We start from the raw sequence: 88178 nt of genomic DNA, 5'->3' as shown, positions 1-88178 counted from the left end.
GTTACATCACTTCGGAAGAGGCGGCCATTCTAGCTATTTAATTCTCAGTGTCAAACACTTATTCGGAATTAATTTCTACTTTTAAAAAGTAAAAGCGAATCATCGCTTAAAGCTAGTTGCCTTACTAACATTCTTCGCTGAAGCCTTATGGCGTCTGCCATGTCAGTGAGGCGGCATTATAGAGATGCAGCTCTCATTGGCAAGCATTAAATACGTTTTTTATTAAAAAAAGAGGCTAAGCGAAGAGATTTCAACCAAGAGCCTATTTATACCAATCTCACCCCAACTTTTAAACAAATTACCCACAGAACCCTGTGGATAACTAGTCGTTACTTTCAAAAAAGTAAGATAATCGAGCTCGTGGATTTAAATACTCTCTCACTTGCTCGGGTAGTTTGCTTGGATGTACTGCATTAACGATTTTTATCTCTTTATTAAGCAAGTCAATAATCGGAGCTTGAGTTCTAGGGACGCTAGGATCATAAATCAGTACATTCGGGTAGAGCATATGTTTCGCATTAACGGAGATCACAACACCAATAGAGTCATTGGAAAGTTGTACCACCGTACCTGGCGGATACACACCCATAAACTTAACTAACAAACTCAAGTTGTCCTGACTATATAGGTGTTTGCAATTCTTGTATAAGTGGGACAATGCTAGATAAGGGATCTTAGGGTGAGGTTGCCCTCTGCCATGACAAAGGTTGTCGAAGGTATTCGCTACAGCGACTATCTTCGCAAATTCATCAATCTCTCCTTCCGTTAACCCTTCGGGGTAACCTGAACCATCATTCATTTCATGGTGCTGACCAATTACCTTCTTCGCGCTGTCAGGAAAATCATCAATTCCTGCGACTATATCCACACCGTATTTCGTATGAAGCTTTAAATAGTTTTCTTCCGGTACCGTTAACGCAGTCTGTTTTCTTAAGATAGCCGTAGGTATTTTTATTTTGCCGATATCGTGAAATAACGCAGCAAAGGAGAGTTCTTTTAATTGTTGAGTATCGAAACCTTTAGCCTTACCTATCATTAGTGCAACAACAGAAACATTCAATGTATGAAAGTAGAGGTCATCAAAGTCCACTTTAGTATTCATAAGATGCAGGGTAACGTTGTCATCGCTCACGAGTGTTTCGACAATATCGTCAACAAGAGCCTTCACCTCCCCTACCGCAGCTAAAGGACGATTACGAATCTTGGTCATAACAGAACGCATTCGAGCAAGCGAACGTTCGAACTCTTTCTCACAATGGCTTACTCTGCGACGGTAAGAACTTAGAGTTTCAATACGTTCATGCTTATCTTTCCACATTCTTTCCGTTTCAATACTTGCCTGTAAATCAGTATCCAAGGCTTGTTCATTCACGTGGTTAACTGGTAGAGGGGATGTATCGCTCTGATTCGGATTTATATAGACGTGCTTGATTCCAAGATGTCGAATTACTTGTACTTGAGCATCATCTTTGATTTTGAAACTGTTGAGTAGAAATGGGTGTTCATTCCATTTTACTGGGAGTCGTATGTGTAGACCGGGCTGAATGCGATCTACGGTAATCTTTATGCTGCCCATTTTTATATAATATCGATCAATAATCTCTATTTATAATTCTAATAAAACCAAGCAGCAATTTCACTATCCAATTTCACTGGTTCAACTTAAAGAGTCACAATGTACCATCCAGCGTATACCAAATTTATCTTCCACTTTACCAAACCGCGCTCCCCAAAAAGTATCCGCTAAAGGTGTCATAATACGACCACCTTGCTTTAATTTTTCAAAGATTTGCTCTTGAGTCGTCGTATCCTCAGTAACAAGGGAGAGTGCAAGATTGTTTCCTTCTAATTCTTTCGCTTTGACGCCATCTGACATCATAAGCTTCATACCGAATGCTTCAAACTCTGCGTGCATAACCCAATCAGGCTGAGCACCCTCTATTACCTGTGGTGCGTCACTAAATAGTTGTTTTGATAAAACTACACCACCAAAGCACTTGTGATAAAAGTCCAATGCTTCATTACAACGACCATCAAAAAATAAGTAAGGGGTAACTTTCAGCATATCTATCTCCTTTATGATCTATCTTAAACATAGACAATAGATGTGAGAATTAAAGGTAACATTCTGATTTAAGATAATTAATTCATTGGCACATTAGATTACGAAGAGAAATGATGAAATTTAGGAATGAAACATCAAGATCTGACTGATTGAACAGGCATACCTGCCGCCACAGCGAAGGCAACGTTTTCTGCTCTCCAGATACAACAAAGCCCCGATTTGAGTCGAGGCTTTGTCATTAAATATGATCCGATAGGCGACTTGACTGGGCTTGCATCCAAGCCGGCACCCTGGGTTAGGAATTCACAAACGCCCAAAACGACGAAAGGTCGAGATAAAAACGACCTTTCTATGTTTGGTACCCGCAGGCGGACTGATTGGACAGGCACCCCTGCCGTCACAGCGAAGGCAACGTTTTTTGCTCTCCAGATACAACAAAGCCCCGACTTGAGTCGAGGCTTTGTCATTTAAATATGGTACCGGTAGGCGGACTTGAACCGCCACGCCCGAAGGCAACGGATTTTGAATCCGTCGTGTATACCAATTTCACCATACCGGCATTATCTTGGGGCATTGCCCTTTCGATGTCTGGCATTATACGTATGCGAACTGATGTGGCAAGTATAAAAACTTGAATTCATGTGTGTTTGCCGATAATTTCGCCACTAAGTCATAAGCTGTGCGTTATGTCTCTTTTCACGCTAAGCCTTAAACTATATTCTGACGCCTCAATTTTTGAAGAAGTAATAACACAATGACATCAACAAACACTCTGCCACCAGCAGGAGTAATGCGCCGATTTGGTGCTTTGTTCTATGACGCCCTTATTGTAATCGCTATTGAAATGTTGGCAGCTGGCGTTATTGTCGCTCTGCTGCACGCTCTAATGGCTCTTGGTATTTTTAACCATAGCGGATATGCAGATGTTAGTGACTTCTTAACAAACCATCCGATTTGGAGCCCAGCGTATACTTTTTACTTAGTGGTCGTTTGGGTTTACTTCTTTGTGTTCTTCTGGACAAGAGCAGGACAAACTCTGGGAATGAGAGCCTGGAAGCTACGCGTTCAAAACAAAGACGGTTCAGCTATTACAGTAACTCAGGCGATGATTCGTTTGGGTACTTCAGGTTTTGGATTGGCAAACCTATGTGTTCCATTCGATCCAAAAAAGCGTGGCTTTCACGATATCTGGGCAAAGACCGAAGTCGTTGTGTTACCACAAGCACGATAGCGTGATTTAAGTTAGCTCTAATCAAGATCAAAAAAGGAAGGCGTTATACCTTCCTTTTTTCTATTTACAGTTTCCGCCTCAAGAGCATGACTGCTATTCCGAGGAATACCACACTCGGAGCTAGCGCACCAAAAGCGGGGGGAATTTGATAAACCAAACTCACTGGACCAAAAAACTCACTGGATATGTAGAAAGTAAAACCTGCGATAACACCAGAAAGAATCCTAGCACCCATGGTCACACTACGTAGAGGGCCAAAGATAAACGATAATGCCATCAGCATCATGACCGCTATCGAGATAGGCTGAGTTATCTTTCGCCATAACGCCAGTTCATAGCGTGATGCATCTTGTTCTGAAGCTTTGAGATAAGAAACATAATCATACAATCCACTTAATGAAAGCTCTTCTGGTTTAACCGTTACTATCGCGAGCTTATCCGGTGCTAATGATGTCTTCCAAGAATAAGTTGGCAGGCTTTCTTTAGTAATTTGAAGTTCGTTTTCAAAAGACGTGATCTCTACATTTTTCATCGTCCACACGTTATCTCCAACGTAATCAACTTCGTCAGAGTAAATAGCGGTCTTTAGAGCTTTATTCTCATCAAAGCGCCACATGTTCATTCCATATAGCTTCTCATCATCAATTTTGACAATGAAGATAAAATCATTGGCATCGCGAGCCCATACACCACTTTGAGTCGAGATAATATTACCACCAGCAATTGATATGGTTCTTAAGTCACGAGCCATTTTCTGTGCTTGAGGTGCGCCCCACTGACCAAGCAATGTCACAACGACCATCAGTGGGATTGCGGTTTTGAGTACCGATAGGCCGATATCTAACTTAGAGAAACCCGCAGCCTGCATTACAACGAGTTCAGAACTTGCAGCAAGCATACCAAGCCCGATCAATGCGCCAAGCAAAGCGGCCATTGGAAAGAACATTTCAATATCACGTGGGATACTCAACAAAACGAAATACAGCGCTTGTAATAGATCGTATGTACCGCGACCAACCTTTCTAAGCTGCTCTACGTACTTGATGATCCCAGAGAGGCCAACAAACGTCACCAATACCAATGACGTCGTTGCGATGATGGTTCTGCCTATATATAAATCGAGAATTTTAAACACGGCTTAAGCCAACCTCTTATTCTTGAATTTTTCTTTCAAACGCCTTACTGGCACACTATCCATAAAGTTTGCACCAATCGCGACAAGTAACAACAACGCATTTATTGGCCACATGCCGACTACCGCGGGAATACTCCCTTCTTCAATCGAAGATTTGGTTGCACTGATTGCTAAGAAGTAAGTTAGATAAATCAGTATAGCTGGGCCGATTTTGGCGAAACGACCTTGTCTAGGGTTTACTGCAGACAGTGGCACAACAAGCATGGTCAACAATGGAATACAAAGCACCAATGAAATTCGCCACTGCAATTCTGCTTTCGCACTGTTTTCTGGATTACCAATCAGATCGAGCGTAGGAATGGCTTCCCAGTCACGGCCTTTCTTCTCAACTTCACGTTGGCCAATCAGGCCTTCGTACTCTTCAAAGTGTGTCACCATATAATCAAGACGAGTTGGAACACCTTCATGACGGGTACCATCGTACATCACAATCACTTGTCGACCATCGCTAAGCTCTTTTACGTCTCCGGATTTAGAGAACATTACACTAGGTAACACTGAATCACGTGGGCGCATTTGAGCTACAAACACATTTTCTAACTTATTACCGTCGATGTCATCGATGAAAACGACTGAAGAACCATCAGGAGTGCCTTCAAACTTACCTTTTGGCAGTAAATCCACACTGTTCTCTGCAGCCACTTCTTCATACATTTGCTCAACTTTATCTTGCGACCAAGGAGACAGCCAAAATGAGTTAAAAGCAGCAACAGATGCTGTGATTAAGGCCAAGTAAAGTGCAGATTGAATAAGGAATTTATTACCAATACCAGTCGCGTTCATTACGACTATTTCACTTTCAGCGTAAAGGCGACCAAAAGTAAGTAAAATACCAATATAGATACTGAGTGGAAGCATCAATAAGCCCATCGCGGGCATATTTAAGCCAACAATCGATAATATGAGGCTCGCTGGGATATCACCATCAGAGGCGTCCGCTAAAACACTGATGAATTTTTGGCTGAGAAACACGAGAAAGAGAACAAAAAAGATCGCAAATTGGCTCTTGATTGTCTCGCGGATCAAATATCTAACAATAATCACGCTCAAATTACCTATACAAAACTTGTTTTTTTGATTGAATCACTATAATTTCCCGTTGAACCTTTTATTTTTTTAAATTTTTAGCTAAGTGTTAGCGTTCTTCTTTAAGGTTAGTTCCATTATAGGATCCAACAAGTAAGAACCCATTATCTAACATTTAGTTCGATTTGTCTTCAGGATGTAGGAGTACGCATGGAGTTCAGTGTAAAAAGTGGCAGCCCAGAGAAACAACGCAGCGCATGTATCGTTGTCGGTGTATTCGAACCGCGCCGCCTTTCTCCAGTCGCCGAGCAATTAGATAAGATTAGCGATGGCTATATTAGTTCACTGCTTCGTCGCGGTGATCTAGAGGGTAAACCTGGCCAGATGCTACTACTGCATCAAGTACCTGGTGTACTTTCAGAACGTGTTCTACTGGTAGGCTGTGGTAAAGAGCGTGAGCTAGGCGAACGTCAATACAAAGAAATCATCCAAAAAACCATCAGCACACTAAACGAAACAGGTTCTATGGAAGCAGTATGTTTCCTTACAGAACTTCACGTTAAAGGTCGCGACACTTACTGGAAAGTTCGTCAAGCTGTAGAAGCAACTAAAGATGGCCTTTACACGTTTGACCAATTCAAGAGTAATAAGCCAGAGACTCGTCGCCCACTACGTAAATTGGTATTCAACGTACCTACACGTCGTGAATTGAGCCTTGGTGAGAAAGCTATTTCTCATGGCCTTGCTATTGCTTCAGGTGTGAAAGCATCGAAAGATCTAGGCAATATGCCACCGAACATCGCAAATCCTGCTTACCTTGCATCTCAAGCTCGTCGCCTAGCTGACGATTATGAAACTGTGAAGACTAAGATCATTGGCGAAGAAGAGATGGAAAAACTGGGTATGACTTCATACCTAGCAGTAGGCCGTGGCTCTAAGAACGAATCGATGATGTCTATCATGGAATACAAAGGCGCTGCGGATCCAGACGCAAAACCTATCGTCCTAGTCGGTAAAGGTCTTACTTTCGATTCAGGCGGTATCTCACTTAAGCCTGGCGAAGGCATGGATGAGATGAAGTACGATATGTGTGGTGCTGCCTCTGTATTCGGTACAATGAAAGCATTGGCGAAACTTAACCTGCCAATCAACGTTGTTGGTATTCTAGCGGGTTGTGAAAATATGCCTGGTAGCAACGCTTATCGCCCTGGTGACATCCTAACTACGATGTCTGGTCAAACCGTTGAAGTATTAAATACTGATGCAGAAGGTCGTTTGGTTTTATGTGATGCTCTAACTTACGTTGAGCGTTTTGAACCTGATTGTGTTGTCGACGTTGCGACACTAACTGGCGCATGTGTTATTGCTCTAGGTCACCACATCAGTGGCGTTCTATCAAACCACAACCCACTATCTCATGAACTTGTTAATGCTTCAGAGCAAGCAAGCGACCGAGCATGGCGTCTACCTATGGCTGACGAATACCATGAGCAGCTAAACAGCCCATTCGCTGATATGGCGAACATCGGCGGCCGTCCTGGCGGCACAATTACTGCTGGTTGCTTCCTGTCTAAATTCACTAAGAAGTACCACTGGGCACACATCGACAGTGCTGGTACGGCGTGGAAGTCAGGCGCAGCGAAAGGCTCGACAGGTCGTCCTGTCTCAATGCTTGTCCAATTCTTATTGAACCGCAGCGGCCAAGAGACTGAAGAGCAATCTTCAAAATAGTAAAAAGGGCCTACGGGCCCTTTTTTAATAACTGCTATTTGTTAGAGTCTGTAGACCAAGTAATATTGAGGTCCACAATTTTCAGTTCGAGTGTTAAGTATGCAAACTGCCACTTTTTACATAGTGCCTTCAGACAGTCCGCAAGCCCGCGAAGATGGTTTTACTCACTATGTGCTGTTTCTTGTTCAGCACTTTGCAAAACAAGGCGCTAAACTTTATCTCAACTGTAATGACAAAGAGCATGCCGAACGTATTGCGGAAGTTTTCTGGCAAGTTGAACCCAGTGAATTTATGGCACACAACTTGGTTGGCGAAGGACCAAAGTATTCAACCAACGTCGAAATCGGCTACCAAGGCGTAAAACATAATTGGAATCGTCAGCTAGTAATTAATCTGGCCGATAATCATACAACCTTTGCGAACGCCTTTGCTCAGGTGATAGACTTCGTGCCTTGCGAAGAAAAAGCTAAGCAACTCGCTCGAGAAAGGTATAAAATTTACCGTCAAGCTGGATATCAGCTACAAACTATCGAGATTCAACATCCATAGTCAAACGTCATAGTTAAAGCTCTCTTTGACTTTAAACTCAAGAAGCTTCACTTATGAAGTTTGACCACGATTAACCATTCACAGTATCCGTTTAAGAGCACTATGGAAAAGACATACAACCCAACATCAATCGAACAAGCTCTGTACAAGACTTGGGAAGAGAAAGGCTACTTTAAGCCACACGGTGACACATCAAAAGAAGCTTACAGCATCATGATCCCGCCACCAAACGTCACTGGCAGCCTACACATGGGTCACGCGTTCCAAGATACGATCATGGATACGCTTATCCGTGCTCAACGTATGAAAGGCAAAAACACGCTTTGGCAAGTGGGTACTGACCACGCTGGTATCGCAACTCAAATGGTTGTTGAGCGTAAGATCGCTGCTGAAGAAGGCAAAACAAAACACGACTACGGCCGTGAAGCTTTCATCGATAAAATCTGGGAATGGAAAGGCGAATCGGGTGGCACGATCACTCAACAACTTCGTCGTCTTGGTGCATCTGTAGATTGGGATCGTGAACGATTCACTATGGATGATGGCCTATCGGCTGCGACTCAAGAAGTGTTTGTTCGTCTATACGAAGAAGACCTAATCTACCGTGGTAAGCGTCTAGTAAACTGGGATCCTAAACTGCACACGGCAATCTCGGATCTTGAAGTTGAAAACAAAGACAAAAAAGGTTTCATGTGGCACTTCCGCTACCCGCTAGCGAACGGTGTTAAAACGGCTGATGGTAAAGATTACATCGTTGTAGCGACGACTCGTCCAGAAACCATGCTTGGCGATACTGGCGTTGCTGTTAACCCAGAAGATCCTCGTTACAAAGATCTTATCGGCAAAGAAATCCTACTTCCTGTTGTAAACCGTCTTATTCCTATCGTAGGCGATGAGCACGCAGATATGGAAAAAGGCACGGGTTGTGTGAAGATAACTCCAGCTCATGACTTTAACGATTACGAAGTGGGTAAGCGCAACAACCTACCAATGATCAACATCCTAACGTTCAACGCTGATATCCGTGATGCTGCTGAAGTCTTCACAACGAACGGCGAAGAAAGCGATGTTTACTCAACGGACATCCCTGCTAAATACCAAGGCATGGAGCGTTTTGCTGCACGTAAAGCTATCGTTGCTGAATTCGATGAGCTTGGTCTTCTTGAAGAGATCAAAGATCACGACCTGACTGTCCCTTACGGCGACCGTGGTGGCGTGGTTATCGAACCAATGCTGACTGACCAATGGTACGTGCGCACAGCACCTCTTGCAGAACCTGCGGTTAAAGCGGTTGAAGATGGCCAAATCCAATTCGTACCTAAACAGTACGAAAACATGTATTTCGCGTGGATGCGTGACGTGCAAGACTGGTGTATCTCTCGTCAACTTTGGTGGGGCCACCGTATCCCAGCATGGTACGACAACGATGGTAAGGTTTACGTAGGTCGCACTGAAGAAGAAGTTCGTGAAAAGAACAACCTAGCGCCTGTTGTTGTACTTAAGCAAGACGACGACGTACTAGATACTTGGTTCTCTTCTGCACTTTGGACATTCGGCACGCAAGGCTGGCCTGAAGATACTGAAGCACTAAAAACATTCCACCCATCTGAAGTACTAGTATCTGGTTTTGATATTATCTTCTTCTGGGTTGCTCGTATGATCATGATGACCATGCACTTCGTGAAAGACGAAGATGGCAAGGCTCAAGTACCTTTCAAAACCGTTTACATGACAGGTCTTATCCGTGATGAAAACGGCGACAAGATGTCTAAGTCGAAAGGTAACGTACTTGATCCAATCGACATGATTGACGGCATCGGCCTTGAAGAGCTAGTAGAGAAGCGTTGTGGCAACATGATGCAACCTAAACTGGCTGCTAAGATCGAAAAGGCTACACGTAAAACTTTCGAAGATGGTATCGAACCATACGGTACTGATGCATTACGTTTCACTCTTGCTGCTATGGCTTCAACTGGCCGTGACATCAACTGGGACATGAAGCGTCTTGAAGGTTACCGTAACTTCTGTAACAAGCTATGGAACGCAAGCCGTTACGTACTGATGAATACAGAAGAGCACGATTGTGGCATGTCACTGTCTGTTGAAGACCGTGCAAACATGGAATTCTCTCTAGCAGATAAGTGGATTGAATCTCAGTTTGAAGTTGCAGCGAAAGAATTTAATGCTCACCTAGACAACTACCGTCTAGACATGGCAGCAAACACGCTTTACGAATTCATCTGGAACCAATTCTGTGACTGGTACCTAGAGCTAACTAAACCGGTTCTTTGGAAGGGTACTGAAGCTCAACAACAAGCGACCCGTTACACTTTGATCACGGTTCTTGAGAAAACACTGCGTCTTGCTCACCCAGTTCTTCCTTACATCACTGAATCTATCTGGCAGAGCGTTAAGCCACTAGTAGACGGTGTTGAAGGAGAGACAATCATGACTCAAGCACTTCCTCAGTTTAATGAAGCTAACTTCAATGCTGAGATCGTTGACGATATCGAATGGGTTAAGACTTTCATCACTGCTATCCGTAACCTACGTGCGGAATACGATATTGCTCCTAGCAAAGGCCTAGAAGTGATGATCAAAGTCGCTGATGAGAAAGATGCTGCGCGTATCGAAGCAAACAAGATCGTTCTTACTTCTCTAGCGAAACTAGATGACATCAAAGTACTGGCTGATAGTGAAGTGACTCCAGCTTGTGCAACGAAGCTTGTTGGTAAATCTGAATTGATGATCCCAATGGCGGGTCTTATCGACAAAGATGCTGAACTTGCTCGTCTAGATAAAGAAGTGGCTAAGACTCAAGGCGAAATCAAACGTATCGAAGGTAAACTAGGTAACGAAGGTTTCGTTGCTAAAGCACCTGAAGTTGTTATCGCGAAAGAGCGTGAAAAGCTTGAAGGCTACCAAGAGACTCTTGTTAAGCTTGAAGAGCAAAAAGCGACCATCGCTGCGCTTTAACTGATTGAACGAGAAAGCTTCGAACTTCTCGATCTAAATAGAAAGGTTGGTCCTCGTGACCAGCCTTTTTTTATGTCTCTGATTCCAATATATCTTGCTCGCCACACTTATTGATAGGTTTCATCTATCGAATCAATCCTTACAACCCACTTTAATTAATGATAATAATTCTCAATAATAGTTCTATCAAAACAACAAAACGATTGAGTAATTATCATGAAAAAGACACTAACCTTTGCCGCATTACATTTTACTATCGCATTTAGTGTCGCTTACGTACTAACGGGAGACATCTTGATTGGTAGCTTAATTGCCATGATTGAACCCTCCGTAAATACAGTCGCTTTTTATTTTCATGAAAAGGCTTGGGCTCAAATTCAAGCACTTAAAGCTCGCCAATTTATGACTAAACTAAAAACAGCAAGCTTTGCCACTATCCATTTTAGTGTTGCCTTTGCCGTTGTCTATTTATTAACTGGTGATGCCTTTATTGGCGGTGTGATGGCCACGCTAGAGCCAGCTTTAAATACAATCGCTTACTATTTCCACGAAAAAGTTTGGTTACGAAAAACAGAAAGCCAAACAACACAATTACAGTTTTGTTTGCACCAACATGCTTAATCACAATATATTGGGCTTCTGATGAGTAACCCATTTTTATAGGCAGAACATGGAACAGATTGCTAACCTCACTATTCGCTCAATTGAATTAGAAGATAATCCAAGCATTGCTAACGTAATTCGCCAAGTTTCTTATGAGAACGGACTGACAGAAGACAAAGGCTATGGCGTAGCAGATCCAACATTAGAAGACATGTTCAGTGTTTATAACAATGAAAAATCGCAATATTGGGTGATTGAGCTTAATGGAAAGGTCGTCGGTGGCGGTGGATTTGCGCCGTTAGCAGGAATGCCCGAAGTATGCGAACTACAAAAGATGTACTTCTTACCAGTAACTAGAGGTAAAGGCTTAGCTAAGAAGTTGGTCAATATGTCGATGGACCGGGCTAAAGGTTTAGGTTATCAACATATGTACTTAGAAACGACAGAATGCCTTAATGCAGCGGTGAAACTTTATGAAAAGCTAGGCTTTGAACACCTGGATTCAGCATGGGGAGAAACTGGCCATGATGCTTGTGAAGTTGTCATGGCTAGATCGTTGTAAAAAGAGTAACTAAGAAATAACTCTTCTAACGCAGGAAGTTACTCACGCAAGAAGCTGGATTCAAGGCCACAAAAGAGCTTTCTTTTTGCCCATCGAGTTCAACTTCTAACGGATACAAATGCTTAGGATTGGGGTTCTCAAGATCAAAACAGATCGGAGCCTCAACCTGGAACACAACGCCAGTATGTTCGGCTCGCACATCTATCGGCATAACTAATGTCATACCATTAAATTTAATAGAAGCCGACACCAACCCTGCTTTTAGTGTCTGATAAATAACATCCACTTTAAACTCACAGCCGCCACCGTGATGCCAAATTTGCTCGGTGACAACTTGCTCTAGCTTGACGTTACGAACAAATTGCAAGTACGGTGCGTGCCAAACCCCGATACGCGAATCAGATTTAGCGACAATTGCTGAAGAGGCTGACTCATCCATGTCCTCTTCAAGCAACAAGCTCTCCTCTTCCTCTAAGAAAAGAATCTCAAAACGATTTCGACCAAGCTGCATATAAGGGCGAATGTCTTTACGGTATTCAGATTCGCTGCCATCACAGTCAAACACAGCAACGCCATTAAGCCGTACTTCTGCAAAGTAATCGACGCCTGCAACCACTAGCTCAACAAACGGGCATGCCAACATGGCATCATCCACTTCAATGTCGTGCATCAAGTGCCATTCTTGCTTTGCAATATCGTCTTCACTCAAGCTATCAGGGAGCTTTGAACTTAACGGAGCAGGAAAGGCAATGTCATCTTGTGGAATAGAAAGATCCGTCAGTGGCGAAATTTGCCAAAGACCATCGAGAGGTAGCCGCATGTCATTCCTTGAGCTAGATCAACTTTGAATGCATTATAAAGAATGAATGCATATAAAGACATTTATTTTTCTGAGGACAAAAAAATGCCAGCTCGAAGCTGGCATTCTTTAAAACTGGGAGAGATTACTCTTCGCCTTCATCATCTTCATCTGGGTAGATAGCATCTTCACCTTCGTAGTAAGTGCCCCACCCGTCATAGATAATGTCAAACTTCTCTGCAAGATTCACAAGCTTCTCAACTTGCTCATCAATCGCTTCTGCATTCAGAGTACACTGCATCGTCGCATCACAACAAAGTAGCTTATTGCCATCTTCGTCTTCTGTCTCTTCAGCTTCAAGAACTTCAAAGCCCATTTTGAAGGCTTCAACAACCGCTTTCTCAAGTACACCGAAATCTTCAGCAAATAGGTGATGCTCGATATCGTATAGAGCTTCAGGATCGCTACCATCTTCAATTAACGCTGTAATGATGTCGCGAGTCTCTTCCTTTTGAAATTCAATTAATTCCGCTACTGATAGATATTCATCTTCGTGAGACATGTGTCTGCTCCAGAGTGTTGACTATGAAAAGATCAAATTTGATTGCCACGAAATATGTCATGGATCGTCCAGAAAAGCCACCTAGATCAGGCTTATAAAGGTAAGTTTCTCGCCGGATAACAAAGGCAATACCAATAAAAAAGTGAAATCAAAATCACAGAAACAAATTTTCAACATATTATTAACCCATGCGTGTTTTAGCATTTCATTTTTATTGCGCTCTTTGCCGAAAGTGAATAAAAACTGCGTGCTTAGTCACACAAAATGCATACTCCTGACAACTTTAGAGTTGCATAAAATCTCGACCTGAAATCAAAAAATGAATAATAGTGAATAAAAAATCACTATTATCAGACAAAAGTCGACTCCAAACTCACAAGGTTTTGAGCATAGATCGTCAAAAAGGTTGTTGGGGAATTACATCTGTTATTTGGGTTAAAATATAAATAAATAGAATATATATGGGATTTAACACTAAATATTCTAGAAACACCTCGTATTAACACAAGCTTTAAAACTTGCATATTACGATCAAGCTTGTCATAAATAGACGCTGGATTAATAGTAAGGATGCAAAATGAGTAAGCTGTACGTTGGCTCCGAAGTCGGTCAATTAAGACGAGTTCTCCTAAATCGACCTGAAAGGGCACTCACCCACCTCACCCCTTCTAACTGTCATGAGTTACTCTTTGATGATGTACTTGCAGTAGAAGCCGCAGGTGAAGAACACGATGCCTTTGCGACAACACTTCGTAACCAAGACGTTGAAGTGTTATTACTGCATGACCTACTGGTTGAGACACTTGCTGTTGCTCCAGCTCGTGAATGGTTGCTTAATACTCAAATATCTGATTTTCGTTATGGTCCAACATTTGCGCGTGATTTGAGAGAATATCTTGCTCAAATGGACAATGAGCATTTGGCTACCATCCTACTTGGTGGTTTAGCTTACTCTGAGCTTCCTATCAAATCATCTTCAATGCTACCGAAGATGCATCGCCCACTCGATTTCGTTATCGAACCGCTCCCTAACCATCTATTTACACGAGATACCTCATGTTGGGTTTATGGAGGCGTCTCTCTTAACCCGATGATGATGCCTGCTCGTCAACGAGAAACAAATCACTTACGAGCAATATACCGCTGGCATCCTGTCTTCGCTGGCCAAGATTTTATTAAGTATTTCGGTGATGAGGATCTTCACTACGATAACGCAAATATTGAAGGCGGCGATGTCCTAGTTATTGGTAAAGGCGCCGTGCTTATCGGTATTTCAGAGCGAACTAAACCACAGGGTGTCGAAAACCTAGCAGCGAGTTTATTCAAATCGGGTCAAGCAAAAGAAGTCATTGCAATTGATTTACCAAAGCACCGCTCTTGCATGCACCTTGATACGGTTATGACTCATATGGATATCGACACGTTCTCAGTCTACCCAGAAATTGTTCGCAAAGACTTAGACACCTGGCGCTTAACGCCAAAAGAAAATGGCGAGATGCGTGTAGAAAAGGCTGACAACTACCTTTCTGCTATTGAAGGTGCATTAGGACTCGATCAACTGAAGATTATAACCACAGGTGGTGACAACTACGAAGCTGAACGTGAACAGTGGAATGACGCAAACAACGTACTTACCGTGAAACCAGGTACGGTTATCGGTTATGAGCGTAATGTTTACACCAATGAGAAATACGACAAAGCAGGAATCGAAGTACTGACGATTCCGGGCAACGAACTAGGTCGTGGTCGTGGTGGCGCACGCTGTATGAGCTGCCCTATTGAAAGAGACGGGATTTAACTCAAGTCGTTCAGTAAAGCGAACAGATAACTTATCTAGGCCAGTACCACTGTACAGGCCTTTTTTATCAAATTAATAAAATAAATATTCACAAATATAGCATTTTTATGTTTAACTAAGTTCTTCATTGATTCTATATACCCAAGGAGCGAGAGATGGCCTTTAATCTTCGCAATCGTAACTTTCTAAAACTTCTCGACTTTACTCCTAAAGAGATTCAGTTTTTACTCGACTTGTCTGCTGACCTTAAAAAAGCTAAGTATGCAGGTACAGAGCAAAAAAAGCTTAACGGTAAAAACATCGCTTTGATCTTTGAAAAAGCATCAACTCGAACTCGATGTGCCTTTGAGGTAGCTGCTTTTGATCAAGGAGCTCAAGTCTCTTATTTAGGCCCTTCTGGTTCTCAGATTGGTCAAAAAGAATCAATGAAAGATACGGCGCGTGTATTAGGTCGTATGTACGATGGTATTGAATATCGTGGTTTTGGCCAGAGTATTGTCGAAGATCTTGGCGCTTATGCGGGTGTGCCGGTTTGGAACGGTCTAACCGATGAGTTCCATCCAACTCAGATCTTGGCTGATTTCCTCACCATGATCGAACATGGTCGCGGTAAACGTCTGCATCAAATCAGTTTTGCTTACCTAGGAGATGCACGTAACAACATGGGTAATTCTCTGTTAGTAGGTGCAGCTAAAATGGGGATGGATATTCGCCTTATTGCACCTAAAGCGTTCTGGCCAGAAGAACAGCTCGTTGAAGAGTGCCACGCTATCGCGCAAAATACAGGTGCAAAAATCACGCTGACAGAAGACGTTGCCGAAGGCGTGAAAGATTGTGATTTCCTCTACACCGATGTTTGGGTTTCTATGGGTGAAGCGCCCGAAGCTTGGGACGAACGCGTGGCTGTAATGACACCTTACCAAGTGAATATGGATGTCATAAAGCTCACAGGTAACCCTCAAGTAAAGTTCATGCATTGCCTACCCGCTTTCCACAACAATGAAACCGTGATCGGCCAGCAAGTCGCAGACAAATATGGAATGAACGGCTTGGAAGTGACCGATGAAGTGTTTGAATCTGACTACTCTATTGTGTTTGATGAAGCAGAGAATCGCATGCACACCATCAAGGCCGTAATGGTGGCGACCTTAGGTCAATAACTAAGAATGAAAGTAAACAAAAGCTTGATGTAATCGCTTGCGCTCACAATTTGAAAGCGTATAATTCTCGGCAATTTGTCTGAGAGTAGTGAAAATGACGCCAAGCAATGTTGTGATAAAACATAATAATATTGTGAAAACACCAAATATTGCTCGTAAGCTAAGATGCTTACCAGGTCGTCTATTCTGCTTTTCAGCACTTTTTTAAAGCCTCCCATTATGGGGGGCTTTTTTATGGCCAATACATTATTGTGGGGAAGAAGATCATGGCGAATTCGCTTTATCAAAAGCACATCATCTCAATTCCAGAGCTTTCTCGTGAAGAGCTAGAATTAATTGTTCAAACAGCTGGTCAACTCAAAGCTGAACCGAACCCAGAACTCATCAAGAACAAAGTTGTGGCAAGCTGCTTCTTCGAACCTTCAACGCGAACTCGTCTCTCTTTTGAAACTGCGATTCAACGCATCGGTGGTGATGTGATTGGTTTCGACAGTGGTGGTAACACTTCCTTGGCGAAGAAAGGCGAAACGCTAGCGGACTCTGTACAGGTTATTTCTTCTTATGTTGATGCTTACGTAATGCGTCACCCTCAAGAAGGTGCTGCGCGTCTGGCCTCTGAGTTTTCTAACGGTGTACCTGTTATTAACGCAGGTGACGGTGCAAACCAACACCCAACTCAAACACTGTTAGATCTATTCTCTATCGCTGAGACACAGGGCCGCTTAGATAACCTCAATGTTGCATTTGTCGGTGACCTTAAGTACGGACGTACGGTTCACTCGCTGACTCAAGCACTAGCTAAATTCGACAACATCTGTTTTTACTTCGTTGCTCCAGAAGCACTAGCGATGCCTGACTACATTTGTGAAGAGCTTGATGAAGCGGGTATCAAATACCAACTACTGACAGACATGGAAGATGTCATTCCTGAACTTGATGTTCTTTACATGACTCGAGTTCAAAAAGAACGTTTTGATGAATCGGAATACGCGCACATCAAATCGGCGTACATCCTGACCGCTCCGATGTTGGAAAATGCACGTGATAACCTAAAGGTTCTTCACCCTCTTCCTCGTGTTGATGAAATTACTGTCGATGTCGATAAAACACCTTACGCTTACTACTTCCAGCAAGCAGAGAACGGTGTTTACGCACGTGAAGCATTACTAGCCCTTGTTCTTAACGAAACGCTGTAGAGGAGAGATATCATGTCTAAAGAGACTCAATTAAAAGTTGAAGCAATCAAGAACGGAACGGTTATCGACCATATCCCAGCAAACATCGGGGTCAAAGTGCTAAAACTGTTCGACATGCATAACTCTCATCAACGTGTGACGATTGGCCTAAATCTACCTTCATCTGCGCTCGGAGGCAAAGACCTACTCAAGATTGAGAATGTGTTTATCACTGAAGAACAAGCAAGCAAACTGGCACTATATGCACCTCACGCTACGGTTAACCAAATCGAAGATTACGAAGTAGTTAAGAAATTAGCATTAGAGCTTCCAGAGCAAATCAACGATGTGTTTGAGTGTCCAAACACCAACTGTATTACTCACAATGAACCAGTTGAAAGCAGCTTTAAGATCTTTGAAAAGAAAGAAGATATTCGATTGAAGTGTAAGTACTGCGAAAAAGTTTTCTCTCGCGAAATCGTGACAGAAAGATAACGCCATACGGCAATATTGACCGAACCTATAAACTATCAAATACCTCGCCTATGCGGGGTATTTTGCTCTTTACCTATCGAAAGTTTGTAGGCACACTGAAAATTGCTTTTTATCTAATAACTGATGGAATAAACCAATGACTAAAGTACTTCACACAGAATCAGCTCCAGCTGCAATCGGCCCATACGTACAAGGTGTTGACCTTGGCAACATGGTACTGACTTCTGGTCAAATCCCAGTAAACCCAGCAACTGGTGAAGTATCTGCAGATATCGCAGAACAAGCTCGCCAATCTCTAGATAACGTTCAAGCCGTAGTTGAAGCTTCAGGCCTGACTGTAAAAGACATCGTAAAACTAACGGTATTCGTTAAAGATCTAAACGACTTCGGTACAGTAAACGAAGTTTACGGTAAATTCTTTGATGAACACGGCGTTGCAAACTACCCAGCACGTTCATGTGTTGAAGTAGCGCGTCTACCAAAAGATGTAGGTATCGAGATCGAAGCGATTGCAGTTCGCAAATAGATTTTAATATCTAGAATAAACGGTTTCTAGTAAACAAGTTGGCATAAAGCTGAATGTTTATCAGAGACAAAAAAGGTTGCCCTATTGGCAACCTTTTTTATTATTCATCGTTTCGCTTAGCTTAAATTACTTCTTATTAAGCTCAACCACTTCTTTGTCTAACTCTTCAAGCTTAGCGGCCATTTGCTCTCGGGCTAGGTTAGCAAGTTGACGAACGTTCGACTTGTCGTAACCTTCAGTGCTGATAGGCGGCAACATTTCAACTATCACGTGACCATTGTTCCAACGGTTTAGCTTCACGCCACCTGTTGAGCTACACACGATAGGGATAATAGGCAAGCCAGCGCCAATTGCGGCATGGAAAGCACCCGTTTTGAATGGCAACAGACCACGACCACGAGAACGAGTCCCTTCAGGGAACATCCATACTGAAACATCGCTCTCTTTTAAGCTCGTCACTACTTGGTCGATCGTACCTACCGCTTTGCTGCGATTGGCACGGTCAATTAGGATATTACCCGTCAGCCAGTAAAGCTGACCAAATAGAGGCATCCACACTAAGCTTTTCTTACCAACCGTCACTACCTTAGGTGTCACTGCTGATGAGATAGTGAATAGATCCCAGCTGTTTTGGTGGTTCGCCACATAAACATGTTGGCCACGAGAGTAAGCATCTTCCGGGATACGAAGTTCTAACTTCATGCCGAATATTTTAGACATACGACCGAAGTAACGACCAAAGGTAAATACGTGTTTCGGGTTACGTGGGCTTAGTAAACAGTAACCACACCCAAATACAAACATAAGAATCGCAAATATCGCCACTGCGAAAATACGTAATATTGCTATCATTTTGTTCCTCTCAACCGTCAAGTTTTTCACCTATTCGCACAAAATTGGCATCAGATTCACTTGCGGTAAATACAACTATAAAAAAGCCGAAACCAAGGTTCCGACTTTTATGCTTTCATGTCACTAATTCAAGAACCCACTAACCGAAGTTAGTTCGAATCACTAAATCGTGTAATGTTTGCGCCTAGGGCTGAAAGCTTATCTTCAATCTTATCGTAGCCACGATCGATGTGATAAATACGATCAACGATAGTTTCGCCTTGAGCGATACAGCCAGCAATAACAAGGCTCGCAGATGCGCGCAGGTCCGTTGCCATTACTTGAGCACCGCTCAATTTTTCCGTTTCACCACAGATAGCCGTGTTACCTTCAATCTCAGCTTTCGCACCCATTCGCTGTAATTCAGGAATGTGCATAAAGCGGTTTTCAAAGATAGTCTCCGTGATAACACCACTGCCCTTCGCCATCATGTTAAGCAAAGTAAATTGTGCTTGCATATCAGTAGGGAAACCAGGGTGAGGTGCTGTTACGATTTTTACCGCTTTCAGCTCACGACCTGTCATATCAAGACTTATCCAGTCTTCGCCCGTTTCAACCTTCGCACCCGCTTCTTCAAGCTTCGCTAATGCAGCTTCAAGAAGATGAGCGTTAGTATTGCGACAAGTCACGGTACCGCCAGACACAGCAGCAGCAACTAGGAAAGTACCGGTTTCAATACGGTCAGCAACCACAGAGTGGTGACCACCACCAAGACGTTCAACGCCTTCGATCGTAATCGTGTCTGTACCTGCGCCAGAAATCTTAGCACCTAGCTTGTTTAGGAAATCAGCTGTATCAACAATCTCAGGCTCGCGGGCCGAGTTATCAAGTACTGTCGTTCCTTCTGCTAGCGTTGCTGCACACATGATAGTAATGGTGGCACCCACACTTACTTTATCCATCACGATGTGCGCGCCTTTCAAGCGGCCATCAACACTTGCTTTCACATAACCATCTTCCAGTTTAATGGTCGCACCTAATTGTTCTAGGCCATGGATATGTAAATCAACAGGTCGAGCACCAATAGCACAACCACCAGGAAGTGACACTTGTCCTTCACCAAAGCGAGCGACTAGCGGACCTAAAGCCCAAATAGAAGCACGCATTGTTTTCACTAAATCATATGGCGCACAGAACTCGTTGATTTCGCTGCCATCAACATGAACGCTACCATTACGCGATACTTTTGCGCCTAAACGCTTAAGCAATTCCATCGTCGTATCGATGTCACGTAGGTGAGGAACATTACTGACTTCTACTGGCTCTTCAGCAAGAATTGAAGCAAATAAAATAGGTAGCGCTGCATTTTTTGCGCCGGAGATCGTCACTTCACCGCTTAGCGGTTTATCCGATCCAATAACTCGAAACTTTTCCATCATAAACCTTAAAGTGACATCAGTTTCTTATCACGTTCCCACTCTTCAGGCGTAAAAGCCTTAATAGAAAGAGCATGGATATCATTGCGTTGAATGTATTCCATTAGTGGGCCGTAGATTAGTTGCTGCTTCTTAACTCGATTCATGCCGTCAAAACATGCATCAACCGCAACAACTTCGTAATGACTGCCTTCTCCCTTCACGAAAATTTCCTGAAGGTTCAGTGCTTCTGCTAATAATTCTTGTACTTTTGTGCTGTCCACAAATAGCTCCTGCCTAATTTTTTATGTGTTCTGCCATCATTGGCTGGATATTGCTCAATTGGAACAACGTTCGTAATTGTTCTGGCACGAAACTGAGCATTATATGACAGTTTTGATTTTTTGCATGCTCTAATAAGTGAATTAGCATCACCATTCCTGCTGAATCGACTCTATTTATATGGCTGAGGTTAATTTCAACACTCGATTCCGTCGTTTGCCACTTTTCTAATATACGCCAGATTGCAGGGACGGTATCTCGGTCAATGTCTCCGAGAAGTTGGAACTCTTTAGAACTTAGCTTTAGCCATTGAGAGTCGCTCATTATTTATTACTCTCAAAACGAATCGGCTGTGCGGACAGTTTCTCCAATTCATCAGCAACTTGTAAAATGCCTTCTTGACGAATTTTAGTATTCCACTCTGATTGCTTGCTCGATAATAGGCTAATACCTTCAGCAACCATATCAAATGCCTTCCACTCACCCGACTTCTTATCTTTACGTAGCTTAAACTCAAGTTTAATGTTTGGTCGAGGTGTATCAATAATATCAACCTTGATACTGGTGATGCGGCTTTCCGGCTTCACTTTTGGCTCTGGACCAAATTCAATTGTCTGATCTGTGTATTGAGTCAACACTTGAGCATAAGAAGAAACGAGGTATTTACGGAATGCATCAATAAATACGCGTACATCTTTTCTGTCCGCACCTTTTAAGTTAGGCCCTAACAACTTAAGTGCCGCATATTGAGCATTCACATAAGGCATCAATTCTTCTTCCACGATGACCTTTAGTAACTCAGGATCATTGTGAATGTTTTCTTGCTCGTTTTTTAAACGTTCAAAAGCGACTTCAGCTACTTGAGTCATCATCTGATAAGGCTGAGTGCGGTCAATCGATTCAGCAGCAAAGGCTTGAGTCGATATCAATAAAGCGACCGCAGTCATAACCAATCTTTTCAAAATGGCATTAGTCTTCAACATATTTTTGAACTGTGACATGAGACTACTCCTTAGCTTCGTTGTTATCAGAACCACCAACGCTATACAGCACTTGGCCAATCAAATCTTCTAGCACTAGTGCTGATTTAGTGTCTTCAATCGAATCACCATCAACCAGCATCTCTTCGTCATCAAAAATGAACCCTGGTACTAGGCTGATATATTGCTCACCGATCAAGCCTGACGTTAAGATTTGAGCACTAGAGGTATCAGGAAATTGTGAGTACTTCGCATCAATAGACAATTCGACTACAGGAAGGTAACTCTCGGTATCAAGCTCAATGCTTTTAACTCGACCAACAACAACGCCACCGACCTTCACTGGAGAACGAACCTTTAGACTACCAATATTGTCGAAAGTCGCTTTTAAGTTGTAAGTATGGTTTGAACCTAAGCCTTTTACGTCAGCGACTTGAAAGATCATGATTAAGATTGCGCAAATTCCGGCTATAACAAAGGTGCCGACCCATAATTCTAGTTTTCGAGTTTGTTGCATGATTAATTCCCAAACATCAATGCGGTAAGAATAAAATCTAGCCCTAGTACCGCTAGAGAAGAGTGCACGACTGTGCGCGTGGTTGCCTGACTAATACCTTCAGAAGTCGGTACTGCGTCATAACCGTTGAAAAGTGCGATCCAAGTTACGGTGATAGCGAAAACCATACATTTGATCATGCTATTACCAATATCTCGACCAAGCTCAACTGAAGACTGCATCGCAGACCAGAAACTGCCGTGATCAATGCCTTTCCAATCAACACCAACTAGCTGACCGCCCCAAATCCCGACCGCCATAAAGATCATAGCTAACAACGGCATTGAGATAAGCCCAGCCCAAAGTCGTGGTGCAATAATACGTTTAAGAGGATCAACAGCCATCATCTCAAGGCTGGAAATCTGCTCTGTTGCTTTCATTAAACCAATTTCAGCGGTTAATGCTGAACCTGCGCGGCCTGCAAACAATAACGCAGTCACAACTGGGCCCAACTCACGTAACAGTGAAAGTGCGACCATTTGACCAAGGTTACCTTCAGCGCCGTAGTCGATAAGTACGACATAGCCTTGAAGACTCAGCACCATACCGATGAATAAACCCGAAACTAAAATAATAGCCAATGACTGAACGCCAACGCTATAAAGTTGTTTTACTAATAAGGGGAAGTTTTTTAGTCGCGGGATGCCAAACAAAGCCCCAAATAACATTAGGCTTGCTCGACCAAATGACTCACAGATCGCAAGTGTGCGTCTACCGACACCTACAATAGTTTTAACAATCATATTAAAACAGATCCTCTTCTAAGCTCTTTGCAGGGAACCTAAATGGCACGGGACCATCCGCTTCACCTTGCAAAAATTGCTGCACTCGAGGATCGCTATTGTTGTACAACTCCTCAGGCGAGCCCGATGCAATAATCTTCCCATCAGCCATCAAATAAACCCAATCAGCGATACTAATCACCTCTGGGACGTCATGCGACACCACAATCGAGGTTAAGTCTAAAGCTTGGTTGAGGTTTCGGATGAGTTCAACCAAAACGCCCATGGTAATTGGATCCTGGCCAACAAAAGGTTCATCGTACATGATAAGTTCCGGATCCAACGCTATTGCTCGAGCTAACGCCGCACGCCTCGCCATACCACCAGACAGTTCACTTGGCATTAATTCTGCTGCGCCTCGCAAACCCACCGCTTCAAGTTTTAGTAATACGATGGTACGAATGAATTTTTCATTAAGTTCAGTGTGCTCTCGCAGTGGAAACGCCACATTATCAAAGACATTGAGATCCGTAAAAAGTGCACCCGATTGAAAAAGCATGCTCATTTTCTTACGTGCTTGATAGAGCTTTCGACGAGATAATGCAGGGATATTGTCCCCATCAAACCAAATTTCACCGCTATCTGGCGGTAATTGTCCACCGATCAAACGCAACAAGGTCGTTTTACCGATCCCTGAAGGGCCCATAATTGCGGTTATTTTTCCTTGAGGTACTTCTAAACTGATGTCATCAAAGATAACTCGTTCACCTCGAGAGAAACTTAGGTTTTTAACTTTTACAAGCTCAGTATTCAACATGATCTTGTTGTTTCCTTGCTCTAAAAAACGCCAATTGTGGCTGCAATAATAATGAGTCTACTTTAGAATTAAAAGCACTGTTCAATTAATTGTACAAAACAGAAAACAGTGACAGGGATTTGAAAGCATTAAGAAATTCATCATTCAGCGACATTTCTTTACTGCTAACGGGCAATTAATTTGTCGAGTGACTTCCCTTTTATCTAGCAACAAGTCAAAATTAGCGGTTAATTCTCCGTTTTTTATTAATTTTTAGGAATCATCATGCTTGAAGCGATTGCGTTTCTTATTATCGGCCTAGGTTTTTTGGTGTGGAGCGCAGATAAACTGGTCTTCGGCGCCGCCGCTCTTGCTCGCAACTTCGGTATATCACCATTAGTTATCGGTATGACGATTCTAGCAATGGGCTCTTCAGCCCCTGAAATGATGGTTTCAGCAACAGCAGCTCTTGACGGCAAAACAGATACAGCTGTAGGTAACGTATTAGGCTCAAACATCGCCAATATTGCGCTGATTTTAGGTATTACAGCGCTTATCAAGCCGTTATCGATTAGCTCTGGCGTGATTCGCCGTGAGCTACCATTAATGATTGGTGTCACTCTATTGGCAGGCGCACTGCTTTGGGATAACCATTTAGGCTTCTACGAAGGCGTGTTGTTGTTTGTTCTTTTCGCTGCTTTCTTATTTGCTATGTTACAAATCAGCCGTAGCGAGAAAAAGAACGGCGATGCTTTCCTTGATGAGCAAGAATCAGAGATCCCTGAGGGCGTAAGTAACCTTAAAGCCGCAATGTGGGTAGTGGTTGGTCTCATTATTCTACCTTTAGCCGCCAATATGTTGGTTGATAACGCGGTTGTTATCGCTAAGTTCTTTGGCATGAGCGACCTTGTGATTGGCCTAACCATTATTGCAGTTGGCACCAGTCTTCCAGAACTTGCCGCATCACTTGCCGGTGTAATGAAAGGCGAGGATGACATGGCTGTGGGTAATATCATCGGTTCAAACGTATTCAACATTCTTGCAGTGATGGGGATACCAGGCATCCTCAACCCTTCAATCTTAAGTGAATTTGCTATGGGTAGAGATTTCTGGGTAATGCTAGGTGTATCGCTACTGCTTGTTGTGATGGCACTAGGGAAATCTCGCAGTGTGAATCGTATTGAGGGCGGCGTGTTAATCATAACGTTTGTTGCATACCAAGCTTACCTACTAATGAACATGTCGGCTTAATTGTTGATTTAACTTCCCGTACTTGGAGTATTTGATGTCTCAGCCATTTGATTACCGCAGCGTTGCAAAACAAGTTTTAGAAACCGAAGTTGCAGGTCTCACTCAATTAGACCAATATTTTAATGATGATTTTTGCAAAGCTTGCGATCTTATCCTGAACAACAAAGGTAAAGTCGTTGTGATGGGCATGGGTAAATCAGGCCACATTGGCAACAAAATCGCAGCCACACTGGCAAGTACTGGTACATCGGCTTTCTTTGTACATCCAGGTGAAGCAGCACATGGTGATTTAGGCATGATCGAACCTGGCGATATTGTAATTGCGATATCTAACTCAGGTGAATCAGGAGAGATCCTCAGCCTGTTCCCTGTATTAAAGCGTCTGAACATCAAGATCATCAGCATGACAGGTAAGCCAGCATCAAACATGGCAACCTTGTCTGATATTCATTTACAAATATCAGTACCAGAAGAAGCGTGTCCACTTGGTCTTGCGCCAACAACCAGTACAACGGCTACCTTGGTGATGGGTGATGCATTAGCCGTCGCACTTTTACAAGCCAGAGGCTTTACTGCGCAAGATTTTGCTTTGTCCCACCCTGGCGGCGCTTTGGGTCGACAATTACTGTTGAAACTCGATGACATCATGCACACAGGTGATGCTCTGCCTGTTGTGGCTCCGGATGCTCTGATAAGAGATGCTCTATTAGAGATATCTCAGAAAGGCTTAGGCATGACGGCAATCGTTGGTAGCGATGGTCAAATGGCCGGTATTTTTACTGATGGTGATTTACGCCGTATCTTAGACAAACGTGTTGATATTCATAACACTCAGATTGGCGACGTAATGACGCTTAATCCTACGGTAGCAGAACCAAACATGCTTGCAGTTGAGGGGCTAAACTTAATGCAGGCTAAAAGTATTAATGGCCTGATGTTATGCCATGAAGGTACATTAGTTGGAGCTTTGAACATGCATGACTTACTGAAAGCAGGAGTAATGTAATGACGCAGACAGTTGAAACGTTATACGGCACGGTCGATTCAGACGTATTTGCCGTAGCAAAAGAGATCAAACTGCTAATTTGTGATGTCGATGGCGTATTCTCGGACGGTCGTATTTACATGGGCAACAACGGTGAAGAGCTGAAAACCTTTCATACTCGTGATGGCTACGGTATCAAATCACTGATGAATGCTGGTATTGAAATCGCAATCATAACTGGTCGTAAATCTCAAATTGTTGAAAACCGCATGACTGCTCTGGGTATTAAGCTTATTTACCAAGGCCAAGATGATAAAGTAAAAGCGTATTACGATATTTGCGATAAACTTTCTGTTGCGCCTGAAAATACAGGCTACATCGGAGACGATCTGATCGACTGGCCTGTCATGGAAAAAGTTGGCTTAAAGGTATGCGTGGCAGATGGTCACCCACTACTTGCGAAGCGAGCGAATTATGTGACCAGGATTAACGGCGGCCATGGTGCTGTACGTGAAGTATGTGACCTTATTCTGCAAGCAAGAAATGAACTCGACGTGCATAAAGGTTTAAGCATATGAGTTTTACTCGTATTATCTATTTAATACTCATATTTATTGCTTCTTGGTCGACCTATTATTTGTTCGACAAAGAGCAAGCTTCGACAATACAAGTGGCTCCAAATTTGGAGCTGCCCGCTTTTAGCGGCAAAAGTCTAAACAACATAAGCTATGACCAATCAGGTATCCGTAGCTATCAAGTTGAGTCGACGTATTTAGAACACTATTCAGTAGTTGGTGATACACATTTTCAAAATCCTGTTCTTTCGGTGTTCCGGGAAGGACATACGATTGAATGGCAAGTCACCGCTGATCGCGCGATTATGGATGAGAATCAAGTTGTCACGTTCTATGACAACGTTGTGGCAAAGAATCTATTGCCAGAAGCCAGTTTCGATACTATGACCACAGATAAAATGGTTGTTGAGCTGACTAGCCGAGATTTTTATTCAGAGACTCCGGTCCATATGATCGGTACATTTTTTGAAACTGAGGGTCAAGCAATGAAGGGTAACTTCGGTACCAACAATGCGACTCTCTTTAATTCTGTTCAAGGTAGATATGAAACTCTTACACCTTAGTTTATTCGCTTTGACCCTTGCGGCACCTAATGTCTATGCCCTATCTTCGGATAGTGAGCAGCCTGTCTACATTGACTCAGACAGCCAGCAATTGGATATGAAAAGTAACCAAGTGACCTTCCTTGGTGATGTAAACCTTAAGCAAGGTAGCATCAACATCAATGCCGATAAGGTCATTGTTACTCGAAATGCGGTCAACGGTGAGATAGAAGAAATTCAAGGCTACGGCAAGCCTGCGACTTTCTCTCAACTCACTGATGATGGAAAAACACTTTACGGTGAAGCTGATGATTTACATTATCAACTGATTGCCGATAAATTGATCATGACCAAGAATGCAATGCTCTCTCAAGATGGCAGTATCATCCGTGGCTCTAAGATTACTTATCAAATCGCTTCTCAAAAACTGGTTGCCGATAGTGATAGTAGCGAACGTGTATCAACGGTCTTACAACCTGCGGAAGTGAATAAGTAGCCATGGCTGTTCTTAAAGCAAAAAACCTAGCAAAAACGTACAGCAAGCGTAAAGTTGTAACCGACGTAAGCCTGCAGGTAGAGTCTGGTCAAATCGTTGGACTACTTGGGCCTAACGGGGCAGGCAAAACGACCTCTTTCTATATGATTGTAGGTCTGGTCGCTCGTGATGAAGGCACGATTAGCATTGATGACCGAGACATCAGTATTTTGCCAATGCACAGTCGCTCGCGTCTTGGTATCGGTTACCTACCTCAAGAAGCTTCTATTTTCAGAAAGCTTTCCGTTGAGAACAACATCATGGCCGTTTTACAAACGCGTGACGAGATGACCAACGAGCAGCGTCAAGATAAGTTAGAAGACCTTCTAGAAGAGTTCCACATCCAACATATCCGCACCAGTAATGGTATGGCTCTGTCAGGTGGTGAGCGTCGTCGTGTTGAGATTGCTCGAGCTCTAGCGGCAAACCCTCAGTTCATTCTATTGGATGAACCCTTTGCTGGTGTTGACCCAATCTCGGTTATTGATATCAAAAAAATCATTGTTCACCTACGCGATCGCGGCTTAGGTGTTCTAATTACCGACCACAACGTCCGTGAAACATTAGACGTGTGTGAAAAAGCTTACATCGTAAGCCAAGGGCACCTGATTGCTGAAGGTACTCCTGAAGATGTTCTCAATAACGAGCAAGTTAAACAAGTTTATCTAGGCGAACAATTCCGTCTATGATTAGATAGAGAGTATCGAGAATTCTAAGAATAATAACTAGGTAAGTCACACTGAATGAAACCCTCATTACAACTTAAGCTAGGCCAACAGTTAGCAATGACTCCTCAATTGCAGCAAGCGATTCGTTTGTTGCAGTTGTCTACATTAGATTTGCAGCAAGAGATTCAAGAAGCACTTGAATCTAACCCACTACTCGATGTCGAAGAAGGCAATGAAGAAACGCCTGCATCGGAAGAAAAACCTAGCAGTGACGAGAAAGAAACAGTTGAAGCCACAGAGCAAGACTTACCTGATAGCTCAGACTTAATCGAAAAATCAGAGATTGGTAATGAACTAGAAATCGACACAACTTGGGAGGATGTCTACAGTGCAAACACCGGAAACACTGGTATTGCGATTGATGATGACATGCCAGTTTACCAAGGTGAGACGACTGAAAGCCTACATGATTACTTACTTTGGCAGCTCGACCTAACACCATTCACTGAAACAGATAGAAGCATCGCTTTTGCTTTAATAGATGCCATTGATGACTATGGCTACCTCACCGTATCTTGTGAAGATATTCTTGAAAACTTCGATAGAGAAGAAGTAGAGCTTGATGAGATTGAAGCCGTTCGCAAACGTATTCAGCAGTTTGACCCTTTAGGTGTCGGTTCAATCAACCTGCAAGATTGCTTGTTACTACAACTGGCTACCTTCCCGCAAGATACCCCTTGGCTTAATGAAGCTAAGTTAGTACTTACTAGCCATATCGACCAACTAGGTAACCGTGATTACAAACTGGTTATCAAAGAAACTAAGTTGAAAGAAGCAGAACTGCGTGAGGTTTTGCAACTGATTCAACAACTGGATCCACGACCTGGCAGTAAGATTACACCAGATGAAACCGAATATGTTGTTCCTGATGTTTCAGTATTCAAAGATCTTGGTAAGTGGTTAGTCACCATAAATCCAGACAGCGTGCCTAAACTGAAAGTGAATCAACAATACGCCGACCTTGGAAGCAAAGGTAGCAGCGCCGACAACCAGTACATTCGCTCAAATTTGCAAGAAGCAAAATGGCTAATTAAGAGCTTAGAAAGTCGAAATGAGACGCTACTCAAAGTTGCACGATGTATTGTTGAACATCAACGTGATTTCTTCGAACATGGCGAAGAAGCGATGAAACCTATGGTTCTCAACGATGTTGCGTTAGCCGTTGATATGCATGAATCCACAATCTCTCGTGTGACGACTCAAAAATTCATGCACACACCACGTGGCATCTTCGAACTCAAATATTTTTTCTCGAGCCACGTCAGTACAGACAATGGCGGAGAGTGTTCATCGACAGCAATTCGTGCGCTCATTAAGAAGCTTGTCGCGGCGGAAAATACCGCGAAACCTCTAAGTGATAGTAAGATTGCTGCTTTACTGGCTGACCAAGGAATTCAGGTAGCTAGACGTACCATAGCAAAATACCGTGAGTCTCTGGGCATCGCCCCATCGAGTCAGCGTAAACGCCTGCTGTAGGCTAATTTAGTTAGCTATAGATTTAGTTATAGTCAGGCAACCAACTGAAAAGGAAAGTCTATGCAAATCAATATTCAAGGCCATCACGTTGATCTTACCGATTCAATGCAAGACTATGTTCACACCAAATTCGAAAAACTTGAACGCTTTTTTGATCACATCAATAGCATTCAGGTTGTTTTAAAAGTTGAGAAAATCAATCAAATTGCAGAAGCGACCCTTCATGTAAACCAAGGAGAGATTCATGCAACAGCAACAGATGAAAGTATGTATGCTGCGATTGATTCATTGGTTGATAAACTCGTCCGTCAACTCAACAAGCACAAAGAAAAGCTAAGTAGTCACTAACATGCAATTAAGCGAAGTACTTTCATTGGACTGCACCAAAAGTGCAGTCCAATGCACAAGCAAGAAAAGAGCCCTTGAGCTCATCAGTCAGATCGCAGCAGAAAGCTGTGGTCAAGATTCAACAGAACTGTTTGAGTGCATGTTGAGCCGCGAGAAAATGGGCAGTACAGGTATTGGTAATGGCATTGCTATTCCCCATGCTCGTATGAACGTCAGTGACAAAGCAATTGCTGTATTACTGCAATGCCAAGATCCCATCGAATTTGATGCGATTGATAACCGTCCTGTCGATCTACTATTTGCTCTGCTTGTTCCAAGTGAACAATGTAAGGAGCATCTAAAAACCCTTTCTTGCATGGCAGAACGACTTAACGACAAGCAGACTCTTAAACAGTTGCGTAATGCTCAAAGCGATCAAGAGCTTTACGACATCATGATTCAAGTGCCAACTTGCGAGCAATAACATGCGGTTAATCGTTGTTAGTGGCCAATCAGGAGCAGGTAAAAGTGTCGCGCTACGAGTCCTTGAAGACTTGGGGTATTACTGTGTCGATAACCTTCCAGTAAATCTGCTCAACGACTTCGTCGAGTCAGTTCGTGAAATCAATCAAAACGTCGCCGTTAGCATTGATATTCGTAACTTACCGAAAGAGCCTCAATTAGTCACAGATACGCTTGAGCAGCTTGAGTCTGCAACCGACATCGATGTGAACGTGTTGTTCTTAGATGCGAGCAAGCAAACGCTACTCAAACGCTACAGTGAAACTCGCCGAATCCATCCTTTGTCGATTGGCCAAGAAAAGCTCTCTCTTGAACAAGCTATCGATTTAGAGAAGACACTCCTAACACCGCTTGCTGAACAAGCCTGCATTGTAATTGATAGCAGCGACTGCAACCTCTACGAATTGAGTGAAAAGGTTCGCTTTAAAGTTGAAGGTAAAGAGAAGCAAGAGCTGATCATTGTTTTTCAGTCTTTCGGCTTTAAATATGGTCTACCAAGCGATGCTGACTATGTGTTTGACGTACGCTTCTTGCCGAACCCTCATTGGGAACCCGCTCTACGACCATTAACAGGTCTTGATGCCCCTATTCACTCTTTTCTAGAAAAGCACCCGGAAGTTCTAGAGCTCAAGCAACAAATCCAAGGCTTTATCGAGCAGTGGTTACCAATGCTAGAAAAGAATAATCGCAGTTACCTAACGGTCGCGATTGGCTGTACTGGCGGCAAACACCGCTCGGTTTATCTGACTCAGAAAATTGGTGAGTATTTCGATCAACTTGGCCATCAAGTTCAGATCAGACACGCCTCCCTAGAGAAGCACCAACAGGGCTAACCATGGAATTAACTCGAACTGTACTGATCCAAAATCGCTTGGGTCTTCACGCTAGAGCAGCCGTCAAGTTGGTTGAGCTAGCGCAAAGCTTTGATGCGACCATTACTATCCATAGCGAAGAAGATAAGATCGCGACTGCAGATAGCGTGATGGGGCTACTTATGCTGGAATCAGCGCAAGGGCAACACATTACCATTCAAGCGGCAGGCTCTGATTCTCAGCAAGCTCTTGATGCTGTCTGTCAGCTAATTGAAGCAAAGTTTGATGAGGGTGAGTAACGAAATACGTCACTCACGCCGCCAAAAACTCAAACAACGAACCAACCAATATTAAATCTTAGTTCTACCTAAGTTAATGATTTAAATAAGCCCCAGAATTAAGTTACTATTCCAAGCATTGTTAAAATAATGAGATAGGAGGAAAATATGGCAGAGCAATTAGAATTCGACCAAGCTCACCAAACCCTCCAAGAAGTCAGCGAAGCCCTAGAAAACGGCCGATTTGTTCATGTACGCCGACAGCTTCAGGACATGGAACCTGAAGATATTGCACACCTTTTAGAAGCCTCCCCTCGCAAAAGTCGTGATGTACTCTGGCAACTCACCGATCCTGAAGACTACGGTGAAATTCTTGATGAGCTAAACGAAGACGTCAAAGATGCTCTTGTGTCGAAAATGGCACCAGAAACCTTGGCAGAAGCAACCGAAGGCATGGAAACCGATGACGTCGCGTACGTACTTCGAAGCCTACCCGACGATGTTTCTCGCGAAGTACTTTCTCAAATGGACTCCGTTGATCGTGCTTTAGTTGAAACCGCACTATCGTACCCCGAAGATTCAGCGGGTGCGTTAATGAACACTGACGTAATCACAATCCGTGGTGATGTCGATGTTGAAGTTGTCTTGCGTTACTTACGTATGCGTGGTGAATTACCTGACGCAACTGATGCTCTCTATGTTATCGACGACGATGAACGTCTCATTGGTAACCTTTCACTCAGTACATTGATCACAACACAACCCGATGTGGCGGTTTCGGAAGTAATGGAAGATGCCGACGAAGCTATCGCTGTGGAAACCAGTGCTTCTGATATCGCCAGCCTCTTCGAACGTCGTAACTGGGTTTCAGCTCCTGTTGTCGATGTAAATCAACACCTTGTTGGCCGTATTACGATCGATGACGTGGTTGATGTCATTCGTGAAGATGCTGAACACTCTATGATGAGTATGGCGGGTATGGACGATGACGAAGACACCTTCGCTCCGGTCGTCAAATCCGCTCGTCGTCGTAGTGTGTGGTTAGGCGCAAATGTTTTGGCGGCACTCGCAGCAGCGTCTGTGTCTAATATGTTTGAGGCGACACTGAATGAGATGGCAGCCATCGCTGTTTTGATGACCATCGTACCGTCCATGGGTGGTGTTGCTGGTAACCAAACCGTTGCTCTGGTCATTCGAGGTTTAGCACTTGGTCACATTGGTGACAGTAACAAACGTGAATTACTACTCAAAGAAGCCTCTATAGGCTTCCTTAACGGCATTCTATGGGCCGTTATCATTGGCGGTATAGTGGTTGCTTGGAAAGGCAATTGGATCTTGGGAGGCATTATCTCTGCAGCGATGATGACAAACTTGATTGTCGCGGGTATTGCAGGCGTAACCATTCCAGTGATGCTGAAGAAGATGAATATCGACCCTGCCCTTGCTGGTGGTATGGCACTCACAACGGTAACCGATGTAATTGGCCTATCGGTGTTCTTAGGCTTAGCCACCATACTTATCTAGCTTGATTACCGACTCGGTAAATACAAAAAGGGAGCCATTGGCTCCCTTTTTTAATACATCAGATTTAAGCTTCAGGTTTAAATCTTATGTTTAAAGCTAAGCAAATTAAGCAAATCACTCGCCTGCGACTTTCATCGACTCAAGCAAGATAGAACCGGTTTGAATTTGCGAACGTGTTTCTACGTCGTTACCAACCGCAACAATCTGAGTGAACATGTCTTTTAGATTGCCCGCGATCGTCACTTCAGATACTGGGTACTGGATTTCTCCATTCTCAACCCAGAAACCCGCAGCGCCACGAGAGTAATCGCCAGTAACGGTATTCACACCTTGACCCATCACTTCAGTCACAAGGAAACCTGTGCCTAATTCTTTTAGCATTTGCTCAAAGCTTTGACCTGTCGATTTAACGAACCAGTTATGGATGCCACCGGCATGGCCTGTTGGCGTCATATCCATTTTACGAGCAGCGTAACTCGTCAGTAGGTAAGTGGCTAAAACACCATCGGTGATGATTTCACGGTCTTGAGTGTAAACACCTTCACTATCAAATGGACTCGAAGCCAAACCACGTAAAAGATGTGGGCGCTCTGAGATATTGAACCAATCTGGTAGAATTTTCTGACCGAGGTGATCCAACAAGAAAGATGATTTACGGTAAAGGTTGCCACCACTGATTGCCATCACAAGATGACCAATTAAGCCAGTTGCGACATCGTTAGCGAACATAATCGGGTATTGGCCTGTTGGTAGTTTTTTAGCATCCAAACGACTGATCGTTTTTTCTGCAGCTTCTTGACCTACACGCTCAGGCGTCCAGAGCTCGTCACGGTGACGTGCAACTGTGTAGCTGTAGTCTCGTTCCATTTCACCGTTAGTGCCTTGCCCAATCACACAGCAGCTCGTACTGTGGCGACTGGAAGCGTAGCTCGCAAGCAAGCCATGACTGTTACCATAAACTTTAACGCCATAGTGACTGTCGTAGCTTGCACCATCACTTTGCTTGATCTTGTCGCTATAAGCTAATGCTTGCTTCTCAGCAGCTATCGCAATCTCCGCGGCATAGTCTGGGTTTGGTTCATCAGGGTGAAAAAGATCCAAATCTGGAATTTCTTTCACCATGTATTCTTTTGTGGCAGGGCCAGCAAATGGGTCTTCCGAAGTGTATTGAGCAATGTCTAGTGCCGCTGCGACAGTTTGAGCAATAGCCTTCTCACTTAGATCAGATGTGGATGCGCTGCCTTTCTTCTGGCCACGGTAAACAGTAATACCTAGTGCACCATCACTATTAAATTCAACGTTTTCCACTTCACACATACGTGTTGAAACACTTAAACCCGTTGACTTAGTAATAGCGACCTCAGCTGCGTCTGCACTCACTGATGCCATATCCAACGCTTTAGCTACTGCGGCTTCTAGCTCAACTCTTTGCTGGGCGACTTGCTGTTTTACATCCATATCTATTCTAATTTTGTAGGTCAATATTAGGTAGGATAACAAGAATTTCGCTTTCTCCCCAAGATTCTTGCTAAAATAGGCAATATATTCGTTTGAGATAGTGACATAGGCAGAAAAGATGGCTCGCAAAAACCAAAAAGCCCCATGGGAACCAGAAGAAGAAATCATCTGGGTAAGTAAGACAGAAATGAAAACGGACATGGATGCCCTGCAAAAGCTGGGAGAAGAGCTTGTTGGTTTAAAGCCTTCTGTATTAGACAAGTTTCCTCTGTCCGAAGATTTGGCACAAGCGATTAAAGATGCACAACGCTTTAAAAATGAAGCGAAGCGCCGTCAACTTCAGTACATTGGTAAAGTAATGCGTAGTGTCGATCCTGAGCCAATTCAAGCGGCTTTGGATAAAGTACGTAACAAGCACTCACAAGCAACCGCTGAGCTACATAAGCTTGAGCAACTGCGTGACCGTGTTGTAGCTGAAGGCGATACTGCCATTTCAGACGTTATGGAGATGTACCCTGAAGCAGACCGTCAACGTCTTCGTCAGCTCGCTCGCCAAGCTAACAAAGAAAAATCAGCGAACAAGCCAGCCAAAGCTTCTCGTGAAATCTTCCAAATCTTAAAAGAGCTAAAGCTAGGCGACTAATCTTCGTCTCGCTTTACTTGTAAAGATAATCAAAGACCTAGCACATGCTAGGTCTTTTTGTTTTCGACGCTCTCAATATCAAGAAGTATTCAATATCAAGGCTGAATGAGTCTTCACTCACCTGCTCGAACAAAGGAACTCAATTCGACTTGTGGGTGATCGACAGTTAGCGCATCTATCGAGTCTTCGACTAAAACCTTACCCAATGCCACAAACACAAACTTGTTCGCGATACTGCGCGCATCACCTAAATGGTGTGTCACCATCAAAACAGTAATGTTTCGCTCTGCCGCTAATCGCTTCACTAAGCTCAGCATCTCTTCACGAAGCAAAGGATCAAGCGCAGAAAATGGCTCATCAAGCAGCCAAATATTATGCGGCTGTACAAAACAGCGAGCTAGCGCAACACGCTGACGCTGACCACCCGATAAATGCTCTGGCAGCCGATCTAAATACTCAGCAACCCCTACTTGTGTAGCAGCTTGTTCGACTTCTAGCTTTTGGGTTACCGTAAGCTTTAATCCTGGGTGCAAACCCAGGCCAATATTTTCACGCACCGTGAGGTGCGCAAATAGGTTGTGTTCTTGGAACAACATCGCCAATGGGCGCTGATGTGCTTCTTTGCCAATCAGCGATTGGCCTGCCACCGAGATCTCGCCCGATGTTGGCTCAATAAAGCCAGCAACCAATGCGAGTAGCGTTGATTTCCCCGCACCACTTGGCCCCATAAGAGCAACAATATCGCCCTGCTCTGCTTGGAAATCAAAACTAAACAACTCTTGGTGATAATGGTAATCCACATTTTTCATCACTAACATCATCGGTTCCTTAACTCTTTAGCTTTGAGCTTCGAGTAAACAAAAATTCAATCAAACTAAAGCTGCCCACACTCAGTAACAATAAACTCACTGACACCACTGCCGCCGCTTCCATTTGATAGCTGCCTAACAATTGAAATAGATACAAAGGCAAAGTTCTAAAGTCTTGGCTACCAAACAAGGCTATCGCACTTAAGTCGCCCATCGCCAGCATAAAGCTGATTGAGAATGCTTGCGCCATCGGTTTGCGCAATGCGCGCCACTCCACGAGCCTAAAGCGAGTGAACCCTGTCATTCCTAAGCTTGCACACACATACTGATACTGCTGAGAAAGATGCAGCATAGGTTGGGCCAAGGTTTTAATCACGTAAGGCAGCGCCATCAAGCTGTTTACAGCAATCACAATAAAGAAAGCCAAACTGAACACATCGGTAAATGAGCGCAGTAATAAGAAGAGGCCCGTACTGATCACTAAGCCAGGCGTCACCAAAATAATAGTGCCAATCAGCTCAATCTTATCCGCTCTATAGTTCTTGTTTTGCAAACGCCATGCGCGACTAGTTAGAAGGATTGCGATACCAATACCAACGGCGATAATGCTTGCGAGGGAAGCAACACGAACCGAGGCCATTAGCGCAGCCCAAAACGGCTCACTGCTCAGTACAGTGAGTGCCTGGGAGTTAATACCACCTAGAACAACCATGGCTAATGGCGGTAATACCAGTATTGAGACTATGATGATCCAAAAGCTATCCCAAGCTTTTGACCACCAGCTGTCCTTAACCAAATATTTATCTTCCGACAGCTGACTAGCCGTCACAGAGATGGGCTTAGACAAACGCTGAATACTCACCGCTAATACGCCACACAACAGCATTTGCCATATCGCGAGTAACGCGCCAGCCTGCAGGTCAAAGTCGAATTTAATTGCTTGGTAGATGGCTAGCTCAATGGTGGTTGATTTCGGACCACCACCCAACGCCATCACGGTAGCAAAGCTGGTGAAGCACAACATGAAGACCAAACCGCACACATGCGGCAGCTGCTGTCTTAACCTCGGCCATTCAACCCATTTAAATTTATTCCAATGGCTCATGCCTAAATGAGCACACAGCTTGTGCTGCTCGGCAGGCACGGTATCCAAAGCTTGCAGAAGTAAACGGCTGGCGTAAGGCAGGTTGAAAAAAACATGCGCTAGCAAAATACCATTCAAGCCATAAATCGAGAATGGTAGCTCTATGTCGAAGTTCGCTAAGAACTTAGCTAACCAACCACTGTTGCCGTAAATCGCCAGCAAGCCAAATACGCCGACCAACACAGGTAGAACCAAGGTTGACGCGAACAACCTTAATAACAAGGCTCTTCCAAAGAACTGTCTGCGACACAGAGCATGCGCAATAGGTATAGCAAAGCCAACACTCAGCACAGTTGAGAGTGTCGCCTGATAAAAACTGAATTTCGTTACATGCCAATAGTAAGGATCAGACCATACTAGGCTGATATCAAGAGAAGGGGCATTGCTAAGCAATGCCCCAACTGCTGAAACCACGAAGGCGGTAATGAGTATCGCAACCCAGATCCCGACCTTAGGTGTTTTCTTTATCATAAATTAATTATTTACCGTAAATGGCTCATTCCAAACATCACGAATGAGCCTTTAAGTACAGGGCGCTCATCTTTTTAATAGTAAGTTAAAAAGTAAGTGCACTCTGCCATTCACGAATCCATGGCTTACGCTTAGATGCTATTTCTTCAGGCGTGAAACCTAGCGCTTTTTGAGGAACCGTAAGTTGCTCGAACCCTTTTGGAAGCTCAATATCTGTCACTGGGTACATCCAGTTACCCGTTGGCATCGCTGATTGGAACTCGTCACTCAGGATAAATACCATAAATTCATCAGCCAGCTTTTCGTTCTTGCTGCCTTTGACCTTAGCTGCCACTTCGACTTGAGTATAATGACCTTCTTCAAAGCTTGCTGCTGCGTACTTAGAATCACCTTCTGCAATGATGTGGTAAGCCGGAGAAGTCGTGTAAGACAGGACTAAGTCCGACTCGCCTTTTAGGAACATAGAGTAAGCCTCAGACCAACCTTTAGTCACAGTAACCGTTTTCTGAGCGAGCTTCTTCCACGCGTCTGTCGCTTCATCACCGTAAACAGACTTCATCCATAGCATCATGCCTTGACCTGGTGTTGATGTACGTGGATCCTGGTAGATAACCTTAAGATCATCACGCTGCTCAACCAGTTCTTTAAGGCTCTTAGGTGGATTTACCAACTTCTCTTTGTTGTAAATAAAAGCAAAGTAGCCAAAGTCATATGGAACAAAAGTGCTGTCACTCCAACCATTAGGAAGCGTTACTGATGACGTATCAACACTGTGCTCAGCCAATAAGCCCGTCGCTTTCGCTTCAGCCATTAGATTGTTATCTAGGCCTAACACGATATCAGCTTTGCTGTTACCACCTTCAAGACGCAAGCGATTTAAAATAGACACGCCATCTTCTAGCGCGACAAAATTCACATCACAACCACACTTTTCTTCGAATGCTTTTTCAACGGCAGGACGAGGGCCCCAATCCGCAGCAAAAGAATCATAGGTATATACAGTTAGAGTATTGTCTGCAGCAACGGCAGAGAAAGAGATAGCTGTAGTAACAGCAAGAGTTGTAAATGTTAATTTCACTGGACGCTCTCCATGGTCTGAGCGGCACAGGTTTGAGGGAGGAGAACGGTAGAAGTTGTTCCTAACTCAATTCCTACGCCAGCATTATCTGGTTCAGGTTTACGGGTCCCAAGCACTTGCTTGATCTCAGCTCGCATTCATTATTTGAATGGTTTGCTCCCCGATGAGTGTTCAGAATTGTAATTCGAATTTTAACAATAAGCTATCAAGTTTGGATCAATTACGTTGATCGTACCCCCAACGTGGCACTAAACCTTGCTCGATACCAAGATGATCGAGAATACGCGCCACCATAAAATCGACCAGATCTTCGATCGACTTAGGTTGGTGATAAAAACCCGGAGCCGCGGGCATGATCGTTACGCCCATGGTCGAGAGTTTGTGCATGTTCTCTAAGTGCAACGTAGAAAATGGCGTCTCACGAACCACTAACAACAGCTGGCCTCGCTCTTTCATAACCACGTCCGCTGCTCGCTCGATCAGGTTGTCCGATAAGCCGTGAGCAATGGATGCCAAGCTTCCAGCAGAACATGGACACACCACCATCTGCTTCGGTGCTGCTGAACCAGAGGCAACCGGTGAGAACCAATCATCTTTGCCACACACCACCAGCTTTTCTGGGTCGCAACCTAAATGCTTAACTAAAGCTTGTTTCGCAGCATCTGGCCCAGCAGGTAACTTAAGTTCATGCTCGGTCGCCAACACCACTCGAGCTGCCGACGATATCAGCAAATAAACCTGATAATCTGCCGCCAGTAGGCATTCAAGTAAACGCAGTCCGTAAGGCGCACCAGATGCGCCAGTGAAAGCGAGGGTTATCGCTTTATCGTGTTTTGTCATGTTCTCAATTACTTCAAATTATAAGGTCGTGGATGTCGTTAGCCTTTGAGTGCCAATCCATCCAACAGTTTTTGGTGAATGCCACCAAAGCCACCATTACTCATTACCAAGATTTGGTCGCCCGCTTGTGCCTCTGAGACAATTTTAGCAACGAATGCATCCATATCATCACTCACATACGCAGGTTGGTGACAAGCGTCTGCGACATCTTGAACCGACCAATCAATATTATCCGGTTGGAATAAGTAGGTAGAATCCGCCTGTTTCAACGAATCAGCCAAAGTTTCTTTGTGCACACCACGTTTCATTGTGGCAGAACGAGGCTCTAAAACGGCAATGATTTTTTTCGTGTCGACCTTATTACGTAATCCGCCCAGAGTAAGTTCAATCGCCGTTGGGTGATGTGCAAAATCATCATAAACAGAAACACCTGCCACCTCGCCTTTAAACTCCAAACGACGCTTAGTATTAATAAAAGTAGCTAACGATTCACAAGCTAGGTCTGGTGTCACGCCCACGTGTCGTGCAGCAGCTATCGCCATCAAAGCATTATTTACGTTGTGGTCGCCCACTAAATCCCAGTTTACCGTTCCAACACATTCATTTTGGAGGTAAACCTCAAATTGAGAGCCATCTTTAACCAGCTTCTTAGCATCCCAGTCGCCTTGCTCACCACTCGATTCTCTTTCACTCCAGCAACCGCGAGCTAGAACATCTTGAATAGCGGTGTCTTGCTTAGGTGAAAAAATACGACCGTTACTTGGTACAGTGCGCACCAAATGATGGAACTGTCGCTTAATCGCTTCAAGATCATCGAAGATGTCAGCATGATCGAACTCTAGATTATTCACTACCAAAGTTCTTGGGTGGTAATGAACAAACTTAGATCGCTTATCGAAAAAAGCACTGTCGTATTCGTCGGCCTCCACCACGAAGAACATACTTTCACCAAGGCGAGCCGATATACCAAAATTACCCAATACGCCACCCACTAAGAAGCCTGGCGCATAACCACAATCTTCTAAGATCCAAGCCAACATACTTGATGTTGTAGTTTTGCCATGCGTACCCGACACCGCCAGAACCCAACGGTCATGCAGTAGGAACTCTTGCAACCATTGCGGGCCAGATGTGTATCTAAGATTATTATCCAATACATACTCAACGCACGGATTACCACGGCTCATCGCATTGCCGATAACCACTAGGTCCGGCCTTGGCTCTAATTGGCTCGGGTCGAACCCTTCAATAATTTCAATCCCTTGAGATTCCAACAGCGTGCTCATTGGAGGATAAACATTCGCGTCACTACCCGTAACCTTGTGACCTAATTGACGAGCCAATACCGCAGCACCACCCATGAAGGTGCCACAAATTCCTAAGATATGAATATGCATATATTGCTTCCAAACGCTTGGCTAAATGAACCATGTTTAAATCAAACTATCAGCCTTCATTATCATGAATTGACGATTAAAAGCGAGTGGCAATGCAAAACAAATTTAGTCGACATAGTAAGTGAGATCTGTGTCGCTTAGTTCATTACCATTAAAAAGATCTAAGCCGTAGAATTTAGGTAAGCGTCTAGATGAATAAAGCCCACACAAGAGGCAGAATCTACAGTGCTCAAATCCCCCCTAATATTGAGAGAAGTTTAAGGAAATAACATGTCTGAGATGCGCACCCTTGGTGAGTTCATTGTTGCAAAACAAAATGACTTTCCCCATGCAAGTGGTGATCTATCATCCCTTTTGTCATCAATTCGTCTTGCTGCAAAAATTGTTAACCGTGAAATCAACAAAGCAGGTCTTGTCGACATTACTGGCGCTGTTGGTACAGACAACGTTCAAGGTGAAGAGCAGCAGAAGCTAGACCTTTACGCTAACGACAAATTTAAAGCAGCTCTAGAAGCTCGCGATCAAGTTTGTGGTGTAGCAAGTGAAGAAGAAGACGAAGCAGTTGCCTTCAATAAAGAGCTAAACAAAAATGCAAAATACGTTGTTTTGATGGATCCACTTGATGGCTCTTCAAACATCGATGTGAATGTATCTGTTGGTACAATTTTCTCTATCTACCGTCGAGTATCACCGATTGGCACTCCGCCAACAGAAGAAGATTTCCTACAACCTGGACACAAGCAAGTAGCCGCAGGTTACGTGATTTACGGTTCTTCAACCATGCTTGTTTACACGACAGGCGCTGGTGTAAATGGCTTCACCTACGACCCATCATTGGGTACTTTCTGTCTGTCTCATGAAAACATGATGGTCCCTGATGAAGGTAAGATTTACTCAATCAACGAAGGTAACTACTTCCGTTTCCCTACGGGTGTTAAAAAGTACATTAAGTACTGCCAAGAAGATGAGCCGAGTGACAACCGTCCTTACACCTCTCGTTACATTGGTTCTCTAGTATCGGATTTCCACCGTAACCTACTGAAAGGTGGCATCTACTTGTATCCAAGTACACAAAGTCACCCTCAAGGAAAACTACGTCTGTTGTACGAGTGCAACCCAATTGCTTTCCTTATGGAGCAAGCTGGTGGCATCGCATCAGATGGTGTTCAACGCATCATGGATATCAAACCAACTGAGTTACATCAACGTGTGCCTTTCTTCGTTGGCTCAACAAGTATGGTACGTAAAGTAGAAGAGTTTCTTGAGCTTAACCGAGACTAGTTTTCTCGATTAATTATCAAAATAACGTCATTAAAAAAGCCAGCATTTACATGCTGGCTTTTTGTTATTCATTGTATCTGTTTTAGGATAAAACAGTATTATCGAACACTAAACTTCGATTCTGCGCCCCGTTCAAAGTTAAAACGGAACCATTTGTCTACATCATCACAAATCCCCAGATAAGTCTCACCTCGGCGTCCTAGTGTTCTTGGGTTCTGAGAACAATACTGAGTTTTACCGACTTCATAACCTTGGCCATAAGCAGCATACAAATTTGCATCAATAGAAGGTGAAGACGCAGCTTCAGCCAAACTTTCTTCCGTCTGTTTTGTTTTTCCTTTTAGTGCCATCTCTTCACCAAAACTCTGCCAATCCATGGTGTTGGATGATGTTGGCGGTGGAGTTTGCGCACAACCAAATAGCATTACCGAAAATACCACTAGTAGATATTTCATAATTTCCTCCTTTTGAAAATATGATTAGCCTATATCGAGACTTTTAACTATTACGTCAGAATGCTCTCAGTAGTTCATCAACTAAAGCGGTTATTTCGCTTACACCAGTCACCCGAAAGTATTTCTTTATTCTCTGCTAGATCAAGCTGATACAAATATACCCATGCTAATCCAAATATAGTTTCTATTTGCTCGCGACGATACTCAACCGGGACATCCTCTAACCGATCGAGCGATGCCAGAACTTCGTCGTTAATTAAATAGACCTCACCAGCGACACTTTTCTTTCCAAAAACCATCGCTGGATATGCAACTAAATCAAAAATAGCATAATATTCAGGTGTATCAAACCTTCCTAAGTACTCGCACTGCTGCAAATAGTGATGGTTAGATTGACCTTGTCTCAACGTTCCATATACAAAAACAAGATGCTGCATACGCCCTCCATGACCCTTTCTATTTGTGTACCAATCAATGTATGAAACCACAGCAACTCGAATTCAAATGAATTTACTCAAATTCAAATTGATAAAGAAGGTCCACAGCACTATCAAGGCCAGATACTGCTTCCACGTAGAGATCCTGCATCAATCGATAACGAACGGTAAACTCACCCAATGAGTTGAAGATACCCACGCCATATTTGACTTGTAACCCCGGAAGGATATAACCACTCACCGTCACTTGAGAGTCATCTCCAGAGCCTGCGGTATCCAATTGTAGATCCTGTACGCCAAATGCCTCGCCAATTTCGCCAACGACCTTACCGCTCTTCGCTAAGCTCAAACCAATTAATGTGGTCGTCATAGAACCACTCGACTCTCCATCGATATCTTGGCCCCGTAAGATATAGGATAGCGCGTTGGCTTGCGGCATCGCAGGGTCAGAATAAATCTCGATGGTCGGCTCTGTAGCAGGGCCTGTAACTCGAATCCCAGCAGTCACGTCATCCTGAGTATTATCAGGGTTGCGAATCGCATTTATCGCTACATATGGCTGATCCGGTGGCCCATTCATTAGGATCTTGCCCTCTTCAATCAGGAGGTCTTGACCGAATGATTGATAAGTACCATCTACGATATTTACTTCACCGGTGATAAACGGGCCTTGATCTTTTTGAGCCACATTCAACTTACCCACTAAATCACCTTCAAGGCCAAAGGCTGAAAGCTTAAAGTCATCACCAATTGAAATATTAATATTAGTCATCACATTGAATGGAATCGTATCTTCACTTTCTGGTTGAAGGTCTTTATTCAAAATAACTTGATCAGAAGACACACCAACTGCTGACGGAGGTAAATCTTCTACGACAATTCGCCCCCATGGCAATGCAATGTCACCCGTAATTTTTGCAAGCTCCGGCGTAACATCAATGGTCATATCAGGAACTACTTTAACCTTGACCATCGGTGGAATATCAACCATCAACTCATCAGCAAAGATTCGGACATTTGATCGCCATGCTTGAAGATCCTGCCAATCTCCGGAGCCCTCAATATCAAGGTGGCCGTCTGGAGTCTCGACATTCGCATTAAGCTTTGCGCTGTAACCGTTAAAGTCGAGATCAATACGACCGTCTTTAACATCCACAGGCGTCACATCCCCTTTAACTTGAATCCCATTAACCGAGAATTGACCAAAAACTTGGGGGTGCATCAAAGAACCTTGGACCTTTAAGTCAGTCTCAAGATCAGCCTTCAGCATGCTGTATTCACCAAGGATCGGCTGTAAGAAGTCCAAATGGAATGTCGTTAGTTTAATTGCCGCATCGACCATTTTGTCTTCAGCAACAATATCTGGTAACGACACCGTGCCAGATAAGTCACCATTATCAGAAACATCCAACTTAAAGTCGGCATCCAGTTTGTTGTCTTTCAGCCGTGCATTCAATGCAACACTTTCCCACCCCAGTGTGATTGGCTCTCCGACTTGCTGAACAACCTGACCTTTTGGCATATCGACGCTAACCGTTACTTCAGGTTCACCTTGTTTCGACCATTTGGCATGAGCGGTCGCATTCACTAAGCCCTCTAGTTGCGTCTCTTTAGGCACAAAGGCTTTAATCTGATCGAAGTCGAATTGGTTGATGGCCAACTTGGCCTCACCCGAATTTCCAACACGAACGTCTTCATCCAAACACACACTAGAACCGGCCTGTTTCCAACAATGAGCTTGAATATCGGCAAACTGCTTGTCGGCATCGGCTTTAATTGCGACGGGTTGATCTAGCACCCAAGGTCCTTGTTCCGTGGCGATTTTGACTCGATCTAACGACCCATTCCAAATAATAGAAGGCTTTTGAATCAGCTCACCCGAAATAGCCAAGCTTGTGGAAATCACGTCGGATACCACGTCGAGCGTCACGGTATGCTGCTTCTCACCACCTTTCACGGTGAGATCAATGCTGTCAACCTTTTGCTCTTGATAGGCTAGGTTATTCGCTTTCAATACCAAATCAGCCTGAGGCGCAGGCAATGGAATCACTGAACCACGAAGAGATAGAGATTCTAATGTAGCTTCATCGTTCCAATCGACACGGTCGACGTTAAGAACCATGTCAACTTCCGGCTCTTTGAAAGGCCCGCTGAGACCAATATCGCCAATCACTGTACCTTTCAGTTCAGGAATACTTTTCGTCAATTGGGGAAGGTTAATAGCAACGCCCATATCCCACTGCTTGTCGAGTTGACCCTGTGCTTTTATAGAATTAACACCGTGAGCTAAGCTCAGGCCGCTGGTTTTTAGTTTAGGCTCACCGCTCGCGCTGCGGTCAGACGCTGATAACTGGCCTTCGATATCCAGAGGATATTCTCGCAAGATCCCCTCGATATCTAACTTAGGCAGCTCAATCGCCCAACCACCCGCTTCGGTCAACTCACCCGAAGTAACGATGCTTCCGCTAATGTTACCTTCGGCTTCTGGCCACTGCAGACCCGGCTGAATATCCTTCAGCGTCACATCGGCTTGCCAGTTAATAAGCTTCTTCCAACTCGCTTTAACCACACCATTGAGTTCACCACCCAGCGTGTTCAGTTTTAAGCGCTCAAGTTCAATCTGCTCGGTGGTGCCCTTACCCTCTAGGTCGATGGTTAAGGCAGGTATCTCCTGACCATCCGCTTCACCTTTAAACTGCACATTAAAACCATCTAATGAGCCATCGGCTTTAAACTTCTCGATAACCGCTTGGTAATCACTTTTACCAGTAAGAGGCCATTGCGCTTTACCTCCCTCTAAAAGAAGGTCAAATGGCAGAGTCGGCTCTAAAGATTGAATATCTCCTGACAGCTTTGCCTCAATCAGTTCAGAAAACTGAGAATCGAAGTGTAGCTTCGCGACACTCCCTTGTGCTTTCAGCGACAGTTTTTGACCTGTAAGATCAGTTTCTTTCACCTGTGCATTTAAAGAAAGGTCTAACGGATAGCCATCTTTAAGCTCAACTTTAGCGGCAAGGTTAGCGCTTGCTTGTGGCATATCAAGTTCAAGAGTAGAAACTTCGACCGTGTTTTTACCCGCTCGAGCTTCAAGCCCAAGGTGGTTTACCACAATCGGTGTTTCTTGTTCTAAGGTGAAACGGTTGAGGTCAAAACGCTCCAGCACAATCTGTAAAGGGACCCAAACTTCAGGCAACTCGATAGCAGCCTTAGTTGCAGTCTCTGGTTCGACGATTTCTGCTTGCGGCTCTTCGGTAGACTCTGCAAGTTTAACCTTAAGATCATTAAATAAGGTTGGCGATACAGTCAGCTTCTCACCCTGCATACTCAAAGCCGTTGAAAACAACCCCCATTCAATCTCATGCCCCAAGATATTCAGTTTAATATCAGACAAAGCAATACGGTTGATCACGATTGGCAGCGGTGTTTTCACCGATGTCACTGGCGGAGTCGGTTCTGTTTCTTCTGTAGAGGCAGGAGGCAATTCAGTAAATGCGAAGTCCAATCCTTGAATCGCTAAACGATCGACACACAACTTAGGATCAAGCAAACAGCGAGGGTTGATAGCCAATGCCATTTTTTGAACCTTGGTATCAATATGAAGACTGTCATCTTTAAATTGAACGTTATGGAGAGTAAAACTCGGAAAAAGTGCCCCATTAGTACTTTCAACTTTAAGCTGTGGCAGCGCTTTTTCAGCCCCCCACAACACCGTGTTAAGTCCTAGGTTAGTAAATAAAACAAAACCTAAAAGTGCTATCAATAACAATAGAATCGACGTCAAAGATATCGATGTCCACTTAATGCACTTACCCATCACTTTGATCATAATTCAGGCCCTAAACTGAAGTGCACTTGAAACTCATCACCTGGGTCAGCATCAAGCCCCCACGCAAAATCTAAACTTACCGGTCCAACGGGCGATGCCCAACGAACGCCAACACCAGTACCGCGCTTCCATTCTGGTTTATCATTGAAGGCATCACCAATATCGTAGAAGGCCGCTCCCCACCAATTTCCAACTAGGCGGTATTGGTATTCAAACGAGCTGGTTGCAATAAATTTTGCACCGGTTAATGCACCACTTTCATCTTTAGGAGATATAGACTCATAGCCATAACCACGGAGACTATTATCACCACCCGCGAAAAATCTTAGTGAAGGTGATAATTTATCAAACTCGTCAGCAAAGTTACCGCCAAACTGAAGCCGAGTTAAACCTCGATGATTATCGCCAATACTTCTGATCCATGCAGTTTGTCCTTGGAAACGAACCACCTTAGTTTCAGACAATATTGTGTCATCGCCCGCTTCAATCATGACGCTCTGTTTATCTCCCCACATCGGCATCGAACCACCTCGAGTTCGAGTTCGGGAAAACGCCACGCCTGGTAACACAAATTGCGCTAAATCGTCTTGTAGACCTTGTTCATAGTTTTCAACTAGGTATCGAATGAACACCGTACGTTGCCAGCCGTTATCTAATCGCCAATATCTTTCCAAAGCGAGGTTTGACTCCAAACTCTTGGTATCACGATTATCCAGATTCTTCATACCGTACTTAATTTGATAGTAATCATTAAGTACATCATCCAAAGGGATTTTATACGTTGCTGTTATCGTCTGCTCTGGTTTAGAGATAGACAAACTGCTATTGAAACTATGACCAAGTGAGTTTACCCAAGGTTTCTTCCATTTGAGGGTACCTTTTACGCCAAGGTCAGTAGATACACCGATACCTGTTTCGATTTGGTTACGCGCTTGCGGAGCAAGGCTCACCTTCATCGGAATTTCTCTGCCATCACCCAACTGACTTAAATCAGGCTCAACAAAAACAGATGAGAACCAATCAGTATTAGAGAGATTTTGGTTATACTCGCCTACTTTTGTGATCGAGTACGGTTCACCATCTTCAAATGGTTTAAGGGATTGCACCTTTTCATCTTCAATTTGGCTACCCGTCACCTGGGTAGCACCAAAGTGATATCGAATGCCACTGTTATAGTGAAGGCGAACATAAGCACGATTTAATTCGGGCGCAACTTCTAACTTACTAAGCTCATACGAGCCATCGAAATAGCCTTTGGCTAATCCAAGATTACGGATAGATGATTTCAAAGAGTCATAATTGCCGTGGTTAAGAATCGAACCTTTCGACAGTTTGCTCTTGGCGATCAGTGCTAGAAAATCAGGATCATCTTCTGCTTCACCACTTAATACGATATCTGAGGTATAAATAACAACGGGTTCACCTGGTTCAACCGTAACGGTCAATTCAATGTCGTCTTCGGAATGGGAAAAAGCGATACGAGGTTGGTAGTAGCCTAACGCATTCAACGCTTCTTTAATAATAGACTCCAAGCGAGATTGGAACCTCAATGAAGCCGAATACTCTTCTTCGGGGATCGCACTCAGATAAGCATCAACATTATCCTCAAGCGCTCCATCAAGCCCTTTAATCTCAAGGGAAACATCAGCGAAAGCAAGCGTCGATGACAATAGAGTGCTAATCAGAACTGGTAAAGTTTTTCTTATCATGTTTAATTGGTGCAGAAGTTATAAATACGTTAATAAAGTGAATAGAAATAATACCGCTAAAAAGGCATTGAGTCTGTAATAAATCCTAGAATAACAAGGTCTAATTTAAAGACTGATTCAATATAAACCAACAGTAAATATGAGCCTACAGTTAATATAAACCTAGATCTAATGTTAACTAACGCGGTAAACGTATGCGAAAAGGAATACAACATGCTAAATAAACAACAACTGGTTTCCGCTACAACCGCATTACCGGGGAATGCTGATCCAATCCGTATCACTGAACGCCATTTCATCAATCAAACCGACTTACTCGATGCGCCTACAGGTTCCCAACAAGAAGTATTACTTGGTATGGGGTGCTTCTGGGGAGCAGAGCGACTGTTGTGGCAACTTGATGGTGTAATTTCTACCTCCGTTGGTTACGCTGGCGGATACACAGTTAATCCAACTTATGAGCAAGTATGTACCGGGCAAACAGGCCATACAGAAGTTGTTCGAGTTATTTTTGATAGTGAGCAAACGTCTTTAGCACTAATACTTGAAACATTCTGGGAACGTCACGACCCAACTCAAGGGATGCGCCAAGGTAATGACTTAGGCACTCAATATCGCTCAGCCATATATACTTTCAGTGAAGAGCAACAGGCTATCGCTGAGCACTCTAAACGTGAATACCAGCGAGCAATGACTGAATCTTTAGGCAACGAGATCACAACGGAAGTTCTGCCTGCTGGAAAATATTTTTTCGCCGAAACTTACCATCAGCAGTACCTAGCAAAAAATCCGAATGGTTATTGTGGACTAGGTGGAACAGGTGTTTGTTTCCCACCGCAATAAAGTATAACCGGATATAAAACTAGAACGACTCGCATTAAAAAGGGCTTCATTAACGAAGCCCTTTTCAATTGTTAGCATGTTTTAGGTACGACAATAAACGAAGTTAAGTTACACGGGCAACGCAGCTATCGTGCCATTAACTTCTTTAAAAATAATCAATTTTTGTTTATCTGAAACTTCAGGGAGAAGCACCTTGCCTTGGTCGAAGCGAAACTCGCCGATACCTTCAATAGCAAACTGGCCTTTGAATAGGACTTTAACGAAACGCGCCACCTGATGTGGACGGTAAGTAGAAAACTCTCTTAACATAATACAACCTCAATTCCATTTGAGTACAACTGCTGCTTCTCTGAACAAAGCCTTATTCAAAGCACATCTCATTGCTAAATCCGTTAGCTAACAGCAAGATAATCTATTGTTTACCCTGATACTGTCGCATTATACCTTTTAGTAACAAGCCCGCAACTTGTTTCTACACCGTACGATAAAAAAGTTAAAGAGGCATTTTTCAGATTTCATATTATACTTCCAATGCAAACCAATAAGCGGAACAAAAATATAATGAAAAACAAAACTCTACTGGCTTTTTTAGCCGCAGCCTCTCCACTCCTCGCCAACGCTCACAATCTATCTGTAGGCTCTTCTCTGCCTGCTGTCGATGTTAGCAATTATGGTGAAATTGTCATAAACGACGGTAAAACAGGATATCAAACTTGGGCAACCAATGAGCTCCTAGGAAAAGTTCGCGTCGTTCAAGCTATCGCTGGTCGTAGCAGCTCTAAAGAGCTAAACGCACCACTGATGGCTGCAATTACAGCATCGAAATTCTCAGAAGACAGCTACCAAACCACCACAATCATCAACCAAGATGATGCCATTTGGGGTACTGGGTCTTTTGTTAAATCGTCAGCAGAAAGCAGTAAAGAAGAATTTCCATGGTCTTCGATGGTGCTAGATGAAGACGGAAAGGTAGCGTCATCATGGGCTCTAAAAGAAGAGAGCTCAGCGATTATCGTTCAGGACAAGCAAGGTAAAATCTTGTTTGTTAAAGAAGGCGCACTTAACGAAACTGAAGTCACTCAAGTCATTGAGCTGATTAAAGCGAGTCTTTAATCAGATATTCGCGTCTTTTTCGAGACCTAACCAAAGGATATTGTTATATTATAACAGTATCTTTTTTTAATTCTGTGGTAAATCATCTTCATGTGGCAAAACACACCTAACAATGTGAAACGCAAAATAGGCTTTTTGCTCGGGCTGATGCTCTTGCTCAGCGTATTAGCAGCCACACATATGGTAGACTCTGATCCAGGGCATCATACTTCACACCACTGTGAACTGTTTTCGATAAACCAATTCATCACGGCGCACTCACTTCCACAGGTTCCAGAGTTCCCTTCAGAGTTTACTGTCGCTACCACAGAGTCAATAATTTCGTTACAGCGCTTATATTTTGCCTATTTAGCACGCTCACCTCCTGTAAAGATCGCTTAATTACCATTACTTTTTAATTAACCTTTATTCAGGAAAAAAACATGAAACCTACTATTTTAGCCGTTGTTATCGGCATGGCTGTGTCTACGAACGTTTTAGCAAACGAAGAATTCCGCTCTCACGAAGCACATGTGCACGGTAAAGTTGAAGTGAACATAGCTCAAGATGGGCAAGAACTGCTTGTTGAAGTGACGGCTCCAGGCGCTGATGTGGTTGGCTTTGAACATGCTCCAAAAACTGCAGAGCAGAAAGCTTTGTTTGAGCAAGCTATCGCACAATTAAACAAGCCAGAAGAGCTATTTGGTTTCAATAACACTAGCTGTACGCTGAAGTTCAAGTCAGTGACTAACACACTGGAAGGCGATCATGATGACCATGAAGGCCATGACCACGCGGAACACGATCATGATGACCACGAAGGCCATGACCATGCAGAACATGATCATGATGACCACGAAGGCCATGACCATGCAGAACACGATCATGATGACCACGAAGGCCATGACCATGCAGAACACGATCATGATGACCACGAAGGCCATGACCATGCAGAACACGATCATGATGACCATGAAGGCCATGACCACTCAGAAGGCGGCCACGGTGAATTTACAGCCGAGTACCACTACCAATGTTCAGATATTGCTAATCTGAATACTGTTAATACCCAATGGTTCTCGAAATTCAGTAATACAAAGTCAATGACCGTGAACTTACTGACAGATAGTGTTCAAACGCAAGAAGTTCTTAATGCAGAACGTGTTAGCTTCCGATTCTAATAAGAATTCGATAGATTTTGCGTAGATAAACAACCAAGTAAGTATTCACTTACTTGGTTGTTAAAACCGGTGTACTTGGGGAATTAATTGTCTTTTAGACTGTCCAGAAGAGACACCGCTTTAAATATTGGAGCTAGTATGTCTTTTGACAGTTCATCACTTGTGGTCAAACTAGAAAATATCAGTTTTCGTTGGAAACCTGAATTACCCCCAACGTTAGAAATACCTTCATTACATATTCAACCTAAAGAGCACCTTTTTATTAAGGGGCCAAGTGGTTGTGGTAAATCAACACTGTTAGGGTTACTTACGGGGATAAACCAAGCGCAACAAGGCGAAGTGTCTATCTTAGGCCAAGACCTTACCCAATTGACACCACGTCAGAGGGATAAGTTTAGAGCCGATCATATCGGTTATATATTCCAACAATTTAATCTACTGCCTTACTTATCAGTAATCGACAATGTGACACTTCCTTGCCAATTTTCAAAGATTCGTAGACAGCAAGTCATTGAAAGTCAGAACAGCCTACAAGCAGCCGCTCAAGAATTGTTGATCAGACTAAAGCTGCCTCAAGCCTTGATGGATAAACCCGTTACTGAGTTGAGTATAGGCCAACAGCAACGTGTCGCTGCAGCTCGAGCCTTGATAGGCCAACCTAAAATCATCATTGCCGACGAACCGACATCGGCTCTGGATCATAACAACCGAGAAGCCTTTATCGAGTTGTTACTAGAACAAGCGAACCAAGCAGGTTCCACTCTCATCTTTGTTAGTCACGATCCGACATTAGAGAAACTGTTCACTCGAACCATAGATTTAAAAACCGTTAATCAAGCTAAGGTTGTCGTATGAAAGTAATTACTCACTTAGCCCTAAAAAGCGTACTCAACCGTAAAGCCACAGCCATTCTGACGATTCTTACCGTAGCGGTGTCAGTCATTCTATTACTCGGTGTGGAACGTGTAAGAACCGAAGCTAAGAGCAGCTTTGCTAATACGATTTCAGGCACTGATCTTATTGTCGGAGGTCGATCCGGTCAGGTCAACCTACTGCTTTATTCGGTATTTAGAATCGGCAATGCCACCAACAACATCGACTGGAAAAGCTATGAAGAATTTAGCCAGCACAACGCTGTAAAGTGGGCCATACCAATCTCATTGGGTGATTCACATAAAGGCTTCCGCGTAATGGGCACCAACCATAGCTACTTCGAGAATTATCGCTATGGAAGTAAGCAGCCACTTACTTTTCAAAAAGGCAAAGAGTTCGAAGAGCTATTTGATGTTGTGATTGGTGCTGATGTCGCGAAAAAATTAGATTACAAGATCGGTGATAATATCATTCTTGCTCATGGCATCAGCGACGTCGCCTTCAGCCGACACGATAACCTGCCTTTCACTATCGTAGGAATCCTTTCTCCAACTGGAACGCCAGTAGACAAAACCGTGCACGTTTCATTAGAAGCCATTGAAGCAATTCATGTCGGCTGGGAATCTGGAGCAAATCTAGGGCATACACCGAACGCTGAAGTATTGAAGCAACGTGACTTCCAGCCTAAACAAATTACCGCAATGATGCTGGGGCTAAACTCGAAGATTCAAACCTTTGCACTGCAACGAGAAATCAATAACTACCGTCAAGAACCTTTGAGCGCAATTATGCCGGGCATTGCATTGCATGAATTGTGGGGCATGATGGCCGTTGCTGAACAAGCACTGCTGATTGTGTCAGGGTTTGTTGTCGTTGCTGGATTATTGGGTATGCTGAGTAGCCTACTCACTAGCTTACAAGAGCGACGTAGAGAAATGGCCATCCTCCGAGCAATGGGAGCAAGGCCTCGACATGTTTTTGGTTTGCTGATTAGTGAAGCTAGTGCCCTAACCTTCCTTGGCATAACCTTAGGTGTCGCACTCTTGTTTGCACTGATCGCAGTAGTTGCTCCAATTGTGCAACAAAGTTATGGTATCAACATATCGATATCCGCAATCACACCTCATGAATGGAAACTACTTATGTTGGTTCAAATTGCAGGTATTATTATCGGCTTTATTCCCGCTTTCCGGGCTTACCGTCAGTCATTGTCTGATGGCATGACTATTCGAATCTAAATTAGGAACCTACGATGCAACGCAAATTCCTACTGATACTTGGACTGCTTTTGTTTCCATTTATCAGCACAGCTCACGCTGACACAACTCAGACTGACGAATCGGTATTAACACTCGATTGGATTGACTTAATTCCAGAATCAGAGCGAGCACAACTAGACTCATTTGGCATGCCGATGGTTAACCACGACAGTATGGACAAACCTCAACAATCGACAATTGGTGCTGTTCGCCCCGAGTTGAATGGCAGCACAGTGAAGATTCCTGGTTTTGTCATTCCATTGGAGGGTGATGAGAACATGATCACAGAATTTCTACTGGTACCGTACTTTGGCGCATGTATCCACGTACCACCACCGCCACCAAACCAAATCATCTACGTGAAATTCCCACAAGGAGCACCAATACAGCAATTATGGGATGTGATCTATTTAGTAGGCACGCTGAAAACAGAGTCGATCAGCCACGAATTAGCGCAAACAGGTTATCTTATTGAAGGTACAGCGATTGAAGAATACGACGACATGTAGTCATTAGAAGGGTGGCTCATGGATGAGCTACCGTCACTGAACAAATGATCTTATTCAATAACAGTTTAATAACGATGTTGTTTATCTAACTTACGCGATGTAATCAGATAAATAAGCTAGCACAGCGACATATGTAACGAGTAATAGCCCTATGCCAAGCTGTTTCTTCAGCTTGTTATCATTGACTTGATTCATAACTCCTCCTTGAGAATTACAACAAATTTAACATTTTATTATCATTAGCAAAAGTAAAATTTTGTTGAAGTCTTCAACTCTGCACGCAAAATCTAGCCACCATTAAGATAAAGAGTTACATTTTAGACAGTTAAGTCGTCTCGTAACGGTACTCTTATGTCAGAAACCAAACAGCCAGTAATCATCGAACATGCTAGCGATACCCAGCATAAGCATGAAAAAAAGCCTCACATTGCCGACAGTGCCAGCAGAATGTTGCACATCGCACAAAGCTTCGGTTTAGATTCCTTAATCAGCCATAGTGCAAAACCAACTGATAAAAGTGAAAGTACACTTATCGAGCGGGCACTGTTACGAGAAAAAAAACGTAGAGAGCAGCGTCAAAAGAACCTAGAGCAGATTCTAAAGTTGGCACACTCTTCATGTAAGGATGAAGCGGCTGGAGACCCTGATCAGGACTGGCTATACCGTTTCTTCGATATGGCACAAGAGATCCACAATACATCGATGCAGAGGCTATGGGCTCAAGTACTGAAACGAGAAGTCACCAACCCAGGATCGACGTCGATGAAGGCGCTTCAGATCTTAAAAGACATGACACCAAAAGAAGCGCTCACCCTGCAACGAGCAGCGTCACTGGGTTGTAGTTTTGGTAGTGATAACAGCAGGAAGCTATTACTCGGTTTCAAAAACCATGCAGGGATATTCAGCTTTGGCAAAAGAGACACCACCAATACCATTAACCTTGGTGGGCATAACCTACCCTATTCAAGCCTATTACATCTGATTGAACTCGGGATTATTCTGGGGACTGAGCTAGAGTCTGGGGAGATTGATTTCGATCCAGCCTTGCACCTAACCTATCAAGGGAAAGGTATGTCACTGGCACCGTTGTCAAAAGGGGTGAAGCTGATTTACTACCGATTCAGTCCTACTGGAAATGAGCTGTGCGCCTTGCTTGGGAATAAACCCAATGGGCAGTACTACGACCAACTTATTGCTTTATTAAGCCAAAAATTTACGGTACAAACAGAAGTTAAAAGCACCGTAAACTACACCGTCTAGACAATAGACGGTGTAAGCAATAGACAATATAAAAAGTGACGATTATTGAGAGGAATAGAAATCTAGTAGATAGGTTTCATGTCTCGATAAACCCAAGCTGGATTACTTATGAAAGCGTAAATATGCAGATAAGTAAATGGGTAGCCTTAGTCATACCAACCCTATTAATTGGCTAAAATATTACGCTTCTCTAACGCATCAATACACAATTCGACCAGTTCATCGAGTGTCTTCTCACCTGCCGGTAGATCGATTTCTGGGTTCTGAGGGGCTTCATAAGCAGAGCTAATGCCCGTGAAATTCGGGATTTCTCCAGCACGTGCTTTTTTATACAAGCCTTTAGGGTCGCGCTGCTCACACACCTCGAGCGGCGTGTTAACAAACACCTCTAAAAACTCGCCTTCCGGTAGCAGGTCTCGCACTAACTGTCTCTCCGCTTGATGAGGAGAAATAAAAGCAGACAGTACAATTAAACCTGCATCCGCCATCAATTTAGCCAGCTCACCAATACGTCGGATATTCTCTCTACGATCTTGCTCAGAGAACCCCAAATCACTACACAATCCGTGACGAACATTATCACCATCCAATAAGTAGGTATGATAACCAAGCTGTGCTAGGCGATTTTCTAATGCTCCAGCGACTGTCGACTTCCCAGAACCAGATAACCCCGTGAACCAGAGCACAGCTGGCTTTTGTGATTTAAGATCAGAGCGAAATGCTTTATCAATCGAATGTTGATGCCACACAACATTCTCATCTTTTGGTTTGAGTACTGCGGTCATAAATAGTCCTTTAAATAAACAGCATTAAAATGGAAAAAAATAAGGAATTAGGGTCAATACCAAGCCCGAATAAACAATCGAGATTGGGATACCGATACGTAGATAATCCGTGAGACGGTAATTACCTACGCTATAAACAAGTAAATTGGTTTGGTAGCCGTATGGCGAAATAAAGCTGGCGCTGGCACCAAACAGAACCGCCATAATAAACGGCATAGGATCAACTCCATAACCTACTGCCATACTATAACCAATCGGAAACGAGAGTGCTGCTGCCGCATTATTGGTCACCAGCTCTGTAAGAACCAACGTCATAAAGTAGGTCGCGACTAACGCACCAAACACGCCCCACCCATTGAAGGCTTCTATGAACATCAGCCCCATACGCTCAGATAGCCCAGATGAAATCATCAGTTGAGCAATAGAAAGAGCAGAGCCCACTATCACCACAATATCAACAGGAAAACGACGACGAAGCTCACCCAGTTGCACCACACCAAATGCCACCAGCAATAGTAAGAAACCTGCTAGTCCTTTGATAATCGGCACCACGTCAGCAAGGGCTAAACCAATCACACTGGCAAAACCGAGCAACACGAACGTCGATTTATCTGCATCAAGCTTGGCACTTGAGTCCAAGTCATTCATCAGCACAAACTCTTTGTTATGCTGCTGACGCTGCTCTTCAAAGCGTTTTCCGGGAACCAAAATCAAGGTATCACCTGCGGTTAATGTGATATTCCCTAACCCACCTTCAAGGCGTTCATGCCCACGGCGAATGGCAACCACAACTGCATCGAAGCGGTCTCTAAATTGACTAGTTTTCAGTGTTTTATTACAGAAGCTTGCCGATGAGCTCACCACTACTTCAACAAAGCTTTGTCCGTTAAGGTGGTGTTGACCAAACAAGGTTAGCCCTTGAATCTCTTGTAATGTCGCTACGCTCTCAACATCACCACAAAACAGCAGTCGATCACGAGCTTGGAGAATAAAATCAGGGTCAATAGACGCCGTAGTTTTCCCGTCTCTAATAACTTCGGCTAAGAACAGTTTTCTCAGCGCTCTAAGGTTGTTTTCACTGACACTGCGACCAACTAACGGTGAGCCGGGCTCAACCCTTGCTTCAAGAAAATACGGAAGGTCGTCCTGCGATCCATCATCGTAGCTAGGTAAAAAGTAACTCAGAGGAATAAGGATCAATACCCCACCGACCAAAACAGCTAAACCGATCAAAGTTGGCGTGAAAAAGTTTAAACTCGGCAGTCCTGCATCTTCAACAAAGCTATTAATGATCAAGTTGGTTGAGGTGCCGATCAATGTCAGGGTTCCACCTAAAATGGCAGCGTATGACAGAGGGATAAGCAGTTTAGATGGCGCGTGTTGTTGATTGCGTTTGATTGCGCCGATCAAAGAGACAACCACCGCCGTATTATTAGTAAAAGAAGAAAGTAACGCTGTGGAAATACCCAACTTCGCGACCACGGTGCCTAGCCGGCCTTCAGAAATATTGCGGCTAACCCAGCTGATCAAGCGAGTTTTCTCCAACGCACTTGATGCGAGGATAAGAAGAATTAAAGTCAGTAGCGAAGAATTCGTGAAATTACTCGCTAAGCTCGACAGATCTATCATGCCTGCCATAAAAGCAATAAACGCTGCACCAGCAAAGATAAAACTAGGCTTAATTCGGGTAACGAGCAGGCAAGTAACAATGCCGAGCAAAATCGCTAATACAAATCCTTGTTGCCACATATACCCGTCCTTTATGGCGGAAACGATGAGTTTCCGCCTTACACCATTGATTCAATGAGCAATTACTTGTCGTTTATGACTTCAGTAACTGGCTTAAATCCTTGGCATCCCAATGAGGGAAGTGTTTACGAACCAATGCGTTGAACTCAAGTTCAAATGCAGAGAAGCTACCTACTTGCTGTTCAACAGAGTCCAAACGATCTCGAATCAAACCTGCACCAACCGTTACGTTGGTAAGACGGTCAATAACAATAAAACCACCGGTATCGGCACTTTCACGATATTTATCCAGCGCAACAGTTTCGTTCAATGACCATTCACATAAACCAATACCATTCAGTGGCAGCTCATCCACTTCATAGGTCGACAAATTATTGATGTCATACTGATGACGAACTGCTTCAACCTGACCAACCGTTTTCTTGCCCGCGATTTTGATGTCGTAAGCTTTACCTGGTTTCAGGGGTTGTTCAGTCATCCACACGATATCTGCCAATACATGGTTAGTGGATTCAATTTGCGCGTTTTCCAACACAATCAAATCACCACGACTGATATCGATCTCATCTTCAAGGGTCAACGTTACCGCCAATCCCGCTTGTGCAGATTCCAAATCGCCATCAAAAGTCACAATGCGTGCAACTTTAGAGGTCTTGCCAGATGGAAGCGCCTTGATCTCGTCACCCACACTCACACGTCCAGAAGCAACGGTGCCAGCAAATCCGCGGAAGTCTAAATTAGGACGGTTCACATACTGCACAGGGAATCGGAATTCACCTGCAGAGCGTTTTTGGTCAATGTCTACATTCTCTAGCACTTCTAATAGAGACGGGCCTTCGAACCATGCAAGCTCTTTGCTTGGCGCTGCAACGTTAATGCCTTCAAGCGCAGAAACAGGCAGGATTTGAATATTGGTTTCGCCTTCTAGGTTTTCAGCAAATTCTAGGTACTCATCGCGAATCTCTTCAAAACGATCTTGTGCATAATCCACTAGATCCATCTTGTTGACTGCTACAATGAAATGCTTCAGACCAAGTAGATTGGAGATAAACGAATGACGACGCGTTTGATCCAATACGCCCTTACGAGCATCAATCAAGATCACAGCCAGATCACACGTTGAAGCGCCTGTTGCCATGTTGCGCGTGTACTGCTCATGCCCTGGAGTATCAGCAATAATGAACTTACGTTTTTGCGTCGAGAAGTAGCGGTACGCTACATCGATCGTAATGCCTTGCTCACGCTCAGCCTGCAGACCATCAACAAGCAGTGCTAAATCAGGCTTCTCACCCGTAGTACCTACTCGCTGACTATCAGAGTGAACAGCTGCTAGCTGATCTTCATAAATCTGTTTTGTATCATGGAGCAAACGGCCAATTAACGTACTTTTGCCATCATCTACCGAGCCACAAGTTAAAAATCTAAGCATAGATTTATGCTGATGCTGACTTAGATAACCTTCAATCCCTAGTTCAGCCAATTCGGCTTCTACTGCACTATTCATTTTTCTTTCCTTAGATTCTTAGAAATAACCTTGGCGCTTTTTCAGCTCCATCGAGCCCGACTGATCATGGTCAATCGCTCGACCTTGACGCTCACTAGAAGTAGCCACCAGCATCTCTTCAATAATGCCTGTTAACGTATTGGCTTCAGATTCAACCGCTCCAGTTAGTGGGTAGCAACCTAAAGTTCGGAAACGAACACTTTTCTCTTCAATCACTTCACCTTCTTGCAGCTCCATACGGTCATCATCAACCATGATCAGCATGCCATCACGCTCAACCACAGGGCGTTTGTCTGAAAGGTAAAGTGGAACAATATCAATGCTCTCTAAATAGATGTATTGCCAAATATCGAGCTCAGTCCAGTTTGATAGAGGGAATACACGAATGCTCTCGCCTTTATTTACTTGGCCGTTATAGGTATGCCAAAGCTCTGGGCGTTGGTTTTTTGGATCCCATGTGTGATTCTTGTCGCGGAAAGAGTAAACACGCTCTTTTGCTCGAGATTTTTCTTCATCACGACGTGCACCACCAAAAGCAGCATCGAATCCATACTTATTTAACGCCTGCTTAAGGCCTTGAGTTTTCATGATGTCAGTGTGTTTCGAAGAACCATGCACAAATGGGCTACATCCCATTTCAATACCTTCTGGGTTCTTATGGACTAAAAGGTCAAAGCCGTACTTTTTAGCCGTACGATCACGAAATTCAATCATCTCGCGAAATTTCCAATCGGTATCAACGTGTAACAGCGGGAATGGAATCTTACCTGGGTAAAACGCTTTGCGAGCTAAATGAAGCATCACAGAAGAATCTTTACCTATGGAGTACATCATCACTGGGTTATCAAACTCAGCCGCTACTTCACGGATAATATGAATACTTTCCGCTTCTAGCTGTTTTAAGTGGGTTAAACGTTCTTGGTCCATTTCAGTGCTTCCTTTAAGGCTCGCGTTACGAGCAATTCATTACTTGGCATACCAAGTAAGGGATTTAACTCATCCACTGGTGTGAATGGGAGTATTGGCACTAGAAGAAAACAGAAGCTTCGTATGAGCTATCCTTGCTATTCATCTGCCTGATACGTCCTTGATATAGGCATTATGACGAGCCTCTCATATTACTGGAAATTCTAAAATTTCATTTTTTATTCGAAAAGCTGATAAGGGATTGGATTTATCGATAAACAGATGAAATGAATGGACTAATATTATCGATATCATTTGTACATTGATGGGCAGCTTTGAGAGGTATATTGCAGAACACCGTAAAGTAATCGATCAAAGTCACGATTTAACATTCGTTGTAATCATTGTTTCATTCGATTTTGTTACATTACGCAACAAATTTTCTACTATCCACTTTGGAGCTACACAATGAAAGTTGCAATAAAACCTTTGTCATTGGCTGTACTTGCGGGTCTTGGTTTGACTCTAGCAGGCTGCACAACAACACCAGATACCGATGAAGTGATTAAACTACGTGTCGTAGAAACGACGGATATCCATACCAACCTAATGGATTACGACTACTACAAAGACAAGCCATCGAAGAAAATCGGCTTAGCACGTACTGCAACTCTAGTAAAAGAAGCTCAAAACGAAGTAACCAATAGCGTATTAGTTGATAACGGTGATTTACTGCAAGGTAGCCCAATGGGTGACTACATGGCAGACAAAGGCATCGTTGCTGGTGAGGTTCACCCTGCATATAAAGCAATGAACCAACTAAGCTACGACGCTGCAAACCTAGGTAACCACGAGTTCAACTACGGTCTTGAGTTCCTAGAAGAGTCTATCAACGACGCTGATTTCCCATACATCAGTGCTAACGTTTACGACGCAGAAACCAAAGAACACTACTTCACGCCTTACATCATCAAGACTCACACGTTTGAAGATACAGCAGGCGTAAAGCATGAAGTAAAAGTCGGCTACATCGGTTTTGTTCCACCACAAATCATGACGTGGGATAAGAAGAACCTAGAAGGCAAAGTGATCGCTCGCGATATCATTGAGACAGCTAACGAGTTAGTACCTCAAATGAAAGCGGAAGGCGCTGAAGTTATCGTTGCTATCCCTCACTCAGGCGTATCAACTGACCCATACAAAAATGGCGAAGAAAACTCAACGTTCTACCTATCTGAAGTAGACGGCATTGATGCAATCGCATTCGGCCACTCTCACGCAGTATTCCCAGGTAAAGGTTTTGATGACATTCAAGGCATCGACAACGAAACGGGCACAATGAACGGCGTTGCGGCAGTAATGCCTGGTCGTTGGGGTAGCCACGTTGGTGTTATGGATCTAACACTTGCACAAAAAGACGGTAAGTGGGAAGTCGTTAAAGGCCAATCAGAAGCACGCCCTATCTACGACAAGATAGAAAAGAAATCACTTGCTGCTGCTGATGAAGGCATCGTAACAGCACTAGAAAAAGACCACGCAGGTACTCGTGAGTTTGTTAACCAACCGATTGGTAAAGCAGACGATGTGATGTACAGCTTCCTGTCTCTAGTACAAGACGATCCAACAGTTCAAATCGTTAACCTTGCACAGAAAGATTACGTTGAACAGTTCATCCAAGGTGACCCAGACCTAGATGGTACGCCAGTACTTTCAGCCGCTGCACCATTCAAAGCCGGTGGCCGTAAGAATGATCCAGCGAACTTCACTGAAGTTGAATCTGGTCAACTGACATTCCGTAACGCAGCTGACTTGTACCTCTACCCGAACACACTAGTTGCGATGAAGGTTACAGGTCACGAAGTAAAAGAGTGGCTTGAGTGTTCTGCTGGTCAGTTCAACCAAGTGGATGTTAACTCAACTGCACCACAACAGTTGATCGAGTGGGATAACTTCCGTACTTACAACTTCGATGTAATCGACGGTGTTGATTACCAAATTGACGTAACTCAACCTGCGAAATACGATGCAAACTGTAAAGTGGTTAACCCTGACTCACAGCGTATTGTTGGCCTAACTTACCAAGGTAAGCCAATCGACATGAAGCAAGACTTCCTGATCGCAACCAACAACTACCGTGCATACAGCGCTAAGTTCCCAGGCACAGGTGAAGACTTCATCGCATTTGATGCACCAGATGAGAACCGTACTGTTCTTGCAAACTACATATCTCGCGTAAGCAAAGAGCAAGGTCAAGTGAGCCCAAGCGCGGATAACAATTGGTCATTTGCGCCAATCAAAACGGATAACAAACTAGATATCCGCTTTGAAACATCTCCAAGCGACAAAGCAGCAGAGTTCATCAAAGAGAAGGGTCAATACCCGATGAAACGTGTTGCGACTGACGATGTTGGTTTTGCTGTTTACCAGATTGACCTAACTAAATAGATTGCTTAAGTAATCCATAGTTAACATTCTGAAAGGCTGAGTTTAACGACTCAGCCTTTTTCTTTTTCACATGGGATCCCCATATCCAACGCCCGGCTTTCAAATCCAAACTCTCGATACATCTACTTTAAAAACAACACATTATTCGCTTTCATTTCGCTTTAAGAACGACTTAAACAACGCATTTCAAACCACGGATGGAATCAAGCTCGCACAAAAAATCCTCAATCATCTGTAAGTTTTTCTCAGCTCCTCGTGTCTATTTAATTTACTACACTCAATGAATGACCAATAAGCCATTCATTTATAGGATAGATAGGACATTTGATGAGCACCGTCGAGAGTATCCAAGCATGGTTAAATACAGGAGAGGAATCGCTGCTATGGCTGATGCTTGGCATTATCGCGCTTTCTTATCTGCTTGAAGATCTGGCGATTGTTACGGCGGCAGGTATAGCGACTCAAGGTCTAATACTTCCTCAATATGCGCTGCTTGCCATTTTCATCGGCATTGCCACGGGTGATCTCGGTCTTTATTGCTTAGGAAAGTCAGGACGTTACTTCCGAGGTGTGCGATATAAAGCTCTCACGAATAAGTACTTTCGTTTGCTTCGTACCAAACTACGTCAGAACGCATTCAGCAGCCTTTTTGTCATCCGCTTTATTCCCGGGCTTCGTACCGTCGGCTTTACCTTAAGTGGCTTTTTCGCAATCCCACTCCCTACTTTCTTATTTGCCGTTATTAGTGCCACTGCGATCTGGACTGGCATTGTCTTCTCTGCCATCTACTATTTAGGGACATCAGCGTGGCTGCAAGCCTCTGAATATCAATGGGTCGTCATCCCATGTGCCATCGCTTTGCTGTTTATCTGCAATCGATTAATGAATAGAACCTACTCTAGAGGATTATCATGAGTTCACCGCAAGATATTCGCATCATTCCATCACATCAAATCAATGCTGGCATGCCCCTACTTGAAAAAGATACCGTGCGCAGTGTCTCTCCTTATGAGTTTCTTCCGGCTTGGTTTTTCTACACGCCAGTGGTGATTCAAAGCCTGATGCAAGGGTTACGGCACTTTGACTGGACACTGCCGCTCATCGCTAACCCGAGCATCAAGTTAAGCGGAATGGTCGGCGAATCAAAACACGAGATACTGAGCCTTGCCGGATCATCGAGTCAGCGTTGGATCTCTCCGTTTATCACCTTAACCAAAACGGATCTTAGCAGTAAGAAACAAGCTGAAGATGCGCGCAGCGCACTCATACAGTCGGATCTCGATTTCCCGATTGTGGCTAAACCGGATCTTGGTTGTCGAGGTGTTGGTGTTAAGCTGATCAACACACAAGATCAACTAGAACAGTATGTTGAATCTTTCCCAAATAATGCTCGCTTTCTATTGCAAGAAAAGGCGCCTTATCAAGCCGAAGCGGGTGTATTCTACGTTCGTTACCCAAACAAAAAGCAAGGCGAGATCATCTCGATCACACTCAAGTATGCGCCAATGGTGGTGGGTGATGGCAGCTCGACACTCAAACAGTTAATTGAAAATAGCCCGCGTGCAGGACAGCTCAGTCACCTCTATCTGCCAAGACATCAAGGTAAATTGGATCAAGTGCTCGCAGAGGGCGAAGAGTTTCAACTCGCGTTCGCAGGCAGCCATAGTCGTGGTTGTATCTTTCGAGACGGTAATCAATACATCACTCAGGCTCTAACAGAACGTTTAGACGAGATATTCGATGATTTCGATGGCTTTCATTTTGGCAGACTCGACGTCAAATTTAAGGACATGCATAGCCTAATGAACGGCGAGGATTTCACTATCCTCGAGGTCAATGGTGCGAGTAGCGAAGCCGGACATATCTGGGATCGCAACACACCACTACGAGAGATATTTTCTACACTACTTCTGCAATACCGCATTCTTTTTGATATAGGTGCTCAACAGAAGCACCGAGGCCATAAGACTCCCTCTTTCAAGAGCTTATTTGCTGCGTGGCAAGAAGAGCGACGTCTTGTTCAACAATATCCGACCACCGATTAACTTTGTACGAGGACCATGAATGAACCCCATAGCCCAACCAAGCGCCCTCACTTCTTTCTCTCCAAGTATCACAGGAGCGGTAGAAATATTGAACCAGGGGCTAGAGTTTTTGTTAGCGATATCCGACAGCGACTACCTGACACGAGCAAAGCCGCACGTTACAAGCTCTATTGGTGAACATACTCGTCATACGCTCGATCTTTTTCACGCCTTGATCTTAAAAGAGAATGCAACCGTTGATTACAACACTCGCCGTCGTGGTCATCCCGTCGAGTACGAGCGCTCAATTGCAGTAAAAGAGATCCATTATGTGATCAACTGGCTTGAGCGATTAGACCGTCGGGATCTCGAAGCGCCTATCATGATCCAAACCGAAGTTTCAATGGATGCTCAAGTATTCGCAAGCCTACCTTCTACGCTAGAAAGAGAAGTCACCTTCGCCGCGCTGCATGCCAATCATCATTACGCGATGATCAAAGTGATCACCACCTTCCTAGACATTGACACCTGCAATACCTTTGGTTACGCCCCAACGACTAGCAGCTATCTGAGGGAACAATAATATGTGCTCAGTCTCTTGGCTACTTGAAGAAAATGGTTATCAGGTCTTTTTCAATCGTGATGAACAGAAAGCACGAGCACTGGCGATGCCGCCTAAACAATATCGAGTCAACGGTGTCGATATCATAATGCCACTCGACCCTACTGGCGGTGGTAGTTGGATAAGCATTAATGAGTTCGGGCTTTCTTTATGCCTACTCAATAACTATCAAGGCATAGTACCTGCTGGTCCTTTGGTCAGCCGCGGTTTATTACTTAAAAACCTATCATCGAGTCGTAACATCAGTAAGCTCTCTGAAGCATTTCATCAGCTAGACCTACACTCTTTTGCTCCTTTTACCTTGTTGGCTTTCGCCCCGAATTTAACTAAGAACAGTGGTTTGGTTATCGCCTACATGTGGGATGGTATTCAACAAAAAATCGTCGACACTGATTCTCCACTCTTCTCATCCGGTGTCGATTTAGAACGCGTGCAAGCTTATCGTAAAGCGAAATATGATCAGCTGATGGAAACCGGTAAGAATCAACAGAACTTACTGATGTTCCACTCTCATCATCACAGCGAACAACCTCATTTAGCAACCTGTATGCATCGTGAAGACGCACACACGGTAAGCTTTACTCATTTACGCAACCTACACGGCCAAGCTTCGATGTTTTATGCATCTGGCTCGCCTTGCGAACCCATTAAGCCATGTCGGATAAATCAACAGCGCTTTACCTTCGATTTATCACCCGCAATCAATCTATAGATGGAGTCTATCATGAGAAAACTATTAACCATGGTTCTGCTACTTGTTAGCCCGTACGTATTTGCCGCCGATGAAATCTACACCGGATTCTTTAGCAGCAAGGCACTCGATGGCTACGATACTGTCGCGTATTTCACTTCCGGTAAGCCCGTCGAAGGCAGTCAAAAATTCAGCACCGAGTACAAGGGTGCAGACTGGTATTTCTCTTCTGAAAAGAATTTGACTTTATTTGTTAATAATCCTGAAAAATATGCCCCTCAATATGGAGGTTATTGCGCTTGGGCTGTATCAGCCAAGAGCGACTTTGCACCTGGAGACCCTCATCAATGGACGATTGTTGATAACAAGCTTTACCTCAACTACGACCAGGAGATTAAGCAACGCTGGGAGCAAGACCAAGCACAACATATCCAACAAGCCGATAAAGTTTGGCCGAAACTGATCAAGTAAGGGAATAACGATGACATTCACTCCAACCAAGCATATCCCTGCGGCATTTATCGCGTTTGTGTTTATTCAGTCACTGTTTTTTAAGTTCACTGGCTCATACGAGACTGAACATATCTTTGGCACTCTCGCGACATGGTCTGGACTAAGTTGGTTCGGCTCGCTTGGCGGCTATTTAATTGGATTCGCGGAATTGATTGCTGCTATTTTGCTATTCACACGCTGGCATGGCCTTGGAGCCATCATGACAGTGGGAATTATGAGTGGCGCGATTTTCTTCCACCTGTTTACGCCACTCGGCATTCAAATGCCTGAGTTCAATACAGCGGGTGACATTGTCGGTTATGACGGCGGGTTATTGTTTGGTATGGCATGCCTAGTCTGGTTATGCGGTGCATTTTTAAGTGTGAAAGATTTCAAGAATCAAGACGGTTTCCTAAACAACTTTAGTCAATAAGGTAGCTTCATTATGATTGATAGTCCTTTTCGTTTACCACGTTACACACCTTTTGGTTTAGGTGAGTCTGTTGTCGAGTGGGCAACTGGGCTATCTAAGCTAGACAAACTCTATCAAGATAGACCGAACGAGTTATCTAGCTTTGAGTTTATGCATCACACTCTATCGGCACTCAATATCGACTATTCGGTTTCATCTGGAACCACAGAGAATATTCCAGAAGATGGGCCTGTGGTGATTGTGGCCAATCATCCTCTTGGCGCGATTGAAGGCGTGATCCTTGCTGATCTCGTAGGATCGGTAAGGAAAGATGTAAAGGTACTGGCGAATGAGTTGCTCAAGCGACTGCCTGAACTGGATGATCTTTTCATCGGAGTCGATGTCTTTAATAGCAAAGAATCGAAACGAACCAACGCCAAAGCGATTCGAGATGCCAATCGTCACTTAGCAGATGGTGGACTGCTGATTGTGTTCCCTGCGGGCGAAGTCTCGAGTTACCGCAAAGGGGCAAAGACACTGACAGACATCGAATGGAGCAAATCGGTAGCCAAATTCGTCAAACGTCATCAAGCCACTACGGTACCTATCTTTATCAATGGTAAAAACAGTGAGCTTTTCTATCAAGCTGGCCGTGTCCATCCACTATTAAGAACAGCTCTACTCGGCCGTGAACTCCTCAATAAGCAAGCGACCACGATCGCTATCTCTATTGGCTCTTCGATTCCATATTCAGAAATAAAATCGTTTGAACAAGAAATGGATATCGTCAACTACCTGCGACTCAATACCTACCTGATGAGTCAACAAGATAGCCCGAACACACCAATCCACGCGCCCTCTTTTGATACTCAAGTGATTGCTCCGATTCCACAAGAAGTATTGGCAATAGAGATAAATTCACTCCCTGAAGAGATGAAACTGCTCGAGCAAGGTGACTTCGAGGTCTACTGCACGCCAAGCCAATCTATCCCTAACTTAATGCGCGAGATTGGTCGAGTCAGAGAAGAAAGCTTTAGAGAAGTCGGAGAAGGCAGCGGCCTTGCCTGTGACTTGGATGAGTATGACCTTTACTACCATCAACTGTTTGTGTGGAATAAAACTAAAGCAGAACTAGTCGGTGCGTATCGACTCGGTATGGTCGACAAGCTAATCGCTGAGCATGGGCTTGATAAGCTCTACTCTCGTAGCCTGTTTAACTACAATCAAGAGTTCATTGACACCTTAGATAACAGTATTGAACTAGGACGCTCCGTAGTGAGTAAACCTTATCAAAAGAGTCTTAACTCACTGTTACTATTATGGAAAGGCATCGCGGCCTTTGTATATCACCACCCTCAATATACCCATTTATTTGGTCCGGTAAGTATCAGTAATGATTACAGCCACAATGCACGATTATTGATAGCGACCACCTTATCCATACATCATTACGATGAACAAAAGGCGAACCTGGTTTCTCCTTCGTCACCACTCAATACCAGTAATAATGTGTTCTGGCAGAATCACCTACTATCGTCATTGGCGAGTGTCCCTCTGCTTTCTAAAGTGTTGGCTCGTATGGAGCAAGGAAAAGGCCTACCAGTACTGCTTCGCCAATACCTGGGGATGAACGGTAAACTGGTGTGCTTTAACGTCGACCCATCGTTTAATGATGCTTTGGATGGCTTGATTGTCGTCAACCTCAAGAAGGTACCATTGAAAACTCTAGGCAAATATATGGGCCGAGAACTTGCTCAAGACTATCTAGAGCAGCATTCAAAGCGTTAGGTCATTAATACTGACCCTATATTGATATTCAAATTCTGTACCTCTCCCCAAATAAGTGCGATGATTTCGACACTTATTTGGGCTAGGTCACCTTCATGCACACGTCTTTTATCGAACAACTACAAAGCTTTGGTTTCTCTGAAAATCAGATTGAATCTCTATTAGCCGTCGCAAAGCCCCTTGAGCTCCCAACAAGACACATCCTGATCAATCAAGGTGAGATGGCGAGTTCAATCTACTTTGTGCTTGAAGGCTTATGTCATGCTTGTTACCTCACTAATGACGGAAAACAATACAGTAAAGAATTCTACTGGGAACAAGACTGGATCATAGGCTTTGAGAGCTTGATAAAAAACCAAGCGTCCCCTTACCTATTAGAAACGCTCACACCCATCACCATGTTAGAACTGCCAATGAACGCCGTAATCGAGTGGCGAGCATCAAACAACCCTCTATACCTAAAGTTGTTAGAAACTCAGCTCATGCATAAAGAAAACAAAGAACGCTTTATGCTGCTCTATACTCCTGAACAACGTTACCAACTGTTCTGCGAACATTATCCTGATCTTGAACAGCGCTTGAACGACAATCAAATTGCCGCTTACCTAGGAATAACCGCCATCAGCCTTAGCAGAATTAAAAGTCGAATTAACAATAGTTAATGCCAACAATCATCGCGCATAGTACATTCAGAGCATCGATAATCTCTGGATGTAAACATGATCACTTGGCACTCAATTCCTTTTTCTGAACTCTCAACACAACAACTGTATCAACTACTTAAATTAAGAGTCGATGTATTTGTGGTTGAGCAAACTTGTCCTTATCCAGAGCTCGACGGCAAAGATATACTCACAGGTGTTGAGCACCTACTTGGTTATTCTGATAAAGAGTTAGTAGCGTGTGCACGCATACTCCCTCCTGGCACCACATACGATAACGTCAGTATCGGTCGTGTCTCGACCAAGCAATCAGCAAGAGGAAATGGCTTAGGGCACCAATTGATAAAAGAGGCATTGATTCGTTGTGAAGAACTTTGGCCAAACGCGACCATAGACATCGGTGCACAAGAACACCTAGAAAACTTCTATGCAAGCCATGGGTTCAATACGGTGTCTGAGATGTATCTGGAAGATGATATTCCACATCTAGACATGAGATTAGAGAAATAATGTCGAATATCACTGTCGGTATTTTATTACTGATTGCAGGTAACTTGTTTGCCTCGTTTTCCGACGTAACGGTAAAACTGTTGAATGGCGAAGTGCCGCCACTTCAGTATATTTTTTTCCGACAGTTGATATCTCTGATCATCATTACGCCTTTGTGGCTGCAGCAGAAAAAAGAAAAACGGCACTTAAAACAAGCTAAAATAACCTTCATACGAGGGCAGCTTATCTTAATCGGTAGTGGATGTATGGTTGTTGCAATCACTCACTTATCTTTGGCCACCGCTAATGCTGTATTTTATGTCGCGCCCTTATTGATGTTGCCTCTATCGATGTTTCTACTAAAAGAGCAACCAGCACTCGGTAAAGTTATCGCCACCACAATAGGCTTTATTGGTGCGCTGATTGTATTGAGACCTTCGCAATTTCATTGGGCAGCGCTGTTTGCTTTGGGGACAGCACTCACTCTCGCACTATTTAATGTACTCGTAAGAAAGCTTCCTAGTGAACAAACCGTCATCACAACACTGTGGTGGACAACGCTATTTTCCATTCCTGCATCATTGATACTGTGCTTTCTATACTGGCAACCCGTGTCTGTCGAGCACTTGGGATACATAGCCCTGAGTGCAACACTCATATTAAGCTATAACGGCTTTGCCGTTTCCGCTTACCAAAAAGCTCATTCCAACCAAATAGCATTAGCTGAATATTCAGGATTAGTCTTTGTCGCACTTATAGGTGCGCTATGGTTTAACGAGATTCCAGACACATTAACTTTTACCGGAATAATGCTCATTATCTTACCACTAGCACCTTTTAAGCGACCAAAAAAAAGAGCTAACGCTTAGCTCTTTTTATCACTGATCTATGTCTATGAAGTGCCTTAACTAACGGGTCAGAATCGCTCTATTTGCTTCGACCAAAACCACCGTCAGACAGTCTAAAGAACATTACCGAAGTATCACCCTTCTCTAGCTGAAGAATATCCAGTTGCCCAGTCTCAGCAAGTTTGAAACGAACGAGCTGACCCTTGCGGATCTGGCTTAGTGGCTTATCAGCACCTTCAATACGAACCAAGGCATTAAGATCAGACAATGGCAAATCATTATTTCGGAAAACCTGCGCTAGAGTATCTCCTTGTTTAACAAGGTACTCTTGCCAATTACTGGGTTCTGATGAATTGCTTTTGGCATTTTGCTGTTCACTTAAACCAACGGTGTTTATCTCAAGCTCAACGCGCGATGTTATCGGAGCAGAATCCACTTTCGGTTCTGGTAGCGGCACAAAAAGTAAAATTAATACAATCGGCGAAATCACCATCAATAATCTCTGGTGCAGCTTTGGTAATGAACTCCAAGTTTCCGTTATCGAAGTCTTCATCTTCTTTATATCGATTGAGTTCAATTTCGCTTTTATCTGTTCCAGTCGAACCTTGAGCTCTGCTAAGTGGTCAACTTTTTGCTTTTTCTTTTGACGACGATTCATGCCACTGCGTCCTATATATTGAATAACTACAGTATAAAAACCAAAGTACCAACAGTATAGATCTTTCCGTCACAACGGAGAGCAAAGCGAGAAAATTGACATCCCTGTGATATCAGCACGGTAAAGCACAAGTGATCATAGGCTAGCCGTTTCTTCACGCTGCTAATACTGGTATTCTTACCCTTTTCGTACTGACAAAAAGAGTGACTTTTCATGTCTGAAGTAAAATTTGAAACTGTAGAGCAAAAAGCTAGCTACGGTATCGGTCTACAAATGGGCCAACAACTTGCTGGTTCTGGTCTTGAAGGCCTAAACGTTGACGCAATTGCTGCTGGTATCGCAACAGCTCTAGTTGGTGACATGCCAGCTATCGAAGTTGACGAAATCAACAACGCACTACAAGAACTACACACTCGTGGTGAAGCTGCACGTCAAGAACTAGCTAAAGCTGCTGCTGCAGATGGCGAAGCTTTTCTAGCTGACAACGCTCTTCGTTCAGAAGTAACAGTTCTTGAGTCTGGTCTTCAATACGAAGTACTAACTGAAGGTACTGGTGAAATCCCAACTGCAGACAAGCAAGTGCGTGTTCACTACCATGGCGAACTAACTGACGGTACTGTTTTCGACAGCTCTGTATCTCGCGGTCAACCAGCTGAATTCCCAGTAACTGGCGTAATTCAAGGCTGGGTACAAGCTCTACAAATGATGCCTGTTGGCTCTAAGTGGAAGCTATACATCCCTCAAGATCTAGCATACGGTGAGCGTGGCGCAGGTGCTGCAATCCCACCATTTGCTGCTCTAGTATTTGAAGTAGAACTTCTAGCTATTCTTTAATTTTTATAAAAAGCCTCAGTAAAACAAATTACTATATAGGCAAATAAAATTAAAATAATCCAACGGCGATGTGACTACATCGCCGTTTTTCGTTTATAGTGGAAGAGTAAATGACTTTATTACTTAAGGACAAATAATGAAGAAAGTACTCATCACTGTTTTAAGCAGCCTTGCTGTTGTCTCTTGCGCTAGCACTAGCGATTCTGGCACAACCAGTTCTAATTCTGATACCAACTATTCCCAATTGACTCAAACTGCACTTATGGCTGCGGTGAATATGTGGTCTCAACAAAATGAAACAACACCTCTGGCAGATACCGTTGCCAATCAAGCATCAGTTACGAGCGATCAAGCTGTTGGCGGGATTGGTTCGATGCTAGCTCTTGCACAGAATTCACTTGGCACAGCAGATAACAACGAGCTTGCGTCACTCATTCCAGGAATGTCTACGCTTGAATCTACTGGCCTAACATCGGTACTAAATTCTCAAGGCGCGGTTGAAAGTGCTTTCTCAGGTTTAGGAATGGATTCGTCAATGATCAGCACGTTTGCGCCAATCATTCTTCAAGCACTTCAATCCCAAGGTGCGACCAGTGGCCTAATGGATTCACTTGCAGCTGTTTGGCAATAAGATTAGCGATTAGCGATTAGCGGAATAATATCGATAAGAAGAGCACAGAGGTGCTCTTTTTTGTACGTGGAAGAAAGGAGATACGAGATATTTTTGGAAAATGGCTCAGATCAAGCAAGTAAAAATGCCAAACATCATGGTACAAGTTCTTAATGTACATTTCCTTACTCTACAGATACAAAAAAGCCGAGCTAATGCTCGGCTTTTGTATTAAGAATCTAGTTTAGATTACTCAGCAGCTTCTTCAGCAGCTGGGCGGTCTACAAGCTCAATGTAAGCCATTGGAGCTTTATCACCAGTACGGAAACCACATTTAAGAATGCGAGTGTAACCACCTTGGCGAGCCGCGAAACGCGGGCCTAGTTCATTAAATAGTTTTGCTACCACTTCGTTATCACGAGTGCGAGCAAATGCAAGACGACGGTTAGCAACACTGTCTGTCTTAGCTAGGGTAATCAATGGCTCAATTACGCGACGTAGTTCTTTTGCTTTTGGCACGGTAGTTTTAATAACTTCGTGACGAACAAGAGAGCTAGCCATGTTGCTGAACATCGCTTTGCGATGACTGCTGTTGCGGTTGAGTTGACGACCACTTTTACGATGGCGCATGACCTAATCCTTCTAACTTTTCGATTAATCTTCAGCGATTGACGCTGGTGGCCAGTTTTCTAGGCGCATGCCTAGAGAAAGACCACGTGAAGCAAGCACATCTTTAATCTCTGTAAGAGATTTCTTACCAAGGTTTGGCGTTTTAAGTAGCTCAACCTCAGTGCGCTGTACAAGATCACCGATGTAGTGAATCGCTTCTGCTTTCAAACAGTTAGCAGAGCGAACTGTTAGTTCAAGATCGTCTACAGGACGTAGTAGGATAGGATCGAATTCTGGCTTCTCTTCCTTCTCCTCAGGTACACGTACATCACGAAGATCTACGAACGCATCCAATTGTTCAGCTAAAATAGTAGCTGCGCGACGGATTGCTTCCTCAGGTTCTAGAGTACCGTTCGTTTCCATATCGATAACAAGCTTGTCTAAATCAGTACGTTGTTCTACACGTGCCGCTTCTACAGCGTAAGCGATTTTATCAACCGGGCTGTAAGTAGCATCAACTAGTAGACGACCGATAGGACGCTCATCTTCTTCAGTATGGATACGAGCTGAAGCTGGAACGTAACCACGACCACGTTCTACTTTGATACGCATAGCGATCTCAGCATTGTCATCCGTTAGGTGACAAATTACGTGCTCAGGGTTAGCGATCTCTACATCACCATCGTGGGTGATGTCACCTGCAACAACAGGGCCTGAGCCTGATTTGTTCAGTGTAATAAACACTTCATCTTTGCCTTCAGCAACGCGTACAGCTAAACCTTTAAGGTTTAGAAGGATTTCCAGGATATCTTCCTGAACGCCTTCTTTAGTGCTGTATTCGTGTAGCACACCTTCAATTTCAACTTCTGTTACGGCACAACCCGGCATAGAAGATAGAAGAATGCGGCGAAGAGCATTACCTAGAGTGTGGCCGAAACCGCGCTCTAATGGCTCAAGAGTTACTTTCGCGTGTGTCGTATTGATCTGTTCAATGTCAACAAGACGCGGCTTAAGAAATTCTGTTACAGAACCCTGCATTGTGTCCTCTCTTTTTTTAACCTTACTTAGAGTAAAGTTCGACGATCAAGTGTTCATTGATGTCAGCTGATAGGTCAGAACGCTCAGGCATACGCTTGAATGTACCTTCCATTTTGCCAGCATCTACTTCAATCCAAGTTGGCTTTTCACGTTGTTCAGCAACTTCTAGAGCCGCTTTAATACGAGATTGCTGTTTAGCTTTCTCGCGGATAGAAACAACGTCGTTTGCCGCTACTTTGAAAGAAGGAACGTTTACAACTTTACCGTTAACTAGGATAGACTTGTGGCTAACTAGTTGACGAGATTCAGCACGAGTAGCGCCAAAACCCATACGGTAAACTACGTTATCAAGACGACCTTCAAGAAGCTGAAGCAGGTTTGCACCCGTGTTGCCTTTAAGACGTGCAGCTTCTTTGTAGTAGTTGCGGAATTGTTTTTCTAGAACGCCATAGATACGACGAACTTTTTGCTTCTCACGAAGCTGAACGCCATACTCAGATAGACGACCGCGACGAGCGCCGTGTACACCTGGTGCGTTATCAATTTTACACTTGGTATCGATCGCACGGACACCAGACTTAAGGAATAAGTCAGTACCTTCGCGACGGCTAAGCTTCAGCTTAGGACCCAAATATCTTGCCATGATCTTTCTCCAATATTCCTAGAAACGAAACTTAAACGCGACGTTTCTTAGGTGGACGACAACCGTTATGAGGGATTGGTGTCGCATCAACAATGTTAGTGATACGGAAACCAGCAGCGTTCAGTGCACGAACAGTAGATTCGCGACCTGGACCTGGACCCTTAACCATAACTTCCAAGTTCTTTAGGCCATATTCTTTAGCCATTTCACCACAACGCTCAGCTGCAACTTGTGCTGCGAACGGAGTAGATTTACGAGAACCACGGAAACCTGAACCACCTGCTGTAGCCCATGCAAGAGCATTGCCTTGACGGTCAGTGATAGTTACGATTGTGTTGTTGAAAGAAGCATGAATGTGCGCTACGCCATCAGCTACTTGCTTGCGTACGCGCTTACGCGCGCGAGTTGGTTGTTTTGCCATTGTACTCTACCTTATCCGACTATTTCTTGATCGGCTTGCGCGGACCCTTACGGGTGCGAGCGTTGGTTTTAGTACGCTGTCCACGTAGTGGTAGACTGCGACGATGACGAAGACCGCGGTAACAGCCAAGGTCCATAAGACGCTTGATGTTCATCGATACTTCACGACGTAGATCACCTTCTACAGTGTATTTAGCTACACCATCACGCAGTTGATCGATCTGCTCTTCAGTTAGTTCACTGATCTTAGCATCTTCAGCAATACCCACTTCAGCTAGAATAGCTTGAGAGCGAGTTTTACCAATACCGTAGATTGCAGTAAGTGCAATTACAGAATGCTTATGATCAGGAATGTTAATGCCGGCTATACGGGCCATTATTCACTCCTAAGGGGTTCATAAAAGAATTATCCGCAGCAAAGCCCGTTATGGATACGCTGCGGCATACTACTTCTTTTGCACGCAAAAGGTAGGCCGAGGAATATACTCGACTCTACCTAGTATTTCAAGTAAAAATTTCTGCTGATTAGCCTTGGCGTTGCTTATGCTTTGGCTCACTGCAAATCACGCGAACGACACCGTTACGCTTGATAACTTTACAGTTACGGCAGATTTTTTTAACGGAAGCACGAACTTTCATTGCTAAACTCCGTAAATGGAATCGAAATAATTACTACCGAATTAACGGCCGTAACCTTTCAGATTCGCTTTCTTTAACACAGAATCATACTGTTGTGACATCAGATGAGTCTGTACCTGTGCCATGAAATCCATGATAACTACCACTACGATTAGTAGTGATGTGCCGCCGAAGTAGAAACGAACGTTCCACGCGACCATCATGAATTCAGGAATCAGACATATAAAAGTAATGTATAGAGCGCCCGCAAGGGTTAGTCTAGTCATCACTTTATCGATATATTTCGCTGTCTGCTCACCTGGGCGGATACCGGGTACGAATGCACCAGACTTCTTCAAGTTATCAGCTGTCTCGCGAGGGTTAAACACCAACGCTGTATAGAAGAAACAGAAGAAGATTATAGCTGCTGCATAAAGCATTACATACAAAGGTTGACCTGGGCTAAGAGCTAATGACACGTCAGTTAACCAACCGAACGCGCTGCTTTCACCATTTTGACCAAACCACTGCGCTAATGTTCCTGGGAACAAAATAATACTTGATGCAAAAATCGCTGGAATAACACCTGCCATATTAATCTTAAGAGGCAAGTGAGAGCTTTGTGCTGCAAAAACTTTACGACCTTGTTGACGTTTCGCATAGTTAACGACGATACGACGTTGACCACGTTCCATGAAAACTACGAAGTAAATAACAGCAAAAGACAATACAGCAATCAACAGCAGAAGAAGCACATGCAATTCACCTTGACGCGCTTGCTCGATTGTTTGACCGATTGCAGAAGGCAATCCAGCAACAATACCTGCAAAAATCAGAATGGAAATACCATTACCGATTCCTCGCTCAGTGATTTGTTCACCTAACCACATTAAAAACATGGTACCAGTTACTAAACTCACGGTAGCAATAAGCGTAAACATGGTTTGGTTGATAACAACCAGATTGTCGACCATGTTTGGTAAGCCTGTTGCGATACCAATAGCTTGGAATGTTGCAAGTACAAGCGTGCCGTAGCGTGTATATTGGCTTATCTTACGACGGCCTGCTTCACCCTCTTTCTTGAGTTCCGCTAACGCTGGATGAACTACAGTTAGCAATTGGACTACAATCGATGCCGAAATGTACGGCATGATACCCAATGCTAATATAGATGCACGCTCAAGAGCACCACCGGAGAACATGTTAAACATTTCAACGATGGTACCTTTTTGCTGATCGAACAAATCGGCAAGTACAGCTGCGTCAATACCAGGGATCGGCACAAAAGAGCCGGCTCGGAATACTAAAAGTGCACCAATTACGAATAATAAGCGCGACTTTAGTTCACTTAAGCCGCTCTGAGCACTACGAAAATCTTGTCCTGGTTTCTTAGCCATCTGTACCTCGTTCCTCGAGATTATTCCTCGATTTTACCGCCTGCAGCTTCGATTGCAGCTTTAGCGCCTTTAGTCACGCGTAGACCTTTAACAGTCACAGCTTTGCTTAGGTCACCAGAAAGAACGATCTTAACAAATTCGATGTTCTTAGTGATAACGTTAGCAGCTTTAAGGCTGTTAAGATCAACTACGTCACCTGTTACTTTCGCTAGCTCAGCTAGACGAACTTCAGCAGACACTAGGCTCTTACGAGAAGTGAAACCGAATTTAGGTAGACGTTGTTTTAGAGGCATTTGACCGCCTTCAAAACCTGGACGAACAGAGCCGCCAGAACGTGACTTTTGACCTTTGTGACCGCGGCCACCTGTTTTACCAAGGCCAGAACCGATACCACGACCTACACGCTTCTTAGAAGGTTTAGAGCCAGCAGCCGGTGATAGAGTATTCAAACGCATTCTGATTACTCCTCAATCTTAACCATGTAGTAAACCTTGTTGATCATACCGCGTACGCACGGTGTATCTTCAAGTTCTACTGTATGGTTGATGCGACGAAGACCTAGACCTTTAAGGCACGCTTTGTGCTTAGGTAGGCGACCAATTGAGCTTTTAGTTTGAGTTACTTTAATAGTTGCCATCGTGTTCTTACTCCGAAATAGATTCAACAGTTAGACCACGTTTAGCAGCAACCATTTCTGGTGACTTAACGTCTACTAGAGCACCAATCGTTGCACGAACGATATTGATAGGGTTCGTTGAACCGTATGCTTTAGAAAGTACGTTATGTACGCCCGCAACTTCAAGTACAGCACGCATTGCACCACCGGCAATAACACCTGTACCTTCTGCAGCTGGCTGCATGTAAACTTTAGAGCCCGAATGACGACCTTTCACCGGGTGGTGAAGAGTGCCTTCGTTAAGCGCAACAGTAACCATGTTACGACGCGCTTTTTCCATTGCTTTTTGAATCGCAGCAGGTACTTCACGAGCTTTGCCGTAACCGAAACCTACGCGACCATTACCGTCACCAACTACTGTTAGTGCAGTGAAGCTCATGATTCGACCACCTTTAACCGTCTTAGATACACGGTTAACAGCGATCAGCTTTTCTTGCAAATCATTAGCTTGTTGTTGTTCTTTAGCCATCTTCCAACCCTACCTTAGAATTTCAGACCAGCTTCGCGAGCAGATTCTGCTAGCGCCGCTACTCGACCGTGGTATTGGAAACCAGAACGATCGAATGCAACCGAAGCTACGCCTTTTTCAAGAGCGCGCTCAGCAACAGCTTTACCAACTGCTTTAGCTGCATCAACGTTACCAGTGTTCTTAACTTGCTCACGGATCGCTTTTTCTACAGTAGAAGCAGCTGCGATAACCTCAGAGCCGTTTGCCGCGATAACTTGTGCGTAAACATGGCGAGGAGTACGGTGTACTACCAAGCGAGTTGCGCCAAGTTCTGCAATCTTACGACGTGCACGTGTAGCACGACGGATGCGAGATGCTTTCTTATCCATAGTGATACCTTACTTCTTCTTAGCTTCTTTAGTACGCACATTTTCATCTGCGTAACGAACACCTTTACCTTTGTAAGGCTCAGGAGCACGGTAAGAACGAATGTCAGCCGCAACTTGACCTACTACTTGCTTATCGCAACCAGTAATAATGATCTCAGTTTGGCTAGGGCACTCAGCTTTAATACCTTCAGGTAGAGCGTGCTCTACTGGGTGAGAAAAACCAAGAGTTAGACCTACAGAGTTGCCTTTCATAGCAGCACGGTAACCAACACCCTTAAGAGTTAGCTTCTTAGTGAAGCCCTCAGTAACACCCACAACCATGTTGTTAACTAGAGCGCGAGCTGTACCAGCTTGTGCCCATGCGTTAGCAACACCTTCTTTCGGACCGAAAGTTAGGTTGTTTTCTTCTTGTGCAATAACTACGGCGCTGTTAAGAACGCGAGTAAGCTCACCTTTGCTACCTTTTACAGTAACTTCTTGGCCGTTTAGTTTCACCTCTACGCCAGCTGGAATAGCGACAGGTGCTTTAGCAACACGAGACATAATCTACTCCTTAAGCTACGTAACAGATGATTTCACCGCCAAGACCTGCTTTACGAGCAGCACGGTCAGACATCAGACCCTTGGAAGTAGAAACAACTGCAATACCAAGACCACCCATCACTGTAGGTAAAGAGTCTTTATTTTTATAAACTCTTAGACCAGGACGTGATACACGCTTGATTTGCTCGATTACAGGTTTAGCTTGGAAGTACTTAAGAGTAACTTCTAGCTCAGGTTTTGCTTCGCTGTCAACAGCGAAGTCTACGATGTAACCTTCAGCTTTAAGTAATGCAGCAATTGCAACTTTAAGCTTTGAAGAAGGCATTTTTACAGCAACTTTGTTTGCTGCCTGACCGTTACGAACGCGGGTCAGCATATCCGAAATCGGATCTTGCATGCTCATAAGATTTACTCCAAATGATTAAGTGGCAATTACCAGCTAGCCTTACGAAGACCCGGAATCTCGCCTTTCATGCAAGCTTCACGAACCTTAATGCGGCTTAGACCGAATTTACGTAGGTAACCGTGTGGACGACCAGTTTGGTTGCAACGGTTGCGCTGACGTGATGCACTTGAATCACGTGGAAGAGATTGCAGTTTAAGAACCGCATTCCAACGATCTTCTTCAGATGCGTTTACATCGCTAATGATAACTTTTAGCGCAGAACGCTTTTCAGCGAACTTAGCTACTAGTTTTGCACGTTTAGCTTCACGTGCTTTCATTGATTGTTTAGCCATAACAGTAACCCTACCCTTACTTACGGAATGGGAAGTTAAAGGCAGCCAGCAGAGCTCGGCCTTCCTCATCGGAACCCGCAGAAGTCGTGATAGTGATATCAAGACCGCGGACGCGATCGACTTTATCGTAGTCGATTTCCGGAAAGATGATTTGCTCGCGAACGCCCATGCTGTAGTTACCGCGACCGTCAAAAGACTTAGCGCTAACACCACGGAAATCACGTACACGTGGAAGTGCAATAGAGATTAAACGCTCTAAAAATTCCCACATGCGCTCACCACGCAAGGTTACTTTACAACCAATTGGGTAGCCTTCACGAATTTTGAAACCAGCTACAGATTTACGCGCTTTAGTGATAAGTGGCTTTTGACCAGAGATCGTTGCCATATCAGCTGCTGCGTTTTCTAGCAGTTTCTTATCGTTGATTGCTTCACCAACGCCCATGTTTAGGGTGATTTTCTCAATCCTAGGGACTTGCATGACGCTTGTGTAGCTGAACTCTTTGGTAAGCTCAGCGACTACAGACGACTTGTAGTAATCATGCAGTTTCGCCATAGTAGAACTCCAAATTACTTCTAATTAGTTAGAAACAGTTTCGCCGTTAGATTTGAAGAAACGAACTTTCTTGCCATCTTCGATACGGAAACCGATACGGTCTGCTTTACCAGTAGCCGCGTTAAAAACAGCAACGTTAGAAGCATCAATAGCTGCTTCTTGTTCAACGATGCCACCTTGTTGACCTAGAGCCGGAACCGGCTTTTGGTGTTTCTTAACAAGGTTGATGCCTTCAACGATAACTTTACCAGTTGTCAGAACCTTAGTTACTTTACCTTTCTTGCCTTTATCTTTACCAGCAAGAATGATTACTTCGTCATTACGACGGATTTTAGCTGCCATGTTGCCGCTCCTTACAGAACTTCAGGTGCTAGTGATACAATCTTCATGAATTTCGCGTTACGAAGTTCACGAGTCACAGGACCAAAGATACGTGTGCCGACTGGTTGCTCAGTAGTGTCATTTAACAATACACAAGCATTACTGTCGAAGCGAATGACAGAACCGTCTGGGCGACGAACGCCTTTACGGGTGCGCACTACTACCGCCTTCAGAACATCACCTTTCTTTACTTTTCCGCGAGGAATCGCTTCCTTCACTGTAACCTTGATGACGTCACCGATATGTGCATAACGGCGGTGAGAGCCACCCAGAACCTTAATACACATTACCTTGCGCGCGCCAGAGTTATCTGCTGCGTCAAGTGTACTTTGCATCTGGATCATTGTTAGTGCTCCGCTAAATATTAAAACTAGACCCTCTCGGGTCGGGCTGCCTCTTTAAAAGGGACGCGAATTGTACCACCCTTTTTTTAAATTGGGTAGACAAAAAACAAGCGGCTCCAAAAAATAATTTGGAGCCGCTTATAAGTTATAGAATTACAAAGATTAAATCTTCGCTTTTTCTAGAACTTTAACCAATGTCCAAGACTTAGTCTTAGACAGAGGACGACACTCAGCGATTTCAACTTTGTCGCCTAGGCCACAAGTGTTGTCTTCGTCGTGTGCGTGTACTTTAGTCGTGCGTTTGATGAACTTGCCGTAAATCGGGTGTTTTACAGTACGTTCAATAGCAACAACGATAGACTTGTCCATCTTGTCACTTACTACACGGCCTTGCTGGATGCGGTTAGTTTCGCTCATTATGCGCCTGCCTTTTCAGTCAAAACAGTTTTCACACGTGCGATGTCACGGCGTACAGCTTTTAGAGTATGAGTTTGCTGAAGTTGACCAGTTGCAGCTTGCATGCGCAAGTTGAACTGTTCACGTAGCAAATTCAATAGCTCAGCGTTAAGCTCTTCAACGTTCTTTTCGCGTAGATCTTGTGCTTTCATCACATCACCTGCTTAGTTACAAAAGTAGTTTTAACAGGCAGTTTACGTGCCGCTAGGCGGAACGCTTCACGTGCCAACTCTTCAGGTACGCCATTCATCTCGTACATAACTTTGCCTGGTTGGATTTGAGCAACCCAGTACGCAACTGAACCTTTACCTTTACCTTGACGAACTTCAAGAGGCTTTTCAGTAATCGGTTTGTCTGGGAAAACACGGATCCAGATTTGACCTTGACGCTTAATGTGACGTGTCATAGCACGACGTGCCGCTTCGATTTGACGTGCAGTCAGACGACCACGGCCAACAGCTTTAAGACCGAATTCGCCGAAGCTTACTTCAGTACCTTTAGCTAGACCACGGTTACGACCAGTCATAACCTTGCGGAACTTAGTACGTTTTGGTTGTAGCATCGTTCGACTCCTTACTTACGGCCTTTACGCTGCTTCTTAGGCTTATCGCCTTTTGGCTCTACTGCGTTAGCAGCTGGCATACCGCCTAGAATCTCACCTTTGAAGATCCAAACTTTAATGCCGATCACACCGTATTGAGTGTGAGCCGAAGAAGTTGCGTAATCAATGTCTGCACGTAGAGTGTGTAGAGGCACACGGCCTTCACGGTACCACTCTGAACGTGCGATTTCAGCACCGCCAAGACGGCCGCCTACTTGTACTTTGATGCCTTTAGCGCCTAGACGCATAGCATTTTGTACCGCACGCTTCATTGCACGACGGAACATAACACGACGCTCTAGTTGAGACGCGATGCTATCAGCTACAAGCTGACCATCTAGCTCAGGCTTACGTACTTCAGCGATGTTAATTTGCGCTGGTACACCTGCGATTTTAGCTACAGCTGCGCGTAGCTTCTCTACGTCTTCACCTTTCTTACCGATAACAACGCCAGGGCGAGCAGTGTGAATAGTCACACGGATGCTCTTAGCTGGACGCTCGATAACGATACGAGATAATGATGCTTTTTGTAGTTCCTTTGTAAGGAACTGACGTACCTTGAAGTCGCCGTCTAGGTTGTCAGCGAATTCGTTGGTATTAGCAAACCATGTAGCATTCCAAGGCTTAACGATGCCAAGACGAATACCATTAGGATGTACTTTCTGACCCATTGCTTACTCTCCTAGTCTTTAGCGATCTGCTACAACAATAGTGATGTGGCTTGAACGCTTCAAGATACGATCCGCACGACCTTTAGCACGAGGCATAATACGCTTCATGATAGGGCCCTCATCTACGAAGATTTTAGCGACATTTAGATCGTCGATATCTGCACCTTCGTTATGTTCCGCGTTAGCGATAGCTGACTCAAGAACTTTCTTAACTAATACAGCAGCTTTTTTGTTGCTGAAAGTTAGAATTTCTAGAGCCTGGTCTACCGACTTACCGCGAATTTGGTCTGCAACTAAGCGAGCTTTCTGTGGAGAAATACGAGCAAAGTTATGTTTAGCTAAAGCTTCCATCATCTACTCCTTATTTCTTCTTAGCTTTCTTATCTGCAGCATGACCGCGATAAGTACGAGTTGGTGCAAATTCGCCCAGTTTGTGACCGATCATTTCTTCGGTAACGAAAACTGGAACGTGCTGACGACCATTATGGACAGCGATGGTCAAACCAATCATTGTTGGGATGATCATTGAGCGACGGGACCAAGTCTTAATAGGCTTTTTGTCTCCGCTTTCCACCGCTTTCTCTACCTTCTTCAGCAAGTGTAGGTCAATAAAAGGACCTTTCTTGAGAGAACGTGGCATGGCGATTCCTCTTTATAAATTATTTAGTGCGACGACGTACGATGTACTTGTCAGTGCGCTTGTTCTTACGAGTCTTGAAGCCCTTAGTAGGAACGCCCCAAGGAGATACTGGGTGACGACCACCAGATGTGCGGCCTTCACCACCACCATGTGGGTGATCCACCGGGTTCATTACTACACCACGTACGGTTGGACGTACGCCGCGCCAGCGTGAAGCACCAGCTTTACCAAGTTCACGTAGCATATGCTCAGAGTTACCAACTTCACCGATCGTTGCACGACCTTCAGAAAGTACTTTGCGCATTTCACCAGAACGTAGACGGATAGTTACGTATGCACCATCGCGAGCGATGATTTGAGCATAAGCACCAGCCGAACGAGCTAGTTGAGCACCTTTACCAGGCTTAAGTTCAACACAGTGTACAGTAGAACCTACTGGGATGTTGCGCATCGGCAGAGTGTTACCTGCTTTGATTGCAGCATCTACGCCAGATTGAATCTGGTCGCCTGCGTTAACACCTTTAGGTGCAATGATGTAACGACGCTCACCGTCTGCGTACAGAACTAGAGCGATGTTAGCACTACGGTTTGGATCGTATTCTAGACGCTCAACTTTCGCTGGGATGCCATCTTTAGTACGTTTGAAGTCAATTACACGGTAATGGTGCTTATGACCACCACCGATGTGACGTACTGTAATACGACCGTTGTTGTTACGACCACCGTTCTTAGAGTTTTTCTCTAGAAGTGGTGCGTATGGCTTACCCTTGTGTAGGTCAGCGTTAACAACTTTAACGACGTGACGACGACCAGGGGAAGTCGGCTTACATTTAACAATAGCCATTTTTACTACTCCTGTTATTCCGCGCCGCCAACGAAGTCAAGATCTTGACCTTCTTTCAAAGTAACGTAGGCTTTCTTAACGTCTGAACGACGGCCTTCACGCATACCTTGACGTTTGGTCTTACCCTTTAATACAAGAGTATTTACAGACTTAACTTCAACTTCAAATAGCTTTTCTACAGCTGCTTTGATCTCTTTCTTAGTTGCATCTTTAGCTACTTTGAAAACGATAGTGTTCGCTTTCTCAGCTGCCATAGTTGCTTTTTCAGAGATGTGCGGAGCACGTAGAACTTTTAAGATACGCTCTTCAGTGATCATGCTAGCATCTCCTCAACTTGCTTAACTGCGTCAGCAGTCATTAGAACCTTGTCGAAAGCGATAAGTGATACTGGATCAACACCAGCAACATCACGTGCATCTACTTTGTATAGGTTACGAGCAGCTAAGAATAGATTTTCATCTACTTCGCCAGTTACAATCAGAACGTCGCTTAGCTCAAGCTCTTTAAGCTTAGCTACAAGTTCTTTTGTTTTTGGTGCTTCTACAGAGAAGTTATCAACAACGATTAAACGCTCTTGACGAACTAGCTCAGAAAGAATGCTCTTCATAGCACCGCGGTACATTTTTTTGTTTACTTTTTGGCTGTGATCTTGTGGTTTCGCAGCAAAAGTAACACCACCTGTACGCCAGATTGGGCTACGAATTGTACCAGCACGTGCGCGGCCAGTACCTTTTTGACGCCATGGCTTAGCGCCACCGCCAGATACTTCAGAACGAGTCTTTTGAGCACGAGTACCTTGACGAGCACCTGCTGCATATGCAACAACTACTTGGTGTACAAGAGCTTCGTTGAAGTCACGTCCGAAAGTAGTCTCGGAAACAGTTAGTGCATCAGCACCTTTAACCATCAATTCCATTACTTACTCCTAGACGTTATGCTTTAACAGCAGGTTTTACGATCACGTTTCCGCCTGTTGAGCCCGGTACTGCACCTTTAATAAGGAGTAGATTGCGCTCAGCGTCAACACGTACGATCTCTAGGTTTTGAGTCGTTACACGCTCAGCACCCATGTGACCTGCCATTTTCTTGCCTTTAAACACGCGGCCTGGAGTTTGACATTGGCCAATTGAACCCGGTGCGCGGTGAGACAAAGAGTTACCGTGAGTCATATCTTGAGTAGAGAAGTTCCAACGCTTGATAGCGCCTTGGAAGCCTTTACCTTTAGATGTACCAGTAACGTCTACTTTTTTAATTTCGTTGAAAAGTTCTACGTTTAGCTCAGCGCCAACTTCAAACTCTTCGCCGTTTTCTAAACGGAATTCCCAAAGACCGCGACCTGCTTCTACACCCGCTTTCGCGAAGTGACCAGCTTCAGGTTTAGTTACACGGTTAGCTTTCTTAGCACCAGTAGTTACTTGGATTGCTGCGTAGCCGTCTGTCTCAAGAGTTTTAACTTGAGAAATACGGTTCGCTTCAACCTCAACAACAGTTACTGGGATAGAAACGCCTTCTTCAGTAAATACGCGGGTCATACCCACTTTACGTCCGACTAGACCAATCATTATTCTTATCTCCCTTAACCTAGGCTGATTTGAACATCAACGCCAGCTGCAAGATCAAGACGCATTAGAGCATCAACAGTTTTATCTGTTGGCTCAACGATGTCGATCAAACGCTTGTGAGTACGAATTTCGTACTGGTCACGTGCATCTTTGTTGACGTGTGGAGAGGTAAGAACAGTGAAACGCTCTTTACGAGTAGGAAGTGGAATAGGACCACGAACCTGTGCGCCAGTACGTTTTGCTGTTTCAACGATTTCCGCAGTTGAAGCATCGATTAGCTTGTAATCAAACGCTTTAAGGCGGATACGAATACGTTGGTTCTGCATGAGACAGAGCTCCAATTATTAAAAATTACACAAACAATATCGCCACTCAAGCTCGAAAGAACGAGAGAATGCCGATTGATTTATGTGAAACCGTAGCATCCAAAATCAGGACGCATTGTCAGTTAACTTTTGAAGTAAATGCAATATTTACTATTTTTATTAACCGCGAACATAAGCTGAGTATACATTACTAGGTAAGACCTACTCCTCAGTGCTCATTGGTTCACAAACCGGCGTTAGCCAGTGCGATGCATTATACAGATCACACTTTAGTATGCAAGTGGTGTTGGAAAAATAATCGGAATATATTGAAAAAGGAGCTTAAAGGATGTGAGGTATTGCGCGGGAAAAGGCTTTATTTATAAACAAAAAAAAGGGAAGCTAAAGCTTCCCTTTTTAAATGCGTGCTCTTCTAATGAAGAGTGTGCAAAAATCTAAATGCTATTAAGCGAAGATTTTAGCTACAACACCAGCACCAACTGTACGGCCACCTTCGCGGATTGCGAAACGTAGACCTTCGTCCATTGCGATTGGAGCGATTAGCTCAACAGTCATTTGAACGTTGTCACCTGGCATTACCATTTCTACACCTTCAGGTAGAGTG

At 44.0% G+C, this 88178-nt stretch carries 105 protein-coding genes, 1 tRNA gene and 1 riboswitch; of the genes, 46 read left to right on the top strand and 60 right to left on the bottom strand.

Features of this window, described 5'->3' with window-relative positions:
• Positions 1-322: 322 nt before the first annotated feature.
• From ACFI6G_RS19050 to ACFI6G_RS19040, 3 genes are all read right to left on the bottom strand, one after another.
• The gene (locus ACFI6G_RS19050; RefSeq protein WP_016783725.1) at positions 323-1576 is read right to left on the bottom strand and encodes an HD-GYP domain-containing protein; all 1254 of its coding nucleotides are present in this window, start codon (positions 1574-1576) and stop codon (positions 323-325) included.
• An 81-nt stretch (positions 1577-1657) separates the two neighbouring features.
• Positions 1658-2065: a VOC family protein gene (locus tag ACFI6G_RS19045; RefSeq protein ID WP_010441580.1), complete on the bottom strand. Its 408-nt coding sequence runs from the start codon at positions 2063-2065 to the stop codon at positions 1658-1660.
• Positions 2066-2539: 474 nt separating this feature from the next.
• A tRNA-Leu gene (locus ACFI6G_RS19040) sits at positions 2540-2624 on the bottom strand.
• 195 nt (positions 2625-2819) lie between these two features.
• On the opposite strand from ACFI6G_RS19040, the gene ACFI6G_RS19035 reads away from it, so the two are divergent.
• On the top strand, positions 2820-3296 hold the full coding sequence (locus ACFI6G_RS19035; RefSeq protein ID WP_010435000.1) for an RDD family protein: 477 nt from the start codon (positions 2820-2822) through the stop codon (positions 3294-3296).
• A gap of 64 nt (positions 3297-3360) precedes the next feature.
• Here the strand turns inward: ACFI6G_RS19035 and lptG are convergent, their stop codons facing one another.
• The gene (gene lptG, locus ACFI6G_RS19030) at positions 3361-4431 is read right to left on the bottom strand and encodes an LPS export ABC transporter permease LptG (RefSeq protein ID WP_102309116.1); all 1071 of its coding nucleotides are present in this window, start codon (positions 4429-4431) and stop codon (positions 3361-3363) included.
• 3 nt (positions 4432-4434) lie between these two features.
• The gene (lptF, locus tag ACFI6G_RS19025; protein WP_010435003.1) at positions 4435-5535 is read right to left on the bottom strand and encodes an LPS export ABC transporter permease LptF; all 1101 of its coding nucleotides are present in this window, start codon (positions 5533-5535) and stop codon (positions 4435-4437) included.
• 192 nt (positions 5536-5727) lie between these two features.
• Between lptF and pepA the strand changes: the two genes are divergently transcribed.
• From pepA to ACFI6G_RS19000, 5 genes are all read left to right on the top strand, one after another.
• Complete coding sequence (gene pepA / locus ACFI6G_RS19020) at positions 5728-7248, top strand: leucyl aminopeptidase (protein WP_010435005.1); 1521 nt, start codon at positions 5728-5730, stop codon at positions 7246-7248.
• 99 nt (positions 7249-7347) lie between these two features.
• Entirely contained in the window at positions 7348-7797 is a 450-nt protein-coding gene (locus tag ACFI6G_RS19015; RefSeq protein WP_010435007.1) for a DNA polymerase III subunit chi, read from the top strand.
• 102 nt (positions 7798-7899) lie between these two features.
• The gene (locus tag ACFI6G_RS19010) at positions 7900-10773 is read left to right on the top strand and encodes a valine--tRNA ligase (protein WP_102309115.1); all 2874 of its coding nucleotides are present in this window, start codon (positions 7900-7902) and stop codon (positions 10771-10773) included.
• Between the two features lie 216 nt (positions 10774-10989).
• Positions 10990-11394 carry a DUF2061 domain-containing protein gene (locus ACFI6G_RS19005; protein ID WP_462710422.1) on the top strand — a complete coding sequence of 135 codons (405 nt, stop codon included), beginning with the start codon at positions 10990-10992 and terminating at the stop codon, positions 11392-11394.
• A gap of 49 nt (positions 11395-11443) precedes the next feature.
• Positions 11444-11938, top strand: a complete 495-nt coding sequence (locus ACFI6G_RS19000) for a GNAT family N-acetyltransferase (RefSeq protein WP_016798286.1) — start codon at positions 11444-11446, stop codon at positions 11936-11938.
• 25 nt (positions 11939-11963) lie between these two features.
• On the opposite strand, the gene ACFI6G_RS18995 is transcribed toward ACFI6G_RS19000, so the two are convergent.
• Both ACFI6G_RS18995 and rraB read right to left on the bottom strand, forming a co-directional pair.
• Positions 11964-12758, bottom strand: coding sequence for a glycosyl hydrolase 2 galactose-binding domain-containing protein (locus ACFI6G_RS18995; RefSeq protein ID WP_010435015.1), 795 nt, complete (start codon positions 12756-12758; stop codon positions 11964-11966).
• 124 nt (positions 12759-12882) lie between these two features.
• Positions 12883-13299 (bottom strand): ribonuclease E inhibitor RraB, encoded by a 417-nt coding sequence (gene rraB / locus ACFI6G_RS18990; protein WP_010435017.1) that lies wholly within the window; start codon positions 13297-13299, stop codon positions 12883-12885.
• Between the two features lie 577 nt (positions 13300-13876).
• Here rraB and arcA point away from each other — a divergent pair.
• The 5 genes from arcA (at position 13877) to ACFI6G_RS18965 (ending at position 18453) form a co-directional block, all read left to right on the top strand.
• A complete protein-coding gene (gene arcA / locus ACFI6G_RS18985; RefSeq protein WP_010435019.1) occupies positions 13877-15097 on the top strand; it encodes an arginine deiminase in 1221 nt (406 codons plus the stop codon).
• Positions 15098-15252: 155 nt separating this feature from the next.
• On the top strand, positions 15253-16257 hold the full coding sequence (locus tag ACFI6G_RS18980) for an ornithine carbamoyltransferase (protein ID WP_016768633.1): 1005 nt from the start codon (positions 15253-15255) through the stop codon (positions 16255-16257).
• Positions 16258-16523: 266 nt separating this feature from the next.
• The gene (gene pyrB, locus ACFI6G_RS18975) at positions 16524-17453 is read left to right on the top strand and encodes an aspartate carbamoyltransferase (protein ID WP_004735321.1); all 930 of its coding nucleotides are present in this window, start codon (positions 16524-16526) and stop codon (positions 17451-17453) included.
• A 12-nt stretch (positions 17454-17465) separates the two neighbouring features.
• Positions 17466-17927 (top strand): aspartate carbamoyltransferase regulatory subunit, encoded by a 462-nt coding sequence (pyrI, locus tag ACFI6G_RS18970; protein ID WP_462710421.1) that lies wholly within the window; start codon positions 17466-17468, stop codon positions 17925-17927.
• A gap of 136 nt (positions 17928-18063) precedes the next feature.
• A complete protein-coding gene (locus ACFI6G_RS18965) occupies positions 18064-18453 on the top strand; it encodes a RidA family protein (RefSeq protein WP_004735319.1) in 390 nt (129 codons plus the stop codon).
• A 126-nt stretch (positions 18454-18579) separates the two neighbouring features.
• Here the strand turns inward: ACFI6G_RS18965 and ACFI6G_RS18960 are convergent, their stop codons facing one another.
• The 8 genes from ACFI6G_RS18960 to mlaF form a co-directional block, all read right to left on the bottom strand.
• The gene (locus tag ACFI6G_RS18960) at positions 18580-19305 is read right to left on the bottom strand and encodes a 1-acylglycerol-3-phosphate O-acyltransferase (RefSeq protein ID WP_010435026.1); all 726 of its coding nucleotides are present in this window, start codon (positions 19303-19305) and stop codon (positions 18580-18582) included.
• A 149-nt stretch (positions 19306-19454) separates the two neighbouring features.
• Positions 19455-20720: a UDP-N-acetylglucosamine 1-carboxyvinyltransferase gene (gene murA / locus ACFI6G_RS18955; protein ID WP_016768634.1), complete on the bottom strand. Its 1266-nt coding sequence runs from the start codon at positions 20718-20720 to the stop codon at positions 19455-19457.
• 8 nt (positions 20721-20728) lie between these two features.
• Positions 20729-20983 (bottom strand): BolA family iron metabolism protein IbaG, encoded by a 255-nt coding sequence (gene ibaG / locus ACFI6G_RS18950; RefSeq protein WP_010435028.1) that lies wholly within the window; start codon positions 20981-20983, stop codon positions 20729-20731.
• Between the two features lie 13 nt (positions 20984-20996).
• Positions 20997-21305: an STAS domain-containing protein gene (locus ACFI6G_RS18945; RefSeq protein ID WP_462710420.1), complete on the bottom strand. Its 309-nt coding sequence runs from the start codon at positions 21303-21305 to the stop codon at positions 20997-20999.
• Positions 21305-21928 carry an MlaC/ttg2D family ABC transporter substrate-binding protein gene (locus ACFI6G_RS18940; protein ID WP_022570894.1) on the bottom strand — a complete coding sequence of 208 codons (624 nt, stop codon included), beginning with the start codon at positions 21926-21928 and terminating at the stop codon, positions 21305-21307. The genes ACFI6G_RS18945 and ACFI6G_RS18940 overlap by 1 nt, the downstream gene beginning before the upstream one ends.
• Positions 21929-21986: 58 nt before the next feature.
• Entirely contained in the window at positions 21987-22478 is a 492-nt protein-coding gene (gene mlaD, locus ACFI6G_RS18935) for an outer membrane lipid asymmetry maintenance protein MlaD (protein ID WP_010435031.1), read from the bottom strand.
• A 2-nt stretch (positions 22479-22480) separates the two neighbouring features.
• A complete protein-coding gene (gene mlaE, locus ACFI6G_RS18930) occupies positions 22481-23260 on the bottom strand; it encodes a lipid asymmetry maintenance ABC transporter permease subunit MlaE (protein WP_010435033.1) in 780 nt (259 codons plus the stop codon).
• A gap of 1 nt (position 23261) precedes the next feature.
• Entirely contained in the window at positions 23262-24056 is a 795-nt protein-coding gene (gene mlaF, locus ACFI6G_RS18925) for a phospholipid ABC transporter ATP-binding protein MlaF (protein ID WP_462710419.1), read from the bottom strand.
• Between the two features lie 264 nt (positions 24057-24320).
• Between mlaF and ACFI6G_RS18920 the strand changes: the two genes are divergently transcribed.
• The 12 genes from ACFI6G_RS18920 to mgtE all read left to right on the top strand — a co-directional run bounded on the left by ACFI6G_RS18920 (position 24321) and on the right by mgtE (position 33590).
• A complete protein-coding gene (locus tag ACFI6G_RS18920; protein ID WP_010435036.1) occupies positions 24321-25286 on the top strand; it encodes a calcium/sodium antiporter in 966 nt (321 codons plus the stop codon).
• A 34-nt stretch (positions 25287-25320) separates the two neighbouring features.
• Positions 25321-26292 carry an arabinose-5-phosphate isomerase KdsD gene (kdsD, locus tag ACFI6G_RS18915; protein ID WP_010435037.1) on the top strand — a complete coding sequence of 324 codons (972 nt, stop codon included), beginning with the start codon at positions 25321-25323 and terminating at the stop codon, positions 26290-26292.
• Positions 26292-26849: a 3-deoxy-manno-octulosonate-8-phosphatase KdsC gene (kdsC, locus tag ACFI6G_RS18910; protein ID WP_010435039.1), complete on the top strand. Its 558-nt coding sequence runs from the start codon at positions 26292-26294 to the stop codon at positions 26847-26849. Before kdsD ends, kdsC begins: the two co-directional genes overlap by 1 nt.
• The gene (gene lptC / locus ACFI6G_RS18905; protein ID WP_010435041.1) at positions 26846-27409 is read left to right on the top strand and encodes an LPS export ABC transporter periplasmic protein LptC; all 564 of its coding nucleotides are present in this window, start codon (positions 26846-26848) and stop codon (positions 27407-27409) included. Before kdsC ends, lptC begins: the two co-directional genes overlap by 4 nt.
• Positions 27390-27884: a lipopolysaccharide transport periplasmic protein LptA gene (lptA, locus tag ACFI6G_RS18900; protein WP_010435043.1), complete on the top strand. Its 495-nt coding sequence runs from the start codon at positions 27390-27392 to the stop codon at positions 27882-27884. Before lptC ends, lptA begins: the two co-directional genes overlap by 20 nt.
• Positions 27885-27886: 2 nt before the next feature.
• A complete protein-coding gene (lptB, locus tag ACFI6G_RS18895; RefSeq protein ID WP_004735304.1) occupies positions 27887-28612 on the top strand; it encodes an LPS export ABC transporter ATP-binding protein in 726 nt (241 codons plus the stop codon).
• Positions 28613-28666: 54 nt separating this feature from the next.
• Complete coding sequence (locus tag ACFI6G_RS18890; RefSeq protein WP_010435046.1) at positions 28667-30127, top strand: RNA polymerase factor sigma-54; 1461 nt, start codon at positions 28667-28669, stop codon at positions 30125-30127.
• Positions 30128-30187: 60 nt separating this feature from the next.
• Positions 30188-30475 (top strand): ribosome hibernation promoting factor, encoded by a 288-nt coding sequence (gene hpf / locus ACFI6G_RS18885; RefSeq protein ID WP_010435048.1) that lies wholly within the window; start codon positions 30188-30190, stop codon positions 30473-30475.
• A 1-nt stretch (position 30476) separates the two neighbouring features.
• Entirely contained in the window at positions 30477-30938 is a 462-nt protein-coding gene (gene ptsN, locus ACFI6G_RS18880) for a PTS IIA-like nitrogen regulatory protein PtsN (protein ID WP_004738707.1), read from the top strand.
• 1 nt (position 30939) lies between these two features.
• On the top strand, positions 30940-31809 hold the full coding sequence (rapZ, locus tag ACFI6G_RS18875; RefSeq protein WP_010435053.1) for an RNase adapter RapZ: 870 nt from the start codon (positions 30940-30942) through the stop codon (positions 31807-31809).
• Between the two features lie 2 nt (positions 31810-31811).
• Positions 31812-32087, top strand: a complete 276-nt coding sequence (locus ACFI6G_RS18870) for an HPr family phosphocarrier protein (protein ID WP_010435056.1) — start codon at positions 31812-31814, stop codon at positions 32085-32087.
• A gap of 147 nt (positions 32088-32234) precedes the next feature.
• Complete coding sequence (mgtE, locus tag ACFI6G_RS18865) at positions 32235-33590, top strand: magnesium transporter (protein ID WP_010435057.1); 1356 nt, start codon at positions 32235-32237, stop codon at positions 33588-33590.
• A 114-nt stretch (positions 33591-33704) separates the two neighbouring features.
• Here mgtE and pmbA read toward each other — a convergent pair whose 3' ends face one another.
• On the bottom strand, positions 33705-35048 hold the full coding sequence (pmbA, locus tag ACFI6G_RS18860; RefSeq protein WP_016793857.1) for a metalloprotease PmbA: 1344 nt from the start codon (positions 35046-35048) through the stop codon (positions 33705-33707).
• 118 nt (positions 35049-35166) lie between these two features.
• On the opposite strand from pmbA, the gene yjgA reads away from it, so the two are divergent.
• Positions 35167-35691, top strand: coding sequence for a ribosome biogenesis factor YjgA (yjgA, locus tag ACFI6G_RS18855; RefSeq protein ID WP_010435062.1), 525 nt, complete (start codon positions 35167-35169; stop codon positions 35689-35691).
• Positions 35692-35804: 113 nt separating this feature from the next.
• Here the strand turns inward: yjgA and thiQ are convergent, their stop codons facing one another.
• The 5 genes from thiQ to mpl form a co-directional block, all read right to left on the bottom strand.
• Entirely contained in the window at positions 35805-36509 is a 705-nt protein-coding gene (thiQ, locus tag ACFI6G_RS18850) for a thiamine ABC transporter ATP-binding protein (protein WP_010435064.1), read from the bottom strand.
• A gap of 10 nt (positions 36510-36519) precedes the next feature.
• Complete coding sequence (gene thiP, locus ACFI6G_RS18845) at positions 36520-38115, bottom strand: thiamine/thiamine pyrophosphate ABC transporter permease ThiP (protein ID WP_371961512.1); 1596 nt, start codon at positions 38113-38115, stop codon at positions 36520-36522.
• Between the two features lie 85 nt (positions 38116-38200).
• Entirely contained in the window at positions 38201-39193 is a 993-nt protein-coding gene (thiB, locus tag ACFI6G_RS18840; RefSeq protein WP_016796254.1) for a thiamine ABC transporter substrate binding subunit, read from the bottom strand.
• Positions 39194-39246: 53 nt separating this feature from the next.
• Positions 39247-39366, bottom strand: a riboswitch (TPP riboswitch).
• A gap of 43 nt (positions 39367-39409) precedes the next feature.
• Positions 39410-40033, bottom strand: coding sequence for a flavin prenyltransferase UbiX (locus ACFI6G_RS18835; RefSeq protein ID WP_016787846.1), 624 nt, complete (start codon positions 40031-40033; stop codon positions 39410-39412).
• 38 nt (positions 40034-40071) lie between these two features.
• The gene (gene mpl / locus ACFI6G_RS18830; RefSeq protein WP_010435069.1) at positions 40072-41430 is read right to left on the bottom strand and encodes a UDP-N-acetylmuramate:L-alanyl-gamma-D-glutamyl-meso-diaminopimelate ligase; all 1359 of its coding nucleotides are present in this window, start codon (positions 41428-41430) and stop codon (positions 40072-40074) included.
• A 270-nt stretch (positions 41431-41700) separates the two neighbouring features.
• Between mpl and fbp the strand changes: the two genes are divergently transcribed.
• Positions 41701-42711: a class 1 fructose-bisphosphatase gene (gene fbp, locus ACFI6G_RS18825; RefSeq protein WP_010435070.1), complete on the top strand. Its 1011-nt coding sequence runs from the start codon at positions 41701-41703 to the stop codon at positions 42709-42711.
• Between the two features lie 98 nt (positions 42712-42809).
• Here fbp and ACFI6G_RS18820 read toward each other — a convergent pair whose 3' ends face one another.
• The 4 genes from ACFI6G_RS18820 to tamA all read right to left on the bottom strand — a co-directional run bounded on the left by ACFI6G_RS18820 (position 42810) and on the right by tamA (position 49138).
• Entirely contained in the window at positions 42810-43166 is a 357-nt protein-coding gene (locus ACFI6G_RS18820) for a DUF2799 domain-containing protein (RefSeq protein ID WP_010435071.1), read from the bottom strand.
• A gap of 77 nt (positions 43167-43243) precedes the next feature.
• Positions 43244-43603 carry a gamma-glutamylcyclotransferase family protein gene (locus ACFI6G_RS18815; protein WP_010435072.1) on the bottom strand — a complete coding sequence of 120 codons (360 nt, stop codon included), beginning with the start codon at positions 43601-43603 and terminating at the stop codon, positions 43244-43246.
• A gap of 73 nt (positions 43604-43676) precedes the next feature.
• The gene (gene tamB, locus ACFI6G_RS18810) at positions 43677-47429 is read right to left on the bottom strand and encodes an autotransporter assembly complex protein TamB (protein ID WP_462710418.1); all 3753 of its coding nucleotides are present in this window, start codon (positions 47427-47429) and stop codon (positions 43677-43679) included.
• A complete protein-coding gene (gene tamA, locus ACFI6G_RS18805; RefSeq protein WP_029203017.1) occupies positions 47426-49138 on the bottom strand; it encodes an autotransporter assembly complex protein TamA in 1713 nt (570 codons plus the stop codon). The genes tamB and tamA overlap by 4 nt, the downstream gene beginning before the upstream one ends.
• A gap of 213 nt (positions 49139-49351) precedes the next feature.
• Between tamA and msrA the strand changes: the two genes are divergently transcribed.
• Positions 49352-49981, top strand: coding sequence for a peptide-methionine (S)-S-oxide reductase MsrA (gene msrA, locus ACFI6G_RS18800; protein ID WP_010435076.1), 630 nt, complete (start codon positions 49352-49354; stop codon positions 49979-49981).
• Between the two features lie 108 nt (positions 49982-50089).
• Here the strand turns inward: msrA and ACFI6G_RS18795 are convergent, their stop codons facing one another.
• Positions 50090-50290, bottom strand: a complete 201-nt coding sequence (locus ACFI6G_RS18795) for a DUF1107 family protein (protein WP_010435077.1) — start codon at positions 50288-50290, stop codon at positions 50090-50092.
• 252 nt (positions 50291-50542) lie between these two features.
• On the opposite strand from ACFI6G_RS18795, the gene ACFI6G_RS18790 reads away from it, so the two are divergent.
• The 7 genes from ACFI6G_RS18790 to ACFI6G_RS18760 all read left to right on the top strand — a co-directional run bounded on the left by ACFI6G_RS18790 (position 50543) and on the right by ACFI6G_RS18760 (position 56155).
• Positions 50543-51094, top strand: a complete 552-nt coding sequence (locus ACFI6G_RS18790) for a YtfJ family protein (protein WP_462710417.1) — start codon at positions 50543-50545, stop codon at positions 51092-51094.
• A gap of 90 nt (positions 51095-51184) precedes the next feature.
• On the top strand, positions 51185-51475 hold the full coding sequence (locus ACFI6G_RS18785; protein ID WP_010435081.1) for a DUF2607 family protein: 291 nt from the start codon (positions 51185-51187) through the stop codon (positions 51473-51475).
• 41 nt (positions 51476-51516) lie between these two features.
• Positions 51517-52254: a zinc uptake protein ZrgA gene (gene zrgA, locus ACFI6G_RS18780; protein WP_016786408.1), complete on the top strand. Its 738-nt coding sequence runs from the start codon at positions 51517-51519 to the stop codon at positions 52252-52254.
• Positions 52255-52392: 138 nt separating this feature from the next.
• Complete coding sequence (locus ACFI6G_RS18775) at positions 52393-53109, top strand: ABC transporter ATP-binding protein (protein ID WP_010435085.1); 717 nt, start codon at positions 52393-52395, stop codon at positions 53107-53109.
• Positions 53106-54365, top strand: coding sequence for an ABC transporter permease (locus tag ACFI6G_RS18770; protein WP_010435087.1), 1260 nt, complete (start codon positions 53106-53108; stop codon positions 54363-54365). Before ACFI6G_RS18775 ends, ACFI6G_RS18770 begins: the two co-directional genes overlap by 4 nt.
• 14 nt (positions 54366-54379) lie before the next feature.
• Positions 54380-54895, top strand: coding sequence for a DUF3299 domain-containing protein (locus ACFI6G_RS18765; RefSeq protein WP_010435088.1), 516 nt, complete (start codon positions 54380-54382; stop codon positions 54893-54895).
• A 351-nt stretch (positions 54896-55246) separates the two neighbouring features.
• Positions 55247-56155: a TIGR03899 family protein gene (locus tag ACFI6G_RS18760; RefSeq protein WP_010435089.1), complete on the top strand. Its 909-nt coding sequence runs from the start codon at positions 55247-55249 to the stop codon at positions 56153-56155.
• 164 nt (positions 56156-56319) lie between these two features.
• On the opposite strand, the gene cysC is transcribed toward ACFI6G_RS18760, so the two are convergent.
• The 4 genes from cysC to cysD form a co-directional block, all read right to left on the bottom strand.
• On the bottom strand, positions 56320-56940 hold the full coding sequence (cysC, locus tag ACFI6G_RS18755) for an adenylyl-sulfate kinase (protein WP_010435090.1): 621 nt from the start codon (positions 56938-56940) through the stop codon (positions 56320-56322).
• A gap of 24 nt (positions 56941-56964) precedes the next feature.
• Positions 56965-58689, bottom strand: coding sequence for an SLC13 family permease (locus ACFI6G_RS18750; protein ID WP_010435091.1), 1725 nt, complete (start codon positions 58687-58689; stop codon positions 56965-56967).
• Positions 58690-58762: 73 nt separating this feature from the next.
• Positions 58763-60193 (bottom strand): sulfate adenylyltransferase subunit CysN, encoded by a 1431-nt coding sequence (gene cysN / locus ACFI6G_RS18745; RefSeq protein WP_102386768.1) that lies wholly within the window; start codon positions 60191-60193, stop codon positions 58763-58765.
• 18 nt (positions 60194-60211) lie between these two features.
• Complete coding sequence (gene cysD / locus ACFI6G_RS18740) at positions 60212-61156, bottom strand: sulfate adenylyltransferase subunit CysD (protein ID WP_226088532.1); 945 nt, start codon at positions 61154-61156, stop codon at positions 60212-60214.
• Between the two features lie 411 nt (positions 61157-61567).
• Between cysD and ACFI6G_RS18735 the strand changes: the two genes are divergently transcribed.
• The 11 genes from ACFI6G_RS18735 to ACFI6G_RS18685 all read left to right on the top strand — a co-directional run bounded on the left by ACFI6G_RS18735 (position 61568) and on the right by ACFI6G_RS18685 (position 71593).
• Complete coding sequence (locus tag ACFI6G_RS18735; RefSeq protein WP_010435096.1) at positions 61568-63544, top strand: bifunctional 2',3'-cyclic-nucleotide 2'-phosphodiesterase/3'-nucleotidase; 1977 nt, start codon at positions 61568-61570, stop codon at positions 63542-63544.
• A gap of 327 nt (positions 63545-63871) precedes the next feature.
• The gene (locus ACFI6G_RS18730) at positions 63872-64459 is read left to right on the top strand and encodes a DedA family protein (RefSeq protein WP_016783713.1); all 588 of its coding nucleotides are present in this window, start codon (positions 63872-63874) and stop codon (positions 64457-64459) included.
• Positions 64456-65589, top strand: coding sequence for an ATP-grasp domain-containing protein (locus ACFI6G_RS18725; RefSeq protein WP_010435101.1), 1134 nt, complete (start codon positions 64456-64458; stop codon positions 65587-65589). The genes ACFI6G_RS18730 and ACFI6G_RS18725 overlap by 4 nt, the downstream gene beginning before the upstream one ends.
• Before the next feature lie 19 nt (positions 65590-65608).
• Positions 65609-66151 (top strand): DinB family protein, encoded by a 543-nt coding sequence (locus ACFI6G_RS18720; protein WP_016768652.1) that lies wholly within the window; start codon positions 65609-65611, stop codon positions 66149-66151.
• Between the two features lies 1 nt (position 66152).
• Positions 66153-66902, top strand: a complete 750-nt coding sequence (locus ACFI6G_RS18715) for an NRDE family protein (RefSeq protein ID WP_016783712.1) — start codon at positions 66153-66155, stop codon at positions 66900-66902.
• Positions 66903-66914: 12 nt separating this feature from the next.
• On the top strand, positions 66915-67352 hold the full coding sequence (locus ACFI6G_RS18710; protein ID WP_016768653.1) for a YHS domain-containing (seleno)protein: 438 nt from the start codon (positions 66915-66917) through the stop codon (positions 67350-67352).
• A gap of 10 nt (positions 67353-67362) precedes the next feature.
• Positions 67363-67806, top strand: a complete 444-nt coding sequence (locus ACFI6G_RS18705) for a hypothetical protein (RefSeq protein WP_010435109.1) — start codon at positions 67363-67365, stop codon at positions 67804-67806.
• 12 nt (positions 67807-67818) lie between these two features.
• Positions 67819-69573, top strand: a complete 1755-nt coding sequence (locus ACFI6G_RS18700; RefSeq protein ID WP_016768654.1) for a lysophospholipid acyltransferase family protein — start codon at positions 67819-67821, stop codon at positions 69571-69573.
• 95 nt (positions 69574-69668) lie between these two features.
• Positions 69669-70235, top strand: a complete 567-nt coding sequence (locus ACFI6G_RS18695) for a Crp/Fnr family transcriptional regulator (RefSeq protein ID WP_016783710.1) — start codon at positions 69669-69671, stop codon at positions 70233-70235.
• A 57-nt stretch (positions 70236-70292) separates the two neighbouring features.
• Positions 70293-70745 carry a GNAT family N-acetyltransferase gene (locus ACFI6G_RS18690; protein WP_462710416.1) on the top strand — a complete coding sequence of 151 codons (453 nt, stop codon included), beginning with the start codon at positions 70293-70295 and terminating at the stop codon, positions 70743-70745.
• Positions 70745-71593, top strand: a complete 849-nt coding sequence (locus tag ACFI6G_RS18685) for a DMT family transporter (RefSeq protein WP_016799478.1) — start codon at positions 70745-70747, stop codon at positions 71591-71593. Before ACFI6G_RS18690 ends, ACFI6G_RS18685 begins: the two co-directional genes overlap by 1 nt.
• A 58-nt stretch (positions 71594-71651) precedes the next feature.
• Here ACFI6G_RS18685 and ACFI6G_RS18680 read toward each other — a convergent pair whose 3' ends face one another.
• A complete protein-coding gene (locus ACFI6G_RS18680; protein ID WP_010435121.1) occupies positions 71652-72230 on the bottom strand; it encodes a LysM-like peptidoglycan-binding domain-containing protein in 579 nt (192 codons plus the stop codon).
• A gap of 213 nt (positions 72231-72443) precedes the next feature.
• On the opposite strand from ACFI6G_RS18680, the gene ACFI6G_RS18675 reads away from it, so the two are divergent.
• Positions 72444-73064: an FKBP-type peptidyl-prolyl cis-trans isomerase gene (locus tag ACFI6G_RS18675; RefSeq protein WP_008220519.1), complete on the top strand. Its 621-nt coding sequence runs from the start codon at positions 72444-72446 to the stop codon at positions 73062-73064.
• A gap of 136 nt (positions 73065-73200) precedes the next feature.
• Positions 73201-73695, top strand: a complete 495-nt coding sequence (locus tag ACFI6G_RS18670) for a DUF2780 domain-containing protein (protein ID WP_016783709.1) — start codon at positions 73201-73203, stop codon at positions 73693-73695.
• A gap of 228 nt (positions 73696-73923) precedes the next feature.
• Here the strand turns inward: ACFI6G_RS18670 and rplQ are convergent, their stop codons facing one another.
• From rplQ to ACFI6G_RS18525, 29 genes are all read right to left on the bottom strand, one after another.
• Positions 73924-74304, bottom strand: coding sequence for a 50S ribosomal protein L17 (gene rplQ, locus ACFI6G_RS18665; protein WP_004729812.1), 381 nt, complete (start codon positions 74302-74304; stop codon positions 73924-73926).
• A gap of 24 nt (positions 74305-74328) precedes the next feature.
• Positions 74329-75321 carry a DNA-directed RNA polymerase subunit alpha gene (locus ACFI6G_RS18660; protein ID WP_004729813.1) on the bottom strand — a complete coding sequence of 331 codons (993 nt, stop codon included), beginning with the start codon at positions 75319-75321 and terminating at the stop codon, positions 74329-74331.
• 22 nt (positions 75322-75343) lie between these two features.
• A complete protein-coding gene (rpsD, locus tag ACFI6G_RS18655) occupies positions 75344-75964 on the bottom strand; it encodes a 30S ribosomal protein S4 (protein WP_004738777.1) in 621 nt (206 codons plus the stop codon).
• A 31-nt stretch (positions 75965-75995) separates the two neighbouring features.
• Positions 75996-76385, bottom strand: a complete 390-nt coding sequence (gene rpsK, locus ACFI6G_RS18650; RefSeq protein ID WP_004738778.1) for a 30S ribosomal protein S11 — start codon at positions 76383-76385, stop codon at positions 75996-75998.
• 19 nt (positions 76386-76404) lie between these two features.
• On the bottom strand, positions 76405-76761 hold the full coding sequence (gene rpsM, locus ACFI6G_RS18645) for a 30S ribosomal protein S13 (protein ID WP_004738779.1): 357 nt from the start codon (positions 76759-76761) through the stop codon (positions 76405-76407).
• 148 nt (positions 76762-76909) lie between these two features.
• On the bottom strand, positions 76910-77023 hold the full coding sequence (rpmJ, locus tag ACFI6G_RS18640) for a 50S ribosomal protein L36 (protein WP_000868186.1): 114 nt from the start codon (positions 77021-77023) through the stop codon (positions 76910-76912).
• Positions 77024-77064: 41 nt separating this feature from the next.
• Positions 77065-78399 (bottom strand): preprotein translocase subunit SecY, encoded by a 1335-nt coding sequence (gene secY / locus ACFI6G_RS18635; RefSeq protein WP_004738781.1) that lies wholly within the window; start codon positions 78397-78399, stop codon positions 77065-77067.
• A gap of 20 nt (positions 78400-78419) precedes the next feature.
• Positions 78420-78854, bottom strand: coding sequence for a 50S ribosomal protein L15 (gene rplO, locus ACFI6G_RS18630; protein WP_004736758.1), 435 nt, complete (start codon positions 78852-78854; stop codon positions 78420-78422).
• A gap of 5 nt (positions 78855-78859) precedes the next feature.
• A complete protein-coding gene (gene rpmD, locus ACFI6G_RS18625) occupies positions 78860-79036 on the bottom strand; it encodes a 50S ribosomal protein L30 (RefSeq protein ID WP_004736756.1) in 177 nt (58 codons plus the stop codon).
• A gap of 7 nt (positions 79037-79043) precedes the next feature.
• On the bottom strand, positions 79044-79544 hold the full coding sequence (gene rpsE, locus ACFI6G_RS18620) for a 30S ribosomal protein S5 (protein WP_004738783.1): 501 nt from the start codon (positions 79542-79544) through the stop codon (positions 79044-79046).
• Positions 79545-79558: 14 nt separating this feature from the next.
• Positions 79559-79912 carry a 50S ribosomal protein L18 gene (gene rplR / locus ACFI6G_RS18615; RefSeq protein WP_004738784.1) on the bottom strand — a complete coding sequence of 118 codons (354 nt, stop codon included), beginning with the start codon at positions 79910-79912 and terminating at the stop codon, positions 79559-79561.
• A 9-nt stretch (positions 79913-79921) separates the two neighbouring features.
• Complete coding sequence (gene rplF / locus ACFI6G_RS18610; protein ID WP_010435141.1) at positions 79922-80455, bottom strand: 50S ribosomal protein L6; 534 nt, start codon at positions 80453-80455, stop codon at positions 79922-79924.
• Between the two features lie 10 nt (positions 80456-80465).
• Positions 80466-80858 (bottom strand): 30S ribosomal protein S8, encoded by a 393-nt coding sequence (gene rpsH, locus ACFI6G_RS18605; RefSeq protein WP_009847785.1) that lies wholly within the window; start codon positions 80856-80858, stop codon positions 80466-80468.
• Between the two features lie 29 nt (positions 80859-80887).
• Positions 80888-81193, bottom strand: coding sequence for a 30S ribosomal protein S14 (rpsN, locus tag ACFI6G_RS18600; RefSeq protein ID WP_004738789.1), 306 nt, complete (start codon positions 81191-81193; stop codon positions 80888-80890).
• Positions 81194-81209: 16 nt separating this feature from the next.
• Positions 81210-81749, bottom strand: coding sequence for a 50S ribosomal protein L5 (gene rplE, locus ACFI6G_RS18595; protein WP_004738790.1), 540 nt, complete (start codon positions 81747-81749; stop codon positions 81210-81212).
• Positions 81750-81773: 24 nt separating this feature from the next.
• The gene (gene rplX, locus ACFI6G_RS18590; RefSeq protein WP_004738792.1) at positions 81774-82091 is read right to left on the bottom strand and encodes a 50S ribosomal protein L24; all 318 of its coding nucleotides are present in this window, start codon (positions 82089-82091) and stop codon (positions 81774-81776) included.
• A gap of 11 nt (positions 82092-82102) precedes the next feature.
• Complete coding sequence (rplN, locus tag ACFI6G_RS18585) at positions 82103-82474, bottom strand: 50S ribosomal protein L14 (RefSeq protein WP_004736740.1); 372 nt, start codon at positions 82472-82474, stop codon at positions 82103-82105.
• 162 nt (positions 82475-82636) lie between these two features.
• Positions 82637-82891: a 30S ribosomal protein S17 gene (gene rpsQ, locus ACFI6G_RS18580; protein ID WP_004736739.1), complete on the bottom strand. Its 255-nt coding sequence runs from the start codon at positions 82889-82891 to the stop codon at positions 82637-82639.
• The gene (rpmC, locus tag ACFI6G_RS18575; protein ID WP_004736737.1) at positions 82891-83082 is read right to left on the bottom strand and encodes a 50S ribosomal protein L29; all 192 of its coding nucleotides are present in this window, start codon (positions 83080-83082) and stop codon (positions 82891-82893) included. The genes rpsQ and rpmC overlap by 1 nt, the downstream gene beginning before the upstream one ends.
• Positions 83082-83492 carry a 50S ribosomal protein L16 gene (gene rplP, locus ACFI6G_RS18570; RefSeq protein ID WP_004736736.1) on the bottom strand — a complete coding sequence of 137 codons (411 nt, stop codon included), beginning with the start codon at positions 83490-83492 and terminating at the stop codon, positions 83082-83084. Before rplP ends, rpmC begins: the two co-directional genes overlap by 1 nt.
• A gap of 11 nt (positions 83493-83503) precedes the next feature.
• Positions 83504-84202, bottom strand: coding sequence for a 30S ribosomal protein S3 (rpsC, locus tag ACFI6G_RS18565; protein ID WP_004736734.1), 699 nt, complete (start codon positions 84200-84202; stop codon positions 83504-83506).
• An 18-nt stretch (positions 84203-84220) separates the two neighbouring features.
• Complete coding sequence (gene rplV / locus ACFI6G_RS18560; RefSeq protein WP_004736732.1) at positions 84221-84553, bottom strand: 50S ribosomal protein L22; 333 nt, start codon at positions 84551-84553, stop codon at positions 84221-84223.
• A gap of 10 nt (positions 84554-84563) precedes the next feature.
• On the bottom strand, positions 84564-84842 hold the full coding sequence (rpsS, locus tag ACFI6G_RS18555) for a 30S ribosomal protein S19 (RefSeq protein WP_004736729.1): 279 nt from the start codon (positions 84840-84842) through the stop codon (positions 84564-84566).
• 19 nt (positions 84843-84861) lie between these two features.
• Positions 84862-85686 carry a 50S ribosomal protein L2 gene (gene rplB / locus ACFI6G_RS18550; RefSeq protein WP_010435149.1) on the bottom strand — a complete coding sequence of 275 codons (825 nt, stop codon included), beginning with the start codon at positions 85684-85686 and terminating at the stop codon, positions 84862-84864.
• Positions 85687-85700: 14 nt separating this feature from the next.
• On the bottom strand, positions 85701-86003 hold the full coding sequence (rplW, locus tag ACFI6G_RS18545; RefSeq protein ID WP_004736765.1) for a 50S ribosomal protein L23: 303 nt from the start codon (positions 86001-86003) through the stop codon (positions 85701-85703).
• Positions 86000-86602 (bottom strand): 50S ribosomal protein L4, encoded by a 603-nt coding sequence (rplD, locus tag ACFI6G_RS18540; RefSeq protein WP_004738803.1) that lies wholly within the window; start codon positions 86600-86602, stop codon positions 86000-86002. The genes rplW and rplD overlap by 4 nt, the downstream gene beginning before the upstream one ends.
• A gap of 16 nt (positions 86603-86618) precedes the next feature.
• Positions 86619-87248 (bottom strand): 50S ribosomal protein L3, encoded by a 630-nt coding sequence (gene rplC, locus ACFI6G_RS18535; RefSeq protein ID WP_004736763.1) that lies wholly within the window; start codon positions 87246-87248, stop codon positions 86619-86621.
• Positions 87249-87262: 14 nt separating this feature from the next.
• A complete protein-coding gene (gene rpsJ / locus ACFI6G_RS18530) occupies positions 87263-87574 on the bottom strand; it encodes a 30S ribosomal protein S10 (RefSeq protein WP_004736761.1) in 312 nt (103 codons plus the stop codon).
• A 444-nt stretch (positions 87575-88018) separates the two neighbouring features.
• A partial coding sequence (locus ACFI6G_RS18525) for an EF-Tu C-terminal domain-related protein (RefSeq protein ID WP_462710354.1) occupies positions 88019-88178 on the bottom strand: 160 nt, incomplete at its 5' end.

The organism is Vibrio sp. PSi01 (assembly GCF_054960695.1).
The sequence above is the reverse complement of the archived record's forward strand: the minus strand, read 5'-3'. Positions and strand labels throughout refer to the sequence as shown.

Bases quoted from the DNA above. Each gene is read 5' to 3' on its own strand.
- ACFI6G_RS19050 (WP_016783725.1), bottom strand. From the start codon at position 1,576: ATGGGCAGCATAAAGATTACCGTAGATCGCATTCAGCCCGGTCTACAC.
- ACFI6G_RS19045 (WP_010441580.1), bottom strand. From the start codon at position 2,065: ATGCTGAAAGTTACCCCTTACTTATTTTTTGATGGTCGTTGTAATGAA.
- ACFI6G_RS19035 (WP_010435000.1), top strand. From the start codon at position 2,820: ATGACATCAACAAACACTCTGCCACCAGCAGGAGTAATGCGCCGATTT.
- pepA (WP_010435005.1), top strand. From the start codon at position 5,728: ATGGAGTTCAGTGTAAAAAGTGGCAGCCCAGAGAAACAACGCAGCGCA.
- ACFI6G_RS19015 (WP_010435007.1), top strand. From the start codon at position 7,348: ATGCAAACTGCCACTTTTTACATAGTGCCTTCAGACAGTCCGCAAGCC.
- ACFI6G_RS19010 (WP_102309115.1), top strand. From the start codon at position 7,900: ATGGAAAAGACATACAACCCAACATCAATCGAACAAGCTCTGTACAAG.
- ACFI6G_RS19005 (WP_462710422.1), top strand. From the start codon at position 10,990: ATGAAAAAGACACTAACCTTTGCCGCATTACATTTTACTATCGCATTT.
- ACFI6G_RS19000 (WP_016798286.1), top strand. From the start codon at position 11,444: ATGGAACAGATTGCTAACCTCACTATTCGCTCAATTGAATTAGAAGAT.
- ACFI6G_RS18995 (WP_010435015.1), bottom strand. From the start codon at position 12,758: ATGCGGCTACCTCTCGATGGTCTTTGGCAAATTTCGCCACTGACGGAT.
- rraB (WP_010435017.1), bottom strand. From the start codon at position 13,299: ATGTCTCACGAAGATGAATATCTATCAGTAGCGGAATTAATTGAATTT.
- arcA (WP_010435019.1), top strand. From the start codon at position 13,877: ATGAGTAAGCTGTACGTTGGCTCCGAAGTCGGTCAATTAAGACGAGTT.
- ACFI6G_RS18980 (WP_016768633.1), top strand. From the start codon at position 15,253: ATGGCCTTTAATCTTCGCAATCGTAACTTTCTAAAACTTCTCGACTTT.
- pyrB (WP_004735321.1), top strand. From the start codon at position 16,524: ATGGCGAATTCGCTTTATCAAAAGCACATCATCTCAATTCCAGAGCTT.
- pyrI (WP_462710421.1), top strand. From the start codon at position 17,466: ATGTCTAAAGAGACTCAATTAAAAGTTGAAGCAATCAAGAACGGAACG.
- ACFI6G_RS18965 (WP_004735319.1), top strand. From the start codon at position 18,064: ATGACTAAAGTACTTCACACAGAATCAGCTCCAGCTGCAATCGGCCCA.
- ACFI6G_RS18960 (WP_010435026.1), bottom strand. From the start codon at position 19,305: ATGATAGCAATATTACGTATTTTCGCAGTGGCGATATTTGCGATTCTT.
- murA (WP_016768634.1), bottom strand. From the start codon at position 20,720: ATGGAAAAGTTTCGAGTTATTGGATCGGATAAACCGCTAAGCGGTGAA.
- ACFI6G_RS18945 (WP_462710420.1), bottom strand. From the start codon at position 21,305: ATGAGCGACTCTCAATGGCTAAAGCTAAGTTCTAAAGAGTTCCAACTT.
- ACFI6G_RS18940 (WP_022570894.1), bottom strand. From the start codon at position 21,928: ATGACTGCGGTCGCTTTATTGATATCGACTCAAGCCTTTGCTGCTGAA.
- mlaD (WP_010435031.1), bottom strand. From the start codon at position 22,478: ATGCAACAAACTCGAAAACTAGAATTATGGGTCGGCACCTTTGTTATA.
- mlaE (WP_010435033.1), bottom strand. From the start codon at position 23,260: ATGATTGTTAAAACTATTGTAGGTGTCGGTAGACGCACACTTGCGATC.
- mlaF (WP_462710419.1), bottom strand. From the start codon at position 24,056: ATGTTGAATACTGAGCTTGTAAAAGTTAAAAACCTAAGTTTCTCTCGA.
- ACFI6G_RS18920 (WP_010435036.1), top strand. From the start codon at position 24,321: ATGCTTGAAGCGATTGCGTTTCTTATTATCGGCCTAGGTTTTTTGGTG.
- kdsD (WP_010435037.1), top strand. From the start codon at position 25,321: ATGTCTCAGCCATTTGATTACCGCAGCGTTGCAAAACAAGTTTTAGAA.
- kdsC (WP_010435039.1), top strand. From the start codon at position 26,292: ATGACGCAGACAGTTGAAACGTTATACGGCACGGTCGATTCAGACGTA.
- lptC (WP_010435041.1), top strand. From the start codon at position 26,846: ATGAGTTTTACTCGTATTATCTATTTAATACTCATATTTATTGCTTCT.
- lptA (WP_010435043.1), top strand. From the start codon at position 27,390: ATGAAACTCTTACACCTTAGTTTATTCGCTTTGACCCTTGCGGCACCT.
- lptB (WP_004735304.1), top strand. From the start codon at position 27,887: ATGGCTGTTCTTAAAGCAAAAAACCTAGCAAAAACGTACAGCAAGCGT.
- ACFI6G_RS18890 (WP_010435046.1), top strand. From the start codon at position 28,667: ATGAAACCCTCATTACAACTTAAGCTAGGCCAACAGTTAGCAATGACT.
- hpf (WP_010435048.1), top strand. From the start codon at position 30,188: ATGCAAATCAATATTCAAGGCCATCACGTTGATCTTACCGATTCAATG.
- ptsN (WP_004738707.1), top strand. From the start codon at position 30,477: ATGCAATTAAGCGAAGTACTTTCATTGGACTGCACCAAAAGTGCAGTC.
- rapZ (WP_010435053.1), top strand. From the start codon at position 30,940: ATGCGGTTAATCGTTGTTAGTGGCCAATCAGGAGCAGGTAAAAGTGTC.
- ACFI6G_RS18870 (WP_010435056.1), top strand. From the start codon at position 31,812: ATGGAATTAACTCGAACTGTACTGATCCAAAATCGCTTGGGTCTTCAC.
- mgtE (WP_010435057.1), top strand. From the start codon at position 32,235: ATGGCAGAGCAATTAGAATTCGACCAAGCTCACCAAACCCTCCAAGAA.
- pmbA (WP_016793857.1), bottom strand. From the start codon at position 35,048: ATGGATGTAAAACAGCAAGTCGCCCAGCAAAGAGTTGAGCTAGAAGCC.
- yjgA (WP_010435062.1), top strand. From the start codon at position 35,167: ATGGCTCGCAAAAACCAAAAAGCCCCATGGGAACCAGAAGAAGAAATC.
- thiQ (WP_010435064.1), bottom strand. From the start codon at position 36,509: ATGTTAGTGATGAAAAATGTGGATTACCATTATCACCAAGAGTTGTTT.
- thiP (WP_371961512.1), bottom strand. From the start codon at position 38,115: ATGATAAAGAAAACACCTAAGGTCGGGATCTGGGTTGCGATACTCATT.
- ACFI6G_RS18835 (WP_016787846.1), bottom strand. From the start codon at position 40,033: ATGACAAAACACGATAAAGCGATAACCCTCGCTTTCACTGGCGCATCT.
- mpl (WP_010435069.1), bottom strand. From the start codon at position 41,430: ATGCATATTCATATCTTAGGAATTTGTGGCACCTTCATGGGTGGTGCT.
- fbp (WP_010435070.1), top strand. From the start codon at position 41,701: ATGTCTGAGATGCGCACCCTTGGTGAGTTCATTGTTGCAAAACAAAAT.
- ACFI6G_RS18820 (WP_010435071.1), bottom strand. From the start codon at position 43,166: ATGAAATATCTACTAGTGGTATTTTCGGTAATGCTATTTGGTTGTGCG.
- ACFI6G_RS18815 (WP_010435072.1), bottom strand. From the start codon at position 43,603: ATGCAGCATCTTGTTTTTGTATATGGAACGTTGAGACAAGGTCAATCT.
- tamB (WP_462710418.1), bottom strand. From the start codon at position 47,429: ATGATCAAAGTGATGGGTAAGTGCATTAAGTGGACATCGATATCTTTG.
- tamA (WP_029203017.1), bottom strand. From the start codon at position 49,138: ATGATAAGAAAAACTTTACCAGTTCTGATTAGCACTCTATTGTCATCG.
- msrA (WP_010435076.1), top strand. From the start codon at position 49,352: ATGCTAAATAAACAACAACTGGTTTCCGCTACAACCGCATTACCGGGG.
- ACFI6G_RS18795 (WP_010435077.1), bottom strand. From the start codon at position 50,290: ATGTTAAGAGAGTTTTCTACTTACCGTCCACATCAGGTGGCGCGTTTC.
- ACFI6G_RS18790 (WP_462710417.1), top strand. From the start codon at position 50,543: ATGAAAAACAAAACTCTACTGGCTTTTTTAGCCGCAGCCTCTCCACTC.
- ACFI6G_RS18785 (WP_010435081.1), top strand. From the start codon at position 51,185: ATGTGGCAAAACACACCTAACAATGTGAAACGCAAAATAGGCTTTTTG.
- zrgA (WP_016786408.1), top strand. From the start codon at position 51,517: ATGAAACCTACTATTTTAGCCGTTGTTATCGGCATGGCTGTGTCTACG.
- ACFI6G_RS18775 (WP_010435085.1), top strand. From the start codon at position 52,393: ATGTCTTTTGACAGTTCATCACTTGTGGTCAAACTAGAAAATATCAGT.
- ACFI6G_RS18770 (WP_010435087.1), top strand. From the start codon at position 53,106: ATGAAAGTAATTACTCACTTAGCCCTAAAAAGCGTACTCAACCGTAAA.
- ACFI6G_RS18765 (WP_010435088.1), top strand. From the start codon at position 54,380: ATGCAACGCAAATTCCTACTGATACTTGGACTGCTTTTGTTTCCATTT.
- ACFI6G_RS18760 (WP_010435089.1), top strand. From the start codon at position 55,247: ATGTCAGAAACCAAACAGCCAGTAATCATCGAACATGCTAGCGATACC.
- cysC (WP_010435090.1), bottom strand. From the start codon at position 56,940: ATGACCGCAGTACTCAAACCAAAAGATGAGAATGTTGTGTGGCATCAA.
- ACFI6G_RS18750 (WP_010435091.1), bottom strand. From the start codon at position 58,689: ATGTGGCAACAAGGATTTGTATTAGCGATTTTGCTCGGCATTGTTACT.
- cysN (WP_102386768.1), bottom strand. From the start codon at position 60,193: ATGAATAGTGCAGTAGAAGCCGAATTGGCTGAACTAGGGATTGAAGGT.
- ACFI6G_RS18735 (WP_010435096.1), top strand. From the start codon at position 61,568: ATGAAAGTTGCAATAAAACCTTTGTCATTGGCTGTACTTGCGGGTCTT.
- ACFI6G_RS18730 (WP_016783713.1), top strand. From the start codon at position 63,872: ATGAGCACCGTCGAGAGTATCCAAGCATGGTTAAATACAGGAGAGGAA.
- ACFI6G_RS18725 (WP_010435101.1), top strand. From the start codon at position 64,456: ATGAGTTCACCGCAAGATATTCGCATCATTCCATCACATCAAATCAAT.
- ACFI6G_RS18720 (WP_016768652.1), top strand. From the start codon at position 65,609: ATGAACCCCATAGCCCAACCAAGCGCCCTCACTTCTTTCTCTCCAAGT.
- ACFI6G_RS18715 (WP_016783712.1), top strand. From the start codon at position 66,153: ATGTGCTCAGTCTCTTGGCTACTTGAAGAAAATGGTTATCAGGTCTTT.
- ACFI6G_RS18710 (WP_016768653.1), top strand. From the start codon at position 66,915: ATGAGAAAACTATTAACCATGGTTCTGCTACTTGTTAGCCCGTACGTA.
- ACFI6G_RS18705 (WP_010435109.1), top strand. From the start codon at position 67,363: ATGACATTCACTCCAACCAAGCATATCCCTGCGGCATTTATCGCGTTT.
- ACFI6G_RS18700 (WP_016768654.1), top strand. From the start codon at position 67,819: ATGATTGATAGTCCTTTTCGTTTACCACGTTACACACCTTTTGGTTTA.
- ACFI6G_RS18695 (WP_016783710.1), top strand. From the start codon at position 69,669: ATGCACACGTCTTTTATCGAACAACTACAAAGCTTTGGTTTCTCTGAA.
- ACFI6G_RS18690 (WP_462710416.1), top strand. From the start codon at position 70,293: ATGATCACTTGGCACTCAATTCCTTTTTCTGAACTCTCAACACAACAA.
- ACFI6G_RS18685 (WP_016799478.1), top strand. From the start codon at position 70,745: ATGTCGAATATCACTGTCGGTATTTTATTACTGATTGCAGGTAACTTG.
- ACFI6G_RS18680 (WP_010435121.1), bottom strand. From the start codon at position 72,230: ATGAATCGTCGTCAAAAGAAAAAGCAAAAAGTTGACCACTTAGCAGAG.
- ACFI6G_RS18675 (WP_008220519.1), top strand. From the start codon at position 72,444: ATGTCTGAAGTAAAATTTGAAACTGTAGAGCAAAAAGCTAGCTACGGT.
- ACFI6G_RS18670 (WP_016783709.1), top strand. From the start codon at position 73,201: ATGAAGAAAGTACTCATCACTGTTTTAAGCAGCCTTGCTGTTGTCTCT.
- rplQ (WP_004729812.1), bottom strand. From the start codon at position 74,304: ATGCGCCATCGTAAAAGTGGTCGTCAACTCAACCGCAACAGCAGTCAT.
- ACFI6G_RS18660 (WP_004729813.1), bottom strand. From the start codon at position 75,321: ATGCAGGGTTCTGTAACAGAATTTCTTAAGCCGCGTCTTGTTGACATT.
- rpsD (WP_004738777.1), bottom strand. From the start codon at position 75,964: ATGGCAAGATATTTGGGTCCTAAGCTGAAGCTTAGCCGTCGCGAAGGT.
- rpsK (WP_004738778.1), bottom strand. From the start codon at position 76,385: ATGGCAAAACAACCAACTCGCGCGCGTAAGCGCGTACGCAAGCAAGTA.
- rpsM (WP_004738779.1), bottom strand. From the start codon at position 76,761: ATGGCCCGTATAGCCGGCATTAACATTCCTGATCATAAGCATTCTGTA.
- rpmJ (WP_000868186.1), bottom strand. From the start codon at position 77,023: ATGAAAGTTCGTGCTTCCGTTAAAAAAATCTGCCGTAACTGTAAAGTT.
- secY (WP_004738781.1), bottom strand. From the start codon at position 78,399: ATGGCTAAGAAACCAGGACAAGATTTTCGTAGTGCTCAGAGCGGCTTA.
- rplO (WP_004736758.1), bottom strand. From the start codon at position 78,854: ATGCGTTTGAATACTCTATCACCGGCTGCTGGCTCTAAACCTTCTAAG.
- rpmD (WP_004736756.1), bottom strand. From the start codon at position 79,036: ATGGCAACTATTAAAGTAACTCAAACTAAAAGCTCAATTGGTCGCCTA.
- rpsE (WP_004738783.1), bottom strand. From the start codon at position 79,544: ATGGCTAAAGAACAACAACAAGCTAATGATTTGCAAGAAAAGCTGATC.
- rplR (WP_004738784.1), bottom strand. From the start codon at position 79,912: ATGGATAAGAAAGCATCTCGCATCCGTCGTGCTACACGTGCACGTCGT.
- rplF (WP_010435141.1), bottom strand. From the start codon at position 80,455: ATGTCTCGTGTTGCTAAAGCACCTGTCGCTATTCCAGCTGGCGTAGAG.
- rpsH (WP_009847785.1), bottom strand. From the start codon at position 80,858: ATGAGCATGCAAGATCCGATTTCGGATATGCTGACCCGCGTTCGTAAC.
- rpsN (WP_004738789.1), bottom strand. From the start codon at position 81,193: ATGGCTAAACAATCAATGAAAGCACGTGAAGCTAAACGTGCAAAACTA.
- rplE (WP_004738790.1), bottom strand. From the start codon at position 81,749: ATGGCGAAACTGCATGATTACTACAAGTCGTCTGTAGTCGCTGAGCTT.
- rplX (WP_004738792.1), bottom strand. From the start codon at position 82,091: ATGGCAGCTAAAATCCGTCGTAATGACGAAGTAATCATTCTTGCTGGT.
- rplN (WP_004736740.1), bottom strand. From the start codon at position 82,474: ATGATCCAGATGCAAAGTACACTTGACGCAGCAGATAACTCTGGCGCG.
- rpsQ (WP_004736739.1), bottom strand. From the start codon at position 82,891: ATGAGCGAAACTAACCGCATCCAGCAAGGCCGTGTAGTAAGTGACAAG.
- rpmC (WP_004736737.1), bottom strand. From the start codon at position 83,082: ATGAAAGCACAAGATCTACGCGAAAAGAACGTTGAAGAGCTTAACGCT.
- rplP (WP_004736736.1), bottom strand. From the start codon at position 83,492: ATGCTACAACCAAAACGTACTAAGTTCCGCAAGGTTATGACTGGTCGT.
- rpsC (WP_004736734.1), bottom strand. From the start codon at position 84,202: ATGGGTCAGAAAGTACATCCTAATGGTATTCGTCTTGGCATCGTTAAG.
- rplV (WP_004736732.1), bottom strand. From the start codon at position 84,553: ATGGAAGCTTTAGCTAAACATAACTTTGCTCGTATTTCTCCACAGAAA.
- rpsS (WP_004736729.1), bottom strand. From the start codon at position 84,842: ATGCCACGTTCTCTCAAGAAAGGTCCTTTTATTGACCTACACTTGCTG.
- rplB (WP_010435149.1), bottom strand. From the start codon at position 85,686: ATGGCTATTGTTAAATGTAAGCCGACTTCCCCTGGTCGTCGTCACGTC.
- rplW (WP_004736765.1), bottom strand. From the start codon at position 86,003: ATGATCACTGAAGAGCGTATCTTAAAAGTTCTACGTGCTCCGCACATC.
- rplD (WP_004738803.1), bottom strand. From the start codon at position 86,602: ATGGAATTGATGGTTAAAGGTGCTGATGCACTAACTGTTTCCGAGACT.
- rplC (WP_004736763.1), bottom strand. From the start codon at position 87,248: ATGATTGGTCTAGTCGGACGTAAAGTGGGTATGACCCGCGTATTTACT.
- rpsJ (WP_004736761.1), bottom strand. From the start codon at position 87,574: ATGCAGAACCAACGTATTCGTATCCGCCTTAAAGCGTTTGATTACAAG.